Raw genomic sequence first — 115,343 nt, 5'->3', positions numbered from 1 at the left:
CCTTTTGGCTCAATTCCGTAAACATCATCCGTTAATTTCATGCCCGCCAATAATTGTTCTTCTTGTATATCAGCTCTTTGTTTTATAAAGCTGCCATAAACACCATGTAAAACGAATGCTGCCTGCGGATTTACCACTAACATACTAGAGGTTACAAATACATTTACACTATCAGGATAATTTAACTGAATGGTAAAGTAATCATCCACTTCAGTGCCTTTTCTGTTTTTTCCTAAAGTTTTATAATACCTTACTGGTTTGCCAAAAAGGCTAATTACCTGATCTAAAAGATGTGGCCCCAAATCATAAAGTAAGCCACTGGCTTCGATTGCCTTTTCTTTAAAAGCTTTTGGCCCAATGGTGTTTCTATAGCGGTCGTAACGTAGATGCATTTCGTTTAGCTTACCTAATTTACCACTTGCAAGTACTTTTTTTACTGAGGCAAAGTCGCTGTCCCAGCGGCGATTTTGATAAAAGAAGATTTGCTTCCCCGATTTATCAGCTAATTCAAAAAGTTCTTTTGCCTGTGTAGATGTAGCTGTAAAAGGCTTTTCTACAAGAATATGTTTGCCTTTTAAAAGTGCAGCTTTAACATGTTCGTAATGAAGATTATTAGGTGTATTAACAACGACCAGTTCAATTTCTGAATCGTTCAAAAGTTCATCAACACTATTATAACTTGTAATTTCTGGGTAATCATTAGCCGCATTTTTATTGCTACGCTCTACAACAGCCTTTAAATTAAAACCATTATGGGTGTGTAAGAAAGGCGCATGAAAAACTTTGCCAGACATGCCGTAAGCTAATAAACCTGCCGTAATTGTATTATTCGAAGTTGTGCTCATAGGTTATAAATGTAGCCAAAATTACAGTAATCACCTAGGGCTGTTGCCGAAAGCGTTGGGCTTTTGTCGAACGCTTTAAACCTTTTTACATTATCTTTGCAAATATGAAACCGTCGGAGATTAACAGCAAGTGGAAAATTTTACAGGAAAAGATTTCTAAAGAATTTGATTCAGATTTTCCAGATTTAAAGGTAATGCTTTTTTTGATTGGTGTTCAGGAACTGGGTAAAGGGCCAAAAAAATATAGCAAGCGACAGAAAGAGGAGTTGATGCACATTGCTACCTGCCGTTTACTAAGCGAAATGGGCTTTTATGAATTAGAAGGTCTCGATCAGGATGGCTGGCCACATTGGAAACTTGTTAAAGCCATACCGCCATACACCATGCTGGAGCAGGAAATGCTCATGAAATCTTTGGTGGTAAGCTATTTTGAAGATATTTATTCTTAAAGTTTATTCCTCCTTTTTGAAGTAGCACTTGTGCTGATTGCTCTCCAGGCAAGCTGTCTTTTAGTTAATATAATTTTTTGAAGCGCAATGTCGGTGGTGCTTCGGTAACCTGGTTCCCGCCAATACTACAATCTTTTGGTTTATGGTAATTGGGCATTTAAAGGTTGCTGAAACCAAAAGTATTTCCGTTTATGTCGGGGCTATTTTGCTGGCAAATTGCTTATGCTTTCGGTTTTTTTGCATTGCCTACTGTATTTAAACCTGACAACAGCGGCAGCCTCCCGATTTTTCTTGGGGAGCTAGAGCGAATGGCAGGACTTTACTGACCCAAAAGTACAGAACCATTCATTTTCTAATTATTGGAATATTTAAGGTTAAAGTCTTTAGTAAATAATTTCTATTTCTTGTAAAAAACAACATTGCTCGTCTTCTCGACTGTAGCGTGGCGAAACGGAGCGGATCTTTTAATTTGAAAGATTTTGCTTCGCTGAGAATCGTGGTTTTCTACTTTGCTCGAAATGAAGGTGAGCTTTTCTGAATGATAAAATTTGCAAAAAAAAATCCCGAAGCTTTTAAACTTCGGGATGGCTATATAATGACCTCATAGGTAGAGGGAATTAGCGAATATTAACCTTGTTTTTGTGCAGTTGCTTTTAATGCATCATTTGCTACAATTACAATTTCAACACGACGGTTAGCCGCACGGCCAGCATCAGTTTCGTTATCAGCAATTGGCTCGGCAAAACCTTTACCAATAGTTACTAATCTTGATGATGGAACACCTTGAGAAACTGCATAAGCTTTAACAGCTGCTGCTCTTCTTTCTGATAAACCCATGTTATATTGTTCTGTACCACGGCTATCTGTGTGGCCGATAATTTTAATATCTGTATCTGGGTACTGAGTTAGTGATGCGGCTAAACTCTGAACGTTTGTTTTTGCTGCCTCTTTTAGCGCTGTTTTATCGAAGTCAAATAAAATACCACTGTCAAATTTTACAATAATACCTTCACCCTCACGGATAACCTCTGCATTTGGAATTGCTTTTTGAATTTCCGCTGCTTGTCTATCCATTCTACGACCAATAAATGCACCCGCTGTGCCACCAATAGCACCACCAATTAACGCACCTACTGCTGTATTACCAGCTTTTTTGCCGATTAATGCACCAATTACACCACCAGCAGCAGCACCAATACCAGCGCCTTTCTGTGTTTTAGTTAAACTGTCACAGCTTTGAAGTGCCATTGAACCTACTGCTAATCCTATGCTTAATGTTGCTATTCTTACTTTTGAAATACTCATAATAATTGTGGTTTAATTTCCGTGGAATCCTTGTTCAAACACAATGCCAAAAATTATTATCTCTAAATTTTAAACCTAATTATATTCTATAGAGCAAAAAAGAATAATTAATGACTAAATAAAAAAGCGCCCCGATTTGTCGGGACGCTTTGATTGTATCATTATTAGTACAAAAACTAAGCGGAAAAGTAACTTTCCAACTCTTTAAGTGTATTTTCGTCGGTTTTAAAGTCTTTAATTACAATACCTTTTTCTACCAAAATAATTCGGTTACAAACATCTGTAACGTGGTTTAAATCGTGACTAGATATAAAGGTAGTCATACTTCCACTTTGTGCCTTTAATAGATTTTTTAAACGAATTTGGGTTGTCGGATCTAAATTGGCAAAAGGTTCGTCTAGAATTAAGATTTCTGGTTTTTGCATTAAAGCTGCAGCAATACCAACTTTAACCTGATTCCCTTTACTAAAATCACGTATGTATTTGCCACTGTTTAAAATCTCGCCATTAAAAAATTCCCTGTATTGTGTAAGGTATGCTGAAACATCTGCAACACTTAAATCGTGTAAACCACCAATAAAAATAAAATATTCTTCAGGTGTTAAATAATCAATCAGAAAACCTTCATCTAAAAACGATGCAGTGTAATTTTTCCAATTGTCGCTTTGCATAACGTTCTCGCCTTTTGATAAAATTTCGCCCTCACTCGGACGAATTAAATCTAAAAGCATTCTGAAAAAAGTAGTTTTTCCAGCGCCATTGTTACCTACTAAACCTACGGTTTCGCCTTGCTCAATCTGTACGTGCTCTATGTTTACAACGGTTTTATCGCCATAAACTTTTTTCAAATTTTTAACTTCTAAAATCATAATTATTCTCTAAAGCCTTCGGCTATTTTATAACGTTGTTTTTCAAATTTTGCAGTGATGAAGTTTACCCAGAAGCCACGCATTAAAAGCATAATTAATCCGAATAAAGACACAACCATTAATCCCCAGTAGGGTAAATTCATAATGCCAAATGGCAGGTATAATAAAATTGGTGTTAAAGCATAAGGAAACATCAGCAGCCATTGTGTAGCGCCAGTACCCTGGTAATTAAAGCTTGCGGCTTTATTAATATCTAAACGCTTATAATTTAAAGTAGCCAAATAAAGCACGATTACTGTTCCAAAACCAATATTGTATAGATAAGCGGCAATGTGTAGAAGCAATAATTTAGGACTTAAAAACCCATAAAAGCTGGCTAACAAAGTAATAACTGTTGCGCCAATAGTGAACAATAAAAATTTAGCTTTTATATAATCTTTAAAGTTGATTTTGTTAGCCAATATGCCATCGAAATGAGCACTTTGCCAGGCAAACATAAACTGACCGTAAATGATGATTGAAATACCTGTCATGAAAATAGCGGCGAACATCATTTGTCCGAAAGCATTTCGATCTATAGCCTTTTCTTTATAAAAAATAAACCCGTAAAACAGGAAAAAGAAGCCTAAAATCAAAGAAGAACGAGAACGCTTATGGCGAAGAATTAACTTCAGCTCTAAAGCGGCAAGCTCTCCAACTCTTCCGAAACGATTTAAAAAGGCGTAATCTGTACTTACTTTTTTCTCTTGTTTGCTACTTAATTCTTCTACATATAAATTTTTGCGAAGAAAATCAGCGTTTAATTTAAAGATCCCAAAAGCAGCAATCGGAAATATAAAACCATAATAAGGATGAGCAGCAATGGCCTGGAAAACAGCATCAGAAAATGCCATGATGGAGATTATTTTATAATAATCTAGCGCTGCAAAGCCTGCAAAAAGAGCGAAGCCTACAAACGTGTACCAGGTATTTGTGATCGATTTTCGTTTGATATATAAAGCCAGATAATTGTTAAATACAGCTAAAGAAAATATCGAAACTATATATGTTATTGTAAGGAGTGCGCCATGAGTAGGCGCTATCTTCATGAAACAAAAAGGTAGGAAAATAAAAAATGGCCAAAGGTTAAAAGCAGAAAAAAGAGCTTTAACATTTAAGAAGCCAATGATTTTACTTTTCTTTATTCTTAAGTGAAGATATGGAACGATACTTAGGGTTGGTAAATCCTGAAACTGCACCCGCATAATAAAATCGAATGCAAAATAGTACAAAATAATTCCGTTAAAACTTTTGATAACATCCTGATTGGGGAAGAAATATTTTAGTAAATGAGCCATTCCAAAGCCTGCTCCAAGCGCAAGCACAAGAAAATAAAGCATAAAAAAACCCAAAACGATTTGTGTGGCAATACTACTGCCTCTGTTTCGCGAACGCCAAAAAGATTTCCTTTGATGGCTTAAAAAAGTACTCAGCATATATAATTTAGGTGTTTAGTTAATGTTTGGTAATTAGTATATCTTTTTTAGTAAATGTTACACTAATATTTGTATTTATCTTTCCAGTTTTGGCGAAGTTTTTCTCTAAGCTTTTCTTCAGCTGGGTTTTTACCAGGATCGTAAAGTTTGGTTCCGCTTAACTCATCCGGAAAATATTCCTGAGGTTCAAAGTTTCCTTCATACCCATGAGAATATTTATAATCCTTCCCATAGCCAATGTTTTTCATCAATTTGGTTGGCGCATTACGAATGTGTAAGGGTACAGGTAAATTCCCTGTTTGCTTAACCAAAGCCTGAGCATGATTAATCGCCTCGTATGATGCATTGCTTTTTGGCGAGCTAGCCAGATAGGTTACGCATTGCGATAAAATAATCCTGGCCTCTGGGTAACCAATTACATTTACAGCCGTAAAACAATTATTGGCCAGGAGCAGGGCATTTGGGTTTGCATTTCCAATATCTTCTGATGAAAGAATAAGCAACCTTCGGGCAATAAATAACGGGTCTTCGCCGCCTTCTATCATTCTGGCAAGCCAATAAACTGCTGCATTCGGGTCGCTGCCGCGGATGGATTTAATAAATGCAGAAATGATGTCGTAATGTTGTTCGCCAGCTTTATCATATAGGGCTAAATTCTGCTGTGCATGCGCCAAAACGTTCTCATTAGTCAGCATCATTTTATCGCCACCAATGCCATTAATAGCAATTTCGAGTACATTTAAAAGCTTGCGTGCATCGCCGCCGCTTAACCGAATTAAAGCCTCATGCTCTTTTATTGTAATTTTCTTTTGAGCAAGGATAACGTCCTTTTTAATTGCAGTTTGAAGTAAGCCTGCTAATTCTTCTTCGGTTAGCGATTTTAAAATGTAAACCTGACACCTGGAAAGCAAAGCGGAAATGACTTCGAAAGATGGATTTTCGGTAGTTGCTCCAATTAGCGTAACCAAACCACGCTCCACAGCACCAAGCAAACTATCTTGCTGCGATTTACTGAAACGGTGAATCTCATCGATAAACAAAATTGGTAAACCTAAAAAGCTATCCTTTAAAGCTGCAGCTTTATCTATTACATCACGAATATCCTTTACGCCACTATTAATTGCACTTAGGTTAAAAAATGGGCGGTCTAGAGCTTGCGAAATAATATAAGCTAAGGATGTTTTTCCAACTCCTGGAGGTCCCCAGAAAATCATCGAAGGTAACTGGCCACTTTCTATCGCCTTGCGTAAAACTGCACCAGTACCAACCAAATGCTTTTGCCCAACATATTCATCAAGATTTTGAGGGCGCATTCTTTCGGCTAGTGGGGCTTGATTTTGCATAATCGTAAATATAGGAAATTTGAGTGCTTTTGTAAATTAGGTTTTACCAAGGAAACACAGAAGCAGCAGCGGTTGATGTTTCATTTTATCTATGGTTAATACCTAATCTTCTATTTTAGAATGATGCTTTGTGTCTTTCATGGTCGTATATAAAATCAAAGAAATTAAAATACAACCAGTAACATACCAATAGAAGTAACTTTCGTGGCCTATGTTTTTAAACCAAAGGGCGAAGTATTCGGCCGTTCCACCGAAAATGGCAACCGTTAAGGCATAAGGCAGCCCAACTCCTAAAGCTCTTATCTCGGCAGGAAATAACTCGGCCTTTACTACTGCGTTAATGCTGGTGTAACCACTTACAATAATTAATGCACCAATCATCAAAAGAAAAATTATGGTTGTATTGGTTTCGCTCGCCAGTCCTGTTAAAATTGGATAAGTACACAAACTCCCCATTATGCCAAAGCCAATTAATAATGGTTTTCTCCCTATTTTATCAGATAATAGTCCGAATAAAGGTTGCATAATGGCAAAAAGCAGTAAGGAGATAAAAGATAAAGTTGTTGAGGTTTCTTTACTCAAATGCACGGTGTTTACTAAAAATTTCTGCATATAAGTACTGAAGGTATAAAAGGCAATTGTGCCGCCTAATGTTAGGCCTACCACTGTAAGAACCTCTTTTGGGTATTTCAATAATATGGCAAGTCCGCCTTTTTTCTCCTCTTTATTCTTTTTAAATGCCGAAGTTTCATCAATGTGTCTTCTCAGATAAAGTGCGATAAAAGATAAAATTGCACCGATAAAAAATGGAATTCTCCATCCCCAATCTTGTAGCTCTGCTGGGGTTAACAACCAGTTTTGAAGAATTAACTGAATGCCTAAGGCAAGCAACTGGCCTCCGATTAAGGTTACATATTGAAAACTTGAATAAAAGCCCCGATGTTTTTTTGTAGCCATTTCGCTCAGGTATGTTGCAGATGTTCCATATTCGCCACCCGTACTTAAGCCCTGAATTAATCGGGCAAATACCAATAATAATGGTGCGAAAATTCCGATTTGTTTATAGCCTGGCGTTAATCCAATAATTAATGAACCGATAGCCATAATTAGCACCGAAAGTGCCATCGATTTCTTTCTTCCTTGTTTATCAGCAATACTGCCAAATAACCAGCCGCCAATCGGGCGCATTAAAAAACCTACTGCAAAAATTCCAGCGCTATTTAAAAGCTGAGCTGTTGGGTTACTGTTAGGGAAAAATACAGGTGAAAAGTATAGTGCAAATGCAGAATACGTGTACCAATCGTACCATTCTACCAAATTTCCAACTGAACCACCGAAAATAGATTTTAACCTATACTTAACCTCGTCAATTTCTTTTGATGTAAAATCGTTTGCTGGTTTATTCATGCTTTACTTGATCGGTTAATAATGAGTTTTCGAAGGAGAGAATTTTAAACACAAATTGCAATCTTTTTGTTTAAGTTAGTATTTATTGTAAGATAATTCGTCAATCGTTAGAAACATGAAAGATAACTTTTCCAATCAAGCTGCGGAATACGCTATTTATCGACCAACCTATCCTCAGGAATTATATGATTTTATATTCGCTCTGGTAGATCAAAAAGATTCGGCATGGGATTGCGCAACAGGAAACGGGCAAGTGGCGCGGGTGCTGGCTCAACATTTCACTGGGGTGTATGCTACAGATATAAGCGAAAAACAGTTAAGCCAGGCATTAAAACTTCCAAATATCGTTTATCAGGTTGAGTCTTCAGACCAAGCGAATGTACCCGATGCGAGTTTTAATTTGATTACGGTTGCCCAAGCCATACATTGGTTTAATTTTGATGCATTTTACAGTGAGGTAAAACGAACCTTAAAACCCAACGGACTAATTGCTGTAATTGGTTACGGCGTAATGTTTATCGATAAAAAAGTAGATAAAGTGGTTCATAAACTTTACGAAGATATATTAGGTAAATACTGGGATAGCGAACGCAGGTATATCGAAGAAGGTTACAAAACCATTCCTTTTCCCTTTGAAGAAATTACAGCGCCACATTTTCAAATCAAAACCTCGTGGAATTTTAACCAGCTGATCGGTTATTTAAACACCTGGTCTTCGTTACAACATTATAAAAAAGCGAATGATAGAAATCCTTTAGAATATATGTTTACCGAACTTAAAGAAGCCTGGGGAAACGATGCGGTTAAGGATGTGCATTTCCCGATTTTATTGCGGGTTGGGCGGTAGATACTTAGTTAAGCACAATGCATAAGGCTATCGTCATTGCGAGGCACGAAGCGATCTCAGCCTCTTCACAGACCATCAAATAATTATTTGAAAAAGAACATTCAGTAACTTTTCGCATTATTCAGCCCAGCTCCGTTACAAGTCCGCACTCGTACCTCGTTTACGGGCCTTTCACTTCAATCGGGTTTAAAAACGAAGGATTATGCTAAAACCGTTAAACGCATAATATAAAACAAGTAGCTAAAGCAGCCTGCAAATGAAAGGCACATTTCTCCATACACAATGCATTATAAAACTTGCTATATTCGTTGCCGTTGGTTTCAACCAACGGTTAATGGATTGGAGTTCATCCATGGTCTGTGTCTTCACAGGCCATTTTAATGTTTATTTCAATAAATCCATTATGGCTAAGGCAGTCATTTTTTTCTGCTCACCGCTTTGCATATCTTTCAAAGTTAACTCGCCGCTTGCGATTTCATCACCACCAATTAAAATTACGTAGGGGATATTTTTTGCATCAGCGTAAGTCATTTGTTTTTTCAGCTTCGCTGAAGAAGGGTATAATTCGGCCGAAATACCAGCATTTCTAAATTGCTGTAAAATTGGTAAAGCATATTTTTCTGCCTCGGCATCGAAATTACTAATTAAAACTTTGGTTCCAACCTCTGCCGATGCAGGGAAAAGATTTAATTCTTCAAGCACATCGTAAATTCTGTCGGCACCAAATGAAACACCAACTCCAGTTAAATCCTTCAAACCAAACATACCCGTTAAATCATCGTAACGGCCGCCACCGCCGATGCTACCCATGGCAACCTCGTTGGTTTTAACCTCGAAAATGCAACCTGTGTAATAGTTTAAACCGCGGGCTAATGTAATGTCTAGTTCCAGTTTAGCCGTTAAAGGAAGGCCATAAGAAATCAGGCTTTCCACATAATCAAAAACCTGCTCAATTTCGGCAACGCCTTTCAAACCTGTTTCAGAAGTTGCTAAAACTTCCTTTAAGCTGGCTAGTTTTTCTTCGTTGCTTCCTTCTAGTAAAATAACAGGACGAAGTTTTTCCAAATCATCTTCGGTAAAACCGCGTTCTAATAATTCTTTACTTACACCATCCAAACCAATTTTATCCAGCTTGTCGATCGCAACAGTCATGTCGATAATTAAATCAGGTTTACCTATAATTTCGGCAATGCCTGATAGAATTTTTCTATTATTAATTTTGATGCTAAAATCTTTTAAGCCAAGTTTAGCTAAAGCTTCATTGTAAATCAGGATAAATTCTGCTTCGTTTAATAAACTTTCAGAGCCCACTACATCTACATCGCACTGATAAAATTCACGGTATCTTCCCTTTTGTGGTCTATCGGCACGCCAAACAGGTTGAACCTGAAAACGCTTAAAAGGTAAAGTGATTTCGTGCTGGTGCATAACTACGTAGCGAGCGAAAGGAACAGTTAAATCATAACGTAAAGCTTTCTCAGAAATTAAAGGAATTAACTTATTGCTATTGTCATCCTGAGCAAAGTCGAAAGATTTTTTCTTCGGATCTTTTAAATACTCGCCGCTATTAAGAATTTTAAAAATCAGCTTATCACCTTCATCGCCGTATTTTCCAGTTAAGGTAGAAAGGTTTTCAAAACTAGGTGTTTGAATTTCTGCATAACCATATTTTTTAAAAACCGTTTTAATTGTATCGTAAATAAAGTTGCGTTTTACCATTTCAACAGGCGAAAAATCGCGTGTACCTTTTGCTAACGAGGGTTTAATAACTGACATAGGCGCAAAAGTACGAAAATGTAGGGTTTATTAATCCATCGCTCCCTTTTCAAAATAATTTTTTTTAATTTTTCGCACTGCCATAGGGTTGTCAGTATGGGGTATTTTCTTTGTGGTACCAAAACAAAAAACCATGAGCTTAGCCGACTTACTATTAATGGAAATTACCACAATCGAAAAAACAAAACAACAAAATATGGATATTATTAAAGCATTATTGAAAGAATTTGAATCGGAATTCAACACAACCAAAAAGTTTTTGGCTTTGGTGCCAGTTGATAAATTTGACTGGGCACCGCATGAAAAAAGCATGAAAATGAAATCCTTAGCAAGTCATATTGCAGAACTGCCAGCTTGGGTAAGCTTAGCGTTTACTACGGATGGATTAGATTTTGCAACAGCGCCATACGAAGAGAAAAAGGTAGATAGCAACGAAGATTTACTTAAGCTTTTAGAAGAAAGCTATGAAAGCGGGAAAGCAGAACTGGAAAAAGCTTCGCCCGAAAATTTTGATAAACAATGGATTTTGCGAAACGGGGAGCAGATTTTAGGCGACCTGACAAAATACGAAATGGTGAGGATTGCATTTAGCCAAACTATCCACCACAGAGCTCAACTAGGTGTTTATTTAAGATTATTAAACATTCCAATACCAGGAAGCTACGGGCCAAGTGCCGATGATCAAAGCTTTTAAGCTTCCTCTTTTATAATTTTGTGTTCTCTTTGGTGTTTTTACCACAGAGAACACAAAAGATTTGTGAAGTATTTTGCGATTCGCGATTAAATCGACTCCTTCGATTAAAACAAATACTTCCTTTTAGGCTTTTAATATATCTTTGCATAAAATTCAATCTATGCAAAACAGTTCTGCAACCCGTTTAAATAAATTTATCGGCGAAAGCGGATTATGTTCTCGCCGTGAAGCAGATCGGTTTATCGAAAAAGGCAACGTTTTTATTAATGGGAAAAGAGCCAAAATAGGTGATCAGGTTTTAGCAGGCGATCGGGTTATGGTTAACGGCCACAATATTGAGCCTAAAGAAGAAAGCAATTTTATTCTTTTAGCGTTTAATAAGCCTGTTGGCATTACCAGTACAACAGAATCTAACGTTCGTGATAATATTGTTGACTATGTAAATTACAGTGAGCGTATATTCCCAATCGGACGGTTAGATAAAGACTCCTCAGGCTTAATTTTCTTAACTAATAATGGCGACATCGTTAATAAGATTCTTCGGGCAGGGAACAAACATGAAAAGGAATACGTTGTAACGGTTAACAAACCAATAACCGAAGATTTTATCTTCGAAATGAGTAACGGGGTTCCAATTTTGGGTGTAAATACACGTAAATGTAAAGTCCGCCAGGTTAGTACGTTTGTATTCAATATAATATTAATTCAAGGTTTGAACAGGCAAATTCGTAGAATGTGCGAACATTTCGGTTACGAAGTTACCAAATTAGAGCGAACCAGAATTATGAACATTAACCTTAAGGGGATTCCAACAGGCGAATTTAGAGCGCTTACAGAAGAGGAGATGGGCGGCATTATTAAAAGTGTCGAAAAATCATCTTCAGATGTTGCGACAAAATCTAAAAACACGAAGAAAAAAACCAACTCCTGGGAAGAAATTCCTGAATTGAATTCTGAACTACCTAAAAAGACTTCTAAGCCATCAGGCCAAAAATCTTTTGGAAAAAAGCCTTCTGGTCATTCTTCAGCAAAACCAAGTGGGAAAGGTAACTCCTCGAATCGGAATTCAAGACCTGCAAAAGGCAAGTCAACAGGTAAACCCGCATCAAAAGGCAGGGGCCGATAAAAGCACAAGACAGTAAATTGTAAAATTAAGTACTGATTGTTAGTCTTTTAGCTTTAATCTTTCAGCTTAAATGCTTTTTAAGTACCTTTGCGGCAAATGGTAACAGCAAAAAAACTCGATATCCGCTCATTAGATTTGCCTCAGTTGCAACAGCATCTAACTGCTATGCAGCAACCTGCGTTCAGGGCAAAACAAATCTATCAATGGTTGTGGGAAAAATCGGCAACTAATTTCGATGATATGAGCAATCTTTCTAAAGATTTGCGGAAAGCATTGGATGAAGGTTTTACGATTAATGCTGTACAGGTTAACAACTCTCAGTTTAGTAACGACCATACCATTAAAAATACGTTTCGTTTAGCTGATGGAAATATTGTTGAAGGTGTTTTAATTCCTTTGGAAGATCGTATGACGGCTTGCGTAAGTTCGCAGGTGGGTTGTAGCTTAACCTGTAAATTTTGTGCAACAGGTTATATGGACCGCAAGAGAAACTTAAATGCTGATGAAATTTACGATCAGGTTGTACTAATTGATAAACAAGCCAAACAGAATTACAATAATCCGCTTACCAATATCGTGTATATGGGTATGGGCGAACCCTTGTTAAATTATGCAAATGTTTTAAAATCTATCGAACGCATTACGGCACCCGATGGTTTAAATATGAGTTATAAGCGCATTACGGTTTCTACAGCTGGAATTGCTAAAATGATTAAAAAGCTGGGCGATGATGGTGCAAAATTCAATCTTGCGCTTTCGCTACACGCAGCCGACGATAAAAAACGGAATGAAATTATGCCCATCAATGAGGCAAATTCGTTAAAAGCTTTGGCCGATGCACTAAAATACTATTTCGCTAAAACAAAAAACCCAGTAACCTACGAATACATTGTTTTCAATCATTTTAATGATGAAATTTCTGATGCGATTGATTTAGCTAAATTTTGTAAACATATACCTTGCAAAGTAAACTTAATCGAATATAACCCAATTTCTTTTGCCGATTTTACGAATGCCGATGGCGATAAAATTGATGCTTTTGCTAATTACCTTAAATCTCAGGGAATTAACACAAATATTCGTCGTAGTCGGGGTAAAGATATTGATGCCGCTTGCGGACAATTAGCCGTTAAAGAGGAAGCCAAGGCTTAATTTTGTTAAATATTTTTTATTTAATTTTTTAAAAAAGAAATATTTTTTCTATCATTGCAGCCCGATTAAAAGCCTCCTTAGCTCAGCTGGTAGAGCAACTGACTTGTAATCAGTAGGTCATTGGTTCGATTCCGATAGGAGGCTCTTTTTAATTTACGATATTAGATTTTAAGTCTTTCTGAAAAGCATTCTAATAATTGCATTATTACCCCAAATGCATAAGAAATCGTAAAAGTAAAAATCCTAAATTTGTTCATGCTAAAATATTTTTCAGCCAATTGGGTTTTTCCAGTCAGCGCTAATCCCATCGAAAATGGAACAGTTGCGGTTCATCCCAATGGAGAAATAGAAGAAATCTTTACAGAAGAAGAAATACTTAAGCTTAACGTTGCAGTTACAAAATACGCTGGTGTAATTGTTCCAGGCTTTATCAATACGCATTGCCACCTGGAATTATCACACCTATTAGGTCGAATACCAGAACATACGGGTTTGGTTGAGTTTGTGCAAAGCATTATTAAAGGCAGGCAAAGCGATGCTGAGGAGGTTAACCTGGCGATGGAAAAAGCCGATCAGCAGATGTTTGATAACGGAATTGTAGCGATTGGTGATATTTCTAATCAAATTTCTTCTAAGGCGGTTAAAGAGAAAAGTAAAATATATTATCACACTTTTGTAGAGGCAATGGGTTTTAATCCCGAACGTGCCGATGCAATAATGGCCCATGCCAATGGCGTTAAAGATGAGTTTACTCCATTAAGGGCTACGGTTGTTCCGCATGCCCCATATTCGGTATCGCCTGCGCTTTTTAATTTAATTAACGAAGCCGCAGAAAAAGAAAAAGCTTTTATTAGTATCCACAATCAGGAAACTACTAATGAAAATGCTTTTTTTGAAAATAAAACAGGCGGATTTTTAGAGCTCTACAAGTTTTTAGGTCTGGATATTTCTTTTTTCCAGCCATCTGGAAAAACGTCTTTACAAACCTGGCTACCTTATATTAAAAAGCAAAAAACTTTATTGGTTCATAACACCGTTTCGAGTAAGGCTGATGTAGATTTCGCCAAACAGAAACACAGCAATTTATACTGGTGTTTATGCCCGAAAGCCAATTTGTACATAGAAAATCAATTGCCTGATATAGATTTGCTTACCAAAGAAAATGTTAAAATCACGTTAGGAACGGATAGTTTGGCGAGTAATCATCAGCTGAATATTTTATCGGAGATGAGAACTTTACAAGAGCATAAACAAGTAAATTTCGAAAAGCTTTTACAGTGGGCAACGCTAAATGGTGCCGAATTCCTGGAAATGGATGGACAATTTGGAACAATTGAAAAAGGGAAAAAACCAGGTTTGAATCTCATCCAGCTATCAGCAGATTTTATAATTGAAAGTGATCAAGTAACTAAATTAATTTAAACTGATGAATCCAATCTGTAAGCTTTTCAATATTAAATATCCGATTATACAAGCTGGAATGGTTTGGTGCAGCGGTTGGAAATTGGCTTCAGCTGTTTCTAATGCTGGTGGTTTGGGCATAATTGGCGCAGGATCCATGTATCCAGAAGTTTTAAGAATGCATATTCAAAAATGCAAAAAAGCTACAGATAAACCTTTTGGGGTAAATATCCCATTGCTTTATCCGAATATTCAGGAAATTATAGATGTGATAATTGATGAAAACGTGAAAATAATTTTCTCGTCAGCAGGAAATCCTGCAACATGGACCAGCATTTTAAAAGGGCAGGGAATTACCGTAGTTCATGTAATTGCAAATACGAAATTTGCTTTGAAGGCGCAGGAGGCTGGGGTAGATGCAATTGTTGCCGAAGGCTTTGAAGCAGGTGGGCATAATGGCAGGGAGGAAACCACAACATTATGTTTAATCCCGATGATTAGAGATGCGGTTCAAATTCCTGTTATTGCTGCGGGCGGTATTGCCAGTGGAAAATCGATGTTAGCGGCATTTGCCTTAGGTGCCGATGCAGTTCAGATTGGTTCTGCATTTGCTGTTGCAAAAGAATCATCGGCACATCAGGCATTCAAAGAAAAGATTATTTTATCAGCAGAAGGAGATACAAAACTTGCGATGAAAAAATTAGTTCCCGTAAGGTTATTAAAAAACGAATTTGCTGATGCAGTTACGCAGGCAGAGGCTGAAGGTGCAAATAGGATTGAGTTGATGGAGCTTTTAGGCAAAGCAAGAGCGAAATTGGGGATGTTTGAGGGCGATATGGAAAATGGTGAGCTCGAAATCGGTCAGGTATCGGCCATGCTAAAAGAAATAAAACCAGCCGCACAGATTTTAGAGGAGATTTGGCAAGAATATACAATAGGTTTAAAAAGATTTGGAGATTTACATAATGAAATGGTCCAATAATCTTTTTGTAAAACTTAGTTTTAAACAGTTTCTTAATATATGAACACAAAATATTTAATGATTTCTAGCAGTATCTTTTTAGGTTTAGTAGGAATCTCATGCTCTTTCGCTCCTGAAGAAATTTTAGAATATATTGGCATTAAAGATCTCGGGTCATTTGTAGTCATCATTCAAATGTTAGGTGCGCTTTTTCTTGGCTTTGCCATTTTAAACTGGACGGCAAAATCAAATCTGATTGGAGGAATTTACAGCAAACCAGTTTCACTCGGGAACTTTTTGCATTTTGTTGTTGGCGCTATAACAATCGCAAAATATTTTTCAAAACACCTTGAATCTACTTTTCTTATAATTCCGATATCAATCTATGGAATATTTGCCATCGCTTTTGGTTTAGTTTCATTTGGAAGGCACGAGTTTAAAAAGCAATCCTAACATCAATCAAAAAAACTAACTTTGTCTTATTATGAAACACTTCAATATAACAATTACAGGGAAAGTACAGGGGGTTGGTTTTAGAGAAACTACAAAAATCATAGCCAATCAAATGTCGGTAAATGGATTTGTAAGAAACGAGAAAGATGGTTCTGTTTATATTGAAGCAGAAGCTGACGAAATATTTCTAGAAGAATTTGTAAACTGGTGCAATGAAGGGCCAGATCGCTCTCGTGTAGAAAATGTCAGCTTTACCGAAGGCGAAGTGAAAAACTATCGTAATTTTGAAGTCTATAAAAAATAGGGAATATAGGATCTTGGGTTTACGATTTCAAATCTAAATTAACCCATGAGGAGCTATTGAAATTGTGTTTTTAAATTTAAATAATAATAAATCAACGATTGAGATTTTGTTTAATGAAACTACGTTTTCAGCTCTAAAATCTAACATTAAAAATCTAACGTCAATTGTCTGTATATAAAAAGTTTCTTGGGCAAACAATGGTTTATGGTATTAGTACCGTTTTTTCCAGGCTGTTCAACTTTATTTTAACGCCGATTTACACCGCCGTATATAAAAAAGGTGTTTATGGTATTTTTACAAATATGTATGCAAATGCATCGTTAATTAATGCCATTTTAGCCTTTGGGATGGAAAGTACTTATTTCAGATACCTGAATAAATACGAAGATAAGAAGCAACAGGTTTACAATAACTCTTTTCTGTGTATTGCTTTTATTGCGACACTTTTTTTAGTTACTGGCCTAACTTTTTCCTCATCAATTGCTGGCTATTTGGCAACAAAAAGTAGTGAGCTTGCCGATTATAAACAATATGTAAGTTTCTTTCTATGGATTTTATTTGTCGATGCCATTTGTGTGATACCTTTTGCAAAGTTAAGAGCAGATGGACGGCCATTTAAATACAGTGTAGCTAAATTTTTAAATATTGGATGCTTTGTTGGTTTCAATTTAATCTTTCTGTATATGGTTCCTGCAATTATTAAACATAATTGGGTCGGTGCAGAATGGTTTGGATCGTGGTACCGCTACCAGTGGATCGGTTATGTTTTTGTTGCCAATTTGATTGCATCAGTTGCCACGTTAATATATTTATTACCAGAATTTTTAAAACTGCAATTGCGTTTTGATGCTAAGCTTTTTGCGAATATGTTTTCTTACAGCTGGCCAATTTTAGTTGCAAACTTATCGTTCATTGTAAACGAAAACCTGGATAAAATTGTACTTCAAAAATTATTACCCGCCGAAATTGCCGATGGCGAAGTTGGAATTTACGGTGCGGTATGTAAAATCGCGATTTTTCTAAGCATTTTTATTACCGCTTTCAGACTCGGTGCTGAGCCTTTCTTTTTCAGTCATGCAAAGGAAAAAAATGCTAAAGAAACCTATGCTACTATTTTAAAATATTTTGCAATTGCACTGGCTGTACTTTTCGTTGGCATTATTGCGAACATCGAAATTTTGAAATTCTTTATCCGTAAAGAAGAATATTGGGTTGGATTACCAGCTGTGCCTTATTTATTGTTAGGCTATGTTTGTCTAGGCATTTACATGAATTTATCAATATGGTATCGCTTGTCGGATCAAACTCGTTTTGGCTTGTACATTTCTTTAGCTGGAGCGGTAATTACGATTGTGTTAAACATTGTTTTAATTCCTAAGTACAGTTATATGGGGTCGGCTTGGGTAAGTATGCTGGCTTATTTTGTAATGATGGTTTTATCTTATGTTTTGGGACAAAAATATTACCCAATTCCTTACAACCTGAAAAAGATTTTGGCTTACTTAGTTGTTTCAACGATAATCGTTTTTGCATCATTTTTCATCTTTAACAGAAATATTTACATCGGTAATGCCATGTTAATTGCCTTTATAGCAGGAATTGTTTATTTCGAGAAAAAGGATTTAATGAAAATATTAAAGCGTTAAATCTTATTCTACTACTCGGTCAAAATTCATTCAATTAGGATAATGGAAATAAAAATCATCAATAAATCTGAACATCCCTTGCCACAATATGAAACGGCTCATGCAGCTGGTATGGATTTAAGGGCATCAATAACGGAAGAAATTACACTTAAACCTTTACAACGTCAGCTAATTGCAACGGGTTTATTTATTGAGTTACCAGTAGGTTATGAAGCGCAAATCAGACCACGAAGCGGTTTGGCCTATAAACATGGAATCAGCATTGTAAACTCGCCAGGTACTATTGATGCAGATTATCGAGGAGAGCTAAAGGTTTTATTGATAAACTTATCAGATACTGATTTTAAAATCGTTAATGGTGATAGAATTGCTCAGATGGTGGTGGCCAGGCACGAAACTGTTAATTGGCAAGCCGTTGAAGAATTAGGTGAAACACAGCGTGGCGATGGAGGCTACGGACACACTGGAAAGGTTTAATGATAAATTAGTATTTATCAACTCAATCATTAAAAAGCATGGTTAAAGGTTATTTTTTTCTTGCAATGAGTTTGCTTAGTGTTCATGCTTTCGGGCAGACTGAACTTACTAAGGGCAATGGCCGCGATAGCAATATGATTAAGCAATTGTTTTTCGCTGGGCTCAAAGAGAAAATGTCTGATAATTATGCCGTTGCTTCAACAAATTTTACAAAAATTGTTAGCCTCGATCCAAATAACGATGCAGCCTATTACGAATTGGCGAATGCAAGTTTCCGTTTAGATAAACTTGCAGAAGCAGAGCAAAATATCAAACAAGCGGTAAAATTACGTCCTGATAATAAATGGTATTTACGTTTGCAGGGCGAGGTTTACAAGCGAACAAATAAAATGCCCGAGCTCATATCGGTGTTTAATGATTTGATTCGAATTGAACCCGATAATGATGCTTATTATTTCGATAAAGCCAATGCCCAGTTTATTTTAAACCAGCCAGACGAGGCCAAAAAAACTTATGATCAGATTCAGGTAAAGTTTGGCGAATCGAGAGAACTAACGAATGCCAAGCGCAGGTTTCAGCAAAATGGAAATGCAAGTGAAAGTGATATTGTAAAACTGTTGGAAGGGAACCAGGCTGATGTTAAAAATTATTTATACGCTGCAGGTTTACTGTTGCAAAAAAATAATGAGGCAGAAGCTTTGAAAGTTTTATTAAAAGCACATTTGTTAGAGCCAAATAATTTCGAAGTTAATTTAGGCTTAGCTGATATTTATCGTAAACAAAAAAATGATGAAGCTGCTTTTTCCTCATTGAAACTAGCTTTTGATAGTGATGAAATGCCGACAACAGAAAAGGTAAAAATTATCGCGGCATTATTTCCGAAAATGAATCAGCCTGTTGTGGCTAAAAATGTAACCGAATTAAGTAAAAGCATTGCAGAAAAAAATCCTAATGATGCAAAATCTTTAGCTTTATATGGAGATGTGCTGTATCAGCAAAATAAGTTGAAAGAAGCATTAATTCCATATCAAGCAGCCTTAAAGTTAAATGAACAGGTTTATGCAGTTTGGGAACAGGTAATAAATATTCAAACTTTGTTAGGCCATTATGCAGAAGCCATTAAATTCGGTGATGAAGCATTAACACTTTATCCTAATCAAGCGGGCTTGTATTATTACATGGCCTATGCATTATTCAAAACTGGTAAATACGAAAACGCTCAAAGTAATCTAAAAAATGCACTTCAGCTGGATGTAGATAATAAGAGCCTTCAGGCGCAGGTTTATGCCTTGCAGGGCGATATTTACATCAATCAAAATAATTTTTCTTTAGCGAAAACAGCTTTTGAGAAAGCAATTGCAGCCGAGCCAGATAATTATCTGATTATGAATAACTATGCATATTATCTGGCATTAAGGAATGATGATCTCGCTAAAGCTGCAAAATATGCGGAAACAGCAGCCAATGCAATGCCCGAAAATTCGTCGGTTACTGATACCTATGCATTCATTTTGTTTAAGCAACAAAAATACGATTTGGCTAAAACCTGGATTGAAAAGGCTTTGCAAAACAATAACAATAAAAACGGTGTTTACCTTGAGCGTTATGGCGATATTCTCTTTATGAAAGGAGATAAGGAGGCGGCGCTAATTCAATGGCAAAAAGCAAAAGATGCTGGAAACGGCTCTGAATTATTAAATAAAAAAATAAATGAAAAAAAATATTTTAAATAGCCTGTTTATTTTAGCGGCAATAACTTTTGTATCAGCCTGTAAGCCTAAAAAGGAAATTGTTGTTGCTCCGCCAAAAGCCGAAACTAAGGTAGATAATTCAAAAACCGAAACATTAACCTTATTAAACAGTAAACAGCTAAAATTTAATACACTTTCGTTAAAAGCAAAAGCTACGCTTGATATAGATGGAAATGCGAATGATGTGACTATGAATTTTCGCATTAAAGATAAAGAAACCATTTGGGTAAGTATTACTGCAATTGGCGGTTTGGCTGAAGTAGCACGAGCTTTAATAACACCAGATAGCATTAAAATTCAGAATAAACTTAAAAGCGAATACCTGAAAAAACCATTTACTTATATTTATAATTTCACCAACAGGCAGGTTAATTTCAATACCCTACAGGCTATTTTAACGGGTAATGCCATGGGCGATTTTTTAATTGATAAATCTGATGTAAGATTGGAAAATGGTTCTTGGGTAGTTTCTGGTGCTAAAGCAAACTTAGATTATAAATTACTATTCAATACACTTCTTAAAGTTTCGGAAACCAATTTAAATGATGCAAAAAGCGGTCAGGCGTTAAAAGTTACGTACACCGATTACCAAAAGTTAAATGAATCTCTATTTCCAGGATCATTGAAAATTAACACACTTTCTGGTGCAAAGAAAATTAATATCGATTTACAATATGTAAAAATTGATGGCAATGTTCCTGTCGAATTTCCGTTTACAGTACCAAAGAGATATACACTGGTAAATAATTAAGAGATTGATAAATCTCAATCGCTGTTATTTTGAGGGTGATTAAGTTTTGGCCTTGCAATGTGAAGTTTCTGTGAAGAACATTCACCTATAGGCTTTTATCCCTTCTGTATCTCAATTTTAATGTATTTTACTGTAAAATTTTTATACTTTTGGCTTAATGAAGCTACACAAACTCGTATTTATCCTGTTTTTTAGTGTATTTGCCTATTCGGTTTCGGCTCAAACTGCAAATGAACTTAGAAGAAAAAAAGAAGCAATTGAACGTGATATTGAACAACTTGAAAAAAGCTTAAATAAAACTGCAAGTGGTAAAAAGCTCACTTTACAGCAGATCAATACTATAAATGCACAAATTCGCTTACGCCAAGATAAGATTGGAACGATCAATTCTGAAATTAAAAATTTAGATAGTCAAATCTCTCAGAACACAAATACCGTACATACATTGCAAGGTCAGTTAGGCGATCTTAAAAAAGAATATGCAGGTATGATCCGTTTTGCGCAGCGAAACAGAAATTCATACGATAAAATGATGTTTATTTTTGCTGCCAAGGATTTTAATCAGGCTTATAAAAGAATAAAGTATTTACAGCAATTTAGCCAGTACCGTAAAAAACAAGCAGGTTATATAGAAAATACCCAGCAAGATTTAAATGGTAAAATCAAAATTCTGGATAAAACATTAAGAGAAAAAAGCGATTTATTAAAAGAACAGGAGCGTGAAAGAGAGCGTTTGGGTAAAGATAAAAACCAGCAATCTGCCGTTCTAAATAATTTAAGTAAGCAGGAAAAAACTTTTAAGCAGGATATTGCTTCCAAGAAAAAACAGCAGGCACAAATAGATAGAGCAATCAGAGCAGCCATTCAGCGTGCGATTGAAGAAGCAAGAAGAAAAGCAGAAGAAGAGGCACGTTTGGCGGCAGCAAAAGAAGCTGCAGCAAGAGCCGCGGCAATAGCAAAAGCTAAGGCTGAAAATAAACCTGTTCCTGTTGCGCCACCTGCAGCTAAAACTAAAACAAGCAGTGAGGCACTTACAGCAACACCTGAAGCGGCGAGGTTATCAGAAGGTTTTGAAAATAATAGAGGGAAATTACCATGGCCAGTAGCTTCTGGACAGATTACCGAAAGATTTGGATTACATAAAGTAGATCAGGCAAGCTATACCAATGATGGCGTAGATATTACAACTGGAGATGGTGCTACAGTTAGAGCTGTTTTTTCTGGTAAAGTGGTTATGGTTCAGAATATAATGGGCAGAACAGCAGTCGTAATTAGCCATGGCGAATACTTTACGGTTTACCAAAATTTAAGAGGTGTAAGTGTTAGCACTGGCAACTCGGTTGATACCAAACAAGCTATTGGAACTGTTGCAAATACAGATGGTGTTCCATTACTTAAGTTCCAGATAAGAAGGGTATCTGCTCCGTTAAATCCAGAAGCATGGATTAGTAAATAATATTAGGCAATTAAATGTTTATATTTGTATAAAATAGATTAGTGATGTATCAAGGCACGTTATTAGAGTTTTTAAATATGGGTGGATCGGAGATCGTACTCATTTTAGGGGTAGTTCTATTGTTATTTGGAGGTAAAAAATTACCCGAATTAGCAAGGGGCTTAGGTAAAGGAATCAGGGAGTTTAAAGACGCCTCTGATGGTGTGAAGCGTGAAATTCATAGGAATATAAATGCTATGGATTTAGATAAAGACGAAGCAGAACAAACAGTAGCAAATAATAATAATGAACGTCATCATCCTACAGAAAGCACTTTTAACGAAAGTACAAGTGCACCGGTAGCGCATGAAGGTTCAGATGTCCCTTATCCACAAAGCACGCCCATCGACGAAAAAATTGTAACTGATAGTCAAAAAGTTTAAACAAAAAAGTTATGTTAAATACAACAATAGCAGCAATGCTTGGAACCCCGGAAATTATCATTATTGCAGTAGTGGTATTGTTATTGTTCGGCGGGAAAAAAATTCCTGAACTTATGCGTGGCTTAGGTAAAGGTGTAAAAGAATTTAAAGACGGTAAAGATGGTACTGATGGAGAACAAGTAGATCCTTCTAACCGCGATAAAACTGTTTAATTACCATATTTTTTAGTTTTGAAGAAATACAGCTCTCTTAAGGAGATACAAACGCTTGTTTCGCAGAAGCAATTAACTTTACCAGATTTATTGGCTTATTACTTTAAGCAAATAAAAAATAATGAACACCTCAATGCATTCAACGAGGTGTTTTTTTATTCGGCAGAAGTTCAGGCTGATGTGGTACAAAAAAAGATAGAAGAAGGTACGCAAGGTAAACTTGCAGGCATGATTATCGGGATTAAAGATAACATTTGCTACAAAGATCACATTGTTACAGCATCATCAAAAATGCTCGATGGTTTTGTTTCACCCTATTCATCAACAGTTGTACAACGTTTATTACAGGAAGATGCCATTATAATTGGTCGTTTAAACTGCGATGAATTTGCAATGGGCGGTTCTAACGAAACTTCATACTTTGGTGCTGTAGGTAATGCGGTAAATCCAGAACTTGTGCCAGGAGGTTCTTCTGGCGGTTCGGCAGTTGCCGTGCAGGCAGATATGTGTCTTGCTGCATTAGGAACTGATACTGGTGGTTCTGTTAGGCAGCCCGCTGCTTTTTGTGGGCAGATTGGTTTAAAACCAACTTATGGACGTATTTCAAGATATGGTGTAATCGCTTATGCTTCTTCTTTTGATCAGGTTGGTCCAATTACTTCAAGCGTTGAAGACGCTGCCTTACTTTTGCAGGTTTTAGCTGGAGCAGATGATCATGATTCTACGGTTTCTTCTTTATCCGTGCCAGATTATCCTGCTCATTTAAACAGCAGTAAAAAACAAAAAATTGCAGTCTTAAAAGAAACGATTGATAGCGAAGCGCTCGATCCCGAGATTAAAGCTGCCATATTAAAATCGATAGAAGAATTAAAAGCAAAAGGACATGCGGTAGAGTATGTATCTTTTGATTTGCTGGATTACCTAGTGCCGGCATATTATATTTTAACTACTGCCGAAGCTTCATCAAATCTTTCCCGTTATGATGGTGTGCATTATGGACATCGTAACACCGAAGCTAAATCCTTAAACGAACTTTATAAATTATCACGGGCTGAAGGCTTTGGCGATGAAGTAAAACGTCGTATTCTTTTAGGTACTTTCGTTTTAAGTGCGGGATATTACGACGCCTACTATCAAAAGGCACAACAGGTTCGTAGATTGATCAGAGAAAAACTGGATGTTTTGTTTGAAGATTACGATTTGATTTTATCGCCAGTGGCACCAACACCAGCCTTTAAAATTGGCGATAATATGCAAGATCCTCTGGTTATGTATATGGCCGATATTTTTACCGTTTTACCTTCATTAAGCGGTAATCCTGCAATTGCATTGCCTTTGGGCAATAATGAATCAGGTTTGCCGTTAAGTATTCAATTTATAGCCAAACATTTTGAGGAAGATCAGTTACTGGCTTTTTCTCATGCATTTTTATCATAAGTCGTCATTTCGGGTTACGCAGCAGTTTTTTATGCAAATTAAAGATTGAAATTCTGGTTAGTGAGGGCACAAACCATTGGCAAACGAAATGACATGCTAATTAAACCAAATAGCCCATGATTAAAAAAATACTTTTTGCTTTAATTTGTGTTTCAACGGGACTTACAACAAACTCATTTGCACAGCAGATTTTAAAGATAGACAGCCTGCACAAAATTCAGAACAATATTTTTATCAATACAGATACGACTACTGTTCCACTTGCTTTAGAAAATCCACTTCTTTCGAGCCAGAATTATATTTATAAACTTCGTTTAGATTCTATTGAACGTGCTGTACCGCTTCCGCATAATGAATACGTTCAGCAATACATCGATATTTACGCTAAGCGTAAAGATATGTTTGGCAAAATGCTGGGCTTATCGGGCTATTACTTCCCAATTTTCGAGAAGGCATTAAAAGATTATAATATTCCACAGGAGATTAAGTATTTAACTATTGTAGAGTCTCAAATGAATCCGCATGCGGTTTCTAAGGTTGGTGCAACAGGTATTTGGCAGTTTATGTTTGGTACTGGCAAAGCCTATGGCTTAAAAATGGATAATTTTGTTGATGAACGTAAAGATCCTGTACAGGCCAGTTATGCTGCGGCGGCTTACTTCAGAGATGCCTATGAGGAACTTGGCGATTGGTTGCTGGCTATTGCGGCTTATAACTGCGGAAAAGGAAATGTAACCAGGGCAATTGATAAAGCTGGTTCAAGAGATTTTTGGGAGATCAGGCAATTTCTGCCTAAAGAAACCCGCAACTATGTTCCAGCATTTATTGCAGCTGTTTATGTAATGAATTATTCAAGTAAACACCAAATAACTGAACAGGCAAGCAAACTGTTTTTAAAAACAGATACGATGCAGGTTAATCATTTTGTTTCCTTATCGGCTTTAGCAAAAATTTTGAATATCGAAGATGAATCGCTATTTGCCTTAAACCCATCCTATAAAAAGAAAATTGTAAACGGAACTTCTGATTTGCCAAAGCGATTAATTTTGCCAAAGCTAAAAGGTGCCGATTTAGCAGGTTTATATGATGTGTTGAATAATAATGAACTCGACAACCAAATGCAGGTTATTCAGGCGAATACCGATGATGTTCGCGAGTTAAGAAAAAGAAAGGCCGCCACTGTTAATTCTACAGCGGTGCTTTATCATAAAGTTACTTCTGGCCAAAGCTTAAATAGTGTTGCCGATAAATACGGTGTCGAAGTGCAGGATTTAAAAGTTTGGAATGCATTAAAGAGCAAAACAATAGTTCCTGGTCAAAGACTTAAAATTTATACAAGCAAAAGAGCTGTTTTAAAGGCTCCAGCTTCATTTTTAAGTTACAAGGTTAAAAGAGGCGACACGCTTTCTGAAATTGCCGAAAAATTTGATGGCGCCACAGTTCAAAGCATAAAACGCGATAATAATTTGGCAAAAGCTGGTTTACAAACTGGTATGGTGCTTAAAATCAGTAAAGGGTAATAGAATTTATTCAATCGGCGTTTAAAATTCTTCATTAATTATAAAGGCTTTTCCATTGTTTCTAAACCTTATTGCAGCGATATACTTTTTGTTGTAGAAACATAAACTTTTTGTATTAAAATGAACAAAAAGATTTAGCGGAAAGAAGGACTGACGTTTTATCTTGCAGTGATATTGCTTTACTAATTATTTTAATCTACAACATTTAGCAAAATAACTTGATGAACGTAAGCTGTCGAGAATTAAAAGGCTTGTCTGGATATTTTATTTTAAGCCTGATGAAAAGAATTGTACCTTTGCGCCGTCACTAATAAGTTACTTAATGAGTAATATAAACAGAAAGCAAGATGCGCTTGATTACCACTCGCAAGGGCGGCCGGGAAAGATTGAAGTAGTACCAACAAAACCAACAACTTCGCAACGAGATTTAACTTTGGCTTATTCGCCGGGTGTTGCAGAGCCTTGTTTAAAAATAGCAGAAAACGTAGAAGATGTTTATAAATACACTGCGAAGGGGAATTTAGTTGCCGTAATTAGCAATGGAACAGCCGTTTTAGGGCTGGGCGATATTGGGCCTGAAGCGGGCAAGCCAGTTATGGAAGGTAAAGGTTTACTTTTCAAAATTTTTGCAGATATAGATGTATTCGATTTAGAACTGGATACTAAAAATGTTGATGATTTTGTTAAAATCGTTAAAGCACTAGAACCAACTTTTGGTGGTGTTAACTTAGAAGATATTAAAGCGCCTGAGTGTTTTGAGATTGAGCGCCGGTTGAAGCAGGAAATGAATATTCCTGTAATGCATGACGACCAACACGGAACGGCGATTATTTCTGGTGCAGCATTGCTTAATGCCTGCGAAATTCAGAAGAAAAAAATAGATAAAATTAAGGTTGTGGTAAGCGGGGCGGGGGCTGCTGCGGTTTCATGTTCGAGAATGTACCTTTCTTTGGGCGTAAAGCCAGAGAATTTAGTAATGTTCGACATTAACGGGCTAATTACTAATGACCGTACTGACCTGGATGAAATGCGGATGCGTTTTGCTACCAATAGAAAAGACATTAAGGATATTGGCGAAGCCATGAAAGGTGCCGATGTTTTTATTGGTTTATCGGCAGGTAATGTTATTAAACCAGAAATGTTGGTTGGCATGGCAAAAAATCCGATCGTTTTTGCAATGGCAAACCCGAATCCAGAGATTGCTTACGAACTGGCTGTGAAAACCAGAAAAGATATCATTATGGCTACTGGCCGTTCTGATTATCCTAATCAGGTTAATAACGTTTTAGGTTTTCCGTATATTTTCCGTGGTGCATTAGATGTTAGAGCAACTTCCATTAACGAGGCAATGAAAATTGCGGCGGTTAAGGCAATTGCAGAACTGGCTAAAAAATCGGTTCCTGAATCGGTTAATTTGGCTTACAATGCACGTAACTTGAAATTCGGTAGAGATTATATTATTCCTAAGCCAGTCGATTTCAGGTTAATTACCGAAGTTTCGATTGCGGTTGCAAAGGCTGCTATTGAAAGTGGTGTTGCCCGTAAGGTAATTACCGATTGGGATGCTTACAGCGAGGAGCTAAGAAAACGCTTAGGTTTGGACGATGTAATTATGCGTTCGATTACCAATAAGGCTAAATCAGATCCTAAACGTGTTGTTTTCGCAGAGGCTGATAACTATAAAATTTTAAAGGCTGCTCAGATTGTTAAAGATGAGGGGATCGCTATTCCAATCCTTTTAGGAAATAAGGAAAAAATTCAAGCGATTATTGATGGCCATGCTTTGGAGCTGGATGGTGTTGAGATTATCGATCAGATGCAGGAGCCTGAAAAAACCAAAAAATACGCTAATGCACTTTATAAGAAACGCCAGCGTAAAGGAATATCAGAAAGAGATGCGATTAAACTTTTGAGGGATCGTAACTATTTCGGTGCTTCGATGGTAGAGTTTGGTGAGGTTGATGCCATGATTTCGGGTTTAACCAAAGATTATGGAAGCACAATTAAACCTGCATTACATGTTATTGGTGTAGATCCTTCGGTTAAACGTGTTGCAGGTATGTACATGATGATGACTGAAAAAGGCCCTGTTTTTTTTGGCGATACAACTGTTAATGTAGATCCTACTGCAGAGGAACTGGTTGATATTACTTTGCTGGTTGAGAAATCGGTAAAACAGTTTAACATTAAACCTCGTGTTGCTATACTTTCATACTCTAACTTTGGTTCGAATGATGGTGCTGTGCCTGAAAAGGTTAGAAAAGCGGTAAAAATTCTTCATAAAGAACATCCAGAAATTGTTGTAGATGGAGAAATGCAAGGTAACTTTGCCATTAATAATGAGTTATTGAAAGATAATTTTCCTTTCAGTACATTAGCAGATGCACCAGCAAATACCTTAATTTTTCCTAACTTGGAGTCGGGCAATATTGCTTACAAACTATTACAAGAATTAGGCGGCGCTGAAGCCGTAGGACCAATTTTGCTTGGCTTAAATAAACCAGTGCATATTGTTCAGTTGGGTAGTTCTGTTCGTGAAATTGTAAATATGGTAACTATTGCCGTTGTAGATGTTCAGGCTAAAGAAGAATTAGCTGGCGGATCAAAACGCAAAGGGGTGTTTGCAAAAAGCACAACTAAAAAATAAATTGTTTTCAACTGAATAGATAAATTTAAAAACATAAATAATGTACGCCTATATTGACGGTAAATTAACTTTTAAAAACCCAGCTTATGTTGTGGTTGAAGCTGGCGGTATAGGCTATCATATTAACATCTCTTTAAATACATATAGTAGCCTTGGTGATGCTGAACGTTGTAAACTTTACACCTGGCTACATGTTAAAGAAGATGCACATACTTTATACGGCTTCGCTGAGGAAGGCGAACGCCGTTTATTTTTACATTTAATATCTGTTTCTGGTATTGGTCCAAATACTGGAAGAATGATATTATCTTCTATTACACCTGTTGAAATTCAAACAGCAATTGTTAAGGCGGATTATGCTTTAATACAGCGCATTAAAGGGTTAGGCGCTAAAACCGCCCAGCGATTAGTTTTAGAGTTACAGGATAAATTAAAAAAAGAAGGGGTAGATTCATTAATTTCTATGCCTCAACACAATACGGTTAAAGATGAAGCGTTATCAGCATTAGTGATGCTCGGATTCGCCAAACAAACAGCCGAAAAAACTATCGATCAGATTTTAAAGGTAACAGAGGGAACGCTTTCGGTAGAGCAGCTAATTAAACACGCCTTAAAAAACTTATAGATCTAACCGCCTTTGAAGAGAATATTTACCCTATTAATTCTCATCCCACTTCTATTTGCTACTAAAAACGCCTTATCTCAGGTTGTTATTGGCAAAGCGGATACCGCTATGTCTAAAAATAATTTCAGCCTTCGCGAAAAGCAATTGCTAGGGCTTAGTCCTACAACTAATCCGTTTTATCCACTCCCAAATAATTTAAAAAGGGTTGTAGAATACGATGCAAAGAACAAAAGATATATTGTAAAAGATCTTGTTGGAGATAAGTATGTTACAAATACCCAGTATTTAACTATTGATGAATACCAGCGATTGCTGAATACTGAAATTAAAAGGGGAAATTGGCGAAGTATTTCGAATGCCGAAGTTAGCGATTTTCGTAATACAGGGATTATTCCTCAAATACAGGTAAACAGCAAAGCTTTTGAGAAAATATTTGGAGGTACCACAATTGATATCCAACCACGGGGAGAAGCAGAACTTACTTTTTTAGGGCGTATTAATAAAAACGAAAATCCATTGTTTAACGAGCGCCAACGCGTTCAAACAAATTTCGATTTTAACCAGCGGATTCAGATGGATTTGGTTGGTAATATTGGTACGAAATTAAAAATTAAAAGTAACTATAATACAGAGGCGCAATTTGATTTTGAAAACCAGATTAAGCTTGATTACACTGGCGGACCAGACGATATCATTAAGAAAATTGAAGCAGGTAACGTTAGTTTACCACTAAATACAAGTTTAATTACCGGAACGCAAGCCTTATTCGGATTAAAAACTCAACTTCAATTTGGTAAACTTAATGTAACGAGTGTTTATACGCAACAAAAATCTCAGTCGAGAGAAATTAGAATAACAAATGGAGCGCAATCTAACGAGTTTCGTTTAAGTGCTGATAATTATGAGGCGAACCGCCACTACTTTTTATCGCAATATTTTAGGGCGAATTATAATAAGAATCTGGCTAACGCTCCGATTATTACCTCACCAATTCAAATCACAAAAATTGAAGTTTGGATCACCAATAAATCAGGCAGTACAACCGATTCTCGGGATGTTTTAGGTTTCCTCGATTTAGGTGAAAATGTACCATACAATACCGCCCAAATCACAGGCGGTGGCTCTGCTTTGCCTGGCGGAACAACTGCAACTGGTTTCCCTCAGCAATCGAATAATTTGCTACAAAGTCTTCCGGCAGGTGCCAGGTTCACAAATACCAACGATGTAATTTCATATTTTCAGGCAAATGGTGCAACGGATAACTTTGCAAAACTTACCTATGCCAGAAAACTAACGGATAGAGAATTCACGTTTCAACCGCAATTGGGCTACATCTCTTTAAATAACGCTTTAAATTCTGATGAGGTTTTGGCGGTTGCTTACCGCTATACCTATAATGGAATAGAATATCAGGTTGGAGAGTTTTCTACAGATGTAACTTTCGATGCTACAACTCCAAAGGTTTTGTATACAAAACTGCTGAAAAACGAAACCACAAAAATTAATCTGCCAACCTGGGATTTAATGATGAAAAACATCTATTCGATTGGCGGTTATCAAATTAGTAGTCAAAATTTTAGATTAGATATTTACAGGATTGATAATGAAAGTGGTGTAGAAAACCCAGTGATGACCGAAGGCGTAAATACTGCAAATAAACAGTGGATAAACCTGGTAGAATTCGATCGCTTAAATCAGCAAAATGAACGAAAATCGGACGGTGTTTTCGATTTTGTACCCGCTAATAATGCTTTTGGTTCGGCATCTAATTCTTACACAGCTAATAGCAGCAGCACCTTTGGTTCTAACCTTTCAACAACGGGGCTTGCTTCTTTGGTGAGTAATACCAATACGGGTTATATCACTATAGATCCAGCAAACGGACGTATTATTTTTCCAATTATCGAGCCTTTTGGTAAAGATTTGGCAGCAAAGTTTTTACCAGCAGAACAAGCCTTAATTGATAAATATACTTTTACGGCTTTATATGATTCTACTCAAACCATTGCAAAACAATTGTTTCAAAATAAAAACAGATACATTATTAAGGGTAATTACCAGTCGGATGTTTCTTCTGAGTTTAGCTTAAATGCAATTAATGTTCCCGAAGGATCGGTTAAAGTTTTTGCAGGTACAATGCCTTTAACTGAAGGTGTAGATTTTACGGTTGATTATCAGGGGGGACGAGTAAGTGTTATCAACCAGGCTTTATTAACTTCTGGGCAGCCGATTAGAATTACAACAGAAAATAACGAACTTTTCGGTTTACAGCAACGCTCTTTGTTTGGAACCAGGTTAGATTATCGGGTAAACAATAAGCTTAACCTTGGTGGTACAATTATGAACCTTACCGAGAAACCATTAACACAAAAGGTAAATATTGGTGAAGAACCCATTTCAAATACCATTTGGGGTGCCGATATTAATTACAGTTCTCCATCGAGGTTTTTAACCAAAATGGTTGATAAGATCCCATTTATTTCTACAAAAGCTCCATCTAGCGTAACTTTTTATGGAGAGTATGCTCAGTTAATTCCAGGGCACCCAAGGGCCTTAAATTTTGCTGGCAGTAAAAATGGTGTAAGTTATCTTGATGATTTTGAAGCTGCAAGATCTGTTGTCGATTTAAAAAGTGCTATTTCCTGGCAGTTATCTGGTACACCGCAACTTTTCTCAGAATCGCAGCTGGTAAACGATCTGGCTTATGGCTATAACCGGGCGAGGGTTGCGTTTTACAACATCGATCCTACTTTCTACAATTCGGCTGCTTCAACCACACCTGTAAACATTCGTAATAATAGAAACGAACTTTCTAATCATTATGTTAGGCAGATTATTGAGCAGGAAGTTTTTCCTTTTAAACAGACGGCTACTGGTCAGGCGCTAAATATTACCACTTTAGATGTTGCCTACTACCCAACCGTTCGCGGACCTTACAATTTCCGTACTACTGGCTTTAATCGTGATGGCGATCTCCTTAATCCGAGAAATAACTGGGCAGGTTTTCAACGTAAAATAGAAACAAATGATTTTGAAGCATTAAATATTGGTTTTATTGAATTTTGGGTTATGGATCCATTTATCTATAAGCCAAATTCTGCTGGTGGCGATGTATATTTTAATTTAGGTAATATTTCTGAAGACATTTTAAAAGATGGCCGTAAATCATTAGAAAACGGTTTGCCAGAAACTGATGATAATACCAAGTATGATGAAACCGTCTGGGGAAGAGTGCCAAAACTTCAACCAGTCGTTCAGGCTTTTGATAACGATCCAAATGTACGTAAAGCTCAGGATGTTGGTTTGGATGGTTTATCGAATCAAAGTGAAAGAGCAAAATTTGCAGCTGCAATTAATACCATAAAGGCACAATTAAATCCTGCGGCAGCAGCAATTATAGATGCCGATCCATCGTCTGATGATTATGCGTATTTCCGTGGCCCGCTTTTAGATCAGGCAAATGCTGGTATTTTAAAACGCTACGAAAAATATAACGGGACAGAGGGGAATTCAAAAACTTCGCAACAATCGCAAGACGAATTAGGGATAGAAAACTCAGCTTCAACTTCATTGCCAGACGGAGAAGATATTAATCGCGATAATAACATGACACAGAGCGATGAGTATTTTCAATATAAGGTTTCAATGCGTCCTGGCGATTTAAACGTTGGCCAGAATTTTATTACGGATAAAGTTATTTCTCAGGTTAAACTAGCGAATGGAAACAGTCAAGCTGTTTCGTGGTATCAGTTTAGAATACCAATCGGGCAGTATCAACAAAAAGTTGGTAACATTCAGGATTTTAAATCCATTCGTTTTTTCAGAATGTTTATGACCAATTTTGCAGATACGGCAGTAATGCGTTTTGCAAAATTACAGTTAATAAGAGGTGAGTGGCGGGAGTATAATGCAACGAATACAGCAGATCAGGTTATCGTAGATCCTGCTTTGCCAGCTTTAACACCAGATAATTCGATAATTGAAGTTTCTACGGTAAATATTGAAGAGAATGGTAAACGTTCGCCAATACCTTATGTAACGCCTCCAGGCATTGTTCGCGAGCGTGATTATAGTAACTATCGTGGGGATACGCAGTTAAACGAGCAATCTCTATCGGTTACGGTGAAAAATTTAAGAGATGGCTACGGAAGGGCGGCATTTAAAACAGCGTATAGTGATTTCCGTTCTTACAAACATCTGGAAATGTATATTCATGCTGAAGCCATTAATAATCAAATTCTAAATAATAACGATGTTGCGGCATTTTTAAGAATCGGAACGGATAATCAGGATAATTACTACGAATATGTAATGCCTCTAAGGATTACCACGCCAGGCACAACAGACCCAGATGCGATTTGGCCAGAAGCAAACCGAATGGATATTGATTTATTGTTATTCCAGAATGCAAAATTAGCCCGTAATGTAGCAAAACAAGCTAACGGACAGCCATGGCCAATAAATGTTCCTTTTACATATTCTGACGGACTTCGTACGGTTATTGTTAAAGGTCAGCCAGATATGAGCAAGGTTAGGGTTTACATGTTGGGCGTTAAAAACCCTTTAAGAAGTCAAACTAATCCCGAAGGTGATGATGGCTTAGATAAAAGTGTTTTGGTTTGGTTTAATGAATTAAGGTTAACCGAGTTTGATGAACGTGGTGGCTGGGCTGCAACAGCAAGATTGAATTTAAAACTTGCAGATTTTGCTGATGTAAATATTTCGGGTAGTAAATCTACTATTGGTTTTGGTTCTATCGATTCGAAAGTTAGCGAACGTAATCGTGCTGATAATACGCTTTTAGATGTTTCATCGGCAGTAGAATTGGGTAAGTTTTTGCCACAAAAATCGGGCGTGAAGATTCCAGTGTATGTAAGCTATTCTAAACAGGTTTCTACGCCACAATATAACCCTAAAACACCCGATATAGAACTTAAAAATGCTTTAGATCAGGCAACAAAAGAACAGAAAGACTCGATTTTAAATTTTGCGCAAGATTATACAGTTCGCCGCGGGATAAACTTTACCAATGTGCGTAAAGAGCGCACCAATAATAACAAGCCTGTTAGGTTGTGGGATATTGAAAACTTCGCGGCAAGTTACGCTTACACCCAATACAACCATCGCGATTTTATAAATCAAAGCAGTATTCAGAATACTTACAGAGGTTCATTGCAGTACAGCTACTCTAAAGAAGCTAAAAGTTATGCCCCATTCGAGAAAATTATTAAATCGAATATGCTTGCAATACTTAGAGATTTTAACTTTAGTATTTTGCCAAGTGCAATTAACTTCAGGATTGATGTAGATAGACTTTATTCTGAAAATACTTTAAGAAATAACGACCCGAATAATTCGATTCCGATTTTTCAGAGTGGCTATGGTACAACGTTTAACAAGAATTTCAGAATGAGCCGCATTTACGGTATCGCATGGAATTTAACCAAATCGCTGCAGTTGGATTTTAATGCGACTAACTATTCGATTATTGATGAGCCAGATGGCAGGATTGACGGATTAAAGCGTGATACAGTTTGGGAAAATCTTAAACGATTGGGCCGTACTACCGACTATAATCACAACCTGAACGTAACGTATGCTGTTCCAATTAATAAAATTCCTGGTTTAAACTGGATTACAGTTTTAACCAAGTACGGCACTAATTTTAACTGGCAAACAGAACCATTATCAACGCTACGCGATCCAAATATTAACTTAGGTAATACGGTGCAGAATAGTCGTAATATTCAGGTTAACCCAACTTTAAACTTAACTACACTTTACAATAAATTTGGTTTTGTTCGCGATATATCAAACGATCAGGAGGGCGGAGGCGCCAAGAAATTCTTTATAAACCTGTTAACAAGCATTAAGAATGTAAATATAAATTATGTTCAAACCAAGGGGATATTTTTACCAGGTTACTTACCTAAAACAAGTTATTTCGGTATAGATAATGTAACTGGTGCTCCAGGTTTAGGCTTTGCTTTCGGAAGCCAGAGAGATATTCGCGAAATGGCACTGAACAATGGTTGGCTAACGACCGATACCTTGCAAACTCAAATGTATGTAAATACACTTCGCGAAGATTTTCAACTAACGAGTCAGCTGGAGCCAATAAGAGATTTGAGGATAACCTTAAGGGCTAACCGAGCACAAACCAGAAACTTTTCAACTAACTTTAGGTATGTGGCAACTGCATCATCTTTCGAAAACCTAAGTGCAATTACTACGGGCGATTATAGTATTTCATACATCGCTATTGGTACAGCTTTTAAAGAGAATAATGCAAGTAATATGACTACCCTATATAATCGTTTTATCTCGAATAGGTTAATTATTTCTCAACGACTAGGTGCACAAAATCCGAATTCTGCAGGTAATACAAATGGTTTTGCTGATGGCTATGGCAAAGAAAGTCAGGATGTAATCATATCGGCATTTCTTGCTGCATACTCGGGCAAAGATGCGGGGGGGGCGAAATTAAATTCGTTTCCAAGAATTCCGCTACCAAACTGGACCTTAACATATAGTGGCTTAACTAAAATTGCTTTCATAGCCGATCGATTCTCATCGGTAGATTTGAAGCACGGTTATCGTTCTGCGTATAATATAAATGGTTATAATTCACTATTACGTTACCAGGAAAATGATGGTTTTGTTAGTAGCAGAGATGCAAATAATAACTTTTTACCTGAATTCCAATTTGCGCAGGTAACAGTTTCCGAATACTTTTCGCCATTAATTGGGGTAGATACCAGATTGAAAAACAATGTAACTGCAACCTTTGAGTTAAACCGATCGCGTTTGTTAGGCTTGAGTTTGTCGAATAGTCAGCTTGCACAACTATCAGAAAATAATGTGGTATTGGGTTTAGGCTATCGTACAAATAAATTCCGTTTTCCATTTGGCTGGTTTAAGAGCTTAAAAATGGATAACAATATGGATTTTAAATTGGATGTCGCCATTAGAGATAATAAAACGGTAATTTATCGGACGGTTTCAGATCGAAATAATGAAGATGTAGCACAAACAGAAGTTTCTTCGGGAGCTAAAAACATTACGCTAAGGCCAAGTGTTGATTATGTATTAAACCAGAAGTTTAATATTAAGTTATTCTATGATTCGAACATTACCAAGCCTTATACTTCTCAAACTTTTAATACATCGTTTAGCAATTTCGGATTTAGCTTGAGATTTACTTTAAATTAAAATAGGCGAATTTAAGCGTAACATTTCAATGCCTAAGATTTCAACATTCCAACTTAATCTTTAACTTTGACACAAACTAATATAAGACAAATGAATTTTCCATCAGAATTAAAATATACTAAAGACCACGAGTGGGTTAAAGTAGAAGGCAATGAGGCATTTATTGGTATTACTGATTTCGCACAACGCGAATTAGGTGATATCGTTTACGTTGATATTAATAGCGTAGGTACTGAAGTTGCTAAAGATGAGGTTTTTGGAACTGTAGAGGCTGTTAAAACTGTTTCAGATTTATTTATGCCTGTTACGGGAACTGTTTTAGAAATTAATGCAGAATTAAATGATAATCCAGAACTTGTAAATTCTGATCCTTATGGAAAAGGATGGATGGTAAAAGTTTCATTATCTGATTCAGCAGAAGTTGAAGGTCTACTTAATGCAGAAGCTTACCAGTCGCTAGTTGGCGCTTAATTCGAAAAATACTTTGTACAAAGCACTAAAACATCAAAAATGGGCCATATTCTGGACTCTAGTTATTTTAGTGCTTTGTAATATAAGAATGCCCGAGAGCAATGGCGTTGGCTTTTTCTTTACGGGTTTTGATAAAATGACCCATTTGGGTTTCTTCTTTATTCTTTCCGTTTTACTTTTTTACGGTAAAATCGCTTATCAACACAATTTCGGCTTCAGAACCTTAACTATTTTTAAAATAATTCTGATTAACGTTTTAATTGGTGGGGGTATAGAATTACTACAATGGAAAGTTTTTACTTATCGCTCTGGCGAGTGGTGGGATTTTGCCTGTGATATGTTAGGCTGCTTTATGGCGGTTTTTAGTTATGTTTTATTACATAAATTAAATTTCAATGAAAAAAGCAATTAGTTTAATCTGTTTAGTCGCTCTTTTGGGTTTAAGTGGATGTGGCATTTTTAAAAAAGGCTGCAACTGCCCAACTGTTTACTATAAATCTTACCCTTCAGTACGTAAATAACCTTTGTTAATATTTAAATCTACAGCATAACCATGGATTTTGGCGCTGTATTTAAAATGTTACCAAGTTTTTAACACCGCTTAACAAACCTTTCCCTATTCCTATAGTCTGATAGCTTAGTTTAGTAATAATTATATTTAGATTCTTGATGAAAATTTACGTTCAAAGAGCAATATTTCTTGTTCTTATTTTTTGTGGATACTTCGCAAATGCGCAGAATACAGGTTCAGTTAATGGCCGTGTAATTAATGCCAAAGATAAAAAGCCTGTTGATTTTGCCACAATAGCTGTTAAAAGTTTAAAAGATTCGAGCATAGTTGCAAGCGGACAAACAAATCCTGATGGAACATTCTCATTCAAAAATATCCCTGCTGGAAATTACAGGGTAATTGCTGCATTCTTAGGCTTAAAAACTACAAATAAAACAATCACCGTAGCCAAGGCTGCTGTAAATACAGGTGATATCGCAATGGCGGATGACGGTTTAAACCTTAACGATGTAAATGTTACCGCACAGGTACCGACTGTTGTGGTTAAGAAAGATACTTTAGAATACGATGCTAAATCGGTTAAAGTGCGTGAAAATGCAGTGGTAGAAGATGTTTTAAAGAAACTACCAGGGGTTGAAGTGGCGAAAGACGGTAGTATTAAGGCTGGTGGAGAAACGGTTACCAGAGTAAAGGTAGATGGGAAAGAGTTTTTTGGGAGTGATCCATTATTGGCTACAAAGAATCTTCCTGCTGATATGGTGGATAAAATTCAAGTAATTGATGAATTATCTGAACAAGCACAGTTTACAGGAATTGACGATGGAACAAGAACTAAAATATTAAACATTACTACTAAAAGCGGCATGAAAAAAGGCTACTTTGGAAATAGTACGGTTGGCTACGGTACGAACGACCGTTATGATGCAAGTTTGAACGTGAATAAGTTTAATAACGACCAGCAATTCAGTTTTATTGGTCAGTTTAATAATGTAAATAAGCAAAACTTCGGCGGCGGTGGCGGCCAGGGTAACGGATTTGGAGGCGGCGGAGGCGGCGGTCGTGGTTTTGGAGGCGGCGGAGCTACAACTTCTGGTGGAGGTGGCATTACAACAACCAATGCAGCAGGATTGAACTTCGGCGATACCTACAAAGATGGTACTCAAATTCAAGGAAGTTATTTCTTTAATAAATCTTCAGTATTTAACGAGCAAACCAGCAATACACAAACTTTGTTAGGCAACAGTTCTCAAAATGTAAATAATTACTTAAACAGCAATAGCGATAAGTTAAACCATAGATTTAATTTTATGATTGATACAAAGCTAGATTCTTCTACCAGTATCAAAATTCAACCAAACATTGCTTATACGGAAAATGATGGATTAAGTTTAAATGATTACGTAAGGAATAACGCTGTAGCTTCAGGTACTTCGAATACTGTAGGTAACCAGAGCTATACTACTAAGAACTCTACTCCTGTAATTACCAATAATATTTTGGTGCGTAAAAAGTTTCAACGTAGAGGCCGTACTCTATCTTTAAATGTTAATACTTCGATTAACGATAGTAACTCTGATAACATCAATTATATTTTAGATAACAATACGATTAATGGAGTAACCACTCAAAAATTAACTAACCAGTTAAATGACTTGAGTAGTCACAATATTACCAATACAACCCGAGTGGTTTATACAGAACCTTTATCTAAAACAACCAGTTTGGAGTTAAACTATCAGAACGGGATTAACAACAGTACATCAGATCGTAATGTTTTTAATTTCAATTCAATAACAGGCAACTTTGATTTGGTAGATAATACCTATTCAAATCATTATGAAAACCAGACGTTAACCAATGCAGCTGGCTTAAGCTATACTGTAAATCAAAAAAAATACAACTGGAATATTGGTGTTGCCGGTCAGCAAACACATAGGGAGAATACGAATTTAAGTACAGGAGCGGTATTTACCCAAAACTTTGTGAACTTAACACCATCAGCTCAATTCAGATATAACTTCAGCAACAGCAAAAGGTTATCCGTTAACTATAGAGGAACTACTCAGCAACCTACTATTGATCAGATTCAACCAATTCCTGATAACTCAAATACACAATCTGTAATTTTAGGTAATCCGAATTTAAAGCCAGCGTTTAACAATACGTTGAGTGTAAGATATAACAACTTTGCTTTTGCTAAAATGCGTTTCTTTGCTGTGTTTTTAAACTTAACACAAACTTTTAATGCATTTGCTTCAAGTCAACGATCTGTAGACGATGTAAATGATCCAAATTATGGTAAAATTGCATCAACCTACGTTAATGTTGATGGTAATTACAGTGGTAACGCAAATGTTGTTTTAGGTCAACCAATTATCCCAAATAACAAGTTAAACTTAAATGCAACTTTAACTGGAACTTATTCTAAAGGTACTAACATTACGAGTGGTGTAAATAACATTACCAATAACTGGAGTTTAGGAAATACATATCGTTTTGTTACCAATTTGGATAAATGGGATATAACAGCAGGTATTGGCGGTACAGTGACTAGTGCAACTTATTCTGCTCAACCAAATTCTGATAATAAGTTTTATACCATAAATCCAAGCTTTGATGTTTCTTACGTGTTACCTGGAAATATCCGTTTAGCAATTGACTTAGATTATTTTAAAAATACAGGCCGTGGGGAGGCTTTCAATACAGAATATACAATTGTAAACTCTTATATCAGTCGCCAGTTCTTTAAAAACCGCGGTACCTTCAAAATTGCAGTAAATGATGCGTTGAATCAAAATCAAGGTATAAGTCGTACGGCAACAGCTAATACGATTACCGATTTAAATTATAATGTATTAAAACGTTATTATATGTTCTCTTTCACTTATTCGTTAACTCGTATTGGAGGCCGTAACATTGGTAATGATGTTCAAATGCCTGGAGCTCCTGGTCAAGGTGGCGGTCAGCGCATGAGATTTTAGTTTGTTTAAATAATTAAAAAATAGCTTCCTGATTCGCGTCAGGGAGCTATTTTTGTTTTTAGGGCAAAATGTATTTCAATTGTTACCATGATAAAAACAAACCTTGGCTTAAGTTAGCAGTCATAAATAAAGACTACTCAAATTAACCAAATGAAGATACTTTTTACCTGCCTGTTACTTATTTCGTGCTCTTTTATTTATGCCCAACAGAAGGTGGGTTCAGTTAGCGGACGGGTTGTTCAATCAAAAGATAAAAAGCCTATTGATTATGCATCGATAGCAGTAAAAAGCCTTAAAGATTCAAGCGTTATTGGTGCAAGCACAACCAGTGAGGATGGAAAGTTCACTTTTAAAAATCTTCAGCCTGGTGCTTATCGTTTGTATGCAGCTTTTTTAGGTTTAAAAAATTCGAATAAGGATTTTGTAATTTCCACAGAAAAACCCGATATAAACTTAGGCGATGTTGGTTTGGATGGCGATTCTTTTGATTTACAAACGGTAGAAATTAAAGCTGAAGTTCCGCCGATAGTGGTAAAAAAAGATACTTTGGAGTTTAATGCCAGTTCTTTTAAAACCGTAGAAAATGCAGCTGTAGAAGATTTATTGAAAAAATTACCAGGTGTTGAAGTGGATAAATCAGGAGCTGTAAAAGCTCAGGGAGAAACCATCACAAAAATTAAGGTTGATGGGAAAGAATTTTTTGGTAACGACCCTTTGCTGGCTACGAAGAATTTGCCTGCTGATATGGTTGATAAAATTCAAATCATTGATGAGCTTTCGGATCAGGCACAGTTTACTGGTGTAGATGATGGAGCGAGAACCAAAATCATCAACATAACAACACGTAAGGATAAAAAGAACGGTTATTTTGGTAATAGTAGTGTTGGTTATGGTTCTAACGATCGGTACGATGTAAATGCGAATATTAACCGATTTAACAAAGATCAGCAAATGAGTGTTGTTGCTCAGTTTAATAATGTAAACAAGCAGAATTTTGGTGGAGGATTAGGCGGTAACGGCGGCAGTGGTGGTAGAAGTTCGGGGCTTACCAGTACGAATGCAGTTGGTTTTAATTTTGCCGATACCTATGCCGATGCAACACAAATCAGCGCCAGCTACTTTTTCAATAAAACTGAAAATCTGATTCAAAGAAATAGTGTTACTCAAAATTTGCTAGGCGATATAACCACTGTTTTTAACAATAAACAGGATAATACTTCCGATCGGTTAAATCATCGTTTAAACTTTATGGTTGATACTAAAATCGATTCTTTAACATCATTACGTATTCAGCCAACCATAAGCTATACCAATAACTCGAGTTTAAATAATAGCGTTTATACGAGAGATTACAGCACCTATACTACCAACGGAAATCAATCTTTACAAAACCAAAATACCACACCTACCATAAACAATAATATTTTACTGCGAAGAAAGTTTAAAAGAAGAGGCCGTACCTTATCGCTAAATTTTAATACCAGTATTAATGATGGCAATGCTGACAATTATAATAATATTGTAGACAATACATTAAATGGAGGCGTTACCACACAAAAGGTTACTAACCAGTTTAACGATCAGAATTCATCGTCAATAAATCAGAATTCGAGACTAGTTTATACAGAACCAATATCTAAATCTCTAAACTTAGAATTTAATTATCAAAACGGTTATAACCATAATACATCCGACAGATATACCTATAACTTTAACCCTGCAACGTTGCAATACGATTTGCTTGATTTAACCTATAGCAACTCTTACGAAAACACCATATTAACCAATACCGCAGGTTTCAGCTTTAATGGAAATGGTAAAAAATATAATTGGAACCTGGGAATGGCGGTTCAAAATACAGATAGAACAAATGATAACATCACTCAAAATTATGTGCTGAAGCAAAACGTATTTAACTATACGCCTTCTGCCATGTATCGATATAATTTTAGCAATAGTAAACGATTGGTAATTAACTATCGTGGAAGTACCAATCAACCTACAATAAATCAATTACAGCCAATTCCTAATAATACGAATACACAAAGCATACCAGTCGGTAATCCCGATTTAAAGCCAGAATTTAACAATAGTCTTCGTGTTGCCTATAATACTTTTACGGTTGGAAAAAACAGGTCGTTATTTGTGAATTTAAACTTAACCCAAACCTCGAATAAAATAGCCAATAGCAGTAGTTTAATTCAAAGTGGGCTTAACGAGGGCAAACTAGCCATTTTGCCTGTAAACGTAAGTGGTACATATTCGGGTAGTATTTCTTCGTCTTTAAGTTTACCATTAATGGTAGAAAACAAGCTTAATTTTCACATCAGTGTTAGTGGAAACTATGATCGCGATGTAAACTTCACGAATTCGCTAAAAAATATAACCAATAGCTGGGCAATTACAAACGGTTACCGCTTGGTTTCCAATTTAGATAAACTTGATTTGACGGCTGGTGTTAACGGCTCGATTAATAGAGCAACTTATTCTATTCAGCCAAAATCTAATACCAGATATTATACCTTCAGTCCGAATATTAGTATAAGCTATATGTTTCCTGGCGAAATCCGTTGGTCTATTGATGCTGATTATAACCAAAACACTGGAAGAGGCGAAGGCTTCGATACGCACTTTACCTTAATTAATTCTTACATCAGCAAACAGTTTTTCAAAAACAGAGGAACTTTCAAAGCTGCGGTTAATGATTTACTAAACGAGAATCAGGGTATAACAAGGACTGCCAATAACAACACCATCCAAGATGTGAGTTATAATGTTTTGCAACGTTATTTCATGTTTTCATTTACCTATACACTTAATCGTATGGGCGGCAAAAACCGTAACAATATGCAACGAGAAGGTGGTAATCGTGGTGGAGGTTTTGGTGGTGGCGGTGGTAGAAGAAATTAAATCATTTCAAGGTAATTCGTTTAAAAAGTGACATAAATCAAAGCTGCTTATTTGGAATAAATCTAAAGAAAGGCTACCTTGCAGCCAAATTTAATACATGAAACTTTCACACCTAAAAGTTGGAGAAAAAGGAACAATCGTAGCGTTTACAGATTTAGATTTATCTGTTAAGCTAATGGAGATGGGTTGCTTACCTGGCGAGGTTGTAGAAGTTGAGCGTTTTGCTCCGCTTGGAGATCCGATGGCCATTCGGGTTGCAGGTTATCAGCTTTGTTTGCGTAAAAGCGAGGCTGATGTCATCATCATTCAATAAATAAGCTGGTTTGGATATTAAAGTTGCATTAGTTGGTAATCCCAATACAGGTAAATCTACTTTGTTTAACCGTTTAACTGGGTTAAACCAAAAAATTGGAAATTTTCCGGGGATAACAGTCGATAAAAAGACTGGTTACATGAAGCTTGCCGATGGTAAAGCTGTCGAAATTATCGATTTGCCAGGTACCTATAGTTTATATCCAAAAAGTGCTGATGAAAGTATTGTATTTCAAGTTTTAGCTGATAAAAGCAATAAAAGTTTCCCTGACGTAGTTGTGCTTATTGCTGATGCATCAAATCTTAAACGTAACCTATTGCTGTATTCGCAAGTGGCAGATTTAGGTATTCCAATGGTTTTAGCGCTGAATATGATCGACCTTTCTGAAAAGCAGGGTATTGAAATCGATTTAGATAAATTGGCTAATAAACTAGGTATTCAGGTCGTTTCAATTTCGGCCAGAAACAATATTGGTATCGATAAATTAAAGCAGGCAATCGCCAATACAAACAAAGTTGCAACTCAATTTCAAGATGTTGATGTAAATGTATTAGCACCCGAGGCGATTAATGCAATTAAAACAAAACTTAATTCTGATAACGATTATTATGCTTTGCAGGTTTTGCATCAGCATGAATATTTAAATTTCTTTACCGAAAAGGAACAGGAGGAGATTGAATCAATTGAAGTATCGAATAATTTCGAATCATCAAAAATTCAGGCTGCAGAAACCATTGCCCGTTACAAGTATTTAGGTACAATCCTTTCGGGCGTAGTTTCGGATAATGGGGCGGCGAAAAAATTTACTTTAAGCGATAAATTAGATGCGGTTTTAACTCACAAAGTTTGGGGCTTTGCAGTTTTCTTACTGATACTTTTTGTAATTTTCAATGCAATTTTTGCCTGGTCAACTTACCCAATGGATTTAATTGAGGCAGGTTTTGGTTTCATGACAGAATTAGGGCACCAGTATTTACCAGCAGGAATGCTTACCGATCTAGTATTGGACGGTGTTGTTGCAGGTTTGGGTGGTATTTTTGTTTTTATCCCACAAATTGCTATTCTTTTTGCCTTTATTTCAATTTTGGAAGATACTGGATATATGGCCAGAGTTACCTTTATGATGGATAAGGTGATGAGTAAAGTTGGCTTAAACGGGAAATCAGTAGTACCAATGATTGGTGGTTTGGCTTGTGCCGTTCCTTCGATTATGGCAGCCAGAAATATAGAAAACTGGAAAGACCGAATGATAACCATTATGGTAACGCCTTTGGTAAGTTGCTCGGCAAGGTTACCGGTTTATATTCTAATTATCTCCTTAATTGTTCCTCCAGACCACGTATTTGGTATTTTTAATCTTCAAGGGTTAGCTCTTATGATTATGTATCTGGTCGGTATAATTGCTGCGGTTTTGGTGGCTTGGGTTATGAAACTGATCATCAAAACAAAGGAGCGTTCTTATTTTATAATGGAATTGCCTGTTTACCGTATGCCTCGTTGGAAAAATGTTTTGTATACCATGTACGAGAAATCCAAAACCTTTGTTTTCGAAGCTGGTAAGGTAATTATAGCCATTTCAATAATTCTTTGGGTAATGGCATCATTTGGCCCAGGAAATAGATTTGAAAACATCGATAAAAAATACGCTTCAGCATTAGCTGATACCACCAAAAATACCGATCACGTAACTACATTAGTGGCAACCGAAAAACTAGAAAATTCTTATGTCGGGATATTAGGCCATTGGATTGAACCTGGAATTCGCCCTTTAGGTTACGATTGGAAGATTGGTATCGGTTTAATTACCTCTTTTGCTGCCAGAGAAGCATTTGTTGGTACTATGGCGACAATTTACAGTGTAGATGGCGGCGATGAAGATACCACAACAATAAGAGAGCGTATGGCCGCTTCAATGAACAGTAGAACAGGTTTGCCTGTTTACAGCTTTGCAACAGGTATATCGTTAATGCTGTTTTATGCTTTTGCCATGCAATGCATGAGTACCGTTGCTATCGTTTACCGCGAAACAAAAGGCTGGAAATGGCCAGTAATTCAATTGGTTTATATGACGGCAATGGCCTACTTTGCAGCATTAATTGCCTATCAATTATTGAAATAAATTTATTCGAAGAGCAAGGTTTTGCAACTATTAAAGTTTGTTCCCGCTTTCCGTTTTACTGCACCACAGCTAAAAAAGCTGTGGCTTCGTGCTCACTACAATCGGGTCTAAAAGGAAAAAATTCTGCAATTATAAACAGTTTAAATACCTCAAACCTTAAGAGACTTATGTTGCTTATGCTTTCAGCTTTAATCTTTCTACCCTAATTCAATCTGGCGTTTAATACTCTCTTCTAACGATATTAAAGTTTCCGTACGCTGAATTCCATTAACGGCTTGTATTTCCTCATTTAAAACATGGCGTAAATGGTTTGTATCTCTACAGATAATTTTGGCGAACATACTGTAAGATCCAGTAGTGTAATGCAACTCGACTACTTCTTTTATTTTACTTAGCTGCGCTACGGCATCTTTATATTGAATTCCTTTCTCTAAGTAAATCCCTAAAAATGCGCAAATATCATATCCAGCCTTTTGCGGGTCTATTATTAAGTGCGAACCCTTAATAATACCCATTTCCTGCAGTTTTTTCATTCTAACATGAATTGTACCGCCCGAAACAATCAGATCTTTAGCAATCTCTGTATAAGGTTTTGTGGCATCCTGCATCAATTGTTTTAAAATATCAATGTCTAGGTTGTCAATTTCTAAATTGGAATTGTCTTTTTTAAGCATATTTTCTAATTCTGTCAAGCAAATTTAGTAAAAATTATCAATATTATAAAAATAAAATTAAATGATTAAAAAATTTGCAAGGTATTGGATGTTCCTTTACATTTGTATCAAGCAATTAACAAAAAGGGAACGTTCTTTAAAAATTGTTTAACATAATGTAGGGTGGTGAAACAGGCAGACACACCTCCTTGTCTCGGTGGCGGAGAATAATGGGAAAACCAGCAATGGCTAACCACTCCTTGAAGGTTCGATTCCTTCCCCTACAGCACTAAAGTTATAAGTTCGAAGTTATAAGTTTTACGTTTCATATTTTGAAACCTTACTTATTACTTAAAATGTATCACTTATAACTTAGTTAATAATGTTGGGTGGTGAAATTGGCAGACACGCCTCCTTGTCTCGGTGGTGGGGAATAATGGGACAAACGCAGTTTATTGGGTTGACCACAATTAATTTTTTGAACTGTAGCTAACTACCCCTTGAAGGTTCGACTCCTTCCCCAACAGCATTTTTTATGAATAATAAGTTAGTTAATTGAGCAATCCTGGATAGGTTGCTCTTTTTCTTTTTATAGGCATTCTGTTAAATTTTTGATCTGTAAATAAATATTTCACTATATTCCGTTCATTATTAACGTTGCCCAAAATTAATGACTACAAAAATAAAAATTAAAGATATCGCAGATGAACTTAAAATCTCTTCTACAACGGTTTCATTTGTAATAAACGGCAAAGCAAAAGAAAAAAATATTAGTATTGCTGTTGCTAAAAAGGTTTTAGATCTTGTCGCAGAATGGGGTTATCAACCCAACTCATTGGCTAAGAGTTTAAGAACAGGGAAGTCGAAAATTATAGGTTTTTTAGTTGATGATATCTCTGAGCCTTTTTTTTCCAGAATTGCCCGATTAATTGATGAAAAAGCATCAGAGCATGGCTATAAAATTCTTTTTAGCAGTACGCGAAATAATAATGAAAAGGCAAAGGAATTACTTCAGATTTTTAGAGACAGACATGTAGATGGTTATGTTATTGCATTACCAGAAGGCCTCGAAGCTGAGGTAGAAAGGTTAATTAAAACTGAAGTTCCTGTGGTGCTTTTTGATCGTTATGTGCCAGGAATGGAAAGCGATTATGTGGTAACAAATAATGATGAAAGCGTTTTTAGGGCGACACAGCATCTTGTTGAAAATGGGTATAAAAACATTGGTTTCGTAACTATCGAAACTGAGCAGCAGCAAATGTTAGATCGTTTGCTCGGTTACGAAAAATCAATTGAAGAGAATGGCTTTAAAAAGAGTATCTTAAAGATTGAATACAAAAATTCTGAGAATTCAATTAAAGAAATAACAACTTTTGTTAAAAGTAATACAAAGCTCGATGCTGTAATTTTTGCTGCTAACTATATTTGTATGGATGGTTTGCGTGCTTTCAGGCAGTTAGATATTAACACCTTAAATAAAATTGCAGTTCTATCTTTTGATGATTTCGAATTGCTGGAATTCTACAATCCGCCAATTACCGCTATTGCACAGCCTATTGAAGAAATTGCAGATAACATCATGAAAATCTTGCTGTCAAAGCTCAATGGAAATATTAAGGCATTAGAATACAAGCAGGTTACGTTGCCTGCTTTATTAAATGTAAGAGGTTCTACTTTAAAAAGAGCTTAAACAAAAAAGGAACAGTTATAAACTGTTCCTTTTTTGTTTAAATATAAAGTGTTAACGTTAAACAGTCATTACATCCTTTTCTTTTGCTTCAGCGTGCTTATCAACCTTGATAATATAAGCGTCAGTTAATTTCTGAACTTCACCTTCGCCAGTTTTAATTTCGTCATCCGAAACACTTTCACCTTTTAATTTTTGAATTTTGGTGTTTGCATCTTTACGGATGTTACGAACCGTAATACGGCCGCGTTCTGCTTCTTCTTTTACCTTTTTAACCAGGTCTTTTCTTCTTTCTTCTGTTAAAGGTGGTACAACTAAACGAATAACAATACCGTCGTTTTGTGGGTTAATGCCAATATTAGCTACCTGAATAGCTTTTTCTATAACCGTTAAAAGTGCTTTTTCCCAAGGTTGAATAACAATAGTTCTCGCATCTGGAGTGTTAATGCTTGCAACTTGTGATAACGCTGTAGATGCACCATAGTAATCTACAAAAATACCATCCAGCATTCCTGCTGATGCTTTGCCAGCTCTAATTTTAGTCAATTCAGCTTCACAATGATCGATTGCTTTATCCATTGCAGATTGAGCATCCATTAATTGTAATTGTATGAGGTCGTTCATAATTGTGTGTATTTCTACAAAAATAATAATTTTTTTAAACGGTTACTTAACCAAAGTACCAATTGGTTCGCCATTTGCAATTTTCATAAAATTGCCATGCTTATTCATATCAAACACAATAATGGGAACTTGGTTTTCTTCGCATAAAGTAAATGCTGTCATATCCATAACATTTAATCCTTTAGCATAAACTTCTCTGAAAGAAATTTCATCGTATTTAGTTGCTGTAGCATCTTTTTCAGGATCGGCGGTATAAATACCATCAACTCTTGTTCCTTTTAAAACAGCATCGGCTTTAATTTCAATTGCTCTTAATGCTGCAGCAGAATCTGTTGTGAAATATGGATTTCCTGTTCCTGCGCCAAAAATTACCACACGACCTTTTTCTAAGTGACGTACAGCTCTTCTACGGATAAATGGCTCGCATATCTGCTCCATTTTAATTGCAGTAAGTAAACGGGTTTTAATACCAACTTTTTCTAGCGCATCTTGTAATGCCATAGAATTGATAACAGTAGCTAACATGCCCATATAATCGGCTTGTGCTCTGTCCATCCCACTTTTTTCGGCACTAAGACCTCTAAAAATATTTCCACCACCAATTACAATTGCAATTTCGAGTCCTTTGTCGTGTACTGCCTTAATATCTTCAGCATATTGTTTAACACGTTCATTATCAATACCGTATTGTTTATCGCCCATTAGCGATTCGCCGCTAAGCTTTAGTAGGATGCGTTTGTATTTCATGACCTCAAAAATATTAACAATTTTTTAATACCTAGCTATGGTTTGCAACAAATGATGTAAATATTTAGATTGATATCTGCTTTCCTTGAAATATGACTTCTTTGAGGTTTAATTCTTTATCGAGAAGCAAAATATTAGCCTGGAAACCTTTATCAATTTTCCCGATTGAATTGTCCATTGCAATTAATTTTGATGGGTAAATTGTAGCCATATTTAAAGCATCAACTAAGCTTATATCGCAATGCGATACACAATTTTTAACCGCCTGCAGCATGGTTAATGATGAACCAGATAATGTTCCGTCGGGCATTACAAATTTATCGCCACTGGCCACATGCTGATAAGGTCCTGTCGAACATTCTGTAACTGCATCAGTAATTAAAAATAAACGCTCTTTTAGAAGTTTTTGTGCAAATTTTACCACTTCGAAGTTTAAATGCTGGCCATCTGCTATAATACTTGCCATAGCCTTATCATGACTAAAAACAGCTGTTGGTATCCCAGGCTCGCGATGGTGAATTGGGCTCATCGCATTAAACAAATGCGTGGTGGTTTGAATGCCCTTGTTATAAGCCGCGGTTGCCTCCTCGAAAGTTGCATTGCTGTGCCCTAGAGAAACTACAACATCATGATCAATTAAGTATTGAATAACTTCATCATCTTGCAATTCAGGTGCAATTGTCATCATTTTAATAACGCCATCGCCAAAGTCTAAGAGTGCTTTAATTTCATCAAGAGATGCTTTACGAACAAATTCTGGAACATGAGCGCCTAAACGTTTCGGATTTAAGAAAGGTCCTTCTAGGTGTAAGCCTAAGAAATTTCTGGCAGATGACTGATACGCTTTCGCGGCCTTTATACACTCATTAAAAACTTCGGGTGTATTTGTGGCCATGCAAGCCAAAAAGCCTGTAGTTCCTTTCTTTAGTAAATCATCTTCCATGATTTGAAGCGATTCTACTGTTGGATCTGCAGAAAATAATCGTCCTCCGCTGCCATAAATTTGTAGATCGATAAAACCTGGTACAATAAATTCTGCTTTGGAATCTTCTTCCGATGATTCAATGGAAATGATTTTACCTTGATCGATTTTAATGCTTTTTCTTTCTTGCAAACCATCGCCATCGTAAAATTTAGCATTTGAAATATTGAACATAAGATTTGTTTTTTTACTGGCCTAAGTTACTAAGTTGAAACCAATTTTGAGTTTTGTGTAACCGCCTTTGTTTTTAAACCCGATATCCTGGAAATACTTTTTGTTTGGTTATCGTTTTAGATTACCACCTCGTTCCTCCTGGCAACAACGATATGGGTAAGGAAGAAGAAGCCAAAAAGATTGAAACAATAGCGGGACTATATTTACAGAAGAGCAATAACCTTTAATTTTCAAAAGAGAAAAGACAAAAAAAATCCGTTCCAATTTAACATCGGAACGGATTTTAATATATTTTATTAATGCTTATGCTCCTAATTGAACACGTTTGAAAGCTGTTACAGTTAATCCTTTAGCTGTGTTGTCTAAGAATTTACGAACATCTACAGAACCATCTTTAACAAACTCTTGGTTTAATAAAGTACTGTCTTTGTAGAATTTGTTTAATTTACCAGCAGCGATTTTTTCAACCATTTCTTCTGGTTTGCCTTCTTGACGGATTACATCTTTAGCAATTTCGATTTCACGCTCGATAGTAGCAGGATCAACACCGTCTTTATCAACAGCAACTGGGTTCATTGCAGCAATTTGCATTGCAACATCTTTACCTGCTTCAGTGATATCAACACCATTAGCACCTTCAAATACTACTAAAACACCCATTTTACCGTTAGAGTGGATATAAGAAACGATTTTTTCGCCAGAGATATTTGCATATTCTTGAATAACGATTTTCTCACCGATTTTACCAGTTAATTCAGTAATTGTTTCGGCAACTGTACGTCCATCTTCCAAAGTAATTGCTGATAATTCTTCAGTAGAAGCAGGATTGTTAGCAACCGCAGCAGCTAAAACAGTTTGAGCTAAATTACGGAAATCTTCAACTTTAGAAACTGGTTCAGTCTCACAAGCTAAAGCAACTAATTTACCATTTGTGCCATCTGCTGAAACATTGATTGATACCAGACCTTCAGAAGTAGCATTACCAGAACGAGCGGCAGATACTTTTTGACCTTTTTTACGCAATAAATCAACAGCAGCTTCGAAATCGCCATTAGCTTCAACTAAAGCTTTTTTGCAATCCATCATACCAGCGCCAGTTTGTTGGCGTAGTTTGTTTACATCTGCGGCAGTAATTTGTACTGTAGACATTTTATTTCCTTTTTTAAATTTTACAATCTTGTTTATAACAATTACAGGTTACAAGTTACAAGCCGAAAGTTAAACTCATGTTAAGCCAACTTAAAACCTGAAACCAGTAACCTGCAATTAAAAAATATTACTATTCTTCTGTTTTAGTTTCTTCTGATGAAGGCGCTTCAACTTCTGCTTCAGCAGTTTTTTTACGTCTTGGTTCTTTAACCTCTGGCGCATCTGCTGCAGTTTTAGCTGCTACTGCTTCTTTTTCAGCCTCATCATCTTTTTCGCGTTTACGTTCTTCTAAACCTTCTTCAATAGCTTTGATAATTACATCAGTAATTAAAGAGATTGATTTAGTAGCATCATCATTCGCTGGAATAGGGAAATCGATGTTAGAAGGATCAGAGTTAGTATCAACCATCGCAAAAGTTGGGATGTTTAATTTTAACGCTTCAGTTACTGCGATGTGCTCTTTCTTAACATCAATTAAGAATAAAGCTGCAGGTAAACGGTTTAAATCAGCAATACCACCTAAAAGTGATTCTAATTTAATACGCTCACGTTGAATCATTAAACGCTCTTTTTTAGATAAGATCGCATAAGTACCGTCTTTAGTCATTTTATCGATGGTAACCATCTTTTTAATTGACTTACGAACTGTAGCAAAGTTAGTTAACATACCACCTAACCAACGCTCGGTTACGAAAGGCATGTTTACTTTTTTAGCTTGCTCAGCTACGATTCCTTTTGCTTGTTTTTTTGTTGAAACAAATAATACTTTACGTCCTGATTTTACGATTTGTTTAATCGCAGCCGCAGCTTCTTCAGTTTTAGTTAAAGTTTTATTTAAATCTATAATGTGAATTCCATTACGCTCCATGAAAATGTAAGGAGCCATTTTTGGATTCCATTTACGGGTAAGGTGACCAAAGTGTACACCTGCATCCAATAAGTCTTGATAAGTTGTTCTTGCCATTGTTCTTGCCTCCTGTGATTAACGTTTACTGAATTGGAATTTCTTACGAGCTTTAGCACGTCCTGGTTTCTTACGCTCAACCATACGCATATCACGCGTCATTAGGCCTTTAGCACGTAATGCAGGTTTTTTCTCCGCATCTAGTTCAACAATCGCTTTAGCAATAGCTAAACGAACAGCTTCTGCTTGTCCTTTTACTCCACCACCTTGAACGTTTACAGTGATATCATAACGACCTACAAGTTCAGAAACTTCTAAACTCTGGTTTACGATATATTGCAAAGGTAAAGTTGGGAAATATACTTTGTGATCTTTACCGTTAACGGTAATTGCGCCAGCACCATCTTTTAAGTAGATACGTGCAACAGCTGTTTTTCTTCTGCCTGAAGTGTTAGTAACTGACATTTCTTAAAGTTTAATGGTTTTTGGAGATTGAGCCGCATGAGGGTGAGTTTCACCAGCATACACAAAAAGATTGGTGTATAATTTTTTACCCAATTTAGTTTTCGGTAACATACCACGTACCGCTTTCTCGATTACACGTTGAGGGTGTTTCGCCATTAACTCCTTAGGAGAAATAAAACGTTGACCACCTGGATAACCAGTATAAGAAACATATTGCTTTTGGCTGAATTTGTTTCCTGTCAATTTAACCTTGTCTGCATTGATAACAATAACGTTATCTCCGCAATCTACGTGTGGGGTGTATTCAGGCTTGTTTTTACCACGGATGATCATAGCGATCTTCGATGACAAGCGCCCCAAAATCTCGCCTTGTGCATCAACAACAATCCACTGTTTGTTAACAGTTTTCGCATTGGCAGAGACAGTTTTGTAACTTAACGTATTCACTTGCTTGTATTTAATTTATTAAACAATTTATTATTCCCATTAAAATTGGGACTGCAAAGATAGGTAGAAAACTTTTATTATCAAATAGTTGAAGATAAAAAAGTTTGATCATTTATCGTCGTAGCGAAGAGCATAGCGATGTGGCAATCTGATTGGAAGATTATTTGGAAATCAAAATCAGTGATTCTTCGGCAAAGTTTGGTCGGGCTTTGCGCTAAATCTTTTAAATACTTCCGTCATGCTAAGGCACGAAGCATCAGCTTCCTTTAATCCATTGAAAGCGTAATTCAGGATTGATTTTGTCATCTGGTGTGTAACTCATCGATACGATCAGTTCATCGCATTGCGACGCAGCAAACTTTATTAATGCAGTGTGGCCATTGTGAATAGGCATAAACTTGCCAATTACTAAACCTCTTTTCATGCAATTTTGCTATAGCCTCTATACTCCTTAATCCAATTCCACAAGGCAAACGCTGCAATAATGGTGAATACAAAATATTCTACGCCGAAAAATTTTGCACCTTTTAAAAAGTATAAATAGGTTGCTATAACATCAATCAGCAGCCAGATAATCCAACATTCAATTCTTTTTTGAATCATTAAAAATGTTGTAATTATACTCATTACTAAAATAAAGGAATCTACAAAAGGGTAAGCGCTCGGCAAATTGAATAACAAAGGGAACCAATTGTGAAGCTGGCTGGCCAAAGTTCCGACAAGTATAGTTCCAGCAATACCTACAGCAAGCCAAACTAAGAATTGCCCTCGAGGCATAAAACTCACTTTTAACTCTTTCTTTTTGTCTTCTTCTTCGGGTTTTGGATTAGCCCACCGCCACCAGCCTAAAATATTGGTTACGAAAAAGAAAACCATTAAAAACATATCAGGATAAAGCTGAATCTGATAGTAAAAAAAAGCCGATAAAAATACATTTACAATGCCTGCTGGCCAGCTCCATATATTTGCCTTAGCCGAAAGAGTAACAGAAATTATACCGGTAAGAACCGCAAAGAATTCCAAATAACTCATTTGGTAACCAAGAACGCTAAAAAATATAGTATGGGAATTGAAAAAATCCATGTTCAAATTTCGTTTTCAATAAGAAAGCCCTAATGTATATAATTTATGTCTTTGTTCGTTTTCTTGCTCACAAACAAAATGTAAAAGATGGTGTTATTAAACTATCTAATGGTTTTTTCAGCCTTATTTATTAACCAACAAATTTCTTAAATGCAGTATTTAGATAATATTTTCGGTTATCCCATTCCATTATTTTTAAAAAACATAATTATTGGTGTAGTAGCAATTGTGCTTGGCATTCTAATTAAGTTCATCATACATAAGATGTTTATCTTACTTTCTCGTTGGTGGGATTTTATTATCATTAAATCGACTATTAAACACTTAAGAAGACCTGTTGCTGTTTTTATCCCATTACTTTTTTTAAATTTTTCTTTGGATTTAATGGTGATGCCAGCTAAAATACGATTGCCATTGGATAAGGTACTTGAAATAGGTTTAACCATCACTTTCGCCTTAATTTTAGTCAGGTTAATCAATGTTTTAGAAGACTTTTTCTACCTCAAGTACGACCTAAATAAAGAGAATAATTTAAAAGAGCGTAAAATCAGGACCCAACTTCAGTTTGTTAGAAAGTTTATTGTGTCGTTAATTATTCTAATAACTGCTGCGATTATTCTATTAAGTTTCGAAAGTATGCGTAAAATAGGGGCAGGTTTGCTTACTGGTGTTGGAATTGGTGGAATAATAATTGGCTTTGCCGCACAAAAATCTTTAGGAAATTTACTTGCTGGCTTTCAAATAGCCTTCACTCAGCCCATCAGAATTGATGATGTTTTAATTGTAGAGGGCGAATGGGGGAAAGTAGAAGAAATTACCTTAACCTATGTGGTGGTTAACATTTGGGATCAACGCCGCCTAATTCTTCCCATTACGTATTTTATAGAAAAGCCCTTTCAAAACTGGACCAGGGTTTCGGCCGATTTATTAGGAACCGTTTTTCTTTATCTCGATTATACGATTCCAATTGAACCTTTAAGGCAAGAAATGACAAGGCTTTTAAGCTCAAATCCCCTTTGGGATAAAAGAGTAAATGTTGTGCAAGTTACCGATAGCACAAAGGATGGCTCGATAGAAGTACGTTTTTTAATGAGTGCTTCGAACTCATCTCGTGCTTTTGATTTACGTTGTAACATCCGCGAAGCGATGATTGCCTTTATCCAAACCAATTATCCTGGAAGTTTACCTAAAAAAAGGTTGGAGTTTAAAGATAAATTTGATGGAATATAGGTTTGTCAGTCTGAGCCTGTCGAAGACATTTAAAAATACTTTGACAAGCTCAGTACGACATATATCGAGAACTATTTAAACATCCCTTTCAGCTTTGCTAATTTCTCCTGTAAATCACCTTCAGCATCTTTAGGCTCATTTTTAGGTTTAATATTGGGCTTCGAATTATTTGGCTTAAAATTCTGTTTTGATCTTTCCTCTTTTGGTTTCTTGTTTTGGTCTTTCTGCTTTACGCTTTCTTCAGTCTTCATAGAAAGCGAAATTCTTTTACGAGCAACATCAATTTCCATAACGGTAACCTCTACCTTTTGATGAACTTTAACGATGTCGTTAGGGTTTGCTACAAAGCGGTTTGCCAACTGACTAGTATGAACCAAACCATCCTGGTGAACGCCGATATCAACAAAAGCACCGAAGTTGGTAATGTTCGTTACGATTCCTGGTAACTTCATGCCCGTTCTTAAATCAGCAATTTCATTAACGCCATCAGTAAAACTGAAAGCTTCAAATTGCTCACGCGGGTCGCGACCAGGCTTTGCAAGTTCTTTTAAAATATCGGTTAAGGTTGGTAAACCTATTTCAGCGGTAACATATTGTTGCGGTTTAATTTGCTTTTGCAATTGGGTATCTTTCATCAACGCAGAAACCGTTGTACCTAAATCTTTTGCCATTTTATCAACCACAGCATAACGCTCTGGGTGAACGCCACTGGTATCTAAAACGTTTTCAGCGTTGCGAATACGTAAGAAACCTGCCGCTTGTTCATACGCTTTATCGCCCAGGCGAGGCACTTTTTTCAAGCTTTCACGGTTTTTAAATGCACCGTTTGTGTTTCTATAATCAACAATGTTTTGAGCTAAAGTTGGGCCCAAACCCGAAACATAGGCTAAAATTTGTTTTGAAGCCGTGTTTAATTCTACACCGACAGCATTTACGGCACTAATTACGGTATCATCTAAACTTGCCTGTAATTTATTTTGGTCAACATCATGTTGGTATTGCCCAACGCCAATAGATTTTGGGTCGATTTTTACCAATTCTGCCAATGGGTCCATCAAACGGCGACCGATTGAAACGGCCCCACGAACAGTAATATCTTGAGTTGGAAATTCTTCGCGGGCAACATCCGATGCTGAATAAATTGATGCCCCACTTTCGTTAACCATTACAATCGTAACATTTGCTAAATTTAAACCACGCACAAAAGATTCGGTTTCTCTTCCAGCTGTTCCGTTGCCAATAGCAATGGCTTCAATATTGTGTTTTTCGCATAACTGCTTAATAGCAACTTCTGCATTTTTTACATTTCCTTGTCCTGTATGTGGGTAAATGGCCGTATTTTCCAATAGCTGACCTTGTTTATCTAAACAAACAACTTTACAACCCGTACGGAAACCTGGGTCGATAGCCAGAACATTTTTTTGCCCCATTGGTGCAGCTAACAATAACTGACGAGCATTTTCTGCGAAAACACGAATCGCTTCTTCATCAGCTTTTTGCTTGGTTAAAACACGCAATTCGGTTTCCATTGCAGGCTCAAGCAAACGTTTATAACCGTCTTCCAAAGCTTGCTGAACTTGTTTCGATGCTGCGTTATTTCCTAAAATAAACTGGTTTTCTAAAATAGCCAATGCATCTTCTGCAGGAGGCAAGGCATCTAAACGTAAAATCAATTCTTTTTCGCCACGGCGCATGGCTAAAACACGGTGAGAAGCGGCAGTTTTTACAGGTTCACTCCATTCAAAATAATCCTTGTATTTTATTCCTTCTTCTTCTTTTCCTTTAATAACTTCGGCTTTAAAAGCTGCTTTATCTTGAAAATAAGTACGCATTTTCGTTCTTGCTTCTGCATTTTCAGAAATCATTTCGGCAATAATATCTCGAGCGCCAGCCAAAGCTTCATCCAAGGTATTTACACCTTTTTCAGTATCAATGAACTTGTCGGCCTCCGCATCTAAATCAAAACTCTTTTGGTCGAAAATTTGTAGAGCCAATGGTTCCAAACCTTTTTCTTTGGCCATCGAAGCACGGGTTTTGCGTTTCGGTTTATATGGCAAATAAATATCTTCTAAAAGTGAAATGGTTTCGGCCTCGTTAATCTGTTTTTCAAGCTCGGGTGTTAACTTTCCTAGTTCAGTCATCGATTTTAGAATCGCTTCACGGCGCTTATCTAAATCTCGTAATTGTAATACTCTATCGCGAATTCCAGCAACCTGCACTTCATCTAAACTTCCTGTTAATTCTTTACGGTAACGTGAAATAAAAGGCACGGTTGCACCTTCATCTAATAAGCTTATGGTAGCTGTTACTTGTTTTTCTGCAACTTTTAGTTCGGCTGCAATTATTTTATGGTGAGTTAACATATTCTAAAATTAATGTGGCAAAGCTAATCAGGATTTACTGGATTTAAGGATTTTTAAAATGAAGTTTTCCACCAGAAATTGTGAGTAATTTGTCGCTTCGCGTACTTGGATTTGAAAGATTAAATGATTTTAGGATTTTGTAGTTTCCTTCTTTTTTTGAAAAGCAAAGGCAAAATCCTTGTTTATTGTTAGTCTGGCTTTACTCTAAATTCCAGATGAAAAATCGCGATATACCGCTTCAATCCCGTTTAGATAATTCGGATATTGCTGCTATTTTTGGTTGCATGATGCAGAGATAGAAATTATGGAAAAGTAAAATAATCGCATCATATTTATAAAATGAAAAATGTAATAGTTATTCTATTGATATTTTGCTTTGGATGTGGTTATGAAACTCATGAAAATAAGGAAAATGTTGATGAAGAGGTTCAGGTTATCTTGAATACATTTGAAAATGCTGTTATTGCAGTATCAGAAAACGATTTTGATGAGCTAAGAAGAGCCATGGTTCAATTTCGACCTAAAGGAGGTAAGGAAATTAATTTAAGCAAAATACCGAAAGTACCTATAAATAGAAAGCATCTATATTTAACAAATGACACCTTAAATGAAACGGGTCAAAAGTTGTCTAATAATTTATCTTCAAAGCCAATAGCGATATCAATACATCCAGATTCCATTGGTGAAATATTGAAGAATACTAAGCTTAAATTTTTACCAGCAAATTTGACAACAAACTCAAAAAAATATGAGATTAGAAATGATTCATCAGTCATTCATGACAGAAACTTTAATGGAAATCTGATTTTTACTCGAGTTGTTTTTAACAAAAATAAAACAAGGGCTTGCTATGTCTTTTCACAGAGTAAGAAAGTTGGCTATCAGAATTTTTGGAGCATGGGTACTATTATCTATGCAAAGAAAGTAAACGGAGTTTGGGTTTTCGATAAAGAAGAAGAACTTTGGATAACCTAAAGTTTTTTCTTCGCGGCTTTCTCTAAATCTCTTTCGGCTTTGAATTTTGTAATTCGAGAAATTAAATCTAAAGGCATAGGCTTATCAATAGGAAACTGAACTGCTCCTTTGCTCCATTTATAATTTTCGAATTTATGCTGAAAAGCTTCAATGCCCGAACCTGTAGGGTAAAAACCGATATGCTTTTTGTAAGCCGCAAAATAAACTAAAACACCATTTTGTTTAAATGCAGGCATTTTATAGCTGATAACTTCTTTTGCGTTTGGTACGGCTTTATGAATAGTTTCGCGGGCTTGTTGTAGAATTTGCTGCGTTTTTATTGGAAATAAAGCAACATATTCATCTATGGTTTTTGGGTCTGTTTTTTCCATAACATTGAAATCTTGATATGAAAATACGAAAAATCTAAATTAATTTATTCACTAACCTGGATATCGTATTTGTGTAAAAGACCTGCTAAACCAGATTTAGAAAACCTTGCTTTTTTAATGCGGTTATTATCTGGGTCGATGGAATAGTTATAGCCCGTTCTGAAATCGGCTTTTTCTAGAATGGTTCTGTCGAAAGTTGCGCTCAGTAAATCGCAATTGTCGAAAGTTGAATTTGCCAAGTCGCACTCAGAAAAATCGACTTCGTGTAATTGGGTGTTTTTGAAATGGGTTTTCTTCAATTTCAGTTTGTAGAAAGAGGAATGGTCTAATTTGCAATTCTCAAAACTGAAAGCCAAACCGAAATCGTTACAATTTTCAAACCGCAAGCCAAGCATTTTACAGTCGTTAAAGCTAATCTCGTTAAATGAAGTTTTGGATAAAGTTGCTAAACTCAAATTGCATGAAATAAATTCACAATCGAGAAATTTTAAACCACTTAAATCGGAATTTGCAAAGTTGCAATTAATGAATTTACAGTTTTCGTATTCGGCTTTTGGTAATGATCGTAAAGTAAAATCTTCTTTATTAAATGTTTGTTCGGCTATGTATTCAGACATTTTGATGGGACGTTTTTGTTGTAGCGAAGATAAAAAATATCGCTTGATTTTTAGGCTTTAGGCTGGAAACTGAATTGCGTTTTTATCCAGGTTTAGTTAAATAAACCTGACAGTGATGGAAATACTTTTTAGTTTGCAGCAACCCTGAATATGCTGTCATGCTGAGGAACAAAGCATCTGCAGACGATGAAACAGATACTTCGTTCCTCAGCACGACAGCTTTCTAAAAAGATTGAAATGGGTGGCAGGGCTGCTTAAACCGAAGAACTGCTGAACGTTGGTTTTCAAATTATTTTACCATGTAAGAAATCTGAATTCATAAGCTTAAATGTTCTTAAATGCATTGTATAATGAAAATTTTCGCGTAAAAAAAATCCCCCAAATTGCTTTGGAGGATTCTATGTTTTTAGTCTTCGACTACGTTTAGACTGATACTTTATTATTTTGTAGCGTACATTACTTCTTTAACCGCTTTAACAACTTTCTCAGCATTTGGTAAGCTGGCAGCAATTAAAGTTGGCGAGTATGGAAGTGGAACATCAGCACAAGTAATGCGTAAAACTGGCGCATCTAAGTAATCGAAAGCTTTTTTCTGAACCATGAAAGCAATTTCACCTGAAAGTGATGCTAATGGCCAAGCTTCTTCTACTACTACTAAACGATTTGTTTTCTTAACAGATTCGATAATTGTATCGTAATCGATAGGACGAACAGTACGTAAATCGATCACCTCAACATTAATTCCCTCTTTTGTTAATTCTTCTACCGCTGGGTTAACTACGCGTGTTAACATTTTACCGAAAGTTACGATTGTTACATCAGTACCTTGTTTGGTTACGTTTGCTTTACCGAATTCGATATAATATTCTTCTGCAGGAACATCGCCTTTATCGCCATACATTACCTCAGATTCCATGAAAATAACTGGATCCGGATCAATGATAGCTTGTTTTAATAAACCTTTAGCTTCATAAGGAGTTGATGGAACCACAACTTTTAAACCTGGTGTGTTTGCAAACCAGTTTTCGAAGTTTTGAGAGTGTTGTGCTCCTAATTGACCTGCGTTACCTGTTGGGCCGCGGAAAACCATAGGGCAAGAGAACTGACCACCGCTCATTGATAAAATTTTCGCAGCACCATTGATGATTTGATCGATTGCTACCAATGAGAAGTTAAATGTCATAAACTCTACAATTGGAATAAGGCCAGCTGTTGCGGCACCAGTTGCAATCCCAGCGAAACCTAACTCGGCAATTGGGGTATCGATAATACGTTTCGCACCAAATTCATCAAGCATACCTTGACTTACTTTGTATGCACCGTTATATTCTGCTACTTCTTCACCTAATAAAAAAACGCGGTCATCTTTACGCATTTCTTCTTGCATGGCTTCGCGTAGTGCTTCTCTAAATTGGATTTCTCTCATTGTAAATTTTAATAACGGTGGCAAATATAATTATTAATCGCTACCAAACCAAAGGCAAAAATGCCTGTATTTTGTAATAATTATGGTTGATTATGATGGAATATTCTGCTTTTTGCTTTTTATCTGAGCTGTTATTTTAGAATAGCTAAAATATTATTTTGCAATGTATTAACTTAAGTTGTTTTTGTATTACGGTTTATCAGTTTTCCGAAATATTTAATGATTTGGATTTAATAATCTATAAATCTCGCTATCTAAAAATTGTCCTCTGAAATAGTAATCTTGTTTGAAATATGCTTCTTTAACAAATCCATGTTTAACTAGCATTTTTCGCGAGGCATTGTTCCCAGTATTAATATTTGCCTTTATGGTGTGCAAATTCATTTCTTCGAAGCCGAAGGCGATGGTTTTTATCAATGCTTCGGCAGTAATTCCTTTTCTCCAATAATTGGGGTCGAGCATATAACCAATTTCTGCTCGATGATTTGCATAGTCTGTTCGCCAATAACCAATAGAACCAATCATATGCTCGGGATTTTCTTTTAAAGCAATTACCCAAGCCAAATTATCGCCTTTTTCGAAGCCTTCATTAAAAGCAGTGATGAAGGTTTTAATTTCTAATAAATCTTTCGGCCTTTCTCTATCGATGTATTTCATTACCGTTTCGTTAGTACGCATGGCGAATAATATATCAGCATCAGATAATTTATGTTCCCGAAGAATTAATCTTTCGGTTTCGAGATTAGGGAATTTGGTGAAGTTGAGGGTAAGCATATTTAAAATTAATAGTTTAACGCAAAGACCGCAAAGTTTTTCGCAGAGAAAATGAAGTTAAGGTTTTAACACAGAGTGCACAGAGATTCCACAGAGAAAACAATGATGTTTTAGTTTTTAGGCGGTCGTCATTGCGAGGCACGAAGCAATCCTACAACGTTCGCTATTTAAAAACCCCAAAGCTTTAAGACTGCTTCGTGCCTCGCAATGAGAATAAGTTGATATTCGCTTTAAGCTTATCGTCCTCTGCGCTTATCTTTTTTTTTCCTTTGTGGTTAAAAAACTACTTCCCAAAAAGCGTTTTATAAATCGAATACTTATAATTATCTTCAATTGAGCTTGTTAAAAAGTATGGCGCTTCGAAAAGCTCTGTTAATTTTTTTCTCAATTCTGCTAAAAATTCGGGCTTAATTTGTTCAAGGAAATCACCTTTCAAAATCTGACGATTTGATTTAAACCAAACACCGCCAAGTGTTGGATCGTTCATGGTTTTTACAACATACAAGTTAGGTTCTACAAAAGTTTTACCCGAAAACTGCTCATAAGCATAAGTATATAGTAGCGTTTGCACTAATGCTTTGTTGATATTTTTTCCATCGGAATTAAAAAGCTCAGTAACATCTTTAAAAGCCAGTTTGTCGCTTCCTGTTTTATAATCTACAATTTTAGTTACCCCGTCTTTAACATCAACTCTGTCAATGTAACCGAAAATTTTAATACTGGCTTCCTTTCCGTTTAAAGGGAAACTAATTTCCGCTTCAACCTTTTGTTCCAGGCTAATAATATTAAATGGCGTTTGAGAAATATCCTGATTTACAATGATGTTAACGTAAGCATCTACAATAGATAAAATTACCTTCTGCATACCTTTATACTCCATCACTTTATCAGGATGGTTGAACATTACCGAGTTAAAAGCTTTTTCGATTAAAGATGGAACTTGTTTCCTTTTCTCTTTAATCAAGTCGGCTGTAATTTCAGCTTTCATCAAATCCTGATAAAAATACTCCATCACCTTGTGCAAAATCGAACCAATTTCATTGGCTTCTACCACCGCACTTACCTCTTTCGGTTCTTTAATCCCCGCGATGTAGTTAAAGAAAAAATCTATCGGATTGGAAATGTATTGGGTTAAAGCCGATGGAGAAAGTATTTTTTTCTTATCAAGATATTTTTGAAGGGTTTCCTGGATAAAAATATTATTGGTTTTCTCAATTCGAACCTCTTTAAAAGGCTCCGTTTTAACATCAAGATTAAGCTCATTATAAGTGAAATCGAATCCGCTTTCGTATTCCAGTTGTTTTAAAATTCTACTGGCTTCGCCCGAAGTACTTTCGTCGGTTAAACTGTTGTAAACAAAGTTGATGTTTTTTGCCCTTTGCATTAAACGGTAAACCATGTATGAGGAAATGGCATCAAGATTTTCGAGCACTGGCAAGCCGTAAACTCTACGAATACTATCTGGAATAAAACTGTTTCCGATAGATGATTTAGGTATAATTCCTTCATTAAAGCCTAAGATTACAACTTTATCGAAATTCAAATTTCTGGTTTCCAACAATCCCATTAATTGAATTCCATTCAACGGATCGCCAGATAGCGGAACAGCAACAGCTTGCAGCGATTTTTGAACCAGATAAATTACAAACTGGATTTCTTCATCGCCAATGTGTTTACCAAAGGTATCGTGTAAGCGATTTAACTCCTGTATGGTTTTAACAAAAAGTTCAGCATCGATTTTCTTCAGCGTTTTTGCATTCGATAATCGGGTTAAAATAAAATCTAAAACTTCTAACAAGTAAGGAACAACATTCTTCGGGTTAGCGATTTTTTTATAGAAAACTTCGAATAAACCACCTTGCCTTAAAAGTCTTTCATGGGCAATTTCTACTTCGTTTTCCTTTAGTAATGCTGTTAAAATTTTATCACGCATTTTTTGCGTTAATCCTGTTAAGGGATGTGTTAAAAATGCCTCAACGTTTTTGTAAGAAATTTTTCCAGTATGTAAAATTTCCAGTTGAGATGAAAACCATAAATCGGCTAAACCAAAAATACTCGATGTAGATAAAGCAAAGCCCATAGTTACATTCAGGTCAATTGCTTGTCCGTTAAAATTTGCGGGGATGGTTTGTAAGGCAGGCAACAATAAACTTTCATCAGCTAAAACCACAACGGTAGAACCTACATCATCGCTTTGCGAATAATCATCTTCTAAAATATTATTCAGGATTTTGGCTTGTGCAGATTGACCTTGAACTTTAAAAACATTAACCCGATGTTCTTCGGTTTTCATTAAGCTTGGTTTATGCTCAAATACATTTTTTAAACCTAAAAGATTCAGGTTTTTTCTTAAAAATAATCCTGCCTCCTGTAAAGGATCGTTTAAATAATATTCATCAGCATCGAAGTAAAATAAGGCTTTATCAGCTTCTTGTAATTGTGTAAAAATTTTTGCTTCTGCACTGGTTAAAGCATTAAAGCCAACAAAAATAATTTTGCCTTTTTCGAAATTTACAGGCAAATCTTTTTGGTTTTCTATTTCTTCGGCTAAATGGCGGTAAACATAGCCATTTGTTAAATAATTTTGTTCTTTTAGTGTGGCGTGGAATTTATGATACAGCTTTGGCATTCTCCGCCACATTTTAATAAAAAGTTCTTGTTGCTTTTTATGTTTTCCCTCAGAATAGGAGGTCCAGAATTGTGCTAAAAACTGATATTGCTCTGGACTTAAGTAATCGAAGTCTTTGTTGATAACCGAAATATCTTCCAAATCACGATATAGCTTTCCAGCATCCACCAAATCATTATCAATTTGGGTAAAATCGCTTAAAATTATTTTGGCTAAAGGGAAAAATTTATGACTAGAAATAGGTTCCAGATTTTCCTCAGCCAATAGCTGATTGTATATTTTATGAAGCGTGAAAAACTGCAAGTAAAAATCTGCGATTTTATATTTTGTTGCGCTCGCAAAAAACTCCTGTATAGTATAAAAGGATGGGCTAAAAAAGGGTTTCTTAATAATATCAGCCAAATATTTTTGCATGTAAGCAGATGGGCGCTTATTATTAAAAACAATGGCGCAATGTTGGAGATTCGCTCCAAATTTTTCAATTAAATCTTCGGCAACTTCTTGTAAAAATGGCTTAATCATCTACACTAACTTTAATTTACCGCTAACGGCGTAAAACAAATAGGTTTTAACATTGCTGTGGCCCATATCTAAAAGCAGATTTTTATAATTTTCTACTTGCTCAATGTGTCTGTCGCTTTCGGTAAGCGTAAATTTATAATCGAGGATAATTACTTCATCATTATTAAATAAAATACGATCAGGACGATGAAGTTTACCCTTCGCATCTATAATGTTTTTTTCGGTAATACTTCCTGTTGCTTTACTTAGTACTGCTTTTAAATCCGAATTTTCTAATACTTCCAAAGCCTTTAATTTTAGGCTGTCTTTTTCATCTTCCTGTACAATTCCCTCTAAAATTAAATTTGTTAAATAATCATCAACCTCTTTTTCTGTACTTGCATTTGCCAGAATATCATGTAATAATGAGCCTTTTCTGCCCGATTTTTCGATGTTTACCAAATGCTTTAAATGCTTTTCTTCTGATGAAATATATAATTCAGATAACCTGGTAGTAGTTGGATAATGTTTTAAGGCGATAAAATCAGTTTCTTCATTTTTGCTTTCTACTGATATATAATCTATGATTTCATAAACGCCATTTTCATCGAATTGCCCATCGAAGGTGAAGTTGATTACATCGCCCATGTTCGATAAACTAACTTCTTTATTCCCCTTTGGTTCTGCTTTTCCCATCGTAGAAATGTAAAGGAAATCTTTAGAACGTGTTGTGGCTACGTAGAGCATGTTCAATGCATCCATGTTGTTATAAAGTAATTCTTCGTAATACGCCTTCGCGATGGATGAATCGGCTAATTCTTTATTATATTTTAGTGGGATTCCACGAAGTTCTTTGTAAACGGTTTCTTCAGACGAAACCCAAAAAGTTGAGTTTGTTTTACCTTTCACTTCCCAATTGCAGAATGGCACAAAAACCGCTCTAAAGGCCAATCCTTTTGATTTATGAATGGTAATAATTTGAATCGCATCGGCGCCTTCTGGAGATGGAAGCGATTTTTTAACACCATCCTCATCCCACCAGGTTAAAAATGCGATAATTCCTTTTTCTCCTAATTTACCTGCTGATGCGGTTAAATCTCTAAAAGCCAAAAGATAGGGTAGGTGAGCGGTTAAAGGTTTTAATCCATAACTTTCAATTAAAATTTCTACTAATTCAGGTAGAGGCAACTGTAGCCAGCTTTGCCAGTTTTCGCATAAGGCAGGTGGTAATACGGCCGAAAGTTGGTTTAAGGGTTTAATCGTGAGATTAATATAGTGATTTGCATCTGGTTCTTTTTCGTGTAAAGAATGATAAAGCGCAATACAGTTTGCTTTATAAAGTGCGCTTTGCGATTCCAGGCCAATTAATACTTTCAAGGTGTTGATGATTAATTGTATTGCCGAATTGTTTGAAATTAGTAGTGCATCGCCCGATAAAACAGGAAGATTTTGCTCCATTAATTTGCGTACGGTAAGCAAAGCCTCGCTATTCGAACGAACCAGAATTGCGATGTCTTTTAAGGCATATTTTTGTTCATCTTTTAAGATTTTAATTTCCTTAATAACATCATCTAAAGCAATATCTCTAAAAACTGTTTCGGTAAAACGAGCCTCATCAGGAGCATGTTCTTTGCTAAATTTTTTAATTTTTATTGTGCCACCTTTAAGGGTATTTACTGCAAAATTTTGCGTCGAGCCCGAGTAGATATCTTTTATAATTCGGTCGTAATGCTCACCTGTCCACCAATTGGTAATGTTATCTGGTTTAGTGGCTAAGTTTGTATTTAGTTCATTTTGTAATGTAATCGGGATGGAACGATAAAGAACATTATTAAACGTAATGATATTCTCCGTGCTGCGATAATTTTCTGCTAAGCTGTCTTCCAATACATTGTTTATTCCAACATCACTTTTGGCATGTTTATGCAGAATATTCCAATCGCCATTTCGCCAGCGGTAAATAGATTGTTTAGTATCGCCAACAATTAAATGGTCAATTAAATCCTCACTTGGTGTTGCCATTGCATTGGTAAGTAGAGATTTAAAACTTCCCCATTGGCTGGTTGAGGTATCCTGAAATTCATCAAACAGAAAGTTTCGATACCGATTACCAACTTTTTCCCAGATAAAGGAAGGATTATCCCCCGCATCTTCGGTGATTCCCGAAATTAATTTCTGCGCATCGCTGATTAAAAGATTATCATTTTCTGCCCGATATTCTTTTAAAAGAACAGCAATTTCCTGCATTAACCTTAAATAATAAAGATTTTTATTGAAAGCGATTGCAAGCTGATAATTAGGTAGATGTGTTAGGTAATGAGTTTCTATCTTTTTTAAAATGAGATTTATTGTATCATAAGCTTCCGCCACACTTGCATTTTTCTGAAACCATTCTTCAGGTTCATCAATTAGATTAAAAATCGATTCTATTTTAGAAAAATCGCCCCTTGCTACTATAATTAATTTGGTTAGCGGACTTCTTGATTTTCCTTTAAGCTGGTCGTTTTCTACACCTAAAACTTCAAGCGCCTCATATGCATCTTTAGCGAGTTGAATGATTTCACTTTCGAAATTTTTAATCTCATCTTTAGTAACACTGATGTATTTCTTAAACAATTCATCTATGTTTTCTAAGCCAAGCTCGCTAACTGCATCCTCAAAAATTTGAAAACGCTCTGAAAATATTTCACCAATTAAATTATATAGTTCGAATTTATAATTCCAGCTTTTATTATCGCTGATGCGTTCGATTGCTAAATCGATAATCCATTGTAAAAGCTGTTTATTGGTATCTAAAGCTTCATCCAGTTTATTTACCAGGTCATCTTTCACCTTGTCATAATTCATTTCTAAATTATAATCGGCATTTAAGCCTAGCTCAAAAGCAAATCCGCGAATTACTTTTTGCACAAAACCATCAATCGTACTCACCGAAAAACGACTGTAATCATGAAGAATTTTACGGTAGATCTTATCAGCCTTAAGTTTTAAACTTTCAGCTTTCAACTCAGGATGTGATGCCAAAACCAAAACCCGATAATCTTCAATTTTTTTTGAAGGATTACCATTTGCCAAACCATGCAGAACTTCCAAAATCCTGGTTTTCATTTCTTCTGTAGCCTTATTTGTAAAGGTTACTGCTAAAATTTCGCGATATTTATTATCACCAGAAAAAAGCAAAGTGAGGTAGTGTGCTGTTAAACTGAACGTTTTACCAGAACCTGCTGAAGCTTGAAGAATTTTAATTGGTTTGGGCATATTTTTCTTGGCTATGGGTTTTATTTCCCTTCCTTTAAAAAGGGTGCCTGTAAGGCGGGGTTGTTTTTTAACAACACCTAACTTACAACAATTTAAAATTTTCCCGAAATCAGGATATCAACAGTTGACCGGTAGCTATTTCTTTTTAATTTTTCTTTTTGCTAAGGTTTTATGGCTAATCCTTAATGGTCTTTCGGCCATTTCTATTTTTAAACCCAGTAAATCGCGAATTACTACAGAGGCACAAGCACCACCAAAGGCAGCGGGTAAATAAGAAACCGTTCCGTAAGCCGAGCGTTTAAAATTACTTCCGTCGGTCATAATCATCGAGTTCTTATCCATTTGTTCGGTAGAAAAAACAGCTTTTATTTTAGATGCATTTTCTAATTTGTTTAAACGTTTGCGTACGTAACTGGCAAAAACACATTGATAAGTATCGGGCAACATCGCAATTCTTAATCTGGTTGGATCCATTTTACCACCTGCACCCATAGAGCTTACAATTGGGATATTTTTTTCCAGTGCAGTTCCCAATAGCGTAATTTTCGGCATCACACTATCAATGCAATCCATAATATAATCAAAGTTCGATTCTAAAATTTCTCTACATTTCTCTGGCGTTAGGAAAGTATTAACCACATGGAGTTTTAATTCAGGATTTATAGCTAACAAACGCTCTTGCATAATTTCGGCTTTGCCTACACCGTGGTTGGTAGCTAAAGCTGGTAATTGTCTGTTACGGTTGGTTGGGTCAACTACATCACCATCAACAATTGTCATTTCGCCTATTCCTGAACGGCAAATAAATTCGGCAGCGAAAGAACCAACGCCTCCTAAGCCAATAACTAAAACGTGTTTAGATTGAAGTTTATCAATTCCATCATTTCCTACTAAAAGAGCAGAGCGTGAAAGCCAGCTTATATCAGACATATTATTTATGTTTTTACTACAGATGAAAAGGATAAACACAGATTTTGGGCTTTAAAATCTGTGTTTATCTGTTCTGCGGTTAATTATTTAAATTAAATTCAATTTTTTCCAGTTTGCAAAAATAATTGCTTTCATTTCATCAACCGAACATTTTTTCAAATTAGCTGCCCCTTGATAGATTTCTTCTATTGATGTTTCCGAATCATCGGTTTCTAAAAAAAAATCATCATACTGCTTCATTAATTTGGAAGCACCAGAATTCTCTTTCAAACTTGCAGCTCCGAAAGAAAGTAAAAAACCTTTTGCAATTAATTGCTTACCTAATTCCTCATTTTTATTAAAGCCATGAATAATCATCGGTACTTTAACGCTCAATCGATCTTTAACTCCAATTAATTCTGAAAAGGATTTAACGCAATGTAAAATCAGCGGTTTACCAAGCTTTTCTGCTAGTGCAATTTGCTTTTCCAGTATGATGATTTGATGCTCAATATTTTCGCCCTTAAGTTTATCTAACCCGCATTCCCCAATTAATTTAACATTCGCCTGGTTAGCCAAAACACCTAGGTATTTCATCTGCAAATCCAATTTATCAAGCGTAGCGTACCAGGGATGAAGTCCAATTGAAATGGCTTTAGTTTTAGGCATAGCCAGAAAGATATCGGTTGTTAGCGATAAACTCTGAATGCTGTGAACTCCCGTTTTCTGTGCGGTTTTGTGCGTATGTAGGTCTAAAAAATCCATCGAAAGCACAAAGATAAGCTTTTGTGAAAATGTATTTCTTCTGTAAAGAATTCGATAATAATCTATTAGATTGGTCGACTTGATTAAGTTTGTGTTATCATTCTAAAAAAATATGAAAAGAATATTCATTTTATTAGCTGCGGTATTTATTTCCACTGCGGCTTTCAGTCAGGCAAAAACAGAAGGTGTTCATATTTACAACCCTGATGCGAATGCATTAGCCGATTTAAAAGCGGCTACAGAAAAAGCTGCTAAAGCAAACAAACATGTGTTAGTGCAAGTTGGCGGAAACTGGTGTAGCTGGTGTATTGCCTTCCACAATTTGGTCGAAACAACGCCAACACTAAAACAAGCTATTGATGATAACTATGAATTTGTTTTAGTAAACTGGGATAAAGATCATCATAATGATGAAGCTATGAAATATCTTGGTTTCCCAAATCGTTTTGGTTACCCTGTTTTCGTAGTTTTAAATGGCAAAGGCAAAGTATTGCATATCGAAAACTCAGCATATTTAGAATCAGAAGAAATTGGTGAAAACGGCAAAAGAAAAGTTGGCCACGATGTGAAAAAAACCATTTCATTTTTAAAAGGGTGGACGGTTGAAGCGGTAAATCCAGAAACTTACAAGGTTAAAGCAAAGTAAAAGCTAAAAACATTATAAATAAGGATCTTCAATAAACCCAGAAGAATAGTTTACAAACAAGAAAGGCGAATGATTTTCATTCGCCTTTCTTGTTTAATTATATTTTTAAAATTTACAATCCATCGCCAAATTTATAGTTTGGAGCAATGCTAACAGGAAGTTTGCCAGTAGGAACTAATCTGTTATTAATCACTGCTGCAGCAGAAATTTGCATATAGTCTTCTTTCTGATAGCCAATAACCAAACCTTTACTGTTTTCTAAACCAGGTAATCCAGCAAGGTTATAAGGGTTTGCAAACAAAGCAAAAACTGCGTTTTTAGTCGATAAATCTTTAATAAAATTTTTAACTCCAGCATTTAAAGGTATGTTGTTTCCAGGACGGGAACGAGCATCATGAATGCCTACAATTACCTGATCGAAAGCACCAATTTCACGTGCAATATTCGAAATTTGAGTCGCACTTGCATCCTTATCTAAAACGTAATAAACCGAGTTGTAAAAACCTTTCGAAATCTCCTTCTGAAATCTGGTAACCGAAGGAACTCCAATACTAATAATTGCAGTTCTTCTAATGGGAATCATGTTTTTAATATAATCTTTTCCCTTTAATAAAGTAACCGATGCGTTAGCCAGCTCTTGCACCAAAGCGTTGCTTGCATTGCGGTTTACACCAGCAACAATCCCTTGGGTAACAATTGTATCGCGTTTACCTAAACCAGCCCAATATTTAGCTGTTAAAATCTTTTTCACGCTTTCATCAATCGTTTTCATATCAATTCTGTCTTGTCTGACAGCTTTACGAACCAATTTAATAGCCCTGTCGCTGTTTTCAGAAAGTTCCAAAATGTCGTTTCCAGCGATAATCCCTAATAAATCAGCCTCCCCATCTTTAAAATATTTCACCACGCCTTTCATGTCCATCGCATCTGAAATAATTAACCCTTTAAAGCCTAATTTTTCCTTTAAAATTCCTGTAACAATTGGTTTTGACAGCGTAGAAGGTAAATTTGGCGTATTATCCAACGATGGAATATTCATGTGCGCAATCATAATTCCCGATGCACCTTGCTTAATCAATTCTTTAAACGGATACATTTCCAAGGTATCTAAACGGGTTGCGTTAAAGGTAAGTTGCGGTAAATCATAGTGCGAATCTACATCTGTATCGCCGTGCCCAGGAAAGTGCTTTAAAGTTGTTAATAAACCTCCATCTTGCATACCTTTCATATATGCGCCAGTTTTCACTGCCACATTATATTTATTTTCGCCAAACGAACGGTAGTTAATAACTGGGTTTTTCGCGTTGTTATTAATGTCAGCATCGGGGGCTAAATTCATTTGCATACCCATGCGTTTAAAATCTTTAGCAACTTCCAAACCCATTTTATACAGCAATTCTTTGTTTTGAATCGCGCCTAGAGTCATCTGATAAGGAAAAGAAATCGTACTATCTAAACGCATTCCCAATCCCCATTCTCCATCGTTAGCAACAATTAATGGCACTCTGCTCACTTTTTGGTAAGCGTTAGTTGCCGCAGCTTGCCTTGCAGGCCCACCCTGAAAGAAAATTACGCCACCCAGTTGCTCCTTTTTAATCACCAAGCCAACTGAATCAGTATATTTTTGCCCTAAATTAGTATGGGCACGTACGAAAAACATTTGTGCAATCCGTTCTCTACGGTTTAATTTGTTAAACACAGAATCAACCCATTTTGGCTGATTGGCTAACATTTCCAGATAGGTTTGCTTTTGTGCGTTTGCCGAAATTGTGGCAATGCAGATTGCAATAAATAAGAATAGGTTTTTTTTCACGTATTTGTTTTGTTGTATTTGGTGCTAAATTAGTAATCAAAAACAACATAAAACAAAAACCAATCCAAGTAATCGATTTAATACAACAGGTTGTGAAGGTTATCTGACTTAAAAAGCTAATTGCATAGGTGTTCTAGTTAATAAATATTTGAAGACGAAAGCCAGTAGTTCTTTCAAACTATCAGTCCGGCTTTCGTTTCGATCTTTTTGTCAATATCATTATAATCTCGCCGAACGCCTGCAAAAAAGGATTATTTTCACCGTAATCCGGTTTTCTTAACAGGGTTTGTTGCATCGAAATCCTTCAATAATCAAAATAAATAAAACCAATTCCATTTATTAAAGGTTACTATAATAACGCTCAGTAAATTATTTATTCACTAAACTTTACCGTTATGAAAAATGCGAGCACACCAAAGAACAATTCAACCGTTCAAGGAAGTTCTATTGCCGATAGGGCAAATCACGATTTAAAAACAGATAAGAAAATTCAAGGTATAACCAATGGCGGGGGACAACGTTCCGACCAGACTTCGAATAAAGACAATCAAAGAAAGTACGATAATAAGAAATAGACTTCTGTCTTTCTCGGAATATTAAATAGGCAAAAACGCCTTGCCAATTTATTTTGGCAAGGCGTTTTTTACTAAAAGTAAAAGTATTTTTTGTTTTAATTACGAGCAGGTGTTGCAGTTCCTGTTGCAGCAGCAGCTGGAACGGTAGGCAATTCTTTTCTTGGGATTTGAGCATCGCGTTGCGAAGTGTTATAAACAAAAGAGGCAACAATTGTAGATGCTTGTTTCAAATCATCCTCAACTAACCTATCGTAAGTATCCATATTACTGTGGTGCGTACGTGTATTATAATCTGCAGGATCTTGTATAAACTGGAAACCTGGGATGCCAACTGCATCAAAAGCCTGATGATCTGTACCGCCTGTATTGCTTATGGTAACTGTTTTAGCACCTAAATCGGCAAATGGTGTTAACCAGCTTTGAAAAATTGGACCAGCTGAAGCGTTACCTTGCAAATAAATACCACGAATTTTTCCAGTACCATTATCTAAGTTATAATAAGCCGATATTTTTTTATGATCTGGCGTTAAAACCATCGTTTTTGGGTCGCCGAAATGTTTTGCAACATAACCTCTCGAACCGAATAAACCTTGTTCTTCCGAACTCCAAAGTGCAATACGTATAGTACGTTTTGGTTTAAAATCAATTGATTTTAAAATGCGCACAGCTTCCATCATTACCGCAGAACCAGCAGCATTATCTGTTGCACCAGTCCCTGCGTGCCACGAATCGAAGTGACCGCCAATCATAACCAACTCTTCTTTTAATTTTTTATCCGTTCCTGGAATTTCAGCAATTACGTTATAGCCTTGAGGATCTTGATCGTAAAACGAGGTTTTAATATCAGCCTCTAATTCTACAGGTTTGCCAGCACGTAATAAACGAAGAATATGTAAGTAATCTTCTGCCGCAACTTCTAATTCTGGAGATACTGGTTTAGCATCTAAAGCATACGAAGCACCATTGCTGGTAAAGAATGTACCTTGACCGCCGCGAGCGTAAGTTAAAATTAAACCTACTTTTTCTTCAACAAGCATAGCACTCATTGCTGCACGTACTTCACGCATCTTCATCATTTGCGCCATCATATTATTAGCACCTGGGCGTTGCCCGCCTCTTGCACCAGCAGCCATTGGTTTTGCATCAGCCATTTGTGTTAAAGTAGAATCTGCATAACGATTGAAATCTGGTTTTAAGCCACTTTGAAGTGGTGCGCCTGCATCCATCATTACAATTTTGCCTGCAAGTTTTCCTTTGTATTTTGCTAAGTCTGAAACACTATCTGCTTTTATTAATACAACTGAAGATTTAATTGGGCCATTTGTACCTGGTGTCCAAGCCTTAGGCGAAGCAATAATTGCATGGTAATATGGTAAAGTTGTAGCAGCATAATATTTATCGATTTGCCATCCTTTACCAAAGGTTCCCCACGATTCTAAATGCGCATTTTTTAAGCCCCAATCTGTAAGTTGTTTAACGGCCCATTCTTGAGCTCTTTTTAAACCAGGTGAATTTGATAAACGAGGGCCATTAACATCTGTAAGGTTAAATGCAATGTCCATTACCTTAGAATTCTCAAGGCCTTCTTTTCTTAGTTTTTGAATAATTGCGGCATCGGGAGCGTCTTGCGCAAAAACAGAAACGCAAAAACCTAAGGCTAGTGCGGTTGTTGTAAATCTTTTTATCATTTTTAAGTTAGCTTGGATTGATTTTAAAGCTAAAAATAAGGTTTATGTACGCTTTAAACTATTTACAATGAGATTTTTACATCGTTACAAAGTTGCATTTAGACTTTTTCTGTCGGCAAATGGATGGGGAGCAATTAAGTTTGTAGCAGAAAACGGAGTTAAATAAACCTTATTGCAACAAAAAGCCCGCTCTCATTTTTTTTGAGTGCGGGCTTGAAGTGTAAAGAAGGACTTACATTAATTGGAAAGCTGCAATTGCTTTCCAAAAAAAAATCATCAATATATTATTTGATACTTTTTTTAGATACAACGAAGTATCCTATTACGAAAAACACTGTTGCATAAATTAAGCTTGTGTATATTTCTTGTGTAAATACTTCAAATGCTAACGGATCGCCACCTTTTTTAATTTTAGTAATTCTTAATGCTAAGGCAGGCAAACTATATGGAATTAAGTAAGCATACTGCCAGTTAAGGCTAGCGGTTACAATACCCATAATTGTACCCACAAAACCAATACCCATTGGTTTAAGAAAATCGGACCAAACTAAGCTCAAAATAAATTGAAGTGATAAGATGCCCAAAGAGGAAAGGAATAATTTACTGTAAGAATTTATTAAAAAAGTGGCTGGGTTATATTGATTGAATGTATATTTTGGAACCAAAATCTGCAATAAATAACCAAAACCAAAAGTTAATGCCGCAAATAAAAACAAACAAATAAATATTAGTAAAACCGCATAAATATATTTTGCGGCATAAATAGAAAACTTATTAAGCGGTTGGGCGAAAAGTGTTTTCCAGGTATCGTTTTTATGTTCGATGTTATTTACCGAAAAGGCCATAAAAATTACATAAAAAGGCATTATTAACATACCCATAACGTTTAATGTTGCGCCACTATATCGTGCCCATAACATTAACCCTGGATAATTTAAAGGCAAAATTTTATCAGAGCTGGAGTAAAAACCAAATGATACAAGCGAGCAAATAACTACTGGTAATAAAATAGCTGCCCAAAATGCCAGCGTTTTTCTTGATTTGTAAAACTCGGAAACTAAAGAAATGTATAAAGAGCGCATATTAATTGTTTTTAGTGATGTCTAAGAAAAGGTTTTCTAAATCTTTTCTTTGTTGGTACAAACTGGAAACGGTAAAACCATTCTGAATTAATAAGGTGTTTACCATTCCGCTTACTTTGGTGCTTACAAACGGGATAATGATTTTTTTAGCGGTTTGATCGGTAATTTCGTAACCCGATTGGCGTAAAAAAGCAGCAGCTTCACCGGTTTTATCTACATCAATTTCGAGCATAGGTTTGCTCAGCAAATGAAGCTCATCTATAGTGCCTTGAAACAATAATTGTCCTTTATTTATAATGCCAACATGGGTTGCAGTACGTTCTATTTCAGCTAATAAATGGCTGGAAACTAATATGGTTTTATTGTGATTGGTGGCAAGATCTATCATCAGGTTACGAACTTCAATAATTCCATTAGGATCTAAACCATTGGTAGGTTCGTCCAAAAGCAAGAGTTCGGGATCTGAAACTAAAGCTAAGGCAATGCCTAATCTTTGTTTCATGCCTAAAGAATATTTGGCCGATTTTTTATTTGCAGCTTCTGTAAGGCTAACTAATGCAAGCATTTCATAGGCTTTGCTTTTTTTTATACCTAATAAAATACAGCGGTTTATTAGATTTTCTTTTCCAGTTAAATGACCGTAAATAGCAGGTTGCTCTACCAAAGCACCAACACGTTTTAGCGTAGCAATACGATTGCGGTTAATTTCTTTACCAAAAAGAAAAACCTGATCAGGTGGCGACTGAAGCAGGTTTAGCAAGATTTTTATAGTGGTGGTTTTACCAGCGCCATTTGGCCCTAAAAAACCATATATACTACCCTTGGGTACTTGTAGCGATAAATCTTTTACAATGGTCTGGTTGCCAAAGTTAAAGTTAAGACCAACAGTTTCAATTGCAAAATTACTCATGCTTATTTAAAAATAGCGGTCGCTTGTTTTACAATTGAAGTCGAAGTTTTAGCAGGTTTAACTACTATATCTCCATTATCGTTTTGATTTGTGTTGATAGTAAGTGTTAAAACTATCATCATAAATACAGGTAATAATAAAAGTAAAAATGGCGAGGTGTTGGCTAATTTTTTCATGGTTGTTTCGTTTTGATAGTTCAAAGAAACAGAAGAAAATTATCCTGCTAAAATCTATTATACCAAGTGTTAAAGATTATAGATAAACGGGTGTTTTTGGCGTTTGTCGATAAATTTTGCCCGATGGACCGTTCGTAGAAAAAAAAAGCCAGTTGGTAGATTGTATAGTTAATTATAAGTTTCTTTATTTATTTTGGTTGCACGATTAAATTGTGAGCTTTGCAGCTCGCAATCCTATAAAAAGTTAATATGAAAAAAAGTAGAGGGCCGCTAATATTGCATAGTTTTTTTTGGGTTATTATATTAATCATCGCTGTTTTTTTGATGGTAAGTGGTAATTCGGAAGTGAGTATTAAACGTCAATTAATTTCTTTCGGAATCTTTGGAGTTTTAAACGTTTCGGTGTTTTACATCAATTATATTTTCCTGATTCCAGAGTTTATCAAGAAGAGAAAAAAATATTTGTTTTATATTATTGCCTTCTTTCTAATTATTGCAGCTTCATCTTTAGTAAAAACGGTAATTGCTGTTTTAAATCCTGTAGATATGCTGGGCTATAAAGCAGATGGTAAGGCAGGTGAAATTACCGTAAATCAATATGCAATTTTTAAAGCATTAATCGCTGGATTTTTCTTGGTAAGTAGTAGCATTATCAGCTTTATTATCGATTGGTTCTCCAGCCAAAGTATTCAAAGAAACCTGGAAAGTGAGCGTAAAGAAATGGAATTGCAGTTTTTAAAATCGCAGTTAAACCCACATTTTCTATTTAATTCCTTAAATAATATTTATTCTTTGGCTTACCAAAAATCAGATAAAACAGCTGATGCGATAATGAAGCTTTCGGAAATTATGCGTTACATGATTTATGAAAGTAATACACCTACGGTGTCTTTAAGTAAAGAGGTTGATTATTTAAAAAACTATATCGAACTGCAAAAAATAAGGTTTAAAGACGGTGCTTTTATTGAGATGACTTTAAACGGCGAAATTGATAATCAGAAAGTTGTGCCTTTAATGTTAATCTCTTTTGTAGAAAATGCATTTAAACATGGAGTGGTTAACGATCCTGCCGAGCCAGTTAAAATTGATATTATTGCGAACCAGAAAATTTTGCATTTTAGTGTAATCAATAAAAAGAATAACCAAAATAAAGATGCACAAGGCGGAGTTGGTTTGCCAAACGTAGAGCGTAGGTTACAGCTTATTTATCCCGACAGATATAAATTAAATGTTGTAAATTCGGCTACTCATTATACTTGCGAGTTGATGATTGATATTTAAATTGCGAACCAAATACCCGATTTTTTTATCTTTTTATTGAAAATTAATAGCTACCTAAAATGAATTTAAACTGTATTGTTGTTGATGATGAGCCTTTAGCATTGGATATTTTGGAAGATTATATTTCCAAAGTACCTTTTTTAACCATGGTTAAGCGATGCGAAAATCCGATTGAGGCTTTACAGATTGTTCAGGGTGGCGGCATTGATTTAGTTTTCCTTGATATTCAAATGCCCGAACTTACTGGAATACAATTTTTAAAAATTGCAGGTAACAAGTGCCATTACATTCTAACCACAGCTTATCCAGAGTATGCTTTGGAAAGTTATGATTTAAATGTATCTGATTATCTTTTAAAACCAATCGCCTTCGACCGTTTTTACAAAGCTGTAGAGAAAGTTCATAACCAGCAAAAACCTGCTGATGTTGCACCACCACAAATTCAGCCTTTAATTACACCCGCACCATTTTCAGGCTCTCCTAATCCAGTTCAAGATTTTATTTTTGTTAAAACAGAACACAAAATTCAGAAAATCTATCTTCACGATATCTTATACATCGAAGGATTGAAAGATTATATTTCCATTTTTACTAAAGACGAACGTGTTATAACGCTTCAAAGCATGAAAAAAATGGAAGAAGCCTTGCCGCAAAGTCAGTTTATCAGAGTGCACAAATCTTATATTGTAGCGGTTGATAAAATTGAAAGCATTGAGCGAAGCCGAATTACAATTAACAAAAAGATAATTCCAGTAGGCGATACTTACCGCGATGAATTCTTTAAAGTTATCGGTAATAAAAACATTTAGTTTTAAGGTAAGTCAATTATAGATCGACTTTATATCTTCGTGGATGATCGTTTATCCAGTTACTAAATGCTGCCCCAATACCTTTCTGATTTCAGTTTCAATTTCTAAAGTAATTTCCTCAGCGGTTTTTTCGGATGGTTCAATGGGCTTTAAAACGGTCCATTTTATAGCATTACCAACAGTAAGCGGAAACATACCAAAACGAACAATTTTCCAGGAATTTTCGATTGCTACGGGTACAACTAAAGCGTTTGGGACAACTTTTAATAAGGTTGCTACACCCCCAAACTGAAATGTTTTTACTCGCCCGTCTTTGGCTCTGGTTCCTTCAGGAAAAATCACTGTGCTCCAGTTATTATCCTTCATTCTGCGGCCGAGTTTTATAATTTCGGAAATCGCTTGCTTATTATCTTTTCTATTAATGTTTGCACCACCACCTAAGCGAAGATTAATCGAAATAGATGGAATGCCTTTAGTTAATTCAATTTTCGAAATAAACTTTGCATGATATTTTCTTAAAAACCAAATTAAAGAAGGGATATCGTACATGCTTTGGTGGTTAGCTGCGAATATAATTGGTCTATCGGTTGATAAATTAAAATCGTTTTTAAAACTTATCGAATTCAACAAAAACAGCTGGCAATAGGTTAAAAAAAAGTTTAGAACGTCTACTGAAACTTTGTGTGCTTTATAGCCAAAAAGCTTAAAACATATCCATTGAATGGGATGAAAAATGCAAAGCATTAGTCCGAAAAAGAAATAAAATACCGGGGTTAATAGGTAACCGAAAAACTTACTCATTTGGTTTATTTAATTGCGCAAAGATAATGATTCGAACCAATGCTATGAATTTGAAATTACAACTCTTGATTTAACATCATCAATTTTGCTTTCAAAATCGCAGCAACGCTCATCGAATCGGTTATATTTCCATCTAAAACCATTTGATAAACCTCTTGGAAAGGTAATTTTTTTACAACGAGCTGTTCAGTTTCTTCGGGTGTCGCGGTGCCCTGCGATAAATGAGTAGCGACATAAATAATACTCAATTCATCACTTACAGAATTAGATAAATGCATCCGCTGAATTTCTCGCCAGTGTTTCGCACTCATGCCAGTTTCTTCCAGTAACTCCCGCTTTGCACTCTCAATGGGATCTTCATCCAGCGGGCCCCCGCCTTCGGGAATTTCCCAGCTATAGGCTTTTAAGGGATAACGATACTGGCCCACCAACCAAGTATTATGGTTTTCATCCAGTGGCAATATGCCAATTGCAAGGTTTTTGAAATGAACCTCGCCGTAAATTCCTTTTCCGCCAGATGGATTTATAACCTGGTGTTCAGTAAGTCGAATCCAGTTATTATCATATTTTTCCTGGCTTTCCAGGGTTTGCCAGGGATTAATTTCTTCCATGACGCAAGATAGAAAATATGGCACAAATTGCGGATAAGAAAAAAGGCGTTCCGAGGATTTTCGGAACGCCTTAATAAGCTATTGTTAGAATGAACCCTCATCAGGTCTGCTTTCCTGCTGATCTTCTTTCTTTGGTTTTTTAGTATTATTAAATAATGTTTTTCCGAAACGATAAGAGAAAGTAAAACTTCCCATAGTTCCCTGCATTCTACGCTCAAAATCAACAATGGTTGATCGATCTTCTGTCGTCATGTTCCATCTGCGGGTATTTAAGATGTCTCTAATGTTAAAACTAAGCGAGGCTTTTTTGTTTGGGAAATCGTATTTGGCACCGCCGTCAATTCCATACATCGCATTACGTTTACCCTGCGCCATTACTTCTGGGCCACGATAATCGCCTCTTACCTGTATAGACACATTTTTCGCTACCGTTAAATTACCGGTTACGTTCGCGTTCCAGGCAAAGCCACTAGTTGGCGCAATATCGAATCTAGTATCGCCAGCAAACTTAGCTTGGTAAAGATTTACGTTTGTGGTAAAGTTTAAAGCCTTAACCAAATCAAAGCGACCAATTAATTCTAAACCACTGTTAATTTGGTTGGTTAAGTTTTGAGGAGTGGAGGTAATAATTCCATTAACAGGTGTGCTTCTAACGCGTTGGATTACATCATTTGTTTGACGGAAATACAAACTCGAAGTAAAAGTTACCTTCTTAAAGTATTTGCTGTAACTCAATTCGAAAGAGTGAACATCTTCTGGTAACAAATTAGGATTACCACCTCGATAGTTTAATGGATCTGATACATCAAGAAATGGATTAGTATCCCATGGTCTTGGACGGTTAACGCGGCGGGTATAACTGGCCTGAACTTGCTGATCGCCTTTTAATTTTTGAGTTAAAAATACACTTGGGTATATTCTTTTATAGTGGATGTTACCATTGCTGTTAGTTAGTACATTGCCAGTGTAACCTTCTAATTCTGTATCTAAACGTGCATCTTCTGCTCTCAAACCGATTTGATATCCAAAATCTTTAATTTGGTTTTGATAGTTTAAATAGAGTGCATGAACTTGATCTTTACTATCGAAATTATTAATTAACTTGTTGTTTTGGACGTAAATGCTAGTATTTGTTGGTATCGAATCTGCGTATTGGTTGTTTTCTCCCAAACGAATTTGACTACGATATCCAGCTTCCACCTTACCCGATTTTCCTACAGGTAAAGCATAATCTGCCTGAATATTATAGTTAGAATTATTTCCAGTATTAAAAACTCGTTGTAAACTTAGCGTTTCATCAATCGGCGTACCGTTTCTATTCGTTGTATTGGTGTTATAAGTTTGGTCATTGTTGTTATTGCCCGATGAATACCCGAAATTGAAAGTCAATTCTTCTTTTGGTTTTTTAAACTTTTGAGAATAATCAACGTTCAAGTCATAACTATTTCCATAACCATCGTTAAAGTTTTTTCTATTACTTAACAAAACGGGGTTTAACGAGGCGCCTAATTGTTGAATGTTAAGTGTTTCATTCCGTTCGTTTTCTCTCGAGTTGAAACCTCCCGATAAACTTAATACACTTTTTGGTGCGATGTAATAATCTAAACCAGCCTTAGCATTGTGCCCCTTATCCAAAGAATTTGATACTGTACTTTGATTTGCGAAATACGTGGAAGAAGTAGGGGTTTTATAAGTAATGTCCTGGAAACCGCCTCCAAGACGATTGCCATAACGATAGCTGTAATTACCATAAAGGTTAACTTTGCTGTTTTGAAAACTCAAATTTGTATTTCCATTGTAGTTGTCTCTGTTTCCAGCAGTTAAGGCAACAGAGCCATTAAAACCTAATTTGGTGTTTTTCTTTAAAACAATGTTTATAATACCCGACTGGCCTTCTGCATCATATTTAGCAGATGGATTGGTAATTAACTCAACACTTTCGATAGAGCTTGCTGGAATCGATGCCAGAATTTGCGCCACATTACCACCTGCAATTAGCGACGGTTTACCATCAATTAAAACTTTAACGCCTGTTGAACCACGTAAGCTCACGTTTCCATCCATGTCTGTCGATACGGAAGGCACATTTTGCAATAAATCTCCAGCTGAACCACCCTCGCTTACCAAACTTTGATCTACTGAAAATACCTTTTTATCAATACCCAATTGCATGGTTGCTTTTTGTGCGGTTACCGTAACATCTTTAAGAGCGTTGCCTGCTGCGGTTTTCATTTTAATTTCACCGAAATTTAGCGTTCCGCTTGTTGGTGTGATAACGACATTGTCTCTCACCATAGTTTGATAGCCAACAAAACTAATTTTAAAAGTAAAAGTTCCAGCTGGTAAATCTGGCAAAGTGAAAGCACCATTCATATCTGTTTGGGCAAGTTTAACATTTGCCTTTGTTGCCTTGTCTGTTAAAACAGCGGTGGCAAATGGAATGGTCTCTTGGGTTTGAGCATCTTTAAGGATACCAGTTATTTTGGCTTTACCGCCAGTTTGGGCAAATAAACTAAAGGAAAGGCAAAGAAAAAGCAGAGTAATTTTTATTGTTTTGAATTGTGTGAGTCTCATTAAATTTTAAAAGTTTTTTATAATTTTCTTAAAGAGTGACAAAGAAACGGCAAGGAAGTTTAATTTACGTGCCGTAACTATTTTATTACAGCTGTTTTAGGGTAATATTTTTGTTGTTATAAGTTTTAGCTATTCGCTTTATAGTGAAGTAACACCTATTTCAAATTTGAGTTTACAAACACATTTCACAAATCTTAAAATGTTACTTTTGTTTTATCATGAGTAAAAGAATATTAATTGTCGATGATTTACATCCTGCTTTTAAAGAACAGGCTATTTTAATGGGTTACCAGGTTGATGATGAACCGCAGATTACCCGTCAGCAAACTTTAGAGAGAATTGCCGGTTACGATGGTATTGCCGTTAGAACAAAATTCAGAATTGATGCAGAAATTTTTGCAGCAGCTAAAAATTTAAAGTTCGTAGCCAGAGCAGGTGCGGGTTTGGATAATATCGACGATAAAATTGCTTTGGAGCGAAACATCACTTTAATTAATGCACCAGAAGGAAATTGCGATGCCGTTGGCGAACATGCTACAGGCTTGCTTTTATCATTAATGAATAACTTTCGCAGGGCGGATCATGAAATTAGAAATGGAGTTTGGGATCGGGAAGGGAATCGTGGCTACGAATTAAAAGGTAAAAAAGTAGGCATTATCGGTTATGGCTTCATGGGACAGAGTTTTGCCAAAAAACTCGCAGGTTTTGAAGTCGAGGTGATGGCTTATGATAAATATAAAACGGGTTTTAGTGATGCTTTTGCTCGCGAAGTGAGCATGGAAGAAATTGTAAAACATTGCGATGTTTTAAGCCTGCATATCCCTTTAACGGCCGAAACGAAACAAATGGTAGATGATGAATATTTCTTCCATTTCAAAAAACCTATATTTTTCATCAACACGGCTCGTGGGGAAATTGTTAATGTAAGCGCCGTTTTGAATGCCATTAAAAGTGGTAAAATTTTAGGCGCAGGTTTAGATGTTTTACAAACGGAGAAATTTCCAGCACTATCAGAGCAAGCCTGGTATAATGATTTGATAAGCAATGAGCAAGTGATATTAACACCCCACGTTGGTGGCTGGACTTTCGATTCCTACCGCAAAATATCTGAGGTGCTCGCAGAAAAATTAAAAGCGATTTCGTTATAGGTTAATTAGTCCTCGTTTAAGCGGGGACTAAAATAATTTTGTTTTAAAACAATTTAAGCTTCATCAATTTATCGGTTTGTTTATCATCGCCCAACCAAAAGGCATGGGTGTCGAATTCAACAAAGCCATTTTTTTGATAAAAGCTGATGGCTCGTAGGTTATGCTCCCAAACGCCTAACCAAATATATTCTACACTTTTTTTATTGGCAATTTCTAAAGCTTTGCGGTATAATAGGTGACCTATTTTTTTGCCATAAAAATCTTTCACAACATAAATTCGCTCAATTTCTAAAGCCTTTGGGTCTTTTAAATCTGTTTGTGCCTCGCCGAAGTTCAATTTTAAATAACCTACTACTTCACCATTAGCTTTAGCGAAATAGAAAGCAGAATCTGGATTCTTCAATTCGGCTGATAGTTTTTCAGTGGTAAATCCTTCGTTTAAGTATTGCTGCATATTTTCAGCAGAATTACGATCAGAAAAAGCTTCCGAAAATGTTTTTTTAGCAATGATTTGAAGCAGCTCAACATCTGCTACTGCGATTTTTTTTATTTCAATGTCCTGCATTATTTCTTTGATGTTCTCATCGCCTTCAATTTCTTGATGTGCGAGTCATTAACTAATTTTTCGTAAGCTTCAGAGTTGACTTCATAAAGCGCTATTTTGCCTTCTTTATTTGCATGCACCCCAAAGCCATATTTTTTGGGTAATGGCGATGCCCTGAAACAAGCTTGCCCCTTTGAAAAAAATGTTACCCTTGCCGCCTTTTGTTCTGATTCTGAAATGTCGTTACGTTTTACGAAAACTTCAAAAAGCACATCGTCCGACGTGTAAGCGTATGGTTTTTTAGAAACCATTTCAAACTGCATCTCAGCGATAGTTTGCTCATCTCCTTTCGGTTTTGGTATAACACCATGAGTTGCAGAACTATCTTCGGCAACCTCAATAAAGGTGTCGAAATAGTTAGTGGTATGGGTTCTATCAATCATATATTGATTTTTCGGGTCAAATTATCTTCCAATCAAAATACAATTATTTTAAATAGCACAGAATTATTTTTTTTAAATCTCTTTCTAAAAACCTGTTTTTATCAATCTTAATTTCCTAAATTGGATTACAAATTCTAACTAATTATATCATGCCGAAAGATCATTTATATAAAACCAATGTAACCTGGACAGGAAATAAAGGTTCGGGAACAATGGATTACCGTTCGTACGATCGCGATTATTTAATTTCTGTAAACGGTAAAGCCGATATTTCAGGTTCATCAGATTCTGCTTTTCTAGGCGATAAATCGAAACATAATCCAGAGGATTTACTTTTAGCCTCAATTTCGAGTTGCCACATGCTTTGGTATTTGCATTTGTGTTCTAAAAATGAAATCGTAGTGATCGATTATAAAGATGAAGCAGTTGGAATAATGGAAGAATTGGCTGATGGAAGTGGTCGGTTTAAGGAAGTAACTTTACATCCTCAGGTTTTAATTGCCGATAAGGCGCACTTTGAATTGGCAGAATCCCTTCATTCAGAAGCTAACAAAATGTGTTTCATTGCCAACTCGCTAAATTTTCCTGTTAAGCATGAATCTGGCTGTAAGGCCGAGAATAGTTAAATAATTGGCCTTTTCATTTAATACTGGTAAATGAAAAAGGCCAATTAAAATTATTTTACTTCGTAAATATTATCTGCTGGCGTAGCATCCATATAAATGCCGCCATCCAAAGCAATCGATTTCATTTTTCTATTTGTATTAATCGTCATAGTCACTTCTTTCTGGTTAACCTTCCAAACCGCTGGGGTTTTATGGATCGTTTCGGTTTTACCTTCTGAATCTGTTACCTTAATATCGAAAGGAATTGCAAAACCACCCTCATTTTTAATTACAAAAACTGCTTTTCCTGCCGATAAAGAAACTTTCGTAAGTGCTAAATCAATATAATTGTTGGTAAAAAACCAGTTTTGGAAAAACCAGTTTAAGTCTTGGCCTGCGCCAGAATTCATCGAGTTAAAATAATCCCACGGAATAGGGTGTTTTCCGTTCCAGTTACTCATGTAATTATGCAAGGCTTTTTTAAATAAGTCATCGCCAAGCATATCTTTCAAAGCTAAATATGATAACGATGCTTTACCATAAGAGTTGTTTCCATAACCCACGCCCGAAACCTGGTCCGACATCGAAATTACAGGTTGATCTTCTTCTGTAGACTTGTCGTTAATATATTTCTCAACCCTGAAATTTTTATAGAATTTATCTGCGGCTTCTTTGCCACGCTGACTAATGCCTATTAAATATTCGAAAGTTGTTGCCCATCCCTCATCCATATAAGCATAACGGGTTTCGTTAATGCCCATGTAAAAAGGAAAATAAGTGTGCGCCACTTCATGGTCTTGAACCAATTGTGCAAAAACAGGATCTCCAAAGTTAGAATCATTAACCATCATCGGGTATTCCATATCGGCAAAACCTTGAAAAGCGATGGTTTTAGAGAATGGATATGGAATGCCTGGCCAGTTATTCGAAAACCAATCCAGGGCATATTGGTTGTATTTTACCGAATTAACAAAATCTTTTCCTGTTATGGCATTATAAGCGGCCTGTGCACTTGCTCTGCGATTCGTTTTCTTATCTACAACAACACTTGCGGCATCCCAAACATAATGGTTGCTTAAAGCAAAAGTAACATCTGTAATGTGGTCGGCCTTGTATTTCCAAATGTTATCCTTTTGCTGCGTTACTTTACCATCTTTCATTTCCTGTTCAGTAGCAATATGCATAACCTCATCGCTGGTGTAAGATTTTTTTAAACGAGCAGAAAACTCTGGTTGTAGCACTTCATCAGGATTTAATAAATCTCCTGTAGCATAAACAACATAATTTTTTGGCGCTTTAACCGAAAAAATGTAATCGTTAAAATCGTTATAAAATTCAGCTCTATCGGTATGGGGAATTCTATCCCAACCGTTATAATCATCGTAAACAGAAATTCTTGGATAACTATAAGCCACAAAGAATGAATTTGGATCAATTTGTCCTTCTCTGCCGCTTTCCTTCGATAAAGGATAATCCCAGTCTATTTTAACCGTAATTTTCGATTTTGGAGCCAAAGGTTTTTTCAACTTTACATTTCCAACGGTTCCCCAGTTTTTGCTGTCCACATTATAAGTTTCTCCATCAACAGAAAATGCAATAATATTTAAGCCTGTAGTTAAAAAATCGGGACTTACCGCACCACCTCGTGGCGAAGTTGGTTTATGTAAATTGTTTACAAAACGGATGGCCAGGGTTTTTAAAGTATCGTTACTGTTATTGCTGTAAATAATTTCTTCTTTACCGCTTACTATTTTTGTTTCGGCATTAACAGCAATATCCATATTGTATTTGCCATGATTTTGCCAGTAGTTTTTGCCAGGTTTACCATCAGCCGAGCGGGTTCCTTTCGTGTAAGCAGCTTTAATGTTTCTGGGCATATAAAGTTCTTGCGCAGAAACCGCCTGATTGCCTAAAACGGTAATCAATGCTATATAGAATAATCTTCTCATTTTATGAATATTTTGGCTAATCTAAAAATAATGCATGAGTTTAGCGTTAAGGGATAACAATTAGATGTTTCGATGAGCCAAGTTTTTTGTGCTGATAAATTGTCGGTTTATAAATGTACAGAGGTGCATTTAAGAGAATTCAACTTTGATATATGTGAATTTATATTCCTAATAAATTTCTAAAACTTTATGTCGCTCCATAATCATGTTAATTCTTAATTCACAAAAATCGTGTTCAATTATTTGCTTTTGTAATTTAAGCATTTTATCTTCGTTATAATTGAAGCAAGACTATGTAGCAAACCAACTATATAGTCTTGTTTGTTTTTTATAGCGTTTGAATAAAATTAATAGAGCAATGACAGAGGTAACATACTACACCCAGGAGGGCTTAGATAAATTAAAAGAGGAAGTTCATTATTTAACTACCACCGGCCGTCAGCTAATTTCTAAAGCAATTGCTGAGGCGAGAGATAAAGGCGATTTATCGGAGAATGCAGAATACGATGCGGCTAAAGAAGCGCAGGGTTTGCATGAGGCAAAAATCTCAAAATTAAAAAATACATTAGCAAACGCACGCTTAATTGATGAATCGAAAATGGATTTATCTAAGGTGCTTGCTTTATCTATAGTTAAAATTAAGAACGTTAAAAACGGCGCTACTATGACTTACCAATTAGTAGCCGAAACGGAAGCAGATTTAAAGACAGGAAAAATTTCTGTTAAATCGCCGATTGCGCAAGGTTTATTAGGAAAATCAGTTGGCGAATTTGCCGAAATTGAAGTGCCTGCAGGTAAAATGCAATTCGAAGTTTTAGAAATTTCAAGATAAGGTTTAAGGCGGAGTACTTAAGACTTAACGTTTTTACTCCGCTACTAAAAATTAAATAATCCACCTTTAAACCTATACCTCAAAATGACCATCTTTTCCAAAATCGTTGCTGGCGAAATAAGCGCTCATGTAGTTGCTGAAACAGTAGAATATCTTGCTTTTTTAGATGTTTCGCCACTAGCAGCGGGGCATGTATTGGTAATTCCAAAAATCGAAAGAGATTACATTTTCGATATGGAAGAAGACCTGTATGTTGGACTTTGGATGTTTGCCAAAATTGTAGCTAAAGGTTTAAAGGTTGCTTTTCCTTGTAAAAAAGTAGGCGTTTCGGTAATTGGATTAGAAGTACCTCATGCTCACATTCATTTAATACCTATGAATGATGTTAGCGATATGAATTTTAGCAAAGCCAAGCTAAGTCCAACTCAGGAAGAATTAGCTGAAGCAGCAGAAAAAATTAGACAAGCTTTATTAGAAGAGTAGGTTTTCTTTCTCAATCAGCGTTAACGCTTAATAAATTTACTTTGATCTGGTAAGGGTACAAAATCAGTTTCGCCAGGAACTGGTTTATAGCTTTGATTTTGCCATTTTATTTTAGCCTCTTCTATTAATTCTTTATCAGAAGAAACAAAATTCCAATACATAAAACGTTCTTCGGGAAATGGTTCCCCGCCGAAAATATAAACACTGGTATTTTCATGCATTTCAAATTCGCAAAGTTTAGCGTTGTTAGCAATTAAAATATGCTTTGGTTCGAATATATTGCCTTCGCTTTCTATTGCTCCTTCTAAAATATAAAGCGCACTTTCGCCAAATAAGTGGTCTCCAATATTAATTTTCTGCCTTGATGAACTTTTAATTTCTATCAAATAAAGCGGACTATAAACAGGAACCGGTGATTTTCTGCCAAAAGCTTCACCAGCAATTAGTTTAAAATTCACCCCATTTTCTTCCCATTCGGGGATATCTTTTCCTTCTACATGAAAAAACTCAGGTTCCATTTGCTCTAACGCTTTTGGTAAGGCTACCCAAATTTGTAAACCGTGAAGCATTTTATCACTTTGTCTTAAATAATCGGGTGTTCTTTCTGAATGCACAATTCCACTTCCCGAAGTCATCCAGTTGACCTGTCCTGGCTTAATCACAACGTTATTCCCTAAACTATCTTTATGTGTTATTTCTCCTTCAAAAAGAAAAGTAAGCGTAGATAAACCAATGTGCGGGTGAGGAGGTACATCTAGGTTTTCATGGTCGCTCATAGCCGCAGGTCCCATATGGTCTATGAAGGAAAACGGACCAACCATACGTTTCTCTCTGAATGGTAATAACCTCCCAACCATAAAATTGCCAATATTGGCTGGACGTTCATCGATAATGAGTTTGATATTTGACATGATTTTGCTAAATTATTTGATACTGTGAATTTAGGGAAAAAGGCTGAAAACTAATTATGAAAATATCTTGTAAAAGAAAAAGGCCCCGAGTTTCGGAGCCTTTTAACCTTAATTAGAAAGAAAAATTATACCAGCTCCATTAAAGCCTCTTTACTAAAGCCTTTAAGTTCGTTGGTACGATTATTTTTAATTTTTTCTACCCATTGTGGGTCTGCTAAAAGTGGACGACCAACTGCAACTAAGTCGAAATCACCTCTATCCATTCTGCGAACCAATTCATCAAGCGAACTTGGTTGTGAACTTTGACCTGCAAAAGCACCAAAGAAATCGCCATCTAAACCAACCGAACCAACTGAAATAGTTGCCTTGCCTGTAATTTTTTTAGCCCAGCCTGCAAAGTTTAAATCAGAACCTTCAAATTCTGGTTCCCAGAAACGGCGCTGAGAACAATGGAAAATATCGATTCCAGCATCTGCTAATGGTGTTAACCATTGCTCCATTTCTTTCTCATTTTTCGCTAGTTTAAAATCATATGCAGCAGGCTTAAATTGCGATAAACGAATAATTAATGCGAAATCTTCTCCAACACGTTTACGCACTTCTTTAATTACTTCAACTCCAAAACGGGTGCGTTCTGCCAAGGTTTTACCACCATAAATATCAGTACGGTTATTGGTCGCATCCCAAAAAAACTGATCAATTAAATATTGGTGTGCACCATGAATTTCTACCGTGTCAAACCCTAAAGCTTTTGCATCTGCTGCCGCCTGACCGAAAGCTGCGATGGTATCGGCAATTGCTGAATCTGTCATTGCTACGCCGTTTTCAAAGCCAGGGCTGTTAAAAGATGATGGGCCTTCAAATGGAGTGCTTGGTAACCAGCCAGAAGCATGATTTGCATGAATACCCTGGTGCCAGATTTGTGGTCCCATTTGACCACCTTTAGCATGAACATCACGAATTACTTTTTCCCATCCAGCTAAAGCCTGCGCTCCGTAAAAATGAGGGATGTTCGGGTCTGCTGATGATGAAGGACGATTAATAACCGTTCCTTCTGATAAAATTAAACCAACTTCGCCTTCAGCTCTTTTTGCATAGTATTCTGCAACATCGGCAGTAGGAACACCATCAGGCGAGAAAGATCTCGTCATTGGAGCCATTACAATTCTATTTTTTGTGTTTAATGTTTTCAGGCTAAATGGCCTAAATAAACTATCTGTGTTCATATTATTTTAGTTTTATAATTCGGAATTAATGATGTTGCTTAGTTTTTCAATACCTTCTTTATTGCGTTTATAGTAAGTCCATTGCCCAACGCGTGTGGCACAAACCAGTTCGGCTCGTTGTAAAATAGACAGGTATTCGGATATCGTACTTTGAGATAAGCCAGCCTTTATTTGAATTTGACCAACACAAACGCCAACATTTTCGAAATCAGCATTTGGCTGTTCAGGAAAATTTTCAGCAGGCTCTTTCAACCAGTTTAAAATCTGCAAACGGGTTTTATTAGATAAGGCTTTAAAAACTTCTACTTGATCCATGCACAAATGTATATCGACTTTTTCCGATATGCCAATATTAATTTATAAGATTACAATAGCATGTAAAAGAGTTTTATAAACGTTATTAGCACATTCTAAATAAATTGTCTGCCAAAAATTTTGTTAGGAATTAACTTAAACTATTCCTTACATTCGTATAATCATCTAACCAAATGTCTAACTACAGATCATTAACTGACAACGAACTTTTCGGTCTCATTCAGTCTGGAGATAAGTATGCATTCGAAGAAATATACGAACGCTTTAATGGCTTGCTGTATATTTATGCTTGCAAACTGGTTTCCGATCGGGAGGATGCCAGAGATATCGTTCAGGAGATTTTCGTTTACCTGTGGAGCAATCCAAATATTAAAATCAAGTCTCAATTATCAGCCTATCTATACACAGCTGTTAGATATAAAGTTTTCGATTGGCTAGATAAGAATAAGTCGAAATCTAATTACCTGCTTTCTTTGGAGAACTTTATTGAGCAGGGAAATTGCATAACAGACGATTACATACGCGAAAGGGAATTTGCTTCTATAATAGAAAAAGAAGTTAGTTTATTGCCACCAAAAATGCGTCAGATTTTCGAAATGAGCCGCCAGCAAAATCTTTCGCAAAAGGAAATTGCAGAACTATTACACCTTTCTGATAAGACAGTTAAAAAGCAAATGAGTAATGCTTTAAAAGTGTTGCGCCTAAAGCTTACCTCATTTATTTCTTTAGCAATCATCTTGCTAATAAGATAACAATTCTTAAAAATTTTAGCCCAATTATTTTTACCTAATGTGATTTGTTTCGAAATAAACATTCGTTTTGAGGCTTTCTATGCCTTTTTTAAAAAAAAAAGTAAAAATATTTTCTTTTATCTACTACCTGAGCCTCACTTAACCTACATGTATTTAATTAGCCAAATATATTTTAGTGATGAATAAACCTGAAGTTGAAAAACTTTTAAAAAAATACAAAGACGGACTTTGTACGGAGCAAGAAAAGGCTTTGGTAGAATCTTGGCATCTTTTAGAACTTTCAGAAAAAAAATCTGACTTAAAACAAGATGAAATTATTGATGCTAAAAATAAAATCTGGCAATCTATCGAAGAACAAACTGCATTAAATACAAACAAGAATTACAAACTCTGGATTACAATTGCTGCGGCTGCGATTGTTTTGTTTTTTATTGGATTTGTAATTAATAATCGGGTTAAAAATCAATTTGGCGAAGAAAACATTGCTAGTAATAAGCTGGAGGCGATAAAGCCAGGAGGCAATAAGGCCACTTTAACCTTGGCCGATGGTTCTAAAATTTCGTTAACCGATGCAACAAACGGCGTAATTGCGAAACAGGCTGGTATTAAAATCACCAAAACAAATAATGGCGAGTTAATTTATACAGTCGTTTCCAATGATGATGCTAAAACAAAAAAATCTTTTAATACCATAGAAACCCCTCGGGGCGGTCAATATCAAATCAACTTACCAGATGGTACCAAGGTTTGGTTAAATGCCGAGTCATCATTAAAATATCCAACAACTTTTAACGATGCAGAACGAATCGTTGAGCTTAAAGGCGAAGCGTATTTCGAAGTAGCCAAATTAACACACAAAAAAGGTAGTCGGGTTCCTTTTAAAGTCAGGAGCGAAGTTGGCGGAGGCCGAAACCAAATGGTAGAGGTGTTGGGTACCCATTTCAATATAAATGCCTATAGCGATGAGCCAAATAATAAAACCACTTTACTTGAAGGTAGCGTTAGGATTGTAAATCTTAGCTCTTTAGCTTCAAACATATTAAAACCAGGGCAGCAATCTATAATTGCGGCTTCATCTCCCTCAGTTTTAATTAAAAATGTAGATGCTGAAGATGCAGTGACCTGGAAAGATGGCTTTTTTAGTTTTAACGATGAAAATTTACAAACCATCATGAACAAAATTTCACGTTGGTATAATGTTGATGTTTCTTATCATGGTGGAAAAATGGATAAGCTTTTTGGGGGTAGAATTTCAAGATTTAATAGCGTAAACGAAGTTTTGGAAACCTTACAGGCTACCGGAGATGTTCATTTTAAAATAGAAGGAAGGAGGATTTTAGTTATGCCTTAAACCTATACTTTTCTTCATCACTTTGTGGTGGTTTTAGAATATAGCTTAACTAAAAAAACCGGAAGCGCGGCAACGCTCCCGGAATATAATTAAGGCTTTATTCTAATCGTAAAATTGTGAGATACAACTATTATAAACCTAATAACCAAATATATGAATTTTTATACTGAATGGTTGCCCAACCCTAAGGGCCGCCTATCTAAATTTTTGTTGATTATGAAATTGACTTTTGTCTTATTAATCACTACGTTTCTTCAAATCAGTTATGCTGCCAAGGCGCAAAACGTAACACTTTCAGAAAAAAATACAACACTGCTTAATGTTTTTCGTAAGCTAAATAAGAGTGTAGGTTATAGCTTTTTATATAATACAGAACTGTTAAAAGAAGCTAAGCCGGTAACAATCGACATTAAAAATACCGATATAGGGGAAGCCTTAAGGCTGATTTTTAACGAACAGCCTTTAGGTTATACCATAAAAAACAACACAATTATTATTCATAAAAAATCTTTAGATGGAACGCTTTTGTTATTGAGAGCCTACATCGATATTAAAGGTAAAGTGGTAGATGAAACAGGGACACCAATGGTTGGGGCGAGCGTAAAAGTGAAAGGAACAAACCAGGGTATAATGACTGATGCCACGGGTTCTTTTGTTTTAAAAACGGTTGAAAATAATGCAATTCTTGTGGTATCGTACATCGGTTACGAGAATAAAGAAGTTAGTGCAACCGCTTCTGGGGATTTGACCATTCAGATGGTTCCACAGGCAGGCGTTCTTGCCGATGCAGTGGTAATTGGTTACGGCACGCAAAAGAAAAGCGTTGTAACGGGTGCAATTTCTCAGGTTAAGGGAACTGATTTGGAAAATATGCCTGTTGTGCGTATAGAACAGTCTTTACAGGGTCGTACCTCTGGCTTAACCATTACAACAGCTTCTGGTCAGCCAGGAGAAGGCGCAACATTACGTATTCGTGGTACAACTTCAATTAATAATAGCGATGCTTTATACATTGTTGATGGTGTGCAGGTTGGTGGAGGTATAGATTACCTTAATCAGGCAGATATCGAATCGATCGAGGTTTTAAAAGATGCGGCATCTGGAGCAATTTATGGAGCAAGAGCTGCAAATGGTGTAATTATTATCACTACGAAAAAGGGAAGTAGAAACAGCAAAATGGCTGTCAATTACAATACTTATTTGGGTACACAAGCACCAGCAAGAAAATTAGATTTATTAAATGCTACACAATATGCTACAATTTATAATGAAGCAGAGTATGCGAAAACACCAGGGTTAGCTACCCCAAGATTTCCAAACCCAGCGCAATTAGGTGTTGGTACGGACTGGCAGGCTGCTGTTTTTAATAATGATGCAAGAATTCAAAATCATGAATTAAGCATGAGTGGCGGCAATGAAAAATCGACTTACTATACATCCTTTGGTTATTTTGACCAGGATGGAATCGTAGCAACAAGTAATTCTCAATACAAAAGATTTACAGCACGTTTTAATTCAGAACACCAGTTAACCAAAGCAATCAGGTTCGGACAAAACATTGGTTATACACGCACTAATTCTGTTGGCGTTGGTACCAATACAGAATATGGCTCGCCATTAAACAGAGCAATTAATATCGATCCGATTACACCAATAGTTGAAACAGACCCGGCAAAATACGGTGCAGCACCATATATTGGTAATCCTGTAGTAAGAAACGAAGCTGGTTTTCCTTATGGAATTTCGCAATATGCACAATCAGAAATCTTAAACCCTGTTGCTGCACTACAAGTTGCACAAGGGAAAGGATGGTCGGATAAGGTGGTTGCAAATGCTTTTGTTGAAGCCGAAATCATTAAAGGCTTAAAAGTCAGGTCACAAGGTGGGGTAGATTTAGCCTTTTACGGTAGTGAGAGTTTTACGCCGATTTATTATCTGAATTCAATTAACCAAACCACGATCACCTCTTATAATAGAAATGCGAACAGAGGTCTTTTCTATTCATTGGAAAATACCATCAGTTACAACAGGCAAATTGAAAAACACAACATTACAGGTTTAATCGGTTATTCTTTCCAAAAAAACAGAGGCGAAACGCAAGGGGGGACCAAAGATGGTATTCCAGTAACCAATATTAAAGATGCTTCATTACAGTTCCCTGTTTCAAGGGCAAATGATGTATTTTATGGTGGCGAATACTTAAATACTTTAAACTCGGCTTTCGCTCGTTTAACTTATAACTATGATGAAAAATATCTTTTAACAGGTATTATCCGTAGAGATGGTTCTTCCCGCTTCGGACCAAATAATAAATTTGGTTACTTCCCTTCTGGTTCAGTAGGCTGGGTAGCCAGTAAAGAAGATTTCTTCCCTAAAAATCCTTATGTAACCTTTGTTAAATTCAGAGGTTCTTATGGCGTAGTCGGTAATGATAATATCGGAGACTTCAGATATCTATCTACCGTAAGTGGTGGTAGAAACTTTACACTGGGTAGTTCGGCAGGATTGGTTAACGGGGTTAGTCCTGATGCTTTATCAAACCCGGATTTAAAGTGGGAGCAAACTTCATCAACCGATATTGGTGTTGATATGAACCTTTTTGGCAACTTCACTTTAACAGCAGATTGGTATAAGAAAAAAACTACTGGTATGCTTTTGCAAATTGCCGTACCAGGTTATGTTGGTAATGCTGGCCCAATCGGTAACGTAGCCGATTTATCTAACAGAGGTTTTGAACTGGAGTTAGGCTATCAAAAAAGACTAGGCGAATTCTCGTTAAAAGTAAATGCAAATGGTGCATTTGTTAAAAATAATATCGATTTCTTAGGTGATGATAAAGAATATTTAGGCGGCCAAACCGTTACACCACAAGCTTTGGAAATTACCCGTACTAAAGTTGGTTATGCAATTGGTTCATTCTATGGATATAGAAGTGATGGTTTGTTCCAAAACCAGACGCAGATTAATAACTATAAAAATCAGGGAGGCGGTTTAATTCAACCAAATGCAAAACCTGGTGATATTAAATTTATTGATTTAAACGGTGATGGTCAGATCAACAACGACGATAGAGAAATCATCGGCAATCCTACGCCAGATTTCACTTATGGTATGACGGTAAACTTAGCCTACAAAGGTTTTGATTTAGTGGTACTTGGTCAGGGTGTTGCAGGTAATCAAATCTTTAATGCTTTAAGAAGATTCGATTTACCAACTGCAAATTACACAACCGATATTTTAAACCGCTGGACTGGTGAGGGAACAAGCAATACAATTCCAAGGGTAACTTTAGATGACACAAACCAGAACTATAGCCGTGTTTCGAGCATTTTCTTAGAAAGTGGTTCTTACTTCAGAATTAAAACTTTACAAGTTGGCTACACACTTCCTAAAAATCTGGTAAGAAAAGCAGGTTTAGATAAAGTAAGATTTTATGTAATGGCCAATAACCTGGTAACATTTACAAAATATACAGGCTACGATCCAGAAATTGGAGGTGGAAGTTATGGCGTTGATCGTGGTTTTTATCCACAGGCAAGAACCTTTTTTGCTGGTTTAAATGTTGGTTTTTAATTATTGTAAAAAATGAACAATAAAAATTTTAAGACACTAGCGGCAATAGTTGCTGTTATGTTAGTTTTTGTATCGTGTAAGAAAGAATATTTAGAGTTAACACCTAGAGGAACCGCTTTGGAAGATAACTTTTATAAAAATGAAGGCGAGGTGATGCAAGGTGTTATTGCCGTTTACGATGTAATACAATGGGGTACAACAGGAGGTTACACGATGAAAATGCCTTTGTTAAGCGCTGCATCCGACGATTGTTTTGCAGGCGGTAGTAATGCTTCCGATCAGCCGAACTGGGTTGCCTACGATAACTTTAATATGAATTCTAGCGTTGGTCCTCAGGTTGGTTTATGGAATAAAAACTATAGTGGAATTAACCGGGCAAATGTACTCTTAAGTAAAATCGATAAAGCGACAACACTTAGTGCTGCTTTTAAAACAAGGGTAACTGCCGAAACTAAATTCCTGAGAGCTTATTTTTACTTTGATTTGGTAAGATGGTTTGGAAACGTCCCCCTTATTACCAAAGTTTTGGAAACAAGCGAGCTATATGCCCAAACGCAATCTACACCTGCTCAGATTTATGCGCAGATCGAAAAAGATCTAAGAGATGCGATTCCAGGGTTACCAATTACAATTTCAGATGCTGAAAAAGGAAGGATTTCTCAGGGCGCTGCAAAAGCACAACTAGGCAAGGTTTTACTTTATCAGAATGATAATGCAAAAATGACCGAGGCTGCAACTTTATTTGAAGATATTAATAGAGTTGGAAATCCTTACGGATACTCATTGCTGCCAAACTATGCTGATATCTTTAACCCGGCAAATAAATTCAATGCCGAGGCTATTTTGGAAATTCCTCATTCAAACAATGCTGCCTGGTCTGATTGGGGTTACATCAACGGTGGAGAGGGAAATGTTGGAACTCAGTTTGTTGGTATGGATAGCTATAACGGCGATACTTACTCAAGCGGATGGGGTTTTTGCCCGATAACTTTAGATTTGGTTAATGTAATGAAAAACGATCCTCGGTTTGCCGCAACCATTATAGATGGGGCTGCATTAAAAGCCGCAGGTGCAACTTACAATGGCCGTTATCAAAACACTGATTATTTCATTAAAAAATACGCGCCTTTAAAAGCATTTCGCTCGGCGAGTGGGGTTGCAGAACAAAACTGGCCAATTGATGAAATTGAAATTCGTTTGGCAGATACGTATTTAATGCAGGCAGAAGCTTTGATTAGAGGTGGCGGTAGCGCCGCTCGTGCTAAAGAACTGCTGGATGCGGTAAGAGCCCGAGTTGGTTTAGCTTCGATTCCAGCAACGCTTGATAACATTTATGCCGAGCGCAGATTAGAACTTGCTACAGAAGGCCATCGTTTCTTTGACTTAGTCAGAACGGGTAGAGCTGTTGCTGTTTTAGGCCCATCGGGATACAAAGCCGGCAAAAGCGAGTATTTACCAATCCCTTTAAACGAAATCGAAGTTACCAAAGGCGGTATTAAACAAAATCCAGGTTACAACTAAACGGTATTGAAATGAAATTATTTAAAAACAAAATAAATGTATCAATCTTGCTTAGTCTGGGTTTGATATTTAGCATACTGGTTTCTTGCAAAAAGAGCGAAACCACTAAAGATATTGGTATTCCGCCAACGGCTGCAGAAATTCAGTTTAATGCAACGCCTACAACAGCAAATCCAAATATCATCGCTTTTAAAAGCATATATAATGGGATTAATGCCCATTGGGATTTTGGCAATGGCGCTACTGCCGATGGAAACGATGTCCAGTCATCTTACCCTATTGCAGGTACTTACACAATTAAGTTAACAGTTCTGGCCGATGGTGGTTCTGTTTCAACAACTAAAACCGTTACCATTGCATCAACCAATACCAGTATGCTAAGTGATCCAGCTTATACTTTGCTCTCAGGTGGGGTGGCAAATGCTGCGGGTAAGGTTTGGGTAATCGATCAGACTCAACCAGGTCATTTAGGCGTGGGCCCGGTAACTTCACAAGCTCCCGATTGGTATCAGGCTGGCCCGAATGAGAAAGCAGGATTAGGTTTTTACGATGATGAAATGACCTTTGCAATGGGCTCAACATCTCTTAAATACACTTACGCTAACAACGGAACTACATTTGCCAATGCATCAAACGCAACTGGTATTGGTGGCCCTGTTGGTAGCAACGATCCGACTGTAAATTACACCCCTCCAACAAATCTAACCTGGATTTTAAATGATGTAGCAGGTGTTAAATACATCAACATCAGTAATAATGGATTTATCTCTTACTATTTAGGGGTATCATCTTATCAAATTCTATCCCTAACAGCCGATGAAATGTGGTTAAGATGCCTTGATAAATCTAATGCAGGTAATGCATGGTATTTAAAATTAATCAGGAAAGGTTATGTCAGACCAATAGTTCCACCTGTGCAAAAACCAATACAGGCCGCCAATTTATCTGATGATTTTCAAGCGGCAACTGGTATGGCCTGGGTAGCTGAAAATATAGATTATAACCACAGTTACGATAATCCATTTAAATTCCCTTCAAATACGTCATCAAAAGTGGCTTATTACGAAAAAAGAACAGGGAATGATGGTCAGTATGGAAATTTAAACATCACACTGCCTTATCGTTTTGATCTGGCTGCAAAAAATAAAATCCGACTAAAAGTATTTATCCCTGGCGGAAATGATTTTACAAAAGTTGCACCTACGGTTTCGGTTAAGTTACAAAACTCGTTACTGGGTGGTAATGCTTACACCACTCAGATCGAGATTGTTAAAACCATCACTGCCGCTCAATATAATACATGGATACAACTGGAATTCGATTACTCAGCTTCTGCAAGTCAAACCTTGTACGATAAAATTGTGGTTCAGTTAGGTGGCGAAGGACATCCAAATCCAGGTATATTTTATATCGACGATTTCGAGTTTAAATAATAAGCATACAAGCAGTTTGAAGTTATTTTTCAAACTGCTCTTTTAATTTTTTTAAAATGATGGATTCAGTGAAGTACTTTAAAAAAGCGGCCTTTACAGCATTGGCGATTACGGCAATAGGATTAACATCCTGCTCGAAAAAAACACCAGAGGGTGGGCCAGTTTATGTGCCACCTGTAGCGGTAACACCCGTTGATAAAGGTTGGGTTTTCGACACTACACCAGCCTGGAGCGATGAGTTTACCAACGTAGGCGCCCCATTAACTTCTAATTGGGATTACGATACAGGCGGTAGCGGCTGGGGAAATAACGAGTTGGAATATTATACAAATACAACCAACAATGCAAGTGTTGCCAATGGGATTTTGAGTATAACAGCTAAAAAGGAAAGTATGGGCGGGATGAATTACACATCATCGAGAATGGTGACACGAGGGAAGTTAGATGCCTTGTACGGCCGATTCGAGATAAAGGCTAAGCTGCCTTCCGGAAGAGGCACCTGGCCTGCAATTTGGATGTTACCAACCGAGAGAGCCTATGGTGATTGGCCAAAATCAGGTGAAATCGATATTATGGAACATGTTGGTTACGATCAGGGTAACGTTCATTTTTCTACCCACACCGAAGCTTATTATTTTAAAATCAATACCCAAAAAACCATCACAAAGAAAATTGATGATGCAAGTACAGCTTTTCATGTTTATCGGGTAGACTGGACACCATATGCAGTAAGGGGATATTACGACGATGTTAAAGTATTTGAATTCGCAAACGAAGGGACAGGTTACAAAGCCTGGCCTTTTGATAAGAAGTTTCACCTTCTTTTAAATGTCGCGGTTGGTGGCGATTGGGGTGGAGCACAAGGCATAGATGATTCCATCTGGCCACAAAAAATGGAAGTCGATTACGTTCGGTATTATAAAATGATCGAAAAATAGGCTTCAGGTTAGTTTAATTGTAAGCCGCCAAGAAATTGGCGGTTTTTTTATATTCTAGAAAAATAAAAACTCTTAAAAAAAGAACGGGGATAAATCATACCGACCTATCCCCGTCATCTAAATTAACGCTCTCATATATATAAACAACCAAAAAGGCGAATTATTATACCGAGGTGAAAATATTTTTTATTTTTTTACCGCTGGTTTTTTTGCAGCTGCTTTTGGTTTCTTTTCTGCTACTGGAGCTTCTTCAGTTATTTCTGCTTTTTTCTTAGCAGGCGCTTTTACTTTTTTAGGCTCATCAGTAGTTTCTGTAGCTTCAACTTCTTTTTTCTTAGCGGGCGCTTTTGCTTTTTTAGGCTCATCAGTAGTTTCTTTAACTTCAGCTTCCTTTTTCTTCGCAGGCGCTTTTGCTTTCTTTACTTCTTCAACGGGTGCTTCTACGACAACTTCTGCTACTTTAGGCTCATTAGCCTGTTGTAAATAAATTGCTAAAATTTGTTTTAAATAAACCTCTGGCTTGGGCATATTAATAATTGTACCAGGCTCTTTATCCTGAGATTGTTTAATATATGCCGATTTAATCTTACCCCAATCTTTAGAATAAAGTCTGATAAACATTTCAACAAACTGTTCATCTGTATATTTTTTAGGCAACCTACCCAGCACTGCCTGAATTTTTTCTTCTTTTTTATGTAATACCGCCATCGATTTTATTTTCAGCAAAGATAGCCTATATTACAGATAATCATCTAAATAATACGGTTTAAACTTTTTTTTGATTTGATGGTCTCACCAATATGAAGCAATTCTGCGCAATAACCATAATGGTATGCTACTGTATGATCTCGTTTTCCCTGCAGTTGAAGGCACAAAATTTCGATAAAGTAGATGCCTGGCTTAATACTCATGCGGGTGCGATGGGCGGCAGGGTTTATCTGCTGCTCTATAAAGATGGAAAAGTGGTGTATTCTAAAGGCGTAAGCGAACTCAGTGGGAAGCAAAAAATGCTTGGTAAAATCCTGGCAAAAAGGCAAGGTAATGCGGCCGATTTTAGCGATTATACCGCTTCAACCAAACAACAAATTGCAAGCTGCAGCAAATGGTTAAGTGCAGCCCTGGTTATGACTTTTGTTGATGAAGGCAAACTAAAACTAAGCGATACCGTTGGCAAGTTTCTCCCGGTGCTTACCAGAAATGGAAAGGGAAATATTACCATCAGCGATTGCCTGTCTCACCTGACGGCTATAAAATCGCCCGATTTAAAAGAAAGTTTAAACCAAATGCGCCAAACGGGCAGCATGGATGAGGCAATAGAAAAAATTGCCGCTTTACCAATGGAAGGAAAGCCTGGAAAGGTATTTCGCTACAGCAATACAGGTTTGCAAATTGCAGGCGCAGTTATCGAAAAAATAAGTGGTAAAAGTTTCCAAACTTTATTTGCCCAGCGCATAGCGAAACCCTTAGATATGAAAAATACCGATTTCGGGAACGGAAAAGTAGCACTTCCGGCAGGAGGAGCTAGCAGCACACCGAACGACTATATGAATATGTTAATCATGTTGCTAAACAAGGGCACCTTTAATGGTAAAAGGATTTTATCAGAAAATAGCGTAAACCAAATGCAGGTTAACAGGGTAACAAGCGATGTGCTCAAAGCTTACGCACCAACCGAGGCGGGCAATTTTGGATACGGCTACGGCGAATGGATAATGCAAAATAATACGGGCAATCAGCCGAGTATTGCCCTTACCAGCCCTGGTTTATTTGGTAGCTTCCCGTGGATCGATAATCAGAAAAAAACAGCAGGGTTTTTAATGGCTTTTTATCTCAATAATAAAGGGCGACACGAATATTATGTAACCTTAAAAAAGCTGGTAGATGAAGCGCTGCAATAAATAGCATCTTTTTAAATTAACCCAAAACCTCTTCTAAAACAGGGGCGGTTTTTCTATTCATTACCAGTCTTTCTCTATGTTGCATTCCCCAATTCCTCAGCTCATCAATTACCCGATCCAGCGAACCACTATATTCGGTTAATTCGTAAGTTACCGTCACGGGCGTAGTGGAAAACACCTTGCGAATCACAAACTCATTCAATTCTAAATCTTTCAGCTCTTTCGATAAAATTTTAGGCGTAATGTCGCCAATCGATTTCTGAATCTCATTAAAACGCTTCGGGCCATCCTGTAAAGTAAGTATTAAAGGCAGTTTCCATTTCCCATTTAATACATAAAGCGCATCTTTTACCGCGTTTAAACTAGCGCTACACGTTTCTTTAGTATGGTTTTCTTTCCTAAATGCCATGGTGTAAAGTTAAAAGCTTTCCTAAACGATACCGCTATCCTTTTGGAAAGTAATATCTTTTAGATAGTAAAAGTACATAAGTTTACATCAAAATAAAGAACATGAACACAAAAACAATTAAAATTACTTATTGGATATCAACGGCTATAGTTTCGTTAATGATGATTTTCTCCTCTTATTCCTACTTCACTAATCCCGAAGTTAAACAGGGCTTCCAACATCTGGGTTTTCCCGATTATTTTAGAGTAGAGTTAGCCATCGCAAAAATATTAGGCGCAATTATTTTGCTCGCACCAATCAAAGAACAAGTAAAAGAATGGGCCTATGCTGGTTTCGCAATTACTTTTATTTCTGCATTTATTGCCCACTCCGCATCGGGCGATCCTATAAACAATCGCATCGGACCAATTGTGTTCTTGGTGGTTTTAGCTCTGTCGTACTTTACTTACCACAAAGCAAAATCAGTTGCAACTCTATAAAAAAATATGGGCGTTCCTCCAATCCCGAAAAGAGGGATTGGAGGCGGGCTTTCCAGGGCTTCGCTTCGCTGCGGTACCGATAAAAAAATCGGTACTAAACCCTGACAATCCCCTAACTCGAAAAACCCGTCAATTTTTAAGATTATAGTTCACTAATCTCCTGTTAACCGCTATTCGGTTTTTGATCTATAGCCGTATCATAGTTAAATTTTTTCCAAAACAAGCTCACTTACAGGTTTAACAGCCTGTTTGTTTTTAATTTCTCCTTTAAATAATCTTCGGTACGATAAACAACCAATCAATACAGCAATCGCACCCTGGAATAACACGGTGTTTTGCGTGCCAATAAGCTGCGAAATACTGCCGATAACAAGTCCGCCCAGCGGTTGCATGCCAAAGAATGCCATTGCGTAAAAGCTAATTACACGGCCACGCATATTCGGGTCTACAGTAGTTTGAATTAAGGTATTACTTATTGTAATTTGCGACATCATCCCAAAACCAGAGATCGTTGCAAAAACCAATGCAACAGGATAAAATGTGGTGTGAGAAAACAAAGCCAAACCTGCACCAAATATTAAGGTGTTAATGGCTAATATTTTTCTTAAATTCTTTCCAGGCTTTAACGAGGCCAGAAATATAGCACCTGTAAATGCACCCAATCCAATCACACTATCAATTACCCCAAATGTAGAAGCTGTTCCTTTAAAAATGTCTTTAGCATAAACAGGAATTAAAGTGCTAAACGGCAGTACAAATAAGCTAATCAGCGCCAGCATAATTAAAACGTAAGCAATAGATGGTGTTGCTTTTATATATGCAAAACCCTCTTTCAGCTCGCCTATTACATTTTTAGTATGCGGTTTTGAAATGTATTTTGGAAGCCTCATCATCATTAAAGAGCCAATAACGGCAATAAAACTCACCGCGTTTAAACCAAAACAAACATCATCACCTAACTTTTCTAAAGCCAAACCTGCCAGGCCAGGACCAATTAACCTCGAAAGGTTTACCATCGATGAGTTTAGGGCAAGCGCATTGGGCAAATCTTCTTTATTATCAACCATCTCGTAAACCAGCGATTGCCTTGCGGGTACATCAAAAGCATTAATCAGCCCCAGTAATGCACTTAGCGCAATAATTTGCCACATCTCGTAATGTTTGGAGAAAATTAAAATGGTCATTAAAACGGCCTGCACCATCGAGGCAATTTGTGTAATTAAAAGCAGTTTATACTTATCATACCGATCGGATGCAACACCGCCAATAAAAGAGAAGATGAAGGATGGAAACAAGCTGGCAAAGAGCGTAAGCCCAAGCATGAAATTAGAATGTGTTTGTTCGTAAACAACCCAGCTTACGGCTGTTTTCTGCATCCATGTTCCAATTAAAGAAATGGATTGTCCGCCAAAGTAAAGGCGATAGTTTCGACTCTTAAATGCATTAAATGTACTGATGTTCATAATTCAAGGCCATCTGATTAGAAATTAACCAGTTTCGTTAAAGGACCTATAGCTTCTTTTAAAATTAATTGTTCTTGTTCTGTGCAAACTTCTGCAATGGCTTTGCTTAACCACTCATCGCGTTCATGCCTTACTTGTTCGAGCATTTCCTTACCCTGTGCCGAAATGGAAATATGAACCTTCCGCTTATCGTCCAGTGAAGCCGTTTTTGATACTAAATGGAGTTCGCTAAGGTGATTTAAAATAGCACCCATAGATTGAGGCGTTATTTTTTCGATAACAGCAAGTTCGGCAGAGAGCAGATATTCATTTTGTTCCAGCAGAACCAGAATAGATCTTTCTGTTTGCGAAAGAACAGTATCCGAAGGAGAAAGCTTTCGTAGTTTTCGATTGAGTCTGGCTAAAACCGGGCGAAGTGCCGAAGCGATTGCATTACTTTTTTCTGTACTCATTATTGTAAGTCAAACTTATAAGTTTACCTTACAAATATAGGGTAATATCAGCTATACATTAAAACAATAAAATTAATTTACATTTAACAGATTTAATCCTTTTAAAATACAGTAAGCCTACTATTTCCAGCCCTTTTGCATTTTTTTATAGGCTTTTCTACTAACTTTCGAATGCTTTTTCGAACGCGACTTACCTTTTTTCTTACGGGCATTAATGTTATTAACCAACGAATTTTTAACCCCTAGTTTATTTTTCTTTGTACCTTTTTTCTTCTTTTTGCCAGTCGACTTCTTTTTACCTTTTGCCATTACCTCATTGTTAATAATCTATTAATTCATAACATCCAGCAGCTAAGAAAAGTTTAAGAAAATGGTTGAGCTTTTTAACAAAATAGATTGAGCCTCTTAACAAAACAGTAATGTGTTAAGCAAGCTAACTTTGAGCTAAATAAAAATTTAGACAATGGAAAAAGTTTGGTTTATAACAGGTAGTTCCCGAGGATTGGGAAGAAGCCTAACAAAAGCAGTTTTAGCAAAAGGAGATCAGGTAGCCGCTACAGCAAGAGATATAAATTCACTAAAAGATTTGGTTGAAAGCTATCCAGGGCAGATCTTTCCGGTCACTTTAAACGTAACCGATTACGATCAGGTACAGATCGCGGTCAAGGCGGCAATTAAACATTTCGGTCGAATCGATGTGCTGGTAAATAATGCAGGTTTCGGAATTGTAGGAGCAGCAGAAGCTTTCACAGATGAACAGGTTCGCAGTCAGCTCGAAACAAACCTGTATGCACCCATCGAAATCACCAGAGCTGTTCTGCCTTTTATGCGCAAACAAAAATCTGGGCGAATACTTCAAATATCTTCGATAGGCGGTAGGGTTGGTAACGCTGGCGTAAGCATTTATCAGGCAGCAAAATTTGGATTGAGTGGTTTCAGCGAAGTGCTGGCCAAAGAAGTAGCCGATTTAGGGATTTTAGTTACCAGTGTAGAACCAGGTGGCTTCCGCACAGATTGGGCAGGCGATTCTATGACTTATGCTGAAAAAATTGAGGGTTACCCATTGGTAGATCAAAGAAGTGATTTCTTCCAAAGTGGAGATTTTATTCCTATGGGCGATCCTGAAAAAGCAGCCAGGGTAATGATCGATTTGGTTGATCACCCACAGCCACCCATTCATCTGGTTTTAGGAAGCGAAGCAATAGGAATGCTTAAACATGCCGATGCCAGCAGAAGCGAAGAAATGGAAAAATGGATGCAGGTAAGTTTATCAACCGATCATGATGAATCGACAAATTTTCTCGATTCAGAACTGGGTAAATCTTTTACCAAAAAATAATTAATAAGCTAAATATGGAGGTGGTTTTTTTTACTACCTCCATAATTAATTTGTTTCTATCAAAATCATAATACTAAATTTAACCTATGGCAAATCATCCTGAGCGTAAAGGCATCCTTTTTTCCTGCTACCATCAAAAAAGCAGCGAGGGCGAACAGTTTATTCCCAATCATACCTTCGGATATGTAATTTCAGGTAAGTCAGAAATATTTATTGGCGGTAGAAAATACGTTTTTAATGAAGGCGATTTTAGATTCTTCAGAAGAAACCAGTTAGCGAAGTACACCAAATTCCCGGCGGCAAATGGCCAGTACAAGTCAGTTTCGATAATTCTCGATCAGGAAACGCTCCAGGCGGTAAGTACCGAATATAACTTACAAATGCAAGCCCCTAATTACAGCATATATGGATTAGAACTCGAACCTAAAAAGTTATTACAAACCTTCATGGAATCGATAACACCATTTCTAGATCAGAAAAATAATTTTAATGAAGCACTTACCTCTTTAAAAGTTAAAGAAGCGATCCTAACTCTGCTGCAAACCAATCCCGAATTAAAAGATGTACTCTTCGATTTTACAGAACCAGGCAAAATTGATCTGGAGGCTTATATGAACGAACACTACAAGTTCAATGTAGATATTTCCAGATTTGCTTATTTAACAGGCAGAAGCTTGGCAACTTTTAAAAGAGATTTCGAGAAAATATATCAGACCTCGCCAAGTCGCTGGATTCAACAGAAAAGATTAGCAGATGCGCACTACCTTTTAAAGGAGAAAGGTTGGAAATCATCTGATGTGTATATGGAGGTTGGATTTAAAGATTTTTCTCACTTTTCATTTGCCTTTAAAAAAGCTTATGGGATATCCCCATCGAAATTAAGCGCATAAACAAAGCACCAACCATTTGGCAGGTGTGTGAAGGTAATTACTAGGAAATTTTCCATAATAGATTGGACGGCTATTAAAGTGGTAGCCAAAGCTCCTTTTGTGCTAGAGTAGCGCTGCGGGATAGACCATGGTGACCGGCTCTGCCAGGCTACCAACGCTTTGAAATAGGGTAAGCGTTGGTAGTTAAAATCGGTAGAAAAAATAGCAAGGTCATTTTATAGCATCATCAGTCTAGATAATAGTTCCAAAGATATGAGCCCTGGAGAAAACTTCATTAAATAACAAAGCCGCCTTAATGGGCGGCCAAATTATATCAAGAGTTGGTTTTTTTATTTTGCTAAATTCATGGCATTTTGTTCAGCTGCCATAATCGCTTCCGAGGCATAAGAAGCTGATCGTTGACTTGCAAAATTATTAAGCTTCAAATTTTTCTGATTACTTGCGATGATCGTGCTCTGATCAGCAGTACCGTTTAGTTTCAATACCGCATCATCATTCACTACTGAATATAAACTTGCGGTTGTAGTTTTGATCCTAGCTGTAGCACTATGGTGTAAGAATAACTGCAGGTATTTTACATCCAGGTTATTAGTGGTTATCACTTGCGACTGACCGTAAGCTTCTATTCTTTCTAAATTTTTAACAGTAACGTTAAGGGTAACCTCACCAGTTTCGGTTGAATTAACAACTAGAATTTTACCATTACTGTAAACCGAAGTTTTTGCAGGGTTAAAATTTTCTCCGCCTTCTACAGATTGTTTATCGCCCTGTGTTAAAACGATTTTTACATTCCCACTTACCCAAATCCTATCAAAAGTTTTAATTGAAGATGTTTTTATATCTGTTGTAACAGGCTCGGTGGCGAGCGTTGCCATAGCTGAAGAAGTTAATACTACTGCTGTTAATGCTGCTGCGAATAATGTTTTTGCTAATGTTTTCATGACTGTATGTTTTAGAGATTTGCTTATGTTTTTTGTTAATAAGACGACCTCAACCCCCAAACGTTGCATGCAAAAACGCAGTATTATACCAGCAAGAGCAACCAATAGACCAACGCCTGTAATTCCTCGACCAACGGCATTACTAAAAAAATATAATATTTCCCATGTTGATCGCTAGAGCTTAAAATGTGCCTATCGATTGATCTGGGCAGAGTACTAACGGCAATTATTGAAATAGATATATCCTTCCACTCTACATAAGGAATACCTTCGGGCTAACATGGCCCATTCCGCTCATCAATACGCTTCAATAAATAAGAAAGTAGCTTTGCAAACGCAACATAAGCGACAAATACAAAAAAACCTGGCTGCAAAGCAGAATTATTTTCGGTAACCGTTTTTAGCGTATCATTTTCAATATTTAAGCCTGAAAGCTGACTCTTCAATATTCCGTTTAGCCCGATGTAAGTCATGGCGATACCAACAACCATTACATCTGCCATATCCCATTTACCCAGATCGAATGCCATAAAGCGAAGCACTTTTGGGTTTTTAAATAAGTGACTGCAGGAAATGTGTATGGCCCTGGCTAATAAGCGAAGCAGTGGCAATACGACTACAAACACCATCAGCAATACCCCAACCAATACCGCATCTGGTTTAGGCTGCTCGATTAGTGTACTTATAATACCAATTATACTTTTACTCTGGAAAAACAACACCTGGTTGGTAAAAGCCAGCTTATCACCCATTAGGGCAAACTCCAGCGATTGGATCCTGGCATCCACTTCTATAATCGGGGAGACTACGCCGACTGCTAACAACACCACCGCAAAAAGGAGGGACATAATAAATAAGGGAACATGCAGGTGCGCCCGTTTCCTGAAAATGAGCCAGAGTAGCAAAGCAATCGCCACCGATATAATCATCACGAAAGAATATTGATGACTGGAGTCTGTAATCTGATCAAGCTTTGCCTTTACAACCTGATCAAAATCGGTCGAATTCTTAACCTTATATTTTTGGTAAATGGTTTGCTCAACGGTTGTGATGGTGGTATCTGTACGATCGTAAGTTTGAGCCTCGAGTTCATCAACCTTGCTGGTAGCAATGCCCTTAATCCTTTTTAAACTTGCCGGACTGGTAATTTTTACCACAATAGTGCGGGCAAAAGAGGGAACCTGCGCATGGAGTTCATCCACATCTACAAACGCATCAAAAGCAAGTTTTTTAAGCTTCGACCCAAGGCCCTTCTTCGGCTTGGTAAAATCAGCCACGGCTTTATTGACCATACCATGCAATTCCTTTTCTACCTGTTCCTGCATGTCGGCCTTTTGCTTGCCGGTGAGCTTAAAGCCCTTCACCCGCCGATCTACAACGGCCGAGATTTTTTCGCCCCATCTGTCAACAGAGAAAATGCCAAAAGTAATGTTATTGGACAGGCTGTAATCTTCCTTAATGCGTTTCTGTTCAAAAGCGAGCTGATAAAAACGGTATCCCGAAAAAGCCGTCGCCAATAACAGTATAGATAAGCCGGCAATCAGCAGGGCAGGTGCCCATCGGCTTTTTTTTGCTGATCTCTCGGAAGTAGAATTTGTGTTGGTCGCCATAAAAATTAATCAAAAAGCGTTAAGCATAACCCGTTAATGCGCATCATGTGGTGTAATAAACTTTAAAATTGTTGACAGGATAAGCCCATACAGCACAAAGCTGATGAAGATAATGTAACCTGGCTGTAGTGCGGTATTATTGGTGGTGAGAATAGTTAGCGAATCATTTTTAATGTTCAGCGCCTGCAATTGTCCCTCCAACAAACCATTTAAACCGATATAGGCCATCAGTATGGCAATTACTATCACATCGGCCATGCTCCACTTGCCCGATTGAAAAGCAAAATATTTCACGATGCCATTCTCGGCCAGTTTTTTTCTGCCCAAAAGGTGTATGCCTGTAGAGCTCAGTTTAACTACCGGGAAAAGAATACTAAAAGCCAGTATCAGCACCCCAACGAGAATCGAATCTATACCAGGCTGCCCGATTAATACCCGTACCACATCCATAATGCTTTTGCTCTGGAAAAACAGTACCTGATCTTTAAAGATTACATGCTCGCCCAGCAATACAAAATCGAGGGAACGGATGCGGGCATCTACCTCAATCATTGAGGCGGTAAGTCCGACGGCCAGCAAAATAAAGGCAAACAGTAAAGACATCACAAAAAGTGTTACATGCAAATCCCGTCGGCCTCGCAAAGCCCACCATGAGAAAAGCACCACAGTAATACAGGCCAGCATACCAAAAGAATAGGTATAGGTTTTACTGCGGATATCGTCCAGGGTTGCCGTTAACTTTTTATTGAGTTCATCGGTAGAATTTACCTGGTAGCGGCCATACATAGCCTTTACTGCAGCATCTTTTGCTACAAAGGCACTATCCGAACTTTCTTCTTCAGCCAGCTCGTTAAATTCGCCGATGGCCATTTTACTTAGCTGCCGCTTATTTTTGGGGTTATCTACCTCGGCAATAATGGTGCGTGCGAAACCTGGGACCTGGGCTTTTATACTATCAGAGTTTACAAAGTTTTTAATGGCAAACTTCTGTATTTTACCGCTTATGGTTTTTTTAGGTTTATTTACCAGTGCCTCCGCCTTATCAATTAGGGCAAGCAAAACCTTTTCTACCTCGCTTTGCAAGACCTTCTTCTGCGTTTTAGTCATTTTAAGGTTGCGCACCTGCTTATGCACAATCCTGGACACATTATCCTTCCACTGCTGCACCGAAAACAGCCCATAGGTGATGTTGTTGATGTTAGAATAATCTTCCTTAATCTGCTCCTGCTGCCCGGAAAGTTTATGCAGCTTAAGCCCGAAATATCCTTCTGCACCCAGCAACATTGCCAGTGCCAATATGAGCAGGATCTTAGGGGTGTAAGATTTCCGTTCTGCCGTGTCTTTTCTTTGTGTTTCCAAGCTGTTTTGTTTTGGTTTACCTAACATTAGCGATACGGGGTGACTATTTTTGAAAAGCCAAAGGCCGCATTTAGTCGGGTCTATCGGCAAATAAAACCAACAAGGGAAAAAAAGGTTTTGTCAAGCATCAAATATTTTATACGCAGATATTTAGTAGCATTAACCTGCGATGATAGTGACCAACTCAACTTTAATAAAAGGGAGAAGATATTTGACGAAAATCAGCTTAAGAATCCAGTAAATATTAAAACAGTAAGGAGGGATTTGCTTAAAATAGCATATTAGGCTAGCAGAGGTTTTTAAACTGGAAAGAAAGCAAATGATGCATCTCTTTGCACGGGTTACCGGATTTGTCTTCATAAGTTTAAAAAATACCCTCCCGTTAAACTGATCTAGCCGGGGGAAAGACAAAAAATAAAAAAGCTAGTTGCGATTTTATATGTTGTTTCGACTTAACTAAAAAGCAATAATATTCTGCTTGATAAAATTAGAATGAAAAGGTAGTAATGAAAATATTCAATGTGAGTTTTGCTTTCACTTTGATGGCAGACTATCTTCAATAAAGTTCTTTAAATCTGATTTGCTCAGGATGGTTTTCTTCTGGTAATGATGCAGATGAAAATCTTCAAGTTTTTGAAGGAGGTACCCTAGGGTTAACTTTTCGCGAAGGCTTAGCTTTCCGCTTATCATTTTGCCAACATTGTTCATGTCGACAAATACGCTATACAGCAGCTCCCTTCCCTGGTCAGTTATTGCGATATGTTTACTTCTTTTATCATGAGCATCATTCCACTGACTTACTAAGTCTGCAGCAATTAGCCGGCGGATCACCTCTGTGCCAGATGTTTTCTCCTGCAGGTTATGTTTTATAAGTTCGGTTTTAGATAGATGGTCATGCGTCATCAGGATCGCGAGCGCGGTAAAATCTTCCGGGGTAATTAACGGGGTTTCTTCTAACGCTTTCTTGATATACATTTTAGCATAACGGCTCATAAATACGAGTAGCCGGCCGATGTTGTTATCCAGCTGATAGGCAACTTCAAGTGCTTTTTTATCACTGTTCCCGAATCTAACCTCTGGGTTTATATCCATTACTGAATTTTCAGACTTGTTGAGTAGAAAACCAGTAAAATGCTGAAGCGATATTTCCTTTTCAGGCTGTTCTTCCTCAAGTTCTTCAACGAGAGTAATTAACTGATGGATAAGGTGATAAGATTTCATGTTAGTGGCTCATTGGGTTAAGAGAATTCCCTCTGCTGAAGTTCCCTATTCTGTTTTTTGAAGGCGCTGTAGGCCTTATAATAAAGATGATTGCTATTGCCCTCTCTACTAAAGCTTTTGAAAAATTTCATCGCTCTTAACAGGGTTAGCTTATATCTGGGTAATTCTGGTCCGGGGACTTTGAGCATGTCTGCAACCTCACTACCCAATAGGTGCCGCATTAAGCCAAGTATATCGTTGTTACTCACTTTGCGTCTGTTTACTTTTAAAATGTGCTCTATAAGGGATTTTGTAAGTTCCTGCCCATGGGTAGAACTCCGAAAATGGCGCTTTTTAATTGCCAGATCGAGCTGTGTAGCCATTTTCCCGTTTTCTGGCAACAAGTCTTCGTCTAATCCACTGAAATAGCCCACCACCTTCCAGATGTGCAGAAATGCAATCTGTTCTGCATTGCTTATCTGAACACCTAGTTTACGCAGACCGCGAACTACGATTAAGGAAAAGGAAAGGTTTGTGCCGGCCATATCTTCCTGGTTAATTGGTGTGCCCAGGTTTTCATCCCACGTTCCACTTTGTAGCGTATAAAAGCGCACAGCCGAATGCACCAGGCGTATACGCAGGATATCGCTAAAAGCACTCCCGCCTTTAGCGAAAGCCTCAGGAGCCATCACATCCCATACAAAAACCGCAGTATCATAAAGGCGTTTTGTCGTTTGTTTTCTTATCTTCTCTGATAGATACAATACCATCGCCCCGTCGGCGGCGGTGTAGCAGTAAGGAAGCGATAATAAACCGAGTAAGGTCATAATATCCTGCGCGTGCTGCGCGAAAAAGGCCTGACCTGCGCTGATTAATTTTTTATCGGCCCATAGCGGTAATTCTCTGGCACAGGCGATAAACTCAAAGCCGGGAAACATCGAATCTAAATCGGCTGCTGTTGCCTTTCCTTCGAGCCAACGCCTCAACTGGTGTTTTCTCTCCTGATCGGCGAACACATAATTTATAAATGCATCAGCCGCCGGATCGCCAGTTTGCCGTTTTAAATTTAAAAATTCCTCGTTATAGATTCCCTTTACCATTATTTTAATCAATTCAAACTTCTGTTTGTACCGATAATAGTCACCATCGTCTGCTAAGAGAAAAGAAATTGAGTCGATACCCTCAAAACTTTCAGTCACCTCACTTTCAAAAGCCGCTCCGCCTTTGAACAATTCCGCAGAATTTGCTCTTTAATTCGCCTATTCAGTTTACAGTTGTATAAGATTTATTTTGCTAAAATTTCACTAGTTGAATTTAGGTAAAATTAATACAATATTGTATCAAAATAGTTTTAATGATGGGAAAACATCCTATTTAGAGTCCGTGTTTTATAACTTTTTTAGGAGGGCGAAATTCGGCGCTATATTGCTCGGTGAAAAGGGGATACATCGAAAGAGTAAATATTGCTTTGTTTTTTGCCGTATTTTGAAGTAATCCATGCAGACAAAAACGCGTTAATATACCTGCCATCTTTGACTAAATTGCATTTGCAAAACCAAATGACTAAAAAAACTCACGGCATAATACTCAAAAAGCATTGTTGTTGCGCTTAAAGGTGATCGCTGAGATTTATGAACTGAATTTCTCTAACACAATAAAACTCATCCTGAGCTCACCGAGATAGAAAAAAGTAGGGAAAAAAGTAATTTACT

At 36.7% G+C, this 115,343-nt stretch carries 98 protein-coding genes and 3 tRNA genes (1 of these 101 only partly in view); 51 read left to right on the top strand and 50 right to left on the bottom strand.

The features are described from left to right. On the bottom strand, positions 1-845 hold the 5' portion of the coding sequence (locus tag ABD692_RS14065; RefSeq protein ID WP_344767978.1) for a Gfo/Idh/MocA family oxidoreductase. 181 nt of this gene lie to the left of the window's left edge; 845 of the gene's 1,026 nt are visible here — the first part of the coding sequence; it begins with the start codon at positions 843-845; its stop codon lies beyond the left edge, outside the window. Between the two features lie 104 nt (positions 846-949). On the opposite strand from ABD692_RS14065, the gene ABD692_RS14060 reads away from it, so the two are divergent. Next, positions 950-1,294, top strand: a complete 345-nt coding sequence (locus ABD692_RS14060; protein WP_316755267.1) for a hypothetical protein — start codon at positions 950-952, stop codon at positions 1,292-1,294. A gap of 627 nt (positions 1,295-1,921) precedes the next feature. On the opposite strand, the gene ABD692_RS14055 is transcribed toward ABD692_RS14060, so the two are convergent. From ABD692_RS14055 to ABD692_RS14035, 5 genes are all read right to left on the bottom strand, one after another. After that, the gene (locus ABD692_RS14055; protein WP_316755270.1) at positions 1,922-2,599 is read right to left on the bottom strand and encodes a YiaD family glycine zipper/OmpA-like lipoprotein; all 678 of its coding nucleotides are present in this window, start codon (positions 2,597-2,599) and stop codon (positions 1,922-1,924) included. A 176-nt stretch (positions 2,600-2,775) separates the two neighbouring features. Next, complete coding sequence (locus ABD692_RS14050) at positions 2,776-3,468, bottom strand: ABC transporter ATP-binding protein (RefSeq protein ID WP_344767975.1); 693 nt, start codon at positions 3,466-3,468, stop codon at positions 2,776-2,778. A 2-nt stretch (positions 3,469-3,470) separates the two neighbouring features. Beyond that, entirely contained in the window at positions 3,471-4,943 is a 1,473-nt protein-coding gene (locus ABD692_RS14045) for a DUF5687 family protein (RefSeq protein WP_344767973.1), read from the bottom strand. A 62-nt stretch (positions 4,944-5,005) separates the two neighbouring features. After that, the gene (locus tag ABD692_RS14040) at positions 5,006-6,286 is read right to left on the bottom strand and encodes a replication-associated recombination protein A (protein ID WP_344767971.1); all 1,281 of its coding nucleotides are present in this window, start codon (positions 6,284-6,286) and stop codon (positions 5,006-5,008) included. Positions 6,287-6,388: 102 nt separating this feature from the next. Further along, entirely contained in the window at positions 6,389-7,693 is a 1,305-nt protein-coding gene (locus ABD692_RS14035; protein WP_344767969.1) for an MFS transporter, read from the bottom strand. Positions 7,694-7,808: 115 nt separating this feature from the next. On the opposite strand from ABD692_RS14035, the gene ABD692_RS14030 reads away from it, so the two are divergent. Further along, a complete protein-coding gene (locus ABD692_RS14030; protein ID WP_344767967.1) occupies positions 7,809-8,540 on the top strand; it encodes a class I SAM-dependent methyltransferase in 732 nt (243 codons plus the stop codon). 384 nt (positions 8,541-8,924) lie between these two features. Here the strand turns inward: ABD692_RS14030 and hisS are convergent, their stop codons facing one another. Next, a complete protein-coding gene (gene hisS / locus ABD692_RS14025; protein WP_316755282.1) occupies positions 8,925-10,316 on the bottom strand; it encodes a histidine--tRNA ligase in 1,392 nt (463 codons plus the stop codon). A gap of 133 nt (positions 10,317-10,449) precedes the next feature. Between hisS and ABD692_RS14020 the strand changes: the two genes are divergently transcribed. The 26 genes from ABD692_RS14020 to feoB all read left to right on the top strand — a co-directional run bounded on the left by ABD692_RS14020 (position 10,450) and on the right by feoB (position 45,868). Continuing rightward, positions 10,450-11,010 carry a DinB family protein gene (locus ABD692_RS14020; protein WP_316755284.1) on the top strand — a complete coding sequence of 187 codons (561 nt, stop codon included), beginning with the start codon at positions 10,450-10,452 and terminating at the stop codon, positions 11,008-11,010. 160 nt (positions 11,011-11,170) lie between these two features. Beyond that, positions 11,171-12,136, top strand: a complete 966-nt coding sequence (gene rluF, locus ABD692_RS14015) for a 23S rRNA pseudouridine(2604) synthase RluF (RefSeq protein ID WP_344767964.1) — start codon at positions 11,171-11,173, stop codon at positions 12,134-12,136. A 96-nt stretch (positions 12,137-12,232) separates the two neighbouring features. Continuing rightward, a complete protein-coding gene (rlmN, locus tag ABD692_RS14010) occupies positions 12,233-13,288 on the top strand; it encodes a dual-specificity RNA methyltransferase RlmN (protein ID WP_316755289.1) in 1,056 nt (351 codons plus the stop codon). 71 nt (positions 13,289-13,359) lie between these two features. Further along, positions 13,360-13,432 (top strand) — tRNA-Thr (locus ABD692_RS14005). 111 nt (positions 13,433-13,543) lie between these two features. Further along, positions 13,544-14,710, top strand: a complete 1,167-nt coding sequence (locus tag ABD692_RS14000; RefSeq protein ID WP_344767961.1) for an amidohydrolase family protein — start codon at positions 13,544-13,546, stop codon at positions 14,708-14,710. A gap of 4 nt (positions 14,711-14,714) precedes the next feature. Beyond that, positions 14,715-15,671: an NAD(P)H-dependent flavin oxidoreductase gene (locus ABD692_RS13995; protein ID WP_344767959.1), complete on the top strand. Its 957-nt coding sequence runs from the start codon at positions 14,715-14,717 to the stop codon at positions 15,669-15,671. Between the two features lie 39 nt (positions 15,672-15,710). Then, complete coding sequence (locus tag ABD692_RS13990) at positions 15,711-16,103, top strand: hypothetical protein (protein WP_344767957.1); 393 nt, start codon at positions 15,711-15,713, stop codon at positions 16,101-16,103. A 31-nt stretch (positions 16,104-16,134) separates the two neighbouring features. Further along, positions 16,135-16,407: an acylphosphatase gene (locus ABD692_RS13985; protein WP_316755297.1), complete on the top strand. Its 273-nt coding sequence runs from the start codon at positions 16,135-16,137 to the stop codon at positions 16,405-16,407. 164 nt (positions 16,408-16,571) lie between these two features. Next, positions 16,572-18,053, top strand: coding sequence for an oligosaccharide flippase family protein (locus ABD692_RS13980; RefSeq protein ID WP_344767954.1), 1,482 nt, complete (start codon positions 16,572-16,574; stop codon positions 18,051-18,053). Positions 18,054-18,095: 42 nt separating this feature from the next. Next, positions 18,096-18,530, top strand: coding sequence for a dUTP diphosphatase (gene dut, locus ABD692_RS13975; protein ID WP_344767952.1), 435 nt, complete (start codon positions 18,096-18,098; stop codon positions 18,528-18,530). A gap of 38 nt (positions 18,531-18,568) precedes the next feature. Next, positions 18,569-20,263 carry a tetratricopeptide repeat protein gene (locus ABD692_RS13970; RefSeq protein WP_344767950.1) on the top strand — a complete coding sequence of 565 codons (1,695 nt, stop codon included), beginning with the start codon at positions 18,569-18,571 and terminating at the stop codon, positions 20,261-20,263. Continuing rightward, positions 20,241-21,032 carry a lipoprotein insertase outer membrane protein LolB1 gene (lolB1, locus tag ABD692_RS13965; protein ID WP_344767948.1) on the top strand — a complete coding sequence of 264 codons (792 nt, stop codon included), beginning with the start codon at positions 20,241-20,243 and terminating at the stop codon, positions 21,030-21,032. Before ABD692_RS13970 ends, lolB1 begins: the two co-directional genes overlap by 23 nt. A 157-nt stretch (positions 21,033-21,189) precedes the next feature. Beyond that, the gene (locus ABD692_RS13960; protein WP_344767946.1) at positions 21,190-22,488 is read left to right on the top strand and encodes a murein hydrolase activator EnvC family protein; all 1,299 of its coding nucleotides are present in this window, start codon (positions 21,190-21,192) and stop codon (positions 22,486-22,488) included. A gap of 44 nt (positions 22,489-22,532) precedes the next feature. Further along, positions 22,533-22,910 (top strand): Sec-independent protein translocase subunit TatA/TatB, encoded by a 378-nt coding sequence (locus ABD692_RS13955; RefSeq protein ID WP_316755311.1) that lies wholly within the window; start codon positions 22,533-22,535, stop codon positions 22,908-22,910. A gap of 11 nt (positions 22,911-22,921) precedes the next feature. Next, entirely contained in the window at positions 22,922-23,122 is a 201-nt protein-coding gene (locus ABD692_RS13950) for a Sec-independent protein translocase subunit TatA/TatB (protein WP_316755313.1), read from the top strand. A gap of 18 nt (positions 23,123-23,140) precedes the next feature. Next, the gene (gene gatA / locus ABD692_RS13945; RefSeq protein ID WP_344767943.1) at positions 23,141-24,559 is read left to right on the top strand and encodes an Asp-tRNA(Asn)/Glu-tRNA(Gln) amidotransferase subunit GatA; all 1,419 of its coding nucleotides are present in this window, start codon (positions 23,141-23,143) and stop codon (positions 24,557-24,559) included. Positions 24,560-24,675: 116 nt separating this feature from the next. Beyond that, positions 24,676-26,079, top strand: coding sequence for a lytic transglycosylase domain-containing protein (locus ABD692_RS13940; RefSeq protein ID WP_344767941.1), 1,404 nt, complete (start codon positions 24,676-24,678; stop codon positions 26,077-26,079). A 322-nt stretch (positions 26,080-26,401) separates the two neighbouring features. Continuing rightward, positions 26,402-28,726, top strand: coding sequence for an NADP-dependent malic enzyme (locus ABD692_RS13935; protein ID WP_316755319.1), 2,325 nt, complete (start codon positions 26,402-26,404; stop codon positions 28,724-28,726). 40 nt (positions 28,727-28,766) lie between these two features. After that, positions 28,767-29,351 carry a Holliday junction branch migration protein RuvA gene (gene ruvA / locus ABD692_RS13930; RefSeq protein WP_316755321.1) on the top strand — a complete coding sequence of 195 codons (585 nt, stop codon included), beginning with the start codon at positions 28,767-28,769 and terminating at the stop codon, positions 29,349-29,351. Between the two features lie 12 nt (positions 29,352-29,363). After that, on the top strand, positions 29,364-36,563 hold the full coding sequence (sov, locus tag ABD692_RS13925; RefSeq protein ID WP_344767937.1) for a T9SS outer membrane translocon Sov/SprA: 7,200 nt from the start codon (positions 29,364-29,366) through the stop codon (positions 36,561-36,563). 90 nt (positions 36,564-36,653) lie between these two features. Next, entirely contained in the window at positions 36,654-37,034 is a 381-nt protein-coding gene (gene gcvH, locus ABD692_RS13920; RefSeq protein ID WP_316755327.1) for a glycine cleavage system protein GcvH, read from the top strand. A gap of 13 nt (positions 37,035-37,047) precedes the next feature. Continuing rightward, entirely contained in the window at positions 37,048-37,446 is a 399-nt protein-coding gene (locus tag ABD692_RS13915) for a VanZ family protein (RefSeq protein ID WP_344767935.1), read from the top strand. 257 nt (positions 37,447-37,703) lie between these two features. Continuing rightward, on the top strand, positions 37,704-40,526 hold the full coding sequence (locus tag ABD692_RS13910) for an outer membrane beta-barrel protein (RefSeq protein ID WP_344767933.1): 2,823 nt from the start codon (positions 37,704-37,706) through the stop codon (positions 40,524-40,526). A gap of 150 nt (positions 40,527-40,676) precedes the next feature. After that, complete coding sequence (locus tag ABD692_RS13905) at positions 40,677-43,436, top strand: outer membrane beta-barrel protein (RefSeq protein WP_344767931.1); 2,760 nt, start codon at positions 40,677-40,679, stop codon at positions 43,434-43,436. A 97-nt stretch (positions 43,437-43,533) separates the two neighbouring features. Next, positions 43,534-43,749, top strand: a complete 216-nt coding sequence (locus tag ABD692_RS13900; protein ID WP_316755335.1) for a FeoA family protein — start codon at positions 43,534-43,536, stop codon at positions 43,747-43,749. Between the two features lie 10 nt (positions 43,750-43,759). Further along, the gene (gene feoB, locus ABD692_RS13895) at positions 43,760-45,868 is read left to right on the top strand and encodes a ferrous iron transport protein B (protein ID WP_344767928.1); all 2,109 of its coding nucleotides are present in this window, start codon (positions 43,760-43,762) and stop codon (positions 45,866-45,868) included. A gap of 197 nt (positions 45,869-46,065) precedes the next feature. On the opposite strand, the gene ABD692_RS13890 is transcribed toward feoB, so the two are convergent. Next, positions 46,066-46,542 (bottom strand): Lrp/AsnC ligand binding domain-containing protein, encoded by a 477-nt coding sequence (locus ABD692_RS13890; RefSeq protein ID WP_056848148.1) that lies wholly within the window; start codon positions 46,540-46,542, stop codon positions 46,066-46,068. A 156-nt stretch (positions 46,543-46,698) separates the two neighbouring features. Here ABD692_RS13890 and ABD692_RS13885 point away from each other — a divergent pair. From ABD692_RS13885 to ABD692_RS13875, 3 genes are all read left to right on the top strand, one after another. Next, positions 46,699-46,808 (top strand) — tRNA-Asp (locus ABD692_RS13885). A gap of 96 nt (positions 46,809-46,904) precedes the next feature. Then, a tRNA-Asp gene (locus tag ABD692_RS13880) sits at positions 46,905-47,048 on the top strand. A gap of 143 nt (positions 47,049-47,191) precedes the next feature. Next, positions 47,192-48,211, top strand: coding sequence for a LacI family DNA-binding transcriptional regulator (locus ABD692_RS13875; RefSeq protein ID WP_344767925.1), 1,020 nt, complete (start codon positions 47,192-47,194; stop codon positions 48,209-48,211). Positions 48,212-48,268: 57 nt separating this feature from the next. On the opposite strand, the gene frr is transcribed toward ABD692_RS13875, so the two are convergent. The 9 genes from frr to pnuC all read right to left on the bottom strand — a co-directional run bounded on the left by frr (position 48,269) and on the right by pnuC (position 54,732). Then, complete coding sequence (gene frr, locus ABD692_RS13870; RefSeq protein ID WP_316755340.1) at positions 48,269-48,832, bottom strand: ribosome recycling factor; 564 nt, start codon at positions 48,830-48,832, stop codon at positions 48,269-48,271. A 42-nt stretch (positions 48,833-48,874) separates the two neighbouring features. Further along, on the bottom strand, positions 48,875-49,579 hold the full coding sequence (gene pyrH / locus ABD692_RS13865) for a UMP kinase (protein WP_316755342.1): 705 nt from the start codon (positions 49,577-49,579) through the stop codon (positions 48,875-48,877). Between the two features lie 64 nt (positions 49,580-49,643). Beyond that, positions 49,644-50,735: an N-acetylglucosamine-6-phosphate deacetylase gene (gene nagA, locus ABD692_RS13860; RefSeq protein ID WP_344767923.1), complete on the bottom strand. Its 1,092-nt coding sequence runs from the start codon at positions 50,733-50,735 to the stop codon at positions 49,644-49,646. A 303-nt stretch (positions 50,736-51,038) separates the two neighbouring features. Then, the gene (gene tsf / locus ABD692_RS13855) at positions 51,039-51,884 is read right to left on the bottom strand and encodes a translation elongation factor Ts (RefSeq protein ID WP_316755346.1); all 846 of its coding nucleotides are present in this window, start codon (positions 51,882-51,884) and stop codon (positions 51,039-51,041) included. Positions 51,885-52,014: 130 nt separating this feature from the next. Continuing rightward, complete coding sequence (gene rpsB, locus ABD692_RS13850) at positions 52,015-52,848, bottom strand: 30S ribosomal protein S2 (RefSeq protein ID WP_316755348.1); 834 nt, start codon at positions 52,846-52,848, stop codon at positions 52,015-52,017. Positions 52,849-52,866: 18 nt separating this feature from the next. Then, positions 52,867-53,253 carry a 30S ribosomal protein S9 gene (gene rpsI, locus ABD692_RS13845; protein WP_029279076.1) on the bottom strand — a complete coding sequence of 129 codons (387 nt, stop codon included), beginning with the start codon at positions 53,251-53,253 and terminating at the stop codon, positions 52,867-52,869. A 3-nt stretch (positions 53,254-53,256) separates the two neighbouring features. After that, positions 53,257-53,700: a 50S ribosomal protein L13 gene (gene rplM / locus ABD692_RS13840; protein WP_316755352.1), complete on the bottom strand. Its 444-nt coding sequence runs from the start codon at positions 53,698-53,700 to the stop codon at positions 53,257-53,259. Positions 53,701-53,956: 256 nt separating this feature from the next. Beyond that, a complete protein-coding gene (locus ABD692_RS13835) occupies positions 53,957-54,124 on the bottom strand; it encodes an adenylyltransferase/cytidyltransferase family protein (protein ID WP_344767917.1) in 168 nt (55 codons plus the stop codon). Next, positions 54,121-54,732 carry a nicotinamide riboside transporter PnuC gene (pnuC, locus tag ABD692_RS13830; protein WP_344767915.1) on the bottom strand — a complete coding sequence of 204 codons (612 nt, stop codon included), beginning with the start codon at positions 54,730-54,732 and terminating at the stop codon, positions 54,121-54,123. The genes ABD692_RS13835 and pnuC overlap by 4 nt, the downstream gene beginning before the upstream one ends. Before the next feature lie 201 nt (positions 54,733-54,933). Here pnuC and ABD692_RS13825 point away from each other — a divergent pair, with 201 nt between their 5' ends. Continuing rightward, entirely contained in the window at positions 54,934-56,013 is a 1,080-nt protein-coding gene (locus tag ABD692_RS13825) for a mechanosensitive ion channel family protein (protein ID WP_316755358.1), read from the top strand. Positions 56,014-56,084: 71 nt separating this feature from the next. Here the strand turns inward: ABD692_RS13825 and ABD692_RS13820 are convergent, their stop codons facing one another. Continuing rightward, on the bottom strand, positions 56,085-58,376 hold the full coding sequence (locus ABD692_RS13820; RefSeq protein ID WP_344767912.1) for a Tex family protein: 2,292 nt from the start codon (positions 58,374-58,376) through the stop codon (positions 56,085-56,087). Between the two features lie 339 nt (positions 58,377-58,715). On the opposite strand from ABD692_RS13820, the gene ABD692_RS13815 reads away from it, so the two are divergent. Continuing rightward, a complete protein-coding gene (locus tag ABD692_RS13815; RefSeq protein WP_344767910.1) occupies positions 58,716-59,351 on the top strand; it encodes a hypothetical protein in 636 nt (211 codons plus the stop codon). Here ABD692_RS13815 and ABD692_RS13810 read toward each other — a convergent pair. From ABD692_RS13810 to ABD692_RS13775, 8 genes are all read right to left on the bottom strand, one after another. Next, the gene (locus ABD692_RS13810; RefSeq protein ID WP_344767908.1) at positions 59,348-59,722 is read right to left on the bottom strand and encodes an iron chaperone; all 375 of its coding nucleotides are present in this window, start codon (positions 59,720-59,722) and stop codon (positions 59,348-59,350) included. The two genes, ABD692_RS13815 and ABD692_RS13810, sit on opposite strands and share 4 nt — an antisense overlap. Before the next feature lie 44 nt (positions 59,723-59,766). Continuing rightward, positions 59,767-60,339: a pentapeptide repeat-containing protein gene (locus ABD692_RS13805; protein ID WP_344767906.1), complete on the bottom strand. Its 573-nt coding sequence runs from the start codon at positions 60,337-60,339 to the stop codon at positions 59,767-59,769. Positions 60,340-60,778: 439 nt separating this feature from the next. Next, the gene (locus ABD692_RS13800) at positions 60,779-61,765 is read right to left on the bottom strand and encodes a pyruvate dehydrogenase complex E1 component subunit beta (RefSeq protein WP_316755370.1); all 987 of its coding nucleotides are present in this window, start codon (positions 61,763-61,765) and stop codon (positions 60,779-60,781) included. A 216-nt stretch (positions 61,766-61,981) separates the two neighbouring features. Continuing rightward, positions 61,982-62,539 (bottom strand): GNAT family N-acetyltransferase, encoded by a 558-nt coding sequence (locus tag ABD692_RS13795; RefSeq protein WP_344767903.1) that lies wholly within the window; start codon positions 62,537-62,539, stop codon positions 61,982-61,984. A gap of 283 nt (positions 62,540-62,822) precedes the next feature. Continuing rightward, entirely contained in the window at positions 62,823-65,690 is a 2,868-nt protein-coding gene (locus ABD692_RS13790; RefSeq protein ID WP_344767901.1) for a PD-(D/E)XK nuclease family protein, read from the bottom strand. Then, entirely contained in the window at positions 65,691-68,927 is a 3,237-nt protein-coding gene (locus ABD692_RS13785) for a UvrD-helicase domain-containing protein (RefSeq protein ID WP_344767899.1), read from the bottom strand. Between the two features lie 135 nt (positions 68,928-69,062). Further along, on the bottom strand, positions 69,063-69,857 hold the full coding sequence (locus ABD692_RS13780) for a tRNA threonylcarbamoyladenosine dehydratase (RefSeq protein WP_344767897.1): 795 nt from the start codon (positions 69,855-69,857) through the stop codon (positions 69,063-69,065). A gap of 87 nt (positions 69,858-69,944) precedes the next feature. Next, positions 69,945-70,601 (bottom strand): TatD family hydrolase, encoded by a 657-nt coding sequence (locus ABD692_RS13775; RefSeq protein ID WP_316755380.1) that lies wholly within the window; start codon positions 70,599-70,601, stop codon positions 69,945-69,947. 112 nt (positions 70,602-70,713) lie between these two features. Here ABD692_RS13775 and ABD692_RS13770 point away from each other — a divergent pair, with 112 nt between their 5' ends. Continuing rightward, positions 70,714-71,247 (top strand): thioredoxin family protein, encoded by a 534-nt coding sequence (locus ABD692_RS13770; RefSeq protein WP_316755382.1) that lies wholly within the window; start codon positions 70,714-70,716, stop codon positions 71,245-71,247. Between the two features lie 112 nt (positions 71,248-71,359). On the opposite strand, the gene ABD692_RS13765 is transcribed toward ABD692_RS13770, so the two are convergent. Beyond that, the gene (locus ABD692_RS13765; protein ID WP_344767893.1) at positions 71,360-73,060 is read right to left on the bottom strand and encodes a glycoside hydrolase family 3 protein; all 1,701 of its coding nucleotides are present in this window, start codon (positions 73,058-73,060) and stop codon (positions 71,360-71,362) included. A 395-nt stretch (positions 73,061-73,455) separates the two neighbouring features. Here ABD692_RS13765 and ABD692_RS13760 point away from each other — a divergent pair, with 395 nt between their 5' ends. Further along, on the top strand, positions 73,456-73,635 hold the full coding sequence (locus ABD692_RS13760) for a hypothetical protein (protein WP_316755386.1): 180 nt from the start codon (positions 73,456-73,458) through the stop codon (positions 73,633-73,635). Between the two features lie 95 nt (positions 73,636-73,730). Here ABD692_RS13760 and ABD692_RS13755 read toward each other — a convergent pair whose 3' ends face one another. From ABD692_RS13755 to ABD692_RS13740, 4 genes are all read right to left on the bottom strand, one after another. Next, positions 73,731-75,323, bottom strand: coding sequence for a M28 family metallopeptidase (locus tag ABD692_RS13755; protein ID WP_316755388.1), 1,593 nt, complete (start codon positions 75,321-75,323; stop codon positions 73,731-73,733). Positions 75,324-75,607: 284 nt separating this feature from the next. Beyond that, positions 75,608-76,405: an ABC transporter permease gene (locus tag ABD692_RS13750; protein WP_344767889.1), complete on the bottom strand. Its 798-nt coding sequence runs from the start codon at positions 76,403-76,405 to the stop codon at positions 75,608-75,610. A 1-nt stretch (position 76,406) separates the two neighbouring features. After that, on the bottom strand, positions 76,407-77,315 hold the full coding sequence (locus ABD692_RS13745; protein WP_344767887.1) for an ABC transporter ATP-binding protein: 909 nt from the start codon (positions 77,313-77,315) through the stop codon (positions 76,407-76,409). A 2-nt stretch (positions 77,316-77,317) separates the two neighbouring features. Further along, on the bottom strand, positions 77,318-77,491 hold the full coding sequence (locus tag ABD692_RS13740) for a hypothetical protein (RefSeq protein WP_344767885.1): 174 nt from the start codon (positions 77,489-77,491) through the stop codon (positions 77,318-77,320). A 249-nt stretch (positions 77,492-77,740) separates the two neighbouring features. Between ABD692_RS13740 and ABD692_RS13735 the strand changes: the two genes are divergently transcribed. Together ABD692_RS13735 and ABD692_RS13730 are read left to right on the top strand one after the other, a co-directional pair. Continuing rightward, a complete protein-coding gene (locus ABD692_RS13735; protein ID WP_316755397.1) occupies positions 77,741-78,772 on the top strand; it encodes a sensor histidine kinase in 1,032 nt (343 codons plus the stop codon). A 59-nt stretch (positions 78,773-78,831) separates the two neighbouring features. Continuing rightward, on the top strand, positions 78,832-79,581 hold the full coding sequence (locus ABD692_RS13730) for a LytR/AlgR family response regulator transcription factor (protein ID WP_316755399.1): 750 nt from the start codon (positions 78,832-78,834) through the stop codon (positions 79,579-79,581). 51 nt (positions 79,582-79,632) lie between these two features. On the opposite strand, the gene ABD692_RS13725 is transcribed toward ABD692_RS13730, so the two are convergent. The 3 genes from ABD692_RS13725 to ABD692_RS13715 all read right to left on the bottom strand — a co-directional run bounded on the left by ABD692_RS13725 (position 79,633) and on the right by ABD692_RS13715 (position 83,567). Beyond that, on the bottom strand, positions 79,633-80,382 hold the full coding sequence (locus ABD692_RS13725) for a lysophospholipid acyltransferase family protein (protein WP_344767881.1): 750 nt from the start codon (positions 80,380-80,382) through the stop codon (positions 79,633-79,635). Positions 80,383-80,438: 56 nt separating this feature from the next. Then, positions 80,439-80,993, bottom strand: a complete 555-nt coding sequence (locus ABD692_RS13720; RefSeq protein ID WP_316755405.1) for an NUDIX domain-containing protein — start codon at positions 80,991-80,993, stop codon at positions 80,439-80,441. 84 nt (positions 80,994-81,077) lie between these two features. Continuing rightward, on the bottom strand, positions 81,078-83,567 hold the full coding sequence (locus tag ABD692_RS13715) for a TonB-dependent receptor (protein ID WP_316755407.1): 2,490 nt from the start codon (positions 83,565-83,567) through the stop codon (positions 81,078-81,080). Between the two features lie 218 nt (positions 83,568-83,785). On the opposite strand from ABD692_RS13715, the gene ABD692_RS13710 reads away from it, so the two are divergent. Next, entirely contained in the window at positions 83,786-84,715 is a 930-nt protein-coding gene (locus ABD692_RS13710) for an NAD(P)-dependent oxidoreductase (RefSeq protein ID WP_344767878.1), read from the top strand. Between the two features lie 43 nt (positions 84,716-84,758). On the opposite strand, the gene ABD692_RS13705 is transcribed toward ABD692_RS13710, so the two are convergent. Both ABD692_RS13705 and ABD692_RS13700 read right to left on the bottom strand, forming a co-directional pair. Beyond that, positions 84,759-85,280 carry a GNAT family N-acetyltransferase gene (locus ABD692_RS13705; RefSeq protein ID WP_344767876.1) on the bottom strand — a complete coding sequence of 174 codons (522 nt, stop codon included), beginning with the start codon at positions 85,278-85,280 and terminating at the stop codon, positions 84,759-84,761. After that, the gene (locus ABD692_RS13700; RefSeq protein WP_344767874.1) at positions 85,280-85,702 is read right to left on the bottom strand and encodes a DUF6157 family protein; all 423 of its coding nucleotides are present in this window, start codon (positions 85,700-85,702) and stop codon (positions 85,280-85,282) included. The genes ABD692_RS13705 and ABD692_RS13700 overlap by 1 nt, the downstream gene beginning before the upstream one ends. A gap of 149 nt (positions 85,703-85,851) precedes the next feature. Between ABD692_RS13700 and ABD692_RS13695 the strand changes: the two genes are divergently transcribed. Next, positions 85,852-86,328: an OsmC family protein gene (locus ABD692_RS13695; protein ID WP_344767872.1), complete on the top strand. Its 477-nt coding sequence runs from the start codon at positions 85,852-85,854 to the stop codon at positions 86,326-86,328. 50 nt (positions 86,329-86,378) lie between these two features. Here the strand turns inward: ABD692_RS13695 and ABD692_RS13690 are convergent, their stop codons facing one another. Continuing rightward, positions 86,379-88,256, bottom strand: a complete 1,878-nt coding sequence (locus tag ABD692_RS13690) for a M1 family metallopeptidase (RefSeq protein ID WP_344767870.1) — start codon at positions 88,254-88,256, stop codon at positions 86,379-86,381. A 358-nt stretch (positions 88,257-88,614) separates the two neighbouring features. Here ABD692_RS13690 and greA point away from each other — a divergent pair, with 358 nt between their 5' ends. Further along, positions 88,615-89,088: a transcription elongation factor GreA gene (gene greA, locus ABD692_RS13685; protein WP_025146397.1), complete on the top strand. Its 474-nt coding sequence runs from the start codon at positions 88,615-88,617 to the stop codon at positions 89,086-89,088. Between the two features lie 84 nt (positions 89,089-89,172). Then, positions 89,173-89,571, top strand: coding sequence for an HIT family protein (locus ABD692_RS13680; RefSeq protein ID WP_316755424.1), 399 nt, complete (start codon positions 89,173-89,175; stop codon positions 89,569-89,571). A 20-nt stretch (positions 89,572-89,591) separates the two neighbouring features. Here the strand turns inward: ABD692_RS13680 and ABD692_RS13675 are convergent, their stop codons facing one another. The 3 genes from ABD692_RS13675 to ABD692_RS13665 all read right to left on the bottom strand — a co-directional run bounded on the left by ABD692_RS13675 (position 89,592) and on the right by ABD692_RS13665 (position 92,023). Further along, the gene (locus tag ABD692_RS13675) at positions 89,592-90,482 is read right to left on the bottom strand and encodes a pirin family protein (protein WP_316755426.1); all 891 of its coding nucleotides are present in this window, start codon (positions 90,480-90,482) and stop codon (positions 89,592-89,594) included. Between the two features lie 125 nt (positions 90,483-90,607). Further along, positions 90,608-91,708 (bottom strand): NADH:flavin oxidoreductase, encoded by a 1,101-nt coding sequence (locus ABD692_RS13670; protein WP_344767863.1) that lies wholly within the window; start codon positions 91,706-91,708, stop codon positions 90,608-90,610. A 12-nt stretch (positions 91,709-91,720) separates the two neighbouring features. Continuing rightward, positions 91,721-92,023, bottom strand: a complete 303-nt coding sequence (locus tag ABD692_RS13665; RefSeq protein ID WP_344767861.1) for an ArsR/SmtB family transcription factor — start codon at positions 92,021-92,023, stop codon at positions 91,721-91,723. 173 nt (positions 92,024-92,196) lie between these two features. Here ABD692_RS13665 and ABD692_RS13660 point away from each other — a divergent pair, with 173 nt between their 5' ends. From ABD692_RS13660 to ABD692_RS13635, 6 genes are all read left to right on the top strand, one after another. After that, positions 92,197-92,775, top strand: a complete 579-nt coding sequence (locus ABD692_RS13660) for an RNA polymerase sigma factor (protein WP_344767859.1) — start codon at positions 92,197-92,199, stop codon at positions 92,773-92,775. A gap of 178 nt (positions 92,776-92,953) precedes the next feature. Further along, positions 92,954-94,126 (top strand): FecR family protein, encoded by a 1,173-nt coding sequence (locus tag ABD692_RS13655; RefSeq protein ID WP_344767857.1) that lies wholly within the window; start codon positions 92,954-92,956, stop codon positions 94,124-94,126. Positions 94,127-94,342: 216 nt separating this feature from the next. Further along, the gene (locus ABD692_RS13650; RefSeq protein ID WP_344767855.1) at positions 94,343-97,699 is read left to right on the top strand and encodes a TonB-dependent receptor; all 3,357 of its coding nucleotides are present in this window, start codon (positions 94,343-94,345) and stop codon (positions 97,697-97,699) included. 12 nt (positions 97,700-97,711) lie between these two features. Continuing rightward, positions 97,712-99,220, top strand: coding sequence for a RagB/SusD family nutrient uptake outer membrane protein (locus tag ABD692_RS13645; protein WP_344767853.1), 1,509 nt, complete (start codon positions 97,712-97,714; stop codon positions 99,218-99,220). Between the two features lie 11 nt (positions 99,221-99,231). Beyond that, positions 99,232-100,653 carry a PKD domain-containing protein gene (locus ABD692_RS13640; protein WP_344767851.1) on the top strand — a complete coding sequence of 474 codons (1,422 nt, stop codon included), beginning with the start codon at positions 99,232-99,234 and terminating at the stop codon, positions 100,651-100,653. 68 nt (positions 100,654-100,721) lie between these two features. Next, positions 100,722-101,591: a glycoside hydrolase family 16 protein gene (locus ABD692_RS13635; protein WP_316755441.1), complete on the top strand. Its 870-nt coding sequence runs from the start codon at positions 100,722-100,724 to the stop codon at positions 101,589-101,591. Between the two features lie 186 nt (positions 101,592-101,777). Here the strand turns inward: ABD692_RS13635 and ABD692_RS13630 are convergent, their stop codons facing one another. Then, positions 101,778-102,299: a hypothetical protein gene (locus ABD692_RS13630; RefSeq protein ID WP_316755442.1), complete on the bottom strand. Its 522-nt coding sequence runs from the start codon at positions 102,297-102,299 to the stop codon at positions 101,778-101,780. A gap of 134 nt (positions 102,300-102,433) precedes the next feature. Here ABD692_RS13630 and ABD692_RS13625 point away from each other — a divergent pair, with 134 nt between their 5' ends. After that, positions 102,434-103,489 carry a serine hydrolase domain-containing protein gene (locus ABD692_RS13625; protein ID WP_344767848.1) on the top strand — a complete coding sequence of 352 codons (1,056 nt, stop codon included), beginning with the start codon at positions 102,434-102,436 and terminating at the stop codon, positions 103,487-103,489. A 16-nt stretch (positions 103,490-103,505) separates the two neighbouring features. On the opposite strand, the gene ABD692_RS13620 is transcribed toward ABD692_RS13625, so the two are convergent. Beyond that, positions 103,506-103,898, bottom strand: a complete 393-nt coding sequence (locus ABD692_RS13620; RefSeq protein ID WP_344767846.1) for a winged helix-turn-helix transcriptional regulator — start codon at positions 103,896-103,898, stop codon at positions 103,506-103,508. Positions 103,899-103,999: 101 nt separating this feature from the next. On the opposite strand from ABD692_RS13620, the gene ABD692_RS13615 reads away from it, so the two are divergent. Then, positions 104,000-104,377 carry a DoxX family protein gene (locus tag ABD692_RS13615; protein WP_344767844.1) on the top strand — a complete coding sequence of 126 codons (378 nt, stop codon included), beginning with the start codon at positions 104,000-104,002 and terminating at the stop codon, positions 104,375-104,377. 203 nt (positions 104,378-104,580) lie between these two features. Here the strand turns inward: ABD692_RS13615 and ABD692_RS13610 are convergent, their stop codons facing one another. The 3 genes from ABD692_RS13610 to ABD692_RS13600 form a co-directional block, all read right to left on the bottom strand. Next, positions 104,581-105,840 (bottom strand): MFS transporter, encoded by a 1,260-nt coding sequence (locus ABD692_RS13610; RefSeq protein WP_316755452.1) that lies wholly within the window; start codon positions 105,838-105,840, stop codon positions 104,581-104,583. 17 nt (positions 105,841-105,857) lie between these two features. Further along, the gene (locus tag ABD692_RS13605; RefSeq protein ID WP_344767841.1) at positions 105,858-106,292 is read right to left on the bottom strand and encodes a MarR family winged helix-turn-helix transcriptional regulator; all 435 of its coding nucleotides are present in this window, start codon (positions 106,290-106,292) and stop codon (positions 105,858-105,860) included. A 120-nt stretch (positions 106,293-106,412) separates the two neighbouring features. Continuing rightward, entirely contained in the window at positions 106,413-106,601 is a 189-nt protein-coding gene (locus ABD692_RS13600; protein ID WP_344767839.1) for a hypothetical protein, read from the bottom strand. Between the two features lie 154 nt (positions 106,602-106,755). Between ABD692_RS13600 and ABD692_RS13595 the strand changes: the two genes are divergently transcribed. Together ABD692_RS13595 and ABD692_RS13590 are read left to right on the top strand one after the other, a co-directional pair. Further along, a complete protein-coding gene (locus tag ABD692_RS13595) occupies positions 106,756-107,631 on the top strand; it encodes an oxidoreductase (protein WP_344767837.1) in 876 nt (291 codons plus the stop codon). Between the two features lie 86 nt (positions 107,632-107,717). Then, positions 107,718-108,521: an AraC family transcriptional regulator gene (locus ABD692_RS13590; protein ID WP_344767835.1), complete on the top strand. Its 804-nt coding sequence runs from the start codon at positions 107,718-107,720 to the stop codon at positions 108,519-108,521. Positions 108,522-108,850: 329 nt separating this feature from the next. Here the strand turns inward: ABD692_RS13590 and ABD692_RS13585 are convergent, their stop codons facing one another. The 5 genes from ABD692_RS13585 to ABD692_RS13565 form a co-directional block, all read right to left on the bottom strand. Next, entirely contained in the window at positions 108,851-109,462 is a 612-nt protein-coding gene (locus ABD692_RS13585) for a GIN domain-containing protein (RefSeq protein WP_344767833.1), read from the bottom strand. Positions 109,463-109,737: 275 nt separating this feature from the next. Then, on the bottom strand, positions 109,738-111,072 hold the full coding sequence (locus ABD692_RS13580) for a paraquat-inducible protein A (protein ID WP_344767831.1): 1,335 nt from the start codon (positions 111,070-111,072) through the stop codon (positions 109,738-109,740). A gap of 33 nt (positions 111,073-111,105) precedes the next feature. Further along, entirely contained in the window at positions 111,106-112,431 is a 1,326-nt protein-coding gene (locus ABD692_RS13575) for a paraquat-inducible protein A (protein ID WP_344767829.1), read from the bottom strand. Positions 112,432-112,965: 534 nt separating this feature from the next. Then, a complete protein-coding gene (locus ABD692_RS13570; RefSeq protein ID WP_316755470.1) occupies positions 112,966-113,652 on the bottom strand; it encodes a MarR family winged helix-turn-helix transcriptional regulator in 687 nt (228 codons plus the stop codon). Between the two features lie 17 nt (positions 113,653-113,669). Next, complete coding sequence (locus tag ABD692_RS13565; RefSeq protein WP_344767826.1) at positions 113,670-114,863, bottom strand: oxygenase MpaB family protein; 1,194 nt, start codon at positions 114,861-114,863, stop codon at positions 113,670-113,672. Positions 114,864-115,343: the final 480 nt, after the last annotated feature.

The organism is Pedobacter ginsengiterrae, from assembly GCF_039537385.1.
Taxonomy (GTDB): Bacteria; Bacteroidota; Bacteroidia; order Sphingobacteriales; family Sphingobacteriaceae; genus Pedobacter; species Pedobacter ginsengiterrae.
The sequence above is the reverse complement of the archived record's forward strand: the minus strand, read 5'-3'. Positions and strand labels throughout refer to the sequence as shown.

Bases quoted from the DNA above. Each gene is read 5' to 3' on its own strand.
- ABD692_RS14060 (WP_316755267.1), top strand. From the start codon at position 950: ATGAAACCGTCGGAGATTAACAGCAAGTGGAAAATTTTACAGGAAAAG.
- ABD692_RS14055 (WP_316755270.1), bottom strand. From the start codon at position 2,599: ATGAGTATTTCAAAAGTAAGAATAGCAACATTAAGCATAGGATTAGCA.
- ABD692_RS14050 (WP_344767975.1), bottom strand. From the start codon at position 3,468: ATGATTTTAGAAGTTAAAAATTTGAAAAAAGTTTATGGCGATAAAACC.
- ABD692_RS14045 (WP_344767973.1), bottom strand. From the start codon at position 4,943: ATGCTGAGTACTTTTTTAAGCCATCAAAGGAAATCTTTTTGGCGTTCG.
- ABD692_RS14040 (WP_344767971.1), bottom strand. From the start codon at position 6,286: ATGCAAAATCAAGCCCCACTAGCCGAAAGAATGCGCCCTCAAAATCTT.
- ABD692_RS14035 (WP_344767969.1), bottom strand. From the start codon at position 7,693: ATGAATAAACCAGCAAACGATTTTACATCAAAAGAAATTGACGAGGTT.
- ABD692_RS14030 (WP_344767967.1), top strand. From the start codon at position 7,809: ATGAAAGATAACTTTTCCAATCAAGCTGCGGAATACGCTATTTATCGA.
- hisS (WP_316755282.1), bottom strand. From the start codon at position 10,316: ATGTCAGTTATTAAACCCTCGTTAGCAAAAGGTACACGCGATTTTTCG.
- ABD692_RS14020 (WP_316755284.1), top strand. From the start codon at position 10,450: ATGAGCTTAGCCGACTTACTATTAATGGAAATTACCACAATCGAAAAA.
- rluF (WP_344767964.1), top strand. From the start codon at position 11,171: ATGCAAAACAGTTCTGCAACCCGTTTAAATAAATTTATCGGCGAAAGC.
- rlmN (WP_316755289.1), top strand. From the start codon at position 12,233: ATGGTAACAGCAAAAAAACTCGATATCCGCTCATTAGATTTGCCTCAG.
- ABD692_RS14000 (WP_344767961.1), top strand. From the start codon at position 13,544: ATGCTAAAATATTTTTCAGCCAATTGGGTTTTTCCAGTCAGCGCTAAT.
- ABD692_RS13995 (WP_344767959.1), top strand. From the start codon at position 14,715: ATGAATCCAATCTGTAAGCTTTTCAATATTAAATATCCGATTATACAA.
- ABD692_RS13990 (WP_344767957.1), top strand. From the start codon at position 15,711: ATGAACACAAAATATTTAATGATTTCTAGCAGTATCTTTTTAGGTTTA.
- ABD692_RS13985 (WP_316755297.1), top strand. From the start codon at position 16,135: ATGAAACACTTCAATATAACAATTACAGGGAAAGTACAGGGGGTTGGT.
- dut (WP_344767952.1), top strand. From the start codon at position 18,096: ATGGAAATAAAAATCATCAATAAATCTGAACATCCCTTGCCACAATAT.
- ABD692_RS13970 (WP_344767950.1), top strand. From the start codon at position 18,569: ATGGTTAAAGGTTATTTTTTTCTTGCAATGAGTTTGCTTAGTGTTCAT.
- lolB1 (WP_344767948.1), top strand. From the start codon at position 20,241: ATGAAAAAAAATATTTTAAATAGCCTGTTTATTTTAGCGGCAATAACT.
- ABD692_RS13960 (WP_344767946.1), top strand. From the start codon at position 21,190: ATGAAGCTACACAAACTCGTATTTATCCTGTTTTTTAGTGTATTTGCC.
- ABD692_RS13955 (WP_316755311.1), top strand. From the start codon at position 22,533: ATGTATCAAGGCACGTTATTAGAGTTTTTAAATATGGGTGGATCGGAG.
- ABD692_RS13950 (WP_316755313.1), top strand. From the start codon at position 22,922: ATGTTAAATACAACAATAGCAGCAATGCTTGGAACCCCGGAAATTATC.
- ABD692_RS13940 (WP_344767941.1), top strand. From the start codon at position 24,676: ATGATTAAAAAAATACTTTTTGCTTTAATTTGTGTTTCAACGGGACTT.
- ABD692_RS13935 (WP_316755319.1), top strand. From the start codon at position 26,402: ATGAGTAATATAAACAGAAAGCAAGATGCGCTTGATTACCACTCGCAA.
- ruvA (WP_316755321.1), top strand. From the start codon at position 28,767: ATGTACGCCTATATTGACGGTAAATTAACTTTTAAAAACCCAGCTTAT.
- gcvH (WP_316755327.1), top strand. From the start codon at position 36,654: ATGAATTTTCCATCAGAATTAAAATATACTAAAGACCACGAGTGGGTT.
- ABD692_RS13910 (WP_344767933.1), top strand. From the start codon at position 37,704: ATGAAAATTTACGTTCAAAGAGCAATATTTCTTGTTCTTATTTTTTGT.
- ABD692_RS13905 (WP_344767931.1), top strand. From the start codon at position 40,677: ATGAAGATACTTTTTACCTGCCTGTTACTTATTTCGTGCTCTTTTATT.
- ABD692_RS13900 (WP_316755335.1), top strand. From the start codon at position 43,534: ATGAAACTTTCACACCTAAAAGTTGGAGAAAAAGGAACAATCGTAGCG.
- ABD692_RS13890 (WP_056848148.1), bottom strand. From the start codon at position 46,542: ATGCTTAAAAAAGACAATTCCAATTTAGAAATTGACAACCTAGACATT.
- ABD692_RS13875 (WP_344767925.1), top strand. From the start codon at position 47,192: ATGACTACAAAAATAAAAATTAAAGATATCGCAGATGAACTTAAAATC.
- frr (WP_316755340.1), bottom strand. From the start codon at position 48,832: ATGAACGACCTCATACAATTACAATTAATGGATGCTCAATCTGCAATG.
- pyrH (WP_316755342.1), bottom strand. From the start codon at position 49,579: ATGAAATACAAACGCATCCTACTAAAGCTTAGCGGCGAATCGCTAATG.
- nagA (WP_344767923.1), bottom strand. From the start codon at position 50,735: ATGTTCAATATTTCAAATGCTAAATTTTACGATGGCGATGGTTTGCAA.
- tsf (WP_316755346.1), bottom strand. From the start codon at position 51,884: ATGTCTACAGTACAAATTACTGCCGCAGATGTAAACAAACTACGCCAA.
- rpsB (WP_316755348.1), bottom strand. From the start codon at position 52,848: ATGGCAAGAACAACTTATCAAGACTTATTGGATGCAGGTGTACACTTT.
- rpsI (WP_029279076.1), bottom strand. From the start codon at position 53,253: ATGTCAGTTACTAACACTTCAGGCAGAAGAAAAACAGCTGTTGCACGT.
- ABD692_RS13835 (WP_344767917.1), bottom strand. From the start codon at position 54,124: ATGAAAAGAGGTTTAGTAATTGGCAAGTTTATGCCTATTCACAATGGC.
- pnuC (WP_344767915.1), bottom strand. From the start codon at position 54,732: ATGAGTTATTTGGAATTCTTTGCGGTTCTTACCGGTATAATTTCTGTT.
- ABD692_RS13825 (WP_316755358.1), top strand. From the start codon at position 54,934: ATGCAGTATTTAGATAATATTTTCGGTTATCCCATTCCATTATTTTTA.
- ABD692_RS13820 (WP_344767912.1), bottom strand. From the start codon at position 58,376: ATGTTAACTCACCATAAAATAATTGCAGCCGAACTAAAAGTTGCAGAA.
- ABD692_RS13815 (WP_344767910.1), top strand. From the start codon at position 58,716: ATGAAAAATGTAATAGTTATTCTATTGATATTTTGCTTTGGATGTGGT.
- ABD692_RS13810 (WP_344767908.1), bottom strand. From the start codon at position 59,722: ATGGAAAAAACAGACCCAAAAACCATAGATGAATATGTTGCTTTATTT.
- ABD692_RS13805 (WP_344767906.1), bottom strand. From the start codon at position 60,339: ATGTCTGAATACATAGCCGAACAAACATTTAATAAAGAAGATTTTACT.
- ABD692_RS13800 (WP_316755370.1), bottom strand. From the start codon at position 61,765: ATGAGAGAAATCCAATTTAGAGAAGCACTACGCGAAGCCATGCAAGAA.
- ABD692_RS13795 (WP_344767903.1), bottom strand. From the start codon at position 62,539: ATGCTTACCCTCAACTTCACCAAATTCCCTAATCTCGAAACCGAAAGA.
- ABD692_RS13790 (WP_344767901.1), bottom strand. From the start codon at position 65,690: ATGATTAAGCCATTTTTACAAGAAGTTGCCGAAGATTTAATTGAAAAA.
- ABD692_RS13785 (WP_344767899.1), bottom strand. From the start codon at position 68,927: ATGCCCAAACCAATTAAAATTCTTCAAGCTTCAGCAGGTTCTGGTAAA.
- ABD692_RS13780 (WP_344767897.1), bottom strand. From the start codon at position 69,857: ATGTCTGATATAAGCTGGCTTTCACGCTCTGCTCTTTTAGTAGGAAAT.
- ABD692_RS13775 (WP_316755380.1), bottom strand. From the start codon at position 70,601: ATGGATTTTTTAGACCTACATACGCACAAAACCGCACAGAAAACGGGA.
- ABD692_RS13770 (WP_316755382.1), top strand. From the start codon at position 70,714: ATGAAAAGAATATTCATTTTATTAGCTGCGGTATTTATTTCCACTGCG.
- ABD692_RS13760 (WP_316755386.1), top strand. From the start codon at position 73,456: ATGAAAAATGCGAGCACACCAAAGAACAATTCAACCGTTCAAGGAAGT.
- ABD692_RS13755 (WP_316755388.1), bottom strand. From the start codon at position 75,323: ATGATAAAAAGATTTACAACAACCGCACTAGCCTTAGGTTTTTGCGTT.
- ABD692_RS13750 (WP_344767889.1), bottom strand. From the start codon at position 76,405: ATGCGCTCTTTATACATTTCTTTAGTTTCCGAGTTTTACAAATCAAGA.
- ABD692_RS13745 (WP_344767887.1), bottom strand. From the start codon at position 77,315: ATGAGTAATTTTGCAATTGAAACTGTTGGTCTTAACTTTAACTTTGGC.
- ABD692_RS13740 (WP_344767885.1), bottom strand. From the start codon at position 77,491: ATGAAAAAATTAGCCAACACCTCGCCATTTTTACTTTTATTATTACCT.
- ABD692_RS13735 (WP_316755397.1), top strand. From the start codon at position 77,741: ATGAAAAAAAGTAGAGGGCCGCTAATATTGCATAGTTTTTTTTGGGTT.
- ABD692_RS13730 (WP_316755399.1), top strand. From the start codon at position 78,832: ATGAATTTAAACTGTATTGTTGTTGATGATGAGCCTTTAGCATTGGAT.
- ABD692_RS13725 (WP_344767881.1), bottom strand. From the start codon at position 80,382: ATGAGTAAGTTTTTCGGTTACCTATTAACCCCGGTATTTTATTTCTTT.
- ABD692_RS13720 (WP_316755405.1), bottom strand. From the start codon at position 80,993: ATGGAAGAAATTAATCCCTGGCAAACCCTGGAAAGCCAGGAAAAATAT.
- ABD692_RS13715 (WP_316755407.1), bottom strand. From the start codon at position 83,567: ATGAGACTCACACAATTCAAAACAATAAAAATTACTCTGCTTTTTCTT.
- ABD692_RS13710 (WP_344767878.1), top strand. From the start codon at position 83,786: ATGAGTAAAAGAATATTAATTGTCGATGATTTACATCCTGCTTTTAAA.
- ABD692_RS13705 (WP_344767876.1), bottom strand. From the start codon at position 85,280: ATGCAGGACATTGAAATAAAAAAAATCGCAGTAGCAGATGTTGAGCTG.
- ABD692_RS13700 (WP_344767874.1), bottom strand. From the start codon at position 85,702: ATGATTGATAGAACCCATACCACTAACTATTTCGACACCTTTATTGAG.
- ABD692_RS13695 (WP_344767872.1), top strand. From the start codon at position 85,852: ATGCCGAAAGATCATTTATATAAAACCAATGTAACCTGGACAGGAAAT.
- ABD692_RS13690 (WP_344767870.1), bottom strand. From the start codon at position 88,256: ATGAGAAGATTATTCTATATAGCATTGATTACCGTTTTAGGCAATCAG.
- greA (WP_025146397.1), top strand. From the start codon at position 88,615: ATGACAGAGGTAACATACTACACCCAGGAGGGCTTAGATAAATTAAAA.
- ABD692_RS13680 (WP_316755424.1), top strand. From the start codon at position 89,173: ATGACCATCTTTTCCAAAATCGTTGCTGGCGAAATAAGCGCTCATGTA.
- ABD692_RS13675 (WP_316755426.1), bottom strand. From the start codon at position 90,482: ATGTCAAATATCAAACTCATTATCGATGAACGTCCAGCCAATATTGGC.
- ABD692_RS13670 (WP_344767863.1), bottom strand. From the start codon at position 91,708: ATGAACACAGATAGTTTATTTAGGCCATTTAGCCTGAAAACATTAAAC.
- ABD692_RS13665 (WP_344767861.1), bottom strand. From the start codon at position 92,023: ATGGATCAAGTAGAAGTTTTTAAAGCCTTATCTAATAAAACCCGTTTG.
- ABD692_RS13660 (WP_344767859.1), top strand. From the start codon at position 92,197: ATGTCTAACTACAGATCATTAACTGACAACGAACTTTTCGGTCTCATT.
- ABD692_RS13655 (WP_344767857.1), top strand. From the start codon at position 92,954: ATGAATAAACCTGAAGTTGAAAAACTTTTAAAAAAATACAAAGACGGA.
- ABD692_RS13650 (WP_344767855.1), top strand. From the start codon at position 94,343: ATGAAATTGACTTTTGTCTTATTAATCACTACGTTTCTTCAAATCAGT.
- ABD692_RS13645 (WP_344767853.1), top strand. From the start codon at position 97,712: ATGAACAATAAAAATTTTAAGACACTAGCGGCAATAGTTGCTGTTATG.
- ABD692_RS13640 (WP_344767851.1), top strand. From the start codon at position 99,232: ATGAAATTATTTAAAAACAAAATAAATGTATCAATCTTGCTTAGTCTG.
- ABD692_RS13630 (WP_316755442.1), bottom strand. From the start codon at position 102,299: ATGGCGGTATTACATAAAAAAGAAGAAAAAATTCAGGCAGTGCTGGGT.
- ABD692_RS13625 (WP_344767848.1), top strand. From the start codon at position 102,434: ATGATCTCGTTTTCCCTGCAGTTGAAGGCACAAAATTTCGATAAAGTA.
- ABD692_RS13620 (WP_344767846.1), bottom strand. From the start codon at position 103,898: ATGGCATTTAGGAAAGAAAACCATACTAAAGAAACGTGTAGCGCTAGT.
- ABD692_RS13615 (WP_344767844.1), top strand. From the start codon at position 104,000: ATGAACACAAAAACAATTAAAATTACTTATTGGATATCAACGGCTATA.
- ABD692_RS13610 (WP_316755452.1), bottom strand. From the start codon at position 105,840: ATGAACATCAGTACATTTAATGCATTTAAGAGTCGAAACTATCGCCTT.
- ABD692_RS13605 (WP_344767841.1), bottom strand. From the start codon at position 106,292: ATGAGTACAGAAAAAAGTAATGCAATCGCTTCGGCACTTCGCCCGGTT.
- ABD692_RS13600 (WP_344767839.1), bottom strand. From the start codon at position 106,601: ATGGCAAAAGGTAAAAAGAAGTCGACTGGCAAAAAGAAGAAAAAAGGT.
- ABD692_RS13595 (WP_344767837.1), top strand. From the start codon at position 106,756: ATGGAAAAAGTTTGGTTTATAACAGGTAGTTCCCGAGGATTGGGAAGA.
- ABD692_RS13590 (WP_344767835.1), top strand. From the start codon at position 107,718: ATGGCAAATCATCCTGAGCGTAAAGGCATCCTTTTTTCCTGCTACCAT.
- ABD692_RS13585 (WP_344767833.1), bottom strand. From the start codon at position 109,462: ATGAAAACATTAGCAAAAACATTATTCGCAGCAGCATTAACAGCAGTA.
- ABD692_RS13580 (WP_344767831.1), bottom strand. From the start codon at position 111,072: ATGGCGACCAACACAAATTCTACTTCCGAGAGATCAGCAAAAAAAAGC.
- ABD692_RS13570 (WP_316755470.1), bottom strand. From the start codon at position 113,652: ATGAAATCTTATCACCTTATCCATCAGTTAATTACTCTCGTTGAAGAA.